We start from the raw sequence: 115,343 nt of genomic DNA on the forward strand, positions 1-115,343 counted from the left end.
GATATTAGAGTATTTGTGTTAATCATATATAAAACTCGTTTTACATTTAACTCCCTAACCTCTACAGACTATTAATTTTATAAAAGTTAATTTGATACCTTATAAATCACTAGGAATTTTCAGTAACAAAAAATTAATTAATACTAATAAAACTAATTGACTGTCCTAATTGATTTTATAGATCACCGTTCTGCAATAAAGTCTCAACAATGAAACAATTGCACATTAAACCTATACTTGTAATAAAATTGAAATATATCGTTATATAAAAGACTGGCAGTGAAAATATTGGTTATAAATTTGAGTATCCAGATGGAGTCATTCAAAGAGACAAACTAATAGACGTCAATGCCTACTTTCTAGTTGAACTAAGATCATTGTTTGTTGGTGCCATTTCCTGCCAATATCACAAGCTTGAGCTGCGGATTAACGCAATAGCAGCATTAATTATAAGTTTTGTTCGCTGTAAGCAAGATCCAAAGCAAATTGGGTTCCCCTACTTTCAACACTTTCTCCAGATTCCTAATGCTTGGTTTTCAACTTAAGCACACTGTTCGTAATAGATAAGTAGCTAGCATCAGGTCAACAGCGAGCGGATTTACGTGTTAATAAATGACCAAAATTGAACTCAAAACTCAGTACAGCGACGTGATCGAATACGAATGCACCGTTTTACTGTAATTTATTTGTGATCTGGGTTGCACGCGTACCGCATCCTGTCAGATACTGAACAAAACTAACCTTCAGCCACAGTAGACGGTCTTCGCTTACTGTTCAGGAAATTCAATGAGTTCAGATAATCAGCCAACCTATTTCTTTTTCGATTACGAAACGTGGGGCGTCAGCCCAGCGAAAGATCGCCCGAGTCAGTTCGCCGGTGTTCGTACCGACCAAGATTTCAACGTTATCGGAGAGCCATTGGTCATCTATTGCCAACCTCCTGCTGATTACTTACCAGCGCCGGAAGCTGCACTCATTACTCGCATTACACCTCAAAAAGCGATGTCTCAAGGCTTACCTGAACCTGAATTTATCGCGAAGATCCACGCAGAGCTTGCTAAGCCGAACACAACTAGCCTTGGCTACAACAGCATTCGATTCGACGACGAAGTAACACGCTATACCTGTTACCGTAATTTCATCGATCCATATGCATGGAGCTGGCAGAACGGCAACTCTCGTTGGGATCTACTCGACGTGATGCGCGCGGTACATGCACTTCGCCCTGAAGGTATTGTTTGGCCAGAGAATGAAGAAGGTTACCCAAGCTTCAAACTGGAACATTTGTCAGTGGCAAACGGCATTGAACACGAAAACGCGCACGATGCGATGGCCGATGTTATTGCTACCATTGAATTAGCAAAGAAGTTGAAGGCTGCACAGCCTAAAATGTTTGATTACCTTTACAGCATGCGTCACAAACGCAAATTGAATGAGTTAGTTGACATTGTAAACATGACGCCTTTAATGCACGTTTCAGGCATGTTTGGTCGTGATTGTAATTACACGAGTTGGATTGTGCCGATGGCTTGGCACCCAACCAACCAAAATGCGGTTATCGTAGTCGACTTAGCCAAAGATCCTAGCCCGCTGCTGGAGCTTGATTCTGACGCCCTCCGTGAAAGGCTCTACACTAAACGCAGTGAACTTGGTGAAGACGAGTTACCCGTACCCATCAAATTGGTTCAACTGAACAAGTGCCCTATTCTCGCACCCGCCAAAACTCTGACGGCTGAAAATGCGGAAACGATAGGTATCGATCGCCAACAGTGCTTAAAGAACTTAGCGCTATTACGCGAACACCCAGAGATCCGCGAAAAACTGATCGGTTTGTATTCACAAGAACGCGAATACGAGAAAAGTGATGACGTAGACACTCATCTGTATGACGGCTTCTTCTCGCCAGGCGACAAAACCGCAATGGACATCATTCGTCAAACTGACCCAAATAACTTGGCTGCTTTAGACATCACTTTTGGTGACGAACGTATTAAACCTTTGTTGTTCCGTTACCGTGCTCGTCATTTCCCGTGGACGTTAGACGAAGCGGAACAACTGAAATGGGCTAACCACTGTCGAGAGTTTTACGAAAGTCGCTTAGAAGAGTACATGCTGAACCTAGAAAACCTCGCACACGAGCATGAAAGTGACGAGAAGAAAATGGCTATCTTGAAAGCGGTTTATCAATACGTAGAAAAGCTAGCGAGCTAATTCCATTATCAAGAGATGTGACACTTTGAAAGAAAGATTGATCAAACTCGTGTACTGCTTAATCTCCTTCACCTTAATCATAGGTGCACTCACAGTAGGTAACGCGTTACAGCATTTATTAGACACCTCAATTCCTGGCAGTATTTTTGGCATGTTGATTCTGTTTACCGCTATGGTGATTGGTATTGTCCCTGAGCATTGGGTTCAGCCTGGTGCAAGCTTGATTATCCGTTTGATGATCTTATTGTTTGTCCCTATTAGTGTCGGGCTCATGGATCATTTTGACATGCTTATCGCCAATGCTTTACCAATTATGGCAAGCGCCGTTGGCGGAACCTTAATCGTGTTAGTTTCCTTATCATGGTTCTTAGACCGCTTGCTTTCGAGAGGTAAATAATCATGTGGATTCTACTGACCATTGTGGTTTTCTTGTTTGCTCGTTGGGTAAGCCAAAAAGTTAATTCGCCATTTTGTAATCCTCTACTCATCAGTATTGGTATCATCATTCCAATTCTATTGTTTTTCAAAGTACCTTTTGAAACCTATTACGCAGACAATACTTGGATTACCTATATGCTCCAACCTGCGGTAGTGGCGCTGGCTTTTCCTCTATATGAACAGTTACCTCAAATCAGATCCAACTGGCGTATCATCACATTTGCTTGCACGCTAGGCAGTGTAATGTCGATGACCACTACCGCATTGATCGCCGTGGCTTTTAAAGCGGATTTAAGTTTGATCGCGAGTTTGTTGGGTAAGTCGGTCACCACACCGATCGCAATGGAGGTCTCAAGCCATTTAGGCGGCGAAGCTGCAATTGCAGCAATTCTGGTATTGATTGTCGGTTTGTTCGGGGCAATCTTTGCTTACCCTATCTACAATTTGATCGGTATCAAGAGCCCTATCGCACGAGGTTTAACCATGGGCACAGTATCGCATGCGTTGGGAACGGCAACTTGCGCTGAAAAGAATCCACAAGATGCTGCATTCAGTTCACTAGCTTTAGTACTTTGTGGCGTCATTACCTCGATTATTGCACCGACCATATTTTCTATCGTGGTTTGGGTCTATGCTTAAGCTAGTAACTAAAAGCTAACGTTAATGATCTACAACTTCAGTTAATGGCTACAGCTCAAGCTAATAGATTCATAGATTGGGACTTAAGCTTTAAAAACATCCAATAAGCCCAAGCGAAACTCTGAGCATTTCAGTGTCTGTTTGGGCTTTTTATTCTCATTTGTTCAGCAATTTTTAGCTAAACATACCCCGATTTCAGACAACAAATGAGAGATCAAGGGTAGTTTTTGTCCTTGCAATCGATTTCATCTGTGACCTCACTCTAATTATGCAAGCCAATGTAACAACAACAGCGCAATGGTGATCACTATCACAGAAAAATCCTGAGTATTGCATAAAATTAAAGCCTAAGGTCAATTAAGGATTCAACATGAACAGTCGTATTACCCTGGCGCTGGAAAGTGCTCCAACATCAATAAAAGCGCTTTTGAGTGACATCGTATTAGCAGACAACTTTGACGCCACTATCTCTAAAGAGCAGTTTCAAAGCTTACTGGATGCAAGCGGCCTTTCTGATAAAGAAGTTCGCCTAGCTTTACTGCCAATCGCAGCAGCATACTCTTATGCGCCACTTTCTGACTTCTATGTTGGTGCCATCGTGCGTGGCCTATCTGGTCGCCTGTACTTCGGTGCAAACTTGGAAATTGCAGGTGCACAACTTGGTCAAACAGTTCATGCTGAACAATCAGCCATCAGCCACGCTTGGATGAAGGGTGAAGAAGGCCTTTCTGATATCACGATCAACTTCAGCCCTTGTGGTCACTGTCGCCAATTCATGAACGAACTGACAACGGCAAAAGAACTTAAAGTTCAATTACCACAGCGTGATGAAATGTCACTGCAAGAATACCTACCTGACTCTTTCGGCCCTGCTGATTTGGGCATCACAACTGGCCTAATGACTAAGCTGGATCACCAGTACACATCAGAAGAAACGAGCCCTGTTGTGGTAAGCGCACTAACAGCATTAAACCGTAGCCATGCTCCCTACACAAAGAACCTAAGTGGCGTCTCGCTACAACTGACAACAGGTGAAATCTTTACAGGTGCATACGCAGAAAACGCGGCATTCAACCCTAGCCTACCGCCATTACAAGTCGCGCTTGTTCAACTTAAACTGGCTGGCTTCGATTTCGAGCAGATCGAAAACGCTGCCTTAGTTGAAATTGCCGATGGTAGCATCAGTCACCTAGCCGATACTCAGTCTACGTTAGAGGCGATTAACCCTGACATTCCAGTTACTTACTTAGCAATCTAAGTACATCTGGTTAACAATATTTTACATAAGCAGCCCTATTTTATAGAGCTGCTTTTTTTATACTTCAAATTCATGCGACAACCCGCGCAAACGTTTGCTTTTATCCTTTAAATAAGTATGATCACCCCGTTTAAATCAATCGTTCAAAAGATCGGAAGGAATTTCTATGTTTGGTACCGCTACTCGTGAAAATGCTACTCGTGTACTTCTATTAGGTTCAGGTGAACTGGGTAAAGAAGTTGCTATCGAGTGCCAACGTTTAGGTTTGGAAGTTATTGCATGTGACCGTTACGCTGATGCACCGGCTATGCAAGTTGCACATCGTAGCCATGTATTAGACATGTTGGACAGCGATGCACTGCAAGCTGTCATTGAACTAGAAAAACCAGATTATGTGGTTCCAGAAATCGAAGCTATTGCCACCAGCAAGCTGGTAGAGATGGAAGCGCAAGGCCTAAATGTCGTTCCCACAGCGAACGCGACTAAGTTGACGATGAACCGAGAAGGTATCCGTCGTCTAGCGGCTGAAGAGTTAAAACTGAGCACATCTCCATATCGCTTCGCGGACACATTTGAAGATTTCTCAGCAGCGGTAGAATTCGTAGGTATGCCTTGTGTGGTTAAGCCTGTTATGAGTTCATCAGGCAAAGGCCAAAGCGTTATTAAAACACAAGACGATATTCAAAAGTCTTGGGATTACGCACAAGAAGGTGGTCGCACTGGCGCTGGTCGTGTGATCGTTGAAGGCTTTATCGATTTTGATTACGAAATCACGCTGCTGACTGTTCGTGCTGTTGATGGTGTTCATTTCTGCGCGCCTATCGGTCACCGCCAAGAAGACGGTGATTACCGTGAATCATGGCAACCGCAATTAATGTCAGACAACGCACTAAAAGCGGCGCAATACACTGCAGAGCAAGTCGTTAACGCACTGGGCGGTCACGGTATCTTTGGTGTGGAACTGTTCGTTAAAGGTGACCATGTTATCTTCAACGAAGTATCCCCTCGCCCACACGATACTGGCTTAGTGACTTTAATGTCTCAAGATTCCTCTGAATTCGCGCTACACGTTCGCGCATTTACTGGCATGCCGATTAAGTCAATTACTCAATATGGTCCGTGTGCATCTGCCGTTATCTTAGGCCAAGGCACTTCAAACAACATTCGTTTCGAAGGTCTTACAGAGGCGCTAGACGCACCACAAACGCAAGTTCGTTTGTTTGGTAAGCCTGACATCGATGGTCGCCGTCGTCTAGGTGTGGCGTTGACTCGTCGTAAGAGCACTGAAACAGCGATTGAAGATGCTATTGAGAGTGCTTCAAAAGTAAAAGTGATTTACTAGACAGCTATTTAATTCTCAACAATCACAACTTCAAATCTGAACAATAAAAAAGACGGGCTACTAAGCCCGTCTTTTTGTTGGTATCATTTTTTATATTGAAATAGTTTTTTCACTTGAGAGCTAGTTGAGTTTAAGATTCAGACTCAATCAAATACACTTCTTCACTAAATCGAGATAAGCCTTTCTTGGCAATCTTAGGATGTTCATCGTCTGCGATATCTTGATTCAACAGTGTGATCTTATAACCTGAGAACAACTGTTCGATCTCTAACTTAGGTACGCTAAACGGAGGTCCTGCCATCTCGTTCTGAGCGTAATCTAATGTCACAAGTAAGATCTTGCCGCCCGGCTTTAACCGTTGCTTCAAGCACTCTACATACTGCACACGCATGTCAGCAGGTAAAGCTACCAAAGAGGCACGATCATAGATAATGTCTACAGGCTGAATCGGTGCTGAGAAATAATCACCCGTATAAATATTAAGTTCATCGAATTGATAAAGCTCATGCTGACCACTAATTTGAGTCACAGTCGGCGTGTAAAGATGCTCTGCAAAAAATGCGCGAACCGCAATCTGGCTTAATTCGACACCTTGAACATCTTCATGCTTCGTCGCTAACCAAATCAGATCTTCACTCTTACCACATAGAGGCACGAACACACTCTTCTCGTAGCTAGGTTCCGTCTTTTCCCAAAATTCAATCAGAAGTGGGTTTACATCTTCAAGGTGGAAGCCTATTTGGTTGGCTGCCCATTTATTGTGCCAAAATTCAGGATTATTCATCTTTCGTTCATGTTAAACAGTCATAATGCAAGGGTACAGTATAGAGAGGTAAGAGCAACCTTACCTTGGTTTAAAGTTCATCGTTGGTCTCACTAAAAGTTAAACACTGGCTGAGTTCAAAATTCTTAAAACCGAGGAACAAATGCTTGAATTATTTGTCTATATGTTCACATTTTAAAGCAATATTAAACGTTAGAGTTGGTTTCTGCCTTAGCTAGCCCCATTTAATATGTAGTGAGTTTAGTTAAGCTATTTTTACTCTTATGCGTTACTGGTTACCCCTTTTGACTACCCGTTTTTGTAACCTTGTATTTTGGAGTTTGAATGAGTGTATTTCTCCGTACGACGGCCCTAATGCTTTTAGTATTGAGCCGAGCGCCTGCATTCGCAGCAGCACCTGTTTCAACAAGTTCAACCGATCAAACGCGCACACCTGCGCAAAATCAAGTATCGTCAAACGTATTCCGTCACAGCCTAAGCGGCCTATACGGTATCAAAGCATTCGACTCGCGTCCGACTCAGCCCTACACCGACTTCGACATTCTGTACAGCAAAGCACACCAAGGCCAAGCCGAGCTAGAAACTATTTGTAAAAGTACTGCCCTACTAACGAATTCTGAGGCGCTATTTTCTGGCGTTAAATCTCAAGCTCGTGCGGAAGAGAAAATCGAATTGGAACTGGATGGCGACGTCACAAGAATTACCGACTTAGCTCGTGCCACTATCATCGCAAACGATGTAGAGAGCTTGGTTGAAGTCTACGAAGCGCTAAGCCGTGAAGCAGATGTTGTCAAATTGAAAAACAAATTCAAATCTCCTGCTGATTCTGGCTACCGTGACCTTAACCTATTGGTTCGTCTGCCAAAGACCAACATCATTGCTGAAGTTCAACTTCACCTTAAAGCAATTGCAGATGTGAAAAGCGGTCCTGAACACGAACTGTATGAAATCATTCAAGGTATTGAGCGTCATGCCATTGCAGAAAAACGTCCAATCAACGATATCGAGGCGGCGCAAATTAATAGCCTTAGACGCCAATCTCTAGAGCTTTACCAGCAAGCATGGCAGCCGTATATTACGACTCATATTAAAGCCGCGTAAACCGTTTAGAACGCCACCGAATATCAACTTAAAGGGCTGCATTAATTTGCAGCCCTTTCTTTTTGGCTATATTACATTTTGGAGATCAGTTAGGCAGCGTAGCTAGCCGAAAAGCTCAAAGTGAATCTATCGGCTGATAGCTCTAGAAAGTCTAGAAAGCTAGACGAGATAGAGATAGAGATAGAGATAGAGATAAGAATAAAGGGAATAGTTTTAACGCAGTTTAAAATTAGACGTCACATACAAAAAGACCACGCTGTGCGTGGTCTATTGCTTGGCTACTTCTCGATTTTAATATTCTCGACTCGGGCCTTTAGTTTTTGTCCCGGTCTAAAAGTAACAACACGTCGAGCAGAAATTGGAATGTCTTCACCAGTTTTTGGGTTACGACCTGGTCGTTCGTTTTTCTCGCGAAGATCAAAGTTACCAAAACCAGACAGTTTTACCTGTTCGCCATTTTCGAGTGCTTTACGAACTTCTTCGAAAAACACTTCAACCGTTTCCTTGGCATCCCGCTTGCTGTATCCGAGTGTTTCAAACAGGTTCTCAGCCAAATCGGCCTTCGTGAGTGCCATAAAACTTTCCTCAAAGCTATGTTAAACATTGCTACTATCGCCAGTAGCGCCAAAGCATTTACCCTATTCAATCAATGAGATAAGGTCATTTACAAGGAAAGTGTATGCCAAGCTTCTGATTTTCGCCAACTTTTTTATCTCAACTATTGAATTATTCTTTCAAATCAGAAAGATAACTCTCTTAAAAACTCACATATATAGCTAAAAAACATCTACTTACCCGCCATGAAATAGAGTTATAAACTAACAATAAGACAATAATAAGAATTTAAAACTTTAGTTTTCTAAATGTTAATTTCTGAGACTTTTCTCCTATACCCAATAAAATCAGCCACTTGATTTGATATCGAACTCAACAGAGGTTACTTAACAACCGATATTAAATATGAGATTTGTATCATTTCAGAATTTAATTCGATTGGGTCAATAGTCGCTATTGGTATGCATCGCAGAACTGCGACTTTTTAAGCTATGCTTTCAGCTCATGCTAGGCATTGAGCCATGCTACCGCACATATTACCTACCCCATTCAGAACTTCTCTCAAACACCTCTAAGTCTTGATTCTAGGTAACAACAAAGTAAAAAGTACGTTTCACACCTCAACTTGATATGTTATAACATATCAACACCATCACTAATTATGTAGATTGAATGAGAGACATTGAAGCGATCATTGAGCACGTAAAACAAAGCTGTAAAACCAATGGCCAACAATTTACGGCAAAGAGACTATTGATATTGCGGGCGCTGGTTCATGCAGACAAAGCGCTGTCTGCGTATGAGCTCGTCGATTATTGTAAAGTACACTTTGACCAGCATGTTCAAGCAATGTCGGTTTATAGAGTATTGGATTTTCTTGAACAGCAACATTTAGCGCACAAACTGCAAGTATCGAATAAGTACATACTTTGTGACCATATTCTTTGTGAACATGAACATGGTATCCCTCAATTTTTGATTTGCTCTAAGTGCGACAAGATCAGTGAGCAGACAATCAACCCTACGATTATTCAAGATCTTCAATCCCACGCAAAACAGGAAGGTTTTACCGTGGTCACACCTCAATTAGAGATCAATTGCGTGTGCGATGAATGTGCAGATACAGAGGAACCCAATACCAATACCAATACCAATACCAATACCAATAAAAGGTAACCCTTATCTCTCATACGTATCTACTGCATAGACCGAACTATAAGGAGAAATTGAAACGTTATGTCTGCAATGCTCATCAAAAATGCCCGAGTGGTTAATGAAGGCATCACCACCAAGACGGACTTATTAATCGTCGGCAAACGAATTGAACGGATCGCCAAGAACATTCCCCCAAAACTAAACGATGAAGTCATTGATGCTCAAGGTTGTTACCTGATACCAGGCATGATTGATGACCAAGTTCACTTTCGCGAGCCAGGGCTTACTCATAAAGGCTCCATCGCCACAGAATCACGCGCTGCGGTTGCTGGCGGTATTACGAGCTATATGGAGATGCCGAACGTAAATCCGGCCACCACAACCATCGAAGCCTTAGAAAGAAAGTTTGAAATCGCATCACAAAACTCACTTGCGAATTACTCGTTTTATCTTGGTGCGACTGAAGACAACCTAGAACAAATCAAGCAACTTGACCCTGCACGACATTGTGGCGTGAAGGTGTTTATGGGCGCTTCAACAGGCGACCTGCTCGTTGAAGATCCTCAAGCTCTGGATGATATATTCCGAGATTCTCCGGTGCTCATCGTCACCCATTGTGAGAGCGGGCCAATCATCGCTCAAAACCAAGAACAATTACGACAAAAAAAAGCCGATTTCACCATCCAAGACCACCCTATTCTTCGAGACGACAAAGCGTGTTACGCCTCCTCGTCTTATGCCATAGAACTGGCAAAGAAACACAATAGCCAACTGCATGTATTACACATCACCACAGCCAAAGAACTGGCTCTGTTTAGTGAAGGTGCAATTCAAGGTAAACGTATTACCGCAGAGGCCTGTGTGCACCACCTTTGGTTTACGAACAATGACTATGCCGTCCTAGGAAACCAAATCAAATGTAATCCCGCCATTAAATACCCAAGTGATCGCGACGCGCTGTTAGCGGCATTAAGCACCGGCCAAATCGACATCATCGCCACTGATCACGCTCCACATACATGGGGTGAAAAACAAGCTCCTTATGAGCACGCACCTGCTGGCTTACCTTTGGTACAACACGCCCTGCTGAGCCTATTTGAGCATGTACGATTGGGAACAATGACCGTCACTCAAGTTGTCGAGAAAACCGCACATAACCCGTCTATTCGTTATGCGATACAAAAACGCGGCTTTATTCGCGAAGGCTATTATGCCGACCTAGTCTTGGTTGATCCTCAAGCTCCAACTTTGGTCAGCAACGAAAACAGTTTGTATCAATGCGGATGGTCACCATTCGCAGGACACGAATTCTCCGCTCAAATAAAACATACCTGGGTGAATGGGAGCATGGTTTATACCAATCCAGATGCGTGTAAGAACAAAAATACACATGTTCCTCAAGGGCAAAGCGATAACGAAATGCCAGCAATGAGACTGTCATTCGAACGCTAGTTCAACCGGACTTATCTATCTATTCAAAGTCGTTATACGGAAATAATTCATATATAAAGCAATTAGCATCTAAAACAGTTAGTACGCAAGCAATCAATAAATTAAGCACTCAACAAAAGAATTCAATATGTTAAGAAGAAACCCTAGCGGTCATATGCCAGAGGTGTCGGAGACGGCCTTCATTGACCCAACCGCCATCATCTGTGGCAAGGTGATCATCGAAGATAATGTGTTCATTGGCCCTTACGCCGTGATCCGAGCTGATGAAGTTAATGAACAAGATGACATGGAGCCCATAGTAATTAAGCGCGATACCAACATTCAAGATGGTGTGGTTATTCACTCTAAAGCTGGTGCGGCGGTAACGATTGGAGAACGATCATCGATCGCTCATCGTTCTATCATTCACGGTCCTTGTGAAGTCAGTGATGACGTATTTATTGGCTTTAACTCGGTAGTGTTTAATGCCTTTATAGGCAAAGGCTGTGTGATTCGCCATAACTGCGTGGTAGACGGGCATGATTTGCCTGAAAACTTCCATGTACCACCGATGACCAATATTGGCTCAGGGTTTGATTTGAATAACATCTCAAAGGTGCCACCTGAATATTCAGCATTTTCAGAATCAGTGGTTTCTGCCAACCATACTTTGGTTCAAGGTTATAGGAGAATGGCTAATGAGCTCTGATCATTCACCTGTATTAGGGGTTCCAACCAACATCATTACCGGGTTCCTTGGCGTAGGTAAAACCTCGGCAATCCTCAACTTAATGAAACACAAACCAACAAATGAGCGCTGGGCGGTCTTGGTGAATGAGTTTGGGGGAATTGGCGTCGATGGTAGCTTGTTTCAAGGCAACCAAAGCAAACAACAACAAATTTTCATTCGAGAAGTGCCCGGTGGTTGTATGTGTTGCGCGGCTGGCTTGCCTATGCAGATAGCACTTAATCAGTTATTGTCAGAAGCGAAACCGGATCGCTTATTGATTGAGCCAACGGGGCTTGGTCACCCTAAAGAAGTGTTGCAGGTCTTATCTTCAGAGCATTACCGACAAGTGTTATCGCTACAGAAGAACATTACTTTGGTCGATGCACGTAAACTTTCAGATACCCGCTACTCTGATCACGATACCTTCAATCAACAAATCGCCATTGCTGATACCATCGTAGGGAACAAAGTCGATCTCTACCAAAATGGTGACGCTGAAAAACTGGCGGAGTACGTCGCTCAATTTTGTCACCCCGAGACAAAACTAGTTTTCGCTCACCACGGCAATATTCCTCAAGCTGAATTTGATGGAAACACCAGCTTTTATCGTCATCAAGCAGATGAACACCATCATCATCACCATCACCAAAACGATAAGCCGCTCGCCTCTGAGTTGCCGATGCCAAAAAGTGGCATGATAAGAGCAACTAACCAAGGTGAAGGATTTGAAAGTGTGGGTTGGCGATTTTCACCCGAAAAACAGTTCGACCACCAGCGCTTACGAAATTTTTTAGTGGGCTTGAAAGCGGAACGAATGAAAGCGGTGTTCATTACACAAAGTGGTATCTTCGGTTACAACTTAACAGAAGATGGTTTGACGGAGTCGGAGCTGGATGATTGTCTTGAAACCAGAATTGAAGTGATCGGACATAACATAGACAATGACTTAGAAAGCCAATTACTCACGTGCTTGGTTAACTGATTAAGCGCGCAGCAAAACACTGATAATCCAAAGTACTCATGAGTGTAGCGAATCGCGGCACTCATGAGTTTTGCTAACAGTTAACTGGTTATTAGATTAACGATTTAATCGATTAACTTATCAACGCACTAACTGACCGAAACTAACCGTTTCTCTGCCAATGCCATTGCAACGTTCGCTTTAGCATAAGCGCTCTCGTTAATGAAGTGTGGGTATATGTCTTGCTCACGCTCCCAAGAAACATCATAGCCAAAGAATGTCGCTAACAACGGTTCACCTTGCTTGACTACCTCGAAGTCTCGGCCACATATTTTTGGGTGCACCGTAGCGATTCTCATACCATCTTTATCAAGTGGTACATTCACCTCTTCAACATAGAAAAACGCACTGTAATCTTTCAATTCTTTAATCTGTTTAAGGTTTTGCTTCTCTACGTAATCCAATACAGCAGTCAACATCTGCTTCATCAGTGTAAGCGTTTCGAACCTGAGCGAACCATGTGCTTGAGCCCCGACTTCGATCATCACGCCATACTTCCCTGCTGTGCAAAGGTATGGCTGTTCATCCCACGGTTTCCTATCTTCAAACAAAATGTTGGCATCAGGCATACGCTGCTTCACGTATGAACCCATTTTTTGATAGAAAGAATCATTCGATAGCAAAATCAATGTCGCGCCCATATTGCTGGTTGTATTGTGTAGATCAACAATTAACTGTTGCTCACTTCCCACATGTTGATCAACAAACCATTGCGCGACCGCATGCTCAGCGGAATCTGAAGAAAGGTCTTCATTTACACTTGAAAATAGACGATTTAGATCCGTTTCAATATATCGCACATTCTGCTCTACTGCCTTTGGATTAGCGATGACAGAAGTAGTAGAAAACGTCGAACGATCCGCCGAATACAAACGATCTTTAATCAGCTTATTCAGGTAGATACCTGAAAGTTCGTTACCGTGAGTTCCGGCAACCAGTAAGAGTTGGTTAATGCTATCCATGTAATTGATGTCCAAATATTGAGTGATAAAACCACACGTTAAAATGATACGATATAACATAACAATTACTGGTACAGTTCTCCAGACAACTCCGAAATATTTTCTGTAGTTATTCCAGAACAAACATTCCAAAACAGATGGTTCTCGGCTGACACCCCAAAGCAGAATTGATAAATGGAGATGAATAAGACCTCGTATTTACGAGGCCTTAAATTTTAAACTCAACGTTGTAACTTGGTTTGCAGCGTTCTATTTGATTTACAACGCTGCACCGAGCTTAATACGTGTTACATCAAGGCTTTATCGTTTACTCCTGTTTCGCGAGTTTATCTGTCACCGTAGAGCTATTGGTTTTTTCTGGTCTTACTATCAAGCCAATCCCCACAAGAAACAGCGCAGACGCAACAACTTGAGCCACAGATAACACTTCGTCATACATAAAGTAGCCACTGATTAGCGCAAAGATTGGCACAAGTAAGGTTAACGGCGCTGTCGTACTAAGTGGATACTGAATCAACATCTTGTTCCAGACCCAATAACCAAACAAGGTGGTTGGGTACGCTTGGAAAACAACCGCGACGGTGGTGCTCCAATCCCACAACTCTATTCCCTGCCAAATAATCTGCTCACCATGCAACATCACAGCAAACAACACCAATGGAATGGGCGCAAATAACATGCCCCACACGTTAAACGCAAAAGCTTGAGTCGTTTTCGATGCCTTTACAATTACACCCATTAAAGTCCAACTGCACGCCGCAATCATAATCAAGATAACACCATTCAGGGTCACATTACCCGTAGCAGCAGATACCAATACCGCTAGTGCGCACATCGCTAACACAGCCCCCATTAGCTTACGTACTGACGCACTCTCTTTGAAAACCCATACACCCACCGCCATACCAATTAATACATTAGTTGAAAGCAACACTGATGACAGCCCCGAAGACAAGCCCGCTGTAATAGACCACGAAGCCATGCCCCAGATGCCAACACCGAACACAAAGCCGTAACTCACTAGATAGCGCCAAGCGACATTAGGTCTCGCCACGAAAAAGATCACCGGAATCACTGCCAAAGCGAAGCGGGCCGCCGTTGCTAATAGGGGGTGGACATTCGTAACACCCATTTTGATCATTGAGAAGTTGAACCCCCAAATTGCCATGACAAACACAGCTAACAACAAATCATTTCTTTTCATACTCACCCCTCTTTTATTTTGGAAGAGTATCCCTTGAACAATAAAACCAGTACAGATACAATTTTTACAATAAAAACCAGTACAGTTAGTGATAGGTCGTGCCGATGAGTATCTACAGAAAGCTTGCTAATCAGTTTATTGATGAGATTGAAGCAGGGAAAAGACCCGAAGGTGGGCGTATGCCTTCGCTTCGTCAGTTGGCGAAACAACAAGCGATCAGTATGTCGACGGTGGTGAGCTGTTACCAAGAGCTAGAATCTCAAGGTTGGATCCACTCACGACCTCAAGCTGGGTATTTTGTTTCACCACATAAACCTTCTCATTCAACCCCTGAATGGGCACAGTTTGAAAGCAAGGTGTCCATCGTTAAGCAAACCTCTTCGACACATAACACCACTAATGGCCCTTTGGGTGTATCCAGTACCACCAACGATGAGCAAACAACCATTGAGTTGGAGCGCAGCTTTCGTCGCTCAATCAAACGGATGGGTGGTAGGCTCAATCATTATCCTGATACACAGGGTGAGCCGATGTTACGACAGGCGCTTTCTACCCACTTCGCCAAACTCGACCTACACTTTGCGTCCGAGGATATGGTGGTAACCGCTGGTTGTATGTCGGCCATTAAAGCGGCTCTGGAATCGTGTACCAAACAAGGCGACACGATTGCGATAAGCTCGCCTTGCTTCAATGGGATACTAGAATTATTGGGAAGAATGTCGCGCAAGATCATAGAGATCCCGTCTTTAGATGACGGTGTCGACCTACAACAACTGGAAACCCATCTTAAAAACAAACAGGTTGATGCTGCGATATTCTGTACGTCACATATGAATCCTCAAGGGATCAATATGTCAGCAAACCAAAAACAAAAACTCGCTGAGTTAGCTAACCAATATCAAACCCCGATCATTGAAGATGATGTCTATCTAGAGCTTTCCTATTCCTCGCATACCCCGCTACCTGCAAAATATTATGACAAAGGTGGTTATGTATTATGGTGTGGTTCAGTGTCTAAGAGCCTTTCGCCAAGCTATCGGTTAGGGTGGTGTCTACCCGGCAGATACATCGAGGAATACAAGGCTCAGTTCTCTGCAGCGAGTTATGGTGTTGCTCTGCCCACGCAACTTGCTGTTGCTGACTTTATTGAATCAGGCCAATACGCGAAACATGTTAGAAGAAGACGTACTCAGCTCCTTTTATTAAGGCAGCAATACCTGAGCTATTTAAGCCAACACCTTCCTAAAGGCGTGAAAATAAGTAATCCTCAAGGTGGAATGGTGTTGTGGTTACAAATCCCAAGCCTTGATCAACACACTTTTTCAGAAGGTATCGTTCAGCAACAGATAGATATCCGACTTGGGCAACTATTCAGCACTCTAGATCTGTATAGCAACTGCCTACGGATCAATATGGGTTACTCCATTGAAGGGCAAACAAAGCAGCAATTGGATGATTTGATTCAACTTATCCACCAATGTTCAAATGCCAAGCCCGTATGACTTTTAACGGAAAAATAGTGATTAGTCTGCATAAAAAACCAAGTTAGAATTCCGAACAGTAAGGAGAAACACACGCCTTAAAACCCTTAAATGTCGAGTTTGCAAGGGTGCGCCAAATTATGCAACTTGACTAATGACAGCTCATTTATTTTCTTCAATATACCTCCCGTCAGCGCTGGCGTTTTTTTGTATTCGAAGAGAACTTATTATGAGTGATAAATCTAAAAACAAACCACTACCTTCCTTTATTGAAGAACGCTTGAACTTCTATATTCAAGATCTCATTACACAAAACGAAAGCCAAAAACATTTGGTATTGGGGAGTCACCCCAGCCATGACGCAGTGGTAATGCAAAGCAACGATTACCTATCTTTGTCGCACAATGAACAAATCCAGAAAGCACATCGGGACGCAATTTCACAACACGATGACAATGTGGTGATGTCTGCCATCTTCTTACAAGATGAACAGTCGAAACCTGCATTTGAAACCGATCTGGCTAACTTTATGGGAATGGAAAGCTGCTTGCTCTCTCAATCAGGTTGGGCGGCTAACATTGGCTTATTGCAAACGATCTGCCCTCCTAATATGCCTGTGTATATCGATTTTTTTGCACACATGTCCCTATGGGAGGGTATTCGTGCCGCTGGTGCAACTGGCCACCCATTTATGCACAACAACATGAATCACCTTCGTAAACAGATTCAGCGTTATGGTTCGGGTGTGATTGTAGTCGACTCGGTTTACAGCACCATAGGTACGGTAGCCCCACTCCGCGACATCTACGAAATGGCGCAAGAGTTTGACTGTGCCTTGGTCGTCGATGAATCCCATTCACTAGGCACTCATGGTTCAAATGGTGCTGGTTTGGTTCAGGCATTAGGGCTGACTAACAAAGTGGATTTCATTACCGTCAGCTTGGCCAAAACCTTTGCCTATCGCGCTGGCGCTATACTCGGCCCTAAGCGATTATCGGAGACATTACCCTTTGTCGCTTACCCTGCTATTTTTAGCTCGACCGTACTACCACAAGAAGTTATCCGCTTAGAAAAGACTTTAGAGGTTATTAAAGCCTCTGATGATAAGCGAGACACCTTGTTCAAACGCGCTAAAGCACTGACTACAGGGCTAAAGCGAATCGGTTTTAACATTCGCAGTGAATCTCAGATTGTGGCATTAGAATGTGGCAGTGAAAGCAACACTGAGCGTGTACGTGACTTCTTAGAAGAGCGTGACGTGTTTGGTGCGGTATTTTGTCGGCCAGCAACAGGCAGAAACAAAAACATCATCCGCTTTTCGATTAACGCAGACATGACGCCGCGGGACATCGACCATGTTCTCACAGCATGCCAAGAGGCTTTTAATCACCCTGACTTAGAGTTCGTATAAACAGCCACGCTAATCAATAAAACGGCAGGACGGAATGGAAGCTATCATGTCCAATACAAAAAGAGCCCAGCATATCGCTGAGCTCTTTCTTGTCGTCTTATCTGTTTTAAACGATTAAAAGCTAAATCCACAGCGCGATTTTGTCAAACAGTCGGTTCTTGTCTGCTGGCTTAACAATGAAATCAGACATACCGGAAGAATCCATCTTCTCTAAGGTGACGGGAGAACTGTCTCCAGTATGTGCAATAATAGGCACCGATGAGTACGCTTTGTTAGCATTTCTAATACGGCGAGAAGCTTCAACACCATCCATAATTGGCATTTCAATATCCATCAGGATCAAATCGATATCGTCGGTATCCAACGCATCTAGTGCCTGCTGGCCATCCTCTTTCTGGATCACATCAAAGCCCTGTTTTTCCAAAAGCATCGCAGTAAAGCGGCGTAAAGATTCATTGTCATCGACCACCATAATGGTGCGTTTGTTCGCGGTATCTAATGGCGCCGCAGACGCAGCTGGTATCACATAGTTCGAATCAAACAACAAGCGGTCCATTGTCGGCTGCGTATTCAAAAGCCAAACTTGCGTTTCAACCCATACAGGTTCAAAAGAGACATTACGAACCCGTTTAATTGGGTGATTCTCAAACAAGTAGACGATTCGAGACTCTGTGAATGAAAGCAACGACTCAATTTTATCAAGACAACTGGCTCTTAAATCTAAACTCTCCATATCGACAAAAATCAAATCGAACTCAAATTGATACTCTTTTTTATTGAGCGTTGATGCTATGTCTAGAATCGTCAGCTCAAACCCCATCGTGCCAGCTAATTCCTTAGCTTTCGTGACCAATATATTTTGCTCACTCACAAACAACACATTTTTTAACTTAGCCAGTTCACTCTTAATATCTTTCACTGTATTTGAAGTCAACGCCGGGAAAATCATCGTAAACTGGGTCCATTCATCGACTTCAGACTGACACTTAATTTCGCCACCAAACGAGCTCATTACCTTTTGGCAGAAGGGTAAGCCCAATCCATAGTTACCCGATTTACCCGTTGTATAAAAATCTTGAAAGATACGGCGAATCTCATCACTTGGAATACCTGAACCGTTATCTGTCACCACGATTTGGTTGACCATCTCATCGCTTTGCATAGTGACATGAATATGAAAATCTTCAGGACTACGATGATGGAACGCGTTCTTGAACAAGTTATACATCACATACTTCAGTAACGTGTCGCTGCCTAAGAAACGAAACTCACCCTTCACATCCAAAGATATTGCTTGTCTGTCTAATGCACGCTTGTAGTTGAAACTCTCTATCGCATCCTCGACGACCGTTTTAGCTGAATGCTTCTTGAAGGTAGAACGAGAGACACGGTTTTCATCGATGGAAGTCAGTAACAGATCAATGGTTTCGTTGCCAGAATGAATGATCTCCATTGCCTCGTCACCCACCTCGCGAAGCTGCCTTACTTCTTGATCGCTCAGCTCATATTGTCCTTTGTGATGACCAGCTTTTGGATTCGGTAATATCGATTGCATTACATCTATAGACGTCAATAAACCACTTAAAGGGTTTCGCATTTCATGCGCAATACCCGCACCAAAAGACTTCGCCAACGACACCTTGGCTTCGTGCTCTACCTGGTTTCGGAAGTAGAATAAGTTACCGAACAAATAGATGAACAAAAAGATAGGCACATGCGTCCAATCCATTGAGAGTTCGAGATAGAAACCTTGAGCGACCCATGCGCCCAATGTGGCGATGGCTATTCCAGCAAAAGTCTGTGCGAACATCACTTTTGTTACATGAACCAGCAAGATATGCAGGAAGATGGCAGACATGAACGACATTACCCAAACATTGGACCAATTGTTCATTAACAACATGAAGAAAAAGAAACACGGCAAGCAGAGTGTAATGGCAACTTGATAATAAGCCGGAAGATATTTTCGCCATTCAAACGGGACTCGATTACGATAAATGATCCCAAAGAACAGTACCGAGCATAACAAACGTACGGTCAGGTTTTCATATGGCTGAGGGAACAAAAACTCCCAAACAACATAATAAGCCGGAAAGCCGATAAGGCCCATCCAACCCACCAAGGTGAGGTTTGGTTCTGCGTACTGGTAAACTTTACGAATCGCATTCATATAAAATACTTTTCTTCCTAAGCCCTAACGTTTGATTATTTTATGATTCAATTTTGTTTTTATATTTGTGCGCGGATTATATTATATATCTCTTCCACTCAGTGTGGTTTCAATCAAATATATATCAGTGTTTTGCTTTTTAAGGGTAGATTTGTGGTCAGTGTAAGTTCTCATAAAAGCAATAAGACCCTCTAGCCGATACAATACCATATTCCCTATCTAATATATCAACCAACTTTATGAGTGAATCCGTATCCTGCCAATCTACTATTGCTGGGCCCACAACAAATAGTAGCAACTGCAACAAGGCAAGGTACGATCTTTGACACATTTTAGTGTCCTTCGAATATCGACTTATAGAGCAGTAATAGGTTTGGCGTAATCCAACATTTCGTCAAAATATAGGTTATAGGCAAGCCTTGCTGGACCCTCCCTAGCTCCTTTTATCCCCAACGGTTCATCACTATTCAAACAAGCTTTATAGTCAAGAGGAGCAGTGCTGTTACGACGCATCTGGAATTGACCATTAGCGCCATAATAGAAGTTGTCTTCACGGTACAACAAGCTCATGTGAGAGAAGTTACTGATGCGTTTTGACGGTACGCGACTATCAAATGGCTAGCCAATTGCTATCGCTGAGTTATACACATGCCTCACCTCAATAAGAGATTGACTATCGGCATACCTTTATTGAACCAACGCAGTGCAAAAAAAAAGCGCTCCTAAATAGGAGCACTTTTTGTTTTTTGATACTTCCTGTATCCGTAGACAAGTCCAATCTGTAGTACCTTCACTGAAAGCCAGATCATCGATATCTCCAGTTTTGTATCAACTTAAATCTAGCACACAATCTTCAAGCTTTTCTGAGATACAACCGAGATAAAGAACTTAGTGCCACTCCATCTCACCACTTAGCACCTTGGCACCCAGTTCTAGGTCGCCTTCTGTTGCCTTAAATTGTGGGTATGCTTTCTTCATGTGATCACTGATATCAATAGACGTTGGATTACTTGTGCTTACCAGTGCCTTTTCAATGTCTGCCACATAATCCACCGTAAATTGAACACCGTTAGTGCCCGTTGGCATTTCACCTAAGTAGTGGCCTGGAATAACAACTTCAGGCTCAAGTGCCTTCATGCGTTCTAAAGATTGTGACCACTGGCTACGAATCTCTTTCGATGCAGTATCAGCCATCCATACATGCACTCCACTGTATACCGACACGCCACCAAACACCGTTTGTTCTGATGGCACCCACAAGTAAGCTTGGTGTGTGTTGATTTCTTTTACTTCGATAGTTTCGCCTTCTAGGCTGAGTGTTGTGTCGTTCAATACCGTCGGAACAATCACTTTAGATGGCGCACTGTCATCCAAGATTGGGCCCCAATATGCCAACTTCGCGTCTTTAGTGCGCTTAATGTGTGCAACTACCGCTTCGCTAGCGACAACATCTACGTGAGGAAATGCCGAAACTAACGGTTCCAAACCAAAGTAAAAATCCGGATCGCCACTGCTGATGTAAATCATTGATAGCTCTTTACCAGTAGCTTTAATTTGTTCAACCAACTTTTCTCCATCTGCGACACTAAACTGAGCATCGAACAGAATCACTTCCTTTTCACCTGAGACTAAGACTGAACTTGCTGGAAATATCGCATTTTCACCGGGATTATAGTGAGTGATCGTTAAATCCGCCGCAGACACTGCACTTGATGCCGCCAGTATGGTTCCTAGACTCATCGTTCTTAACAGCGCGGTTTTTGATAAAAGGATCTTAGATAACTTTGTCATAGTTTTATTCCGTAATTTAAAACTGAATATCGGTCAGCTCATTGAGTATGTGAACATCTTATTTGATTGAATTTAGATTAAATAGACATCATATTGACTTTCACTGTTGCACTTTTCGAACATATCGTAGTTTTCAGAGACATTGATTTCAGAGATACTGGTTTATAAACAAGTAATCAGACCAATTAGATTCTTTAGGCGGAACAACAATGGATAAACTTGAAGCAATGAATGTCTTTGTCACCATAGTCGAACGTGGCAGTTTGAGTGCAGCGGCAGAGCACCTTGATCTTTCTCGGACCAAGGTGACGCGCTATTTGGGAGAACTGGAAAGCTGGATGGACACACGCTTGCTTCATCGAACGACTCGTAGACTGAGTTTAACCAGCGCCGGAAAAGAGACACTAGAAGTCGCCAGAGAGCTACTGGCCCTTGAGGCATCATTAGCGGGAATCAGAAACCAAAATCGAGAAGACTTGAAAGGGCAACTTCGAATCACCGCGAGCTACTCCATTGTCGATAGTTTCTTGATGGATGCAATCAACCGCTTTATTACCAAATGGCCAGAGGTTTCTATCGATGTTATTTCTACCGACCAAACCGTTAATCTCGTTGAGTCACGTATCGATTTGGCCATTCGAATCACTAACGAACTGACACCCAATATTGTCGCTAAACAGCTAGGTGAATGTCGCTCCGTGATATGTGCCTCGCCGCAGTATTTGCAAAAAAAGGGAACACCAGCAAACGCACAAGATTTAGCTCATCACAATTGTCTATCGTTCAGTTACTTTGGTCGAACAGCTTGGACGTTCCATGGTCCTAACGGTTCTGAATCAGTACCAATCAAAGGGAATATCAGTGCCAACACATCTGAAGTATTACTGTCGGCCACACTAAAGGGAAATGGAATCAGCATGTTACCCTTCCCTTCTGTCGAGGCCTTAGTGCGTCAAGGCCAATTAGTACAGCTATTGCCAGAGTGGAAACCAAAAATACTTGGTGTGCATGCTATTTATGGAACACGTAAACAAGTAACGCCATTGTTAAGAGCTTTTATCGATCACTTATCCAGTGAAATGGAACAATCTAAAAGCTGGTAGGCTGCCTACGTTATTAATATAACTGATGACTAATTAGAATTATTAATTTTACTTATAACCAGCTAAATCCTATCGTGGTGACATGATTCAAAGCACATCAAAGTTCATCTATACCCATAAGGAAAGAGATTATGACCGCCATTACCGATTTAGATATTCTGCTGAAATCGATGTCACCAGAGCTCATTGAAGGTAGCTATGTTTTTTGTACTGTTGACGGAGTGTTAGCTGACTATGTTGAGTTAAACCCGATCTCAACTTTTCGCGAAAAAGAAGGCTTAACGTTGGTATTAACTGAAGACGCTGCGACTCAAGCTCAACTCAATTTTGAAGGCGTGTTTAGCCTTATTACTTTATCCGTACACTCTAGCCTTGAAGCAGTTGGCTTAACGGCTGCTTTTGCTACCAAGCTTGGTTCATATGGCATTAGTGCCAACGTTATTGCGGGTTACTATCACGACCATATCTTCGTTCAAAAAGACAAAGCGGATGCGGCAATGAGCGCACTTAGAGAGTTTTCAGAAGCAGAATAAAGCTTGAGCAAACAATTAAGATACAAAAAAAGCGACGTAATATACGTCGCTTTGGCGCGTTGCTAACCACTCGTTCACCGATCAGGCATCAGCGAACAAAGCGATTAAGCAAGCTTAAACGTTGCTACTTTGTCACTTAGGCCAGCAGCTTGGTTCTTAAGTTCGTTAGACTCAGCCAAACTGTCTTGTGCACCCACAACCAAGTGGTCAGTCACATCCTTGATGGTCGTTATGTTTTGAGTAATCTCACCCGTCACGTGTGTTTGTTCTTCCGCTGCGGTTGCAATTTGCGTCGCCATATCGCTTATCAAAGCTACAGCCGTGTTGATCTCTTCCAGGGCATGCGAAGCTCTATCGGCATCTTCTACTGAATGCAATGCGAGCTTAGAACTACTCTCCATTAGTTCAACGGCTTGGCCTGTAGTTTTCTGCAGAATATCAATCGTCGATTTAATCTCTTCAGTCGAAGAATGAGTACGCTGCGAAAGCACCCGCACTTCATCAGCTACGACCGCAAAACCACGCCCTTGTTCACCAGCGCGAGCCGCTTCAATCGCAGCATTCAAAGCAAGTAAGTTGGTTTGTTCGGCAATGCCTTGGATCGTTGCCAATACCGTCGAGATCTCTTGAGCATGTTTGTTCAGTTCACTGATTACATTACCCGCTTCGTTCACCTCATTAGCTAAGTTATTGATCGAACCTTTGGTGTCGACTACCAGAGCGTGACCACTGTTGGTGCTCGTCGCTGAGTCTTGCGCTGCTTTTGCGGTTTGTTCTGCGTGTGAGGCAATCTCTTGCGTTGCACTAGCCATTTCTGTCACAGCTGTCGCGACCATCGTGATTTCTTGTTGTTGGTGATTGAGCTCGTTCACCGAACGGTTCGCACGCTGAGTACTTTGCTCTGATTGGCTGTTGAGTTGTTCTGATTGACCACGAATATGACCAATCAACTGCTGTAAACTACCAACAAACGTATTGAAGTTATTGGCTAACTCGCCGACTTCGTCTTGGTTTTCAACATGAATACGCTGAGTTAAATCACCACTACCATTGGCAATTTGTGCCAAGGCTTTCGAAACATGGTTAAGTGGACGGAATAGAATCGTACACAACAGGTTAAACAACACAGTACATACAATAACAACCAGTAACGTCACCAAAACTTGCCCCATCACTGCATCAAACAGTGGCGCTACCAACGAATTATGGTTCACCACGCTAACCGTAATCAGGTTGGTTCCCTCAATCGCGCTTGCATAAAGCACGTAATCAGTGCCATTCAACTCAATACTTATATCTTTTCTACTCGCTAGCGCTTTTTGTACATCCGAAAAGTCCAATCCTAGCGAGCTAATATCTTTGTTCAGTAACTTAGTGTCTGGGTGAGTGTAGACCGTGCCCTTGTTGGTCGCGATAAACATATACCCTTCACCAGGAAGAATCACTTTTTCAAGGCTGTTAAGAATGTCGGTAATCTCAACATCTGCACCTAACACCACTTGTTGACCATGCAATTGCATTGCGGTTCCTAGTGAAACAACATTAGCGCCCGTCGCAGCGGCCACCGTTGGATTGTCCATGAAGACTTTACTTGGGTTCGCTACCGCGTTTGTGTACCAACCCCATTGACGAGGGTCATCATTACCCGGTGGCAGTACCACTCCGTTCGCGTTCTTTTGTGAGCCATCCGGAAAGGCCAAGAACACATTATCAAAAGATGCGGAATCACGAACTTGTTTAAGGTGAGTTACCAAACTTTCTTGTTTTGATTCTTTCGAAAGAGAAGTCAGCGCGCGCTCTTTAGATAAGATCCAATCCGAAACATATTGATTGTAAGATGCCGACGTGCCTTCTAAACGTTGTGCAACTTCAACATCAAGTCGTTGTAATGAAGCACGAAAAGATAGAGCTTCGACCAAAATCCCCCCCAGGATGATGGCCATGCTAGCTGAGATCGCTAACTTATTCTTAAGCGAGAGTTTCTTGAACATAGGAAACCTATAATGTGGAAGTAAAAAAACGTGGCGAACAAATTGGTTGCCAAAACGGTTGCAAGCTGAATATATTTTACGCTTTAAAATAAATAATGAAACCGACGACAGGTTGTATTATTGATATGTGTGAACGATGACAGCCTTTGCAAGTGGCTTGCGCTGCTTCCAGCCCTGATCCCGCTAACGATACATCACGACTTTGACTGCCTCGGTAGAGTTTCTGAAAACCCTGATCCATTTGCCCAAGTAGTCGATTGAATTTCTCCGGTTGGTTCCAAACACTCTCTTTTGCTTTACTCCCCTCTTGACTGCCCAACGGAAACAACGTCAATAACGCTTGGCTATGCGTTGTTAGCTTTAAACTGGTTTATTCCAGCGTCTGCTAATTTGTATCGTTACCATCCAAAGTGTCATTGGCTTTCTTAACTAAGGTTTCAACCTGTGTAAAAGCGTATTAGCGGTGTTCAATCTAGAGCAGAAGAACGAACCAATAAATGAAGCGCTTAATAAACAGCAAACCACTCGTTGGTTAAGCCATGTAATTGCGAATGATGCAGCAAGGGCATTTAACACAGAACACAAGCAACATGGATTAACCATCGCTCTTTGAATACTGATCTAACCGACAATGGGCGTGCGATCCAAGAAGGTCTATTACCGTTCCCTGCTCAAATCCATCGACAATACCTAAGTGTATTAGAACCCGGGAACAACAAGAGATGAGTCGTTTACTGAAAAATAGTCTCGCGAATGTAGTGGGACTAACCAAAATCCAAAGTCAACAATAGCCGCGTCTCGTCTGGAGCAGTGACTGGTGACCGATGGACAAGGCCAGCGTTTTCGTTTCCACCCCAGCGCTCACCCTTTAACAGAGCAACATCGCCACTTGAGAGTTCCTGAATATCAGACTCGTGACTGTACAGCCCTGAAGCTGAATCAGGTTGTCCGTTGCTTCCACGACCTAGCTTTGAGCGATCTACCGCATAGTTCGGCAGCCATTGAGTTGCAGTGCCGTGATAGGTAGTTACTAGGCGACAAGGCACTTGGTCAAAATGGAAGCGTGGACACATCGCTTGATTCAAAACCGCTAAACGTAGCCCTACTTCTTCAAGCTCGAACAAACAACAAAACATATCCACCAGCTCCACCATATTACCTAACAGAGCCTTTGAAGCCGTTCCATCTGTCGCAAACTCTAGCTTCTCATAAGCATTCTCTGGTGACAGGTTAATAGATTTACTGAAGTTTGGATTCAAAGCGATAAATTCACTGATTTCACCCGTTAGTTCTTGATCAAAGTTACGCTGCCAAATCGCGATATTGATATCACTTTGATAGATGTCGGCTAATACAGTTGGCTGCTCAGAAGCACTAGAACCCGCATTGTGACTCGCTTGATCTTTGATACTTACGGCTGAACTAATGTTGGGTGGCTGATTGCTATTGGTTGCCAAAGGCTTCGTTAAAACGGCATTCATTACGTAATCTCCTTGCGCATTCTTTTCGCCTCACTCTTACTTTTATCATTAATATCTAAATGTAAGAGTGAAATTATAGATATGTTATAACATAACAAATGATGTACGAACAACTAGCAGATCATGGTTCCAATAATATGGCGATGTACTCACTTACCTAGGGTAATTTGTTGCACGCTGGTCTAAGCTTTTATTTATCTTTCTATTCAAAAAGATATTCAAAAAGCAAACTGGTTTATAACGTTAGACTGGTAAATTCAGCAACTTGGTGACCCAACTATGAAAAAACTAATCTCTACGCTCGGTCTCTTTTATGCCGTTATCTCCGCTCAATCTTTCGCGGAAAGCGGCTACACGTTAGATTCAGAATTATCAAATATCACCTTCGCAACCATTAAAAAACAGTTTGTTGTTGAGCCCGCGTCGATCAAAGCGTCATCAGGAGGGCTCACAAAAGATGGCCAGTTTTCTATAATGTTGGACCTAAAGAGCCTAAGCACTGGCATAGCGATTCGTGACCAGCGACTCAATGAACTCTACTTTGAATCCATGACTTTCCCTGAGGTGAAGATAGCCGGGAAAATTGACCCATCAATACTTTCTAGCGATCCGCAAAACACGACCATCTCAGCCGAAGTCACTTTACATGGTATGACAAAGAAAATTGATTTCCCTGTTGTTGTAATTCCGACGGACGGTTTTGTTATGGTCAATTCTGCTTCTACCATCATTGTAAACGGCGCTGATTTTGGAATATCGACAGATAACCTAAACAAGCTTTCAGCGACGGTTGGCGGATTAGCCCTTTCAGACAAGATCCCATTAAGTTTCAATCTTATCTTCGAGAAATAGTTTTTTACCCCCCCCTTAGCTCCCCTTCAGTCAGTCACACTCACTTATTTTTGTGATTGGCATTTGAAGGGGAAACATTCAGTTATTCTCAATGTCTATAAAATTCAAAACTGAACACATATAAACCAAACATGAGTCGAATTACTCGGAACAGTCGACAAAATAAGACATACTAAAACCATCATTTAAAAGAAGTAACCAATAGCGTATGAATTCGATCAACCTCAGTAAACCGTTCACCCTTTCCAACGGCCAAATCATCAAAAATCGACTCTTCAAATCAGCGATGAGTGAACAACTTGGCGACAAACAGCATAACCCTAAGACTGGTTTAACAACCCTTTATCAGCGTTGGGCTGAAGGTGGCATAGGTTTATCCATGACAGGTAACGTGATGGTTGATAGAAATGCACTTGGTGAACCTAGCAACGTCGTCTTGGACGAGCAAAGTGACCTCACCATCTTTCGTGATTGGGCTAGTGCCGGAAAGCAAAACGACTCTCAGATATGGATGCAGCTAAACCATCCTGGTAAACAGATCCCTAAATTCCTTTGTGATCAGCCTGTCGCCCCTTCAGCTATCTCTTTAGAGCGCGGATTAGAGAAAGGCTTTAACACCCCACGAGCACTAACAGACTCAGAAATACATGAAGTAATTAATAAGTTTGCCTTAAGCGCAAAATTGGCAAAACAGGCAGGATTTACTGGCGTGCAAATTCATGGGGCTCATGGTTACCTTGTGAGTCAATTCTTATCCTCAAGACACAATCAGCGCGACGATAAATGGGGTGGTTCATTAGGGAACCGACTCAGATTCGTGCTCGAAGTCTACCGTGCGATCCGTAAAGAAGTAGGTAATGACTTTCCTCTGGGGATTAAGCTCAACAGTGCTGATTTCATGAAAGGTGGCTTCACTGAAGAAGAGTCGATGCAAGTTGTACAAACGCTCAGTAGCGACGGTATCGACTTAATTGAAATATCCGGTGGCACATATGAAAGCCCTTCGATGATGGGATCTAAAAATAAAACCCCACCTTTAAAGGCAAGTACATTGAAGCGCGAGGCCTACTTTATGGATTACATGATGAAGGTGAGAAAGCTTGTAGATACACCTTTGGTGGTCACTGGTGGCTTTCGAACAGCACCAGCAATGAACGACGCGTTACAAACCTTTGCGACTGACTTTATTGGAATTGCACGAACCATGGCGGTTGACCCAGACTTCCCCAATCGATTGATAAAAGATCCAAACCACGGCATGCCGTTAACTGTGCCAACGACAGGCAAGCCAACACTAGATAAAATGGCGATGGTTGGACTGGTTTGGTACGAGCATCAAATGTGGCGTATTGCCGCAGGAAAAAATGCAGATCCTCAGTTAAGTGCGCTTAGTGTAGTCATAAAAACGATTCTCAGTGCTGGCTGGCACGCCTTTAAGAAGCGCAGAGCCTAACGAGTTTCTTACCTTAAATTCAAAGACTTAAACAGTAAATGACGTGCTAAATGTCACATGTCGTTACACAGCATGATACCTTAGGGCTTTACATCTTGGGCGAGGTAAACAACAATCCCTGAGAATAAATCCATAACATAATGTATTTAGAAATTATGAGTAACACAGAAAACAAAAAATCTAGCCCTCTTTTCGAAATCGTTTTTAACGTCTTTCTTCCATCATTCATCTTGATGAAATTCAGTGGAGAGGAGCACCTAGGAACAGGTTTAGCACTGCTTGTGGCACTGGCTTTCCCTATCGCTTACGGTGGTATGGAACTAATCCGCAACAAGAAGTTTAATTTCATCGCGGCACTTGGTTTTGTGAGTGTGTTATTAACAGGTGGCATTGGTTTCTTCGAATTGGACACGCGTTGGTTAGCATTAAAAGAAGCGTTAATCCCAGGCATAATTGGTTTAGCGGTTCTTGGTTCTACTTTTACTCGCTATCCGTTCATCCAAAAAGTCATCTTCACGCCAGCACTGCTAAACATCTCTCTCATTGAAGAACGTTTAAAACAGTTTGGCCACCAAGCAAAGTTCGACCGCTGTTTAATGACGTCAAATTACATGTTCGCGAGTACTTTCGCTTTCTCTTCTGCGATGAACTACTTCTTAGCGACGTGGATTGTGACAAGCCCAGCGGGCACAGCCGCTTTTAATGAAGAGCTTGGCAAGCTGACACTTTACAGCTACCCAGCCATTGCAATCCCAAGCATGCTGATGATGTTAGGTATTTTCTACTATATTTGGCGTCAAGTTCGCGCTATGACGTCACTAGAAACAGAACAAATCTTTATTACTAAATAGCTCTGCATTACAAGCTCAAAATCAAAGCTCAGCACTCTCGCTGGGCTTTTTTATTTCTGCGCCTAGTTTAACTAACTAATTAATCAATTAACTAATAACCCTACTCATTTATAAACAAAGTGCTGGCTTATTATTGACTCTCTTAACCCAATAGAAGATAGATGCTCGCCTTTTTCATATCAGTTTAATAACCAGTATTTAAATTACCAATAGCTAAAGAATTACATTCAGTTATAATAAAAGGCGAGTTAACGCTCAATCTTGTTGATTACTTTACAAAACCCTACCCAGACGTTAACACTATTTCAGTCCTTATTGCTAAGATGGAACAAGCTCGGCCTTAAAAATAAGCGCCACTCGTACTCAATAAGGAATATAGAATATGAACAAATCTCAGTTAGTTGATCACATTGCCACTTCAGCAGATATCTCGAAGGAACAAGCAGGTTCAGCGTTAAACGCACTTGTTGAAGGTATTTCTAATACATTGGCTAAGGGTGATGATGTTGCCATCCTAGGTTTTGGTAGTTTCAAAGTTAATTCTCGTGCTGCTCGTACTGGTCGTAACCCACGAACGGGCGAAGAGATTCAAATTTCAGCATCAAAAACGCCTGCATTTAAAGCAGGTAAAGCACTAAAAGAGTCATGTAACGCTTAGGGTAAATAATAACTCAAAGCAGAATCCAAGGAAGATTACGATGTCTATAACTAAAGTAAAAGTTCAAGCTAGCCGCAGTAAAAAAGCAGGCAAGTCAACCAAAACACAAGCCGAAACGCCTAAGACTCGTCAACGTATTGAAGAGCTTCTCGAAGAGCGCGAATTGGCCAAACTGTTAGAGTTATAGTTTGTTATCCTTCTAATGCCACTGCAGCTCTGCAGTGGCATTCTTTTTTAAAAACCTAGCCAGGCTGAATCCTAAATAATCCCTCCCCCAAGCCACTAGTAATAGTGCAGTCATAAGCTTGAAAGTTCTCACTTAATTAAACCCGGTCATTGATAACAAGTAATCGCGCACGATTTGAACACTAAGTAACAGACTCGATTACATTGTCATACATACCCATACGTACCCAACTTTCACTTTTCATTATCATCATCGGCATTAATGTTTATGAGAATAAAAGAAGCAGTTCGGAACGCTAGCGTGTTCGGGCAACGCTTCTTTACTGAGGTGATTATGAATGTAGTTCGTATGGGAATTGACGCTAATGTCCATAAAAATAAAGGCAAATACAAAGCGATAGTGAAGTTTGCAGTTCGAGCATTATTTTTTTACTCAGACACAAGAAAAATGAATGACAATTTCAGCTCTATCGAGAGAAAGCTTTTATTTAAAAAACAGCCGAACTTCCTATCTAAATTTGTCACACCTTACTTATGTACCGATTTTAGTAAGAAAGAAAAAATTGACATACTATCAAAGCATTATGACTGGTTTGAAGATAAGTTCACCTCAACAGCTCGCCATCAAATATATAACGAGAGACTTAATCTTTTAGAGCTGAAAATTGATGAAAAAGCTTATTTTCTAAACCTAAGTTTTGAGAGAAATGCTAGAAAAGAAGGTGAACTGACCCTTTCCCTAACCGACTCAATCTTCAACAAAATGTACACCATATCATTCACCGTATTTAATAATGATATCTACATTGGCGGAATACAAGGGGGAGCAAACGACAACGGATTTAGCCGCTCGTTCACAAAAGCATTCTATGGTTTGAGACCGAAATCATTCATGGTTGAAACTCTTCGATTATTGGCCACCAATTTGGAGATTGACCACATTTACGCCGTCAACGAATCTGGGCATGTTTCTAACTCATTACGATACGGCAAGAAGGGTAAAACAATCAGCCTGAAGTACAATTGCTTATGGGAAGAACACGACGGACAACAACACGACAAATGTTTCTACGCTCTACCACTACAACCTACCAGGAAAGATCTTGAGGCTCTTAAGCGCCAAAAACGAAAACTGTATCGTGAACGTTACGCGTGGTTGGATCAATATGATCAAGATCTGAAAAATGTAATGAGTCAGCACACCCATGGTCCTGTTAATTATGCTCATGCGAGTTAATTTGGCTAACCTGTACTCAACTAGCTAACGCGTATTACCTTCATTAGCGTGCTTTAGTCTAATCACTGCTCTTAGACCAAACGCTCAAACCCGAGGTGACAGCTTCAAACTAAACCTCTCCCCTCACCGACTAAGGCGTCTTTCAATAGAATAGAGTCGTCTTAGTTGGCAATGCATCTTCAAATAGTCCGAATTTAAAGCGCGCCAAAGTAATCACCGTTATAGGGTTTACAGTCTTTTACATTAGTAAGAGCTAATAAATTAAAGCAAACATTAGACAATGCTAATTTACATCTTTATAGTATCTAGGTATTTCGAAAACTACTCAATCGCCGGCGACTAGCCAGTCCTGAACATTAGGAAGATACAAGCTCTATGCTCGGCAATTTGTATAGTTAAACTTAGAGACAGTAATAGGTAAACGTATGACTAAAATTGTAATCATCGGAGGCGTAGCTGGCGGTGCTTCAGCTGCTGCACGCGCTCGTCGCCTTAGTGAAGAAGCCGAAATCATAATGTTTGAGCGAGGACCATTCGTCTCTTTTGCCAACTGTGGATTGCCATACCACATAGGTGGCGATATCGAGGATAGAAGCAAACTTCTGTTACAAACACCTGAAAGCTTCTTAGCTCGCTTCAACGTTGACGCACGAGTGATGAACGAAGTTACCTCAATTGATCGCACCAATAAAACCGTTACAGTCAAAAATCTAGTTGATGGTAGCCACTACAGCGAGAGTTACGACTTCTTATTACTCAGCCCAGGAGCCAGTGCCGTCGTTCCTCCCATCTCAGGAATCGATAACCCCCTCACCCATTCGCTACGCAATATTCCAGACATGGACCGCATCATCGAGACAATCCAAATGAATAAGCCTGAGCACGCGACAGTTGTTGGCGGTGGCTTTATCGGCTTGGAAATGATGGAAGCGTTTCATCAGCTTGGGATCAAAACTTCATTGATTGAGATGGCCGATCAAGTAATGACACCAGTAGACCGAGAAATGGCCGGCTTTGCCCATGCGGAGATTCGTGAAAAAGGCATCGACCTAAAACTCGGCGTCGCACTTGAATCTGTGAAATATATACCTAACGAACACATCGCAAGCTTTGATTCAGGCGAGAGCGAGAAGCACCAACACCTAGAGGGTGAATTAGAATTAACACTTAATAACGGTGAAACTCTCACAACCGATATTTTGATCATGGCTATTGGTGTACGTCCAGAAACGAAATTGGCGCAAGAAGCAGGCCTTCAACTAGGCGCTTTTGGTGGTATTTACACTAATGAATTTATGCAAACGAGCGATCCTTCAATTTACTCGGTCGGCGATGCAATAGAAGACAAAGACTTTGTAACAGGAGAGCAAACGCTCGTCCCATTAGCAGGCCCTGCCAACCGTCAAGGTCGAATGGCGGCAGACAACATGCTTGGGCGCCAAGAAGCTTATCAAGGCACTCAGGGGACCGCAATTTGTAAGATTTTTGACCTTGCAGTCGCTTCAACAGGTAAAAATGAGAAGCAACTAAAACAATCAGGAATCAGTTACGAAAAAGTATACGTCCATACAGCAAGCCATGCGAGCTACTACCCCGGCGCACAAGTTGTCTCGTTCAAGATGTTATTCGATCCTAAGACAGGGAAAATACTGGGTGCGCAAGCCGTCGGTAAAGATGGCGTTGATAAGCGCATTGATGTTATGGCAGTAGCTCAACGTGCATGTATGACCGTTGATCAACTTCAACACCTAGAATTAACCTATGCACCACCTTACGGGAGTGCTAAGGACGTGATTAACCAAGCCGCATTTGTTGCCAACAATATTATTAAAGGTGACGCGACACCTATTCATTTCGATGAGATTGAAACATTAAGCGACAACCAACTCCTACTCGATGTTCGTAACCCTGGCGAACTAGAAAATGGTGGCTTTATTGAGGGAGCAATCAACATTCCAGTCGACCAACTGCGTCATCGAATGAGTGAGCTTCCAATAGACAAAGAGATTGTAATCTACTGCCAAGTAGGGTTACGTGGTAACGTAGCTTATCGCCAACTCGTCAACAACGGCTTTAAAGCACGTAACTTAATCGGTGGTTATAGAACACTCATGTATGCAAAAGCTTAAGGACTAATACTTAGTCGCCGGTAATGGTTCGCGGACACTTACCGGCTAATTGCTAATTGCTAATTGCTAATTGCTAATTGCTAATTGCTAATTGCTAATTGCTAAGAGTAAGTCGACCATAAATAGATGTGAGTAGTTTATAGTAAACATTGAAAACAGAGCTTGGCATTTGAGTAAGTGCCAAGCTCTATTATTATTCGTAGGAGTCAATAAAAGATTGCAGTGCTTGCTGATCGACAATCTCTAACCCTTGCAAGCCCAAATCATAATAATAAATGGAAAATTCGAAATTCATCGTAATAAGTTCAACGGTTTCTCGCACACTCAATCCCCAACTATCTCTTCATTAATGAAAAGTGTCACTTCCAAAAACGAAACTTTAGCTTACTGGTTTTTGGCTGATATCGCGTTGACGAGCGGGTTTGAGAAGCGCATTCTTTAATTTCGAACAGAACAAGTTTTAACCTCGCGAGAGTGTGATTAAGTCATCCTTTGTTTTGTATAACGCATCTAATTGAACGGCAGGTCACATGAATAAAATTGTTATGTTAGTAATGGGGCTGTTTTTTACCAGTCGATTGTTTGCGAGTATTGTGCCGCATGTTAGTCAATTAGAACATGATGCACCTATCCTTATTCGTTCAGCATTGATTGTTGGTGTTGCGGCTTATGCCGTCTGGACTGCATTTAAATACTTTAAAAAGAACAAAGCTTCTGGCTCAGAACTGTAGAAATAAAAACTTAGAAAGCTTTGTAGTACTTAGCAGGTTTCGATTACTGATCCGCAAAATAGTCGACCAATATTTTACGCCACTTTCGCGACTCACGAATTTTCAAATCGCCCATTGGTTCTGCCGTGATCAATCATATATTTGAGCACTACATCATCAGCGACGATGGCTTCAACCTCGCCGTCCTCTAAAGCCGCTAACAACCTTGGCATATCTACATAACTCTTGTGTCGGATTTCAAAGCCGGTGAGCATCAAAGAAGAAGTTGTTGCGACTTTTTCCCCTACTTCTACGTTTACAAGATCATTAGAACTTAGGTTCGATGATTAAAGTGACGACATGAACTGACTTTTTGCCGATGAACATAACTTGCCACCTTGAGTAATCTGACTCTCTAAAAAGTAAATATTGCGTTTACTTTTTACCCATTGAGCGCGGATCTCTAACTCTTGGCCAATCAAAATTGGATGATGGAAACGAGACGTCAAGCTGACCGTCATAGCGGTGATATTATTTTGGAACAAGCAGTGCAACATGGTGGCATCGTGTAACGCGGTAACAATGCCGCCCTGCATAATGCCATCATAGCCCTCAGCTTTATCTGTTGGTACAATCTTGGCTAAGGCTTCATGCTTAGCTAAGTTCTCGTTATTGCTAGCAACTTCAAAGCAAATCGGGCTATCTGAAAAGAAGCCTTGGCTGCATACTTGGCAGCGGCGATGGTTGTGAGGAATGAAAACTTTCATACTTATCCTTATTCCTTTTACCCTTAGATTTCTAGAGATTGATATGGCTCGACCAAAAAAACATCGACAGTTATGTACTCGTGCGGCTTACTCTTGTTTTAAGCCTAATGGCGTCCCTATGGACGAGCTTCATCAAGAAGAGCTGCTATTAGAAGAGTTGGAAGCGCTACGCTTGGCTGATCAAGAAGGCCTAAGCCAGCTTGAAGCCGCCGAGCAGATGCAGGTGTCTCGCCAAACGTTCGGTAACATCATTAAACGTGCACGAGCCAAGGTTGCTAAATGCATCGTCAACGGCCACGCGTTAGTCATTCAAAACTCTTAACTGACACCCTAGCCTTAACTCTAGATCCCACTCTCACTGCTGGATACCGAACTCGTCACTGAGCGATCCAACTATCTGATTTAGCTGTTTATCTGTTTATCTGTTTATCTATTGACTTAGCTATATGGCGGCTTGTTTGAGCTCTCTAACTTGAGGGTTCTGAGATCTGATACAGCTTACGGCTATGTTCCTCACACACCTCTTTGCAATTGCATTCACGCTCAATATCGATCTGCGCTAGCCCCCCGCAACTGCCTTTGATTGGCTGGCGTGAAAAAATCACACCGATCGCCATCAACGCCACGATTCCGACAAAGCCCAGTAATGTTAGTAGGAATGTCATTTACGGAACCCTCGAATTGCCCCCAATTTATGGGGTCGTGACATGAAAATTGCGCCGTCTCTCCTACGCTCTTTCTTACCACACCCATGATTGCGAGGCTCTCGACCGTAATCTAAATCGGTCACTTCTTGTAGGTGATCAAAATCTAATGCTTCGATTTCAACCTTTCCTGTCGAGGCTAACACTTTAATATCGTTTTTAAACAAGTGCGCCAGCATCCTTTTTCCTATGTGACGGACAACAACTGCTTGCACGCCGTAAGAGTGGATCACTGAAATCCATTGCTTCTTTTTATTACAAGATGAGTCGGATTCAACCAAAGAAACAACCTGCTTTATTTGTCGTTGGTCATCCACAATCGCTATCTGTGGTGAACGAGCAAAATGATTGCCGACATGGAGATTAAGACAAGGTACTGCGTATAACATGGTAACTCCCTGTTATTGGTGATCAGGCATTCAGTATATTCCTCATTATTGGCATATGCCAATAACCATGGTATGAAAAATTAGATTTACAGAATAGAGAAATAGCACTTTCAGCAAAAACTATAGAGTAGACGGAGCTACAAGGTAGCTTGGAAAAGAAAAGTTTATTGAGACGAAAAGATTCATAGAAACAGAAAGGTTTATGAGAAAGACGTTACCCGCCAACGCTCTAAGGTCTATGGCTCTACCTTTGAGATAAACCATTGTTGTCACAGGTGTTGTTTTTAATGTGCTTCTTATCCTCTTTCAAAGTGAATAAATGCTTAAATTGTTATATTATAACATCACAACAAATAACCGTCTGTCTTCATGAAACTGTTCTCTACTCTAATCAATGTATTCGATCGCCTCTCTTTGGGCTGTGTAAGCCGCTTTTCGATGTGTTTTCATTTTCTAAAATGCTTACCTCTTGGCATTGCATTGCTATCTTTTGCTCCAAACCTATATGCCCACCCTCACTCCTGGGTTGAAATGAAGACCCACATCGAAGGTGAGAATGGCCTAATAACTGGCCTGTCGATGGAATGGTCGTTTGATGCTATGACGTCGATGTATATGTTAGATGGTGAAGACGTATCTCCAGACAAAGAAGAAGAGACGTTCAAAAACCTGGCAGCATCCGTTATCGAAAACATGATGTACGAGCACTACTTCACCTACTTCTATGACAATGAAGAGCCAATCAAATATCAAGTAGCAGAGCATGCCAAATTTGAACGTGACAAAGCCAAAATGGTGCTCACTTTTGACCTACCGCTTGCCAAACCAAAACCGGTGACAAGAGACACACTTCGTGTATTGATCTTTGACCCTAGCTACTTTGTCGATATGTCGTGGTTATCTAAGGGGGATGTGACCTTATCGCCAGAACTCGCGAGACAATGTCAGTTAGAACTCGTTGAGCCTAACCCGACTCCAGAACAAATGAGCTATGCGATGTCTTTGCCAACCGATGCGGATCCAGATAACACGCTCGGCCAACTGTTTACTCAATCGGTCAAGCTTCATTGTGCTGCGCTTCCCACTTCCTAACCGCAGCGACTCGTTTGAGCTATTAAACGTCTTAACTCAAACGAGTTAAACCTGCCAAATTAACGAAAATAGTAATCTCTAATTCAGGTTCTTGTTATATGAAGAAAAATCAATTCAAAGCCAACCATGCCCTCATTGGTATCGGTGCATTATTATTTGTTGCTGTTGGCGCGTATCAACTATGGTCGATGTGGCCATCACTCGTTATCACCAGTATCCAATGGCAAAGAGAGGTCAATTCAGAACTTGCAGACCTACTCTACCAAGCCAAGTCAAACCCTTGGGGAGCAGGCTGTTACCTGATTGGATTCAGCTTTATCTATGGAATGCTGCACTCTTTGGGGCCTGGCCATGGCAAAGTCATCGTTTCAACATACTTAGCCACTCACCCAACCAAAGCAAAAGCCAGCTTGATTCTTACGGTGGTCTCCGCTTTGTTACAAGCACTGGTCGCTGTCTTATTAGTCAGCGTTTTGTTGTGGGGCTTTAATGCTTCAATGCGAGTAGTGAACGACAAAGCCAACCTATTTGTTTCATTGAGCTTTGCCTTAGTGGCCGTGGTGGGTACATTGATCTGCTGGAAAGCTCTGAAAAACATCTACTCAACGGTGCGCAAACCAAAGTTGAAAGTGAAGACCATCACCGCATTCGCAACAGATATGCCTTCTCTTATAGCCGCTCGTTCACCGATCTCGACCCAATCACCAATGGCGCGTCGCTCATCAGTATCTGATGGTTCCGCGATGTTGAACCCCATTCGTACAATACAATCAGCAGAACACTCGCACGCAGATCACTCTCATGCCGACTGCGGATGCGGCCACCAGCACGTCGCCGATGCAGACGCGATAAATAAAGCTTCAACGCTCCGTGAATATGCAGGAATCATTGTCACCATAGGGGTAAGGCCGTGTACTGGAGCTATTATGGTTCTGCTTTTCGCTAACATGGTCGGCTTGTATTGGATGGGTGTTCTTAGTGCGTTGGCAATGGCGGTTGGTACGGCATTAACAACCTCACTAATTGCAATGATGACGCTAACAGGCAAACATTTGGTGAAACGCTACTTAGCCGCAGGTAACAAGAATAGCAGTGCCTCATTAAAAGTCGCTGGTCATTATTTGCAGCTATTTGGCGGTCTATTACTTATTGTGATTGGACTACTATTAATGAACGGACAAGACAGCGGCATGTCGCCAGTCTTCACCATGTAATTAGTGGAAGCGTTTAATTAATATCCAGTGAATTCTACAATCCTCATACGACAAGGCCTCGCAAACGTGAGGCCTTATTTTTATCTATCACTAACGGTTAAAGAAATCTTTTCTCTTAACGATAAAGCTCGTCGAGTTTTCGTCACTGTGATTTAGTGTAATCAGATAATCGCTTGCGAAAGCAGATCCAATACTTTGGAGTTATATACCCCACCTAGTAATAACATCAATTTAACTTCTCCTTTAACAAACCTATTGACCCAATCGCATTAATAGATAATATAGACGTCTAGGCACCCATATGTCTTTTGGTTAATTAAATGGAGTTATCATGAAAAGCTACAAAAAAATCACCGCATCCCTGTTGGCATTGGCATTCACATTAGGTGTGACAGGATGTGGAAAAAAAGACGAGGCAGTCATCAAGATTGGTGCAACAGTAGGTCCACACGCACAAGTTGTACAGGCCGTCGCTATTGAAGCAGCGAAGCAAGGGATTAACATCGAATTAGTTGAATTCTCAGACTACATCACCCCTAACGCAGCACTGGATGACGGAAGTATCCAACTTAATAGCTACCAACATCAGCCATTTCTCGACAACTTTAACGACAATCATGATAGTAAGTTGGTTTCTATCGGACGTTCAATTTTGATGCGTATGGGCGTTTACTCTAACAAGTACACTTCACTTGACTCTATTCCTGACAACGCAAGAATTGCGATTCCAAACGATCCAACCAATGGCGGACGCGGGCTATTACTATTAGAAGATGCAGGGCTTATTTCACTGAGAGAAAACGTTGGATTCAATGCATCTCTAACCGATATTGTCTCCAATCCAAAGAATATTCGATTTGTCGAAGTTGATGCCGCACAGTTGCCCCGCTCTCTTGACGATGTAGACGCTGCAGCTATTACTATGAACTACGTGATGTCTGCAGGGTTAGATCCTAAGAAACAAGGTATCTACTTAGAGAAGAAAGACGCACCTTTAGCTGTGATGGTTGTTGCGGCGCGAGAAGAAGACAAAAATAATGAAGTCTATAAAAAGATCATTTCGATTTATCACTCTCAAGAGATCAATGACTTTTTGAACAGCACCTTCAAAGGCACCATAGAAGCGGCAAATTAAGCTAAAAGAATAACCTTAGATTTGGCGTTGTATGTGAAGCAATTAAGCAACGTCCTGATCTTAAGTTTATCGGCTGTTATTACGAAACTAAGCTATTGAATACTTTAATTCGTAATCCTAAACTCGTTATGGCTTGCTAACCTAGTTCGTTCCCAATAATTTGTTAGAGATCGGTTTTTGCAAGATCTGAAATAAAAAGGCCTCGCACATGCGAGGCCTTAGTTTTATCTATCAAACGATAATACACCCTACTTCACTGGCTTAACCACTTGCATAAGTGTTGTATTGAACGGCTCTGATTAAAGAGACACTGCTAGTTAACTAAAAACGGCTACAAGCTAGAAACTGCTATAAGAATGGGGAAGGCGTTTTTCTTCATTCCAACCGGACAACTCAATATTGATCAATAATTTGCGCTTCTCATTACACAATGAAGCGATATTGATAATAGGTAGCTGGCTGCGAAACTGCGCGGTAAGTATGACCTTTTTACCGTCACTAAGGCCGCTTCGACATTGCGACACAATCGCTTCGGTGTCTAATTGGTGTGCGTTCTCGATAATTTGGGTATCAGCGTTCTCTTGATAGCCATCGATCAGCCAAGATACGGCTGGCACTTCTAAGCTTGTGAGAACGATGACATCTTTTGTTGCCATAAGCTCGTGGAGTTCAGTTTGCATAAATCCCCCTCTTAGTTAGCCTGTTGCCTAACCATAAAAATTAACGACCAGCCCATTAAAGTCGGTTACCCAGATTAGCCTGTGCCAAATGGTAGCCTCTATCTATCATCTCTTGTGAGCGATCAAACTCTAAGGTGCCACAGGCATTACGTGGGATCTCAAGCGTAATATCTGCGGGATAAGCGGCCAATTTTTGACGAGCAATGGTCGATTGCATCGCATCAAACGCTTGGTTGGCAATGTCGTAGGCAGCAAAATTGAAGCTCATTTTACTTTTTACACTGCTACCTAGATTATCGATAAAAAGAGTAACCTTCTCATGTAGGTTACTCTGTTTTGTTGGTAGAGAAACCGGTATCACTTCCTGTTGAAGCATCTCAGGTTCACCACCTAAGTTCACAGCCAGAGTAAAGTCTGTCTTATCACTAAAGGTAGGCGCAATCGGTACGGGATTGAGCACTCCTCCATCGATCAGCACTTCACCATTGATGACGTGAGGCGTGAAGAATAATGGCAAAGAGATAGAAGCACGAATAGCATCAAACAAAGAACCCGATTGCAACCAAACCTCTTTTTCATCAGCGACGTTGGCAGCAACTGCGGTATAAGGGATAGGCAGATCTTCAATTGAAATTTCGCCGATCAGCCTACGCAGTGTGTCGATGATCTTGTCCCCTTTGAAGATACCACTTGATTGCCATGAAAAGTCCAACATCATAGCCATATCCGATTGGTCGATACTGGTGACCCACTCTTCAAATTCATCCAACTTACCCGCCGCGTAGACACCACCGATAAGTGCACCAATTGAACAGCCAGAGATGGATTTTATCTGAAAGCCGTGCTCAATTAGCCAGCGGATGATGCCAACGTGAACCAAGCCTCTTGCGCCACCACTGCCAAGTACCAATGAGATCGTTTTTGCCATCGTACTAATCCTTTAATATTTTTATTCAAGACTGGTTCACTCGTTGATTTTCCGATTCGCTAGCCTCGAATGAGTGAATCTTTTCAGTCCATGCGAGTGATAAAGGTTTGCTCGTCATCGACAAAAGCCACATAGTCGCCGTGATAGATAAACACCCGACCACGCCCTTCAACGATACAGGCAAGCTGTGGGTTCAAATCTTCTTCAAGATCTTTACTTTGATACGTGCCGGTATCGGTGATTACACCGCGGAGTGTCGGCAAAAATCCATAGCTGCGCTTGGCTTGATCAATCAGGCTCAATTCACTGGCGGTAGAGAAGTAAGCCGGGATTGGGCCAGCATCTTCGATAAACATCGTTTTCAGTTCTTCAAAAGCTGTAATCACCAGCCAGTCGATGCCATTAACGTGATGGATAAACATTGTTTATAAATACCTAGATTCTCGATAATTCTAATGCGGGGATTCTATCACTATCAGGCGCAGAACGTGGTAGAGATTTGGTTGCTAACGACAAGGCCTTTCCCTGTTTGTCGCCCAATATATTCAGAATAAAACTGGAACAGATATCCATTATCAAATTACCCCAAGAACACAAGAAATCTTGAGTCGATGAATTTTATAAGGGCCTTTAGAGCCGAACGTTTTCTTGTTAAACCTTCGTTTATTGCTCCTTAAAGTAATGGCCTATAAATTAGTTTAAAGCGGAAACATTACTTCCAGAAGGATTTAAGGTTCAGCTTGAAAGGACTTAACGCTCTACTTGAAAAGACTTAAGGCTCTGCTTGAAATGACCTAAAGCAACAAACGCCCGTTTGGTCTTGAGTCACCTTACATTCACTCACCAAAATGGTTTTGAGTTCTATACGGGCACGACGTAAACGAGCCTTAACGGCTGGTAGGCTGAGCTGGTGTTTCTCTGCGTAGTCTTTTTGTGTCATACCATTGAGGTCACATTGTTCTATCACATCACGATCTTGCTCGGTGAGTTTGACCAATACCTGGGGAAGGCAGCGTTGAAGCTGAACCATCGCAGGGGAAATATCCGTTGGCATCACAAATTCTTCGATGTCTACCGAATATATTTTCCGTCTCAGCTGATCAACAAGGTGGTTTCTGGTCATCTTAAACAGCCATGATTTACCGTCCTGCAATGTACAGAAACGCTCGCTATTTCCCATGGCCTTCAGAAACACTTCTTGCATGATGTCTTCCGCTTCGTGCGGATTTTGGGTCTGTTTTAGTAGCCAACCATAAAGGCTAGGTTCCGCATGATTCCACGCATTCATCAAACATTTCATTCTTGAACCTCGATAATCCGTCGCGCATGCTCATTCAAAAAAACTCTGCATGCGCGACGCTCTTTCCTTACTTTTACGCTACAACATTTTCCTTGAGTAAATCGCGAACCAGATCAACAGATGGCACCGACCCCGTGTGTTTTAACTCACCATTAATCGCGATACCCGGTGTGCTCATAATGCCAGCTTTCATAATGGCTTCCAAACTGGTGACTTTTTCAATATTGATTTGCTGCCCTAACTCTTGTGCGACCTCGGCAAACCGTTCTGCGGTAACGACGCAGTTCTTACAACCTGAACCATAAACTTGAATGCTTTTCATATCAGACTCCTGTGAGCATTTGCTCTGCTGTGATTAATAGAAGAAATTAAACAACCAACCGGTGATGGAAATCGCCACCAACAAGTAACCCGCGATTACACCAAGCAATCGGTATTGCATCACTTGTTTGAGCATCATGAACTCTGGCAAGCTCACTGCGACCGCTCCCATACAAAACGCCAGCGTGGTTCCTAGTGGCATACCTTTGTCTATCAAAGACGCCATGATTGGAACTATGCCCGTTGCGTTGGTGTAAATAGGAATCGCACTAAGTGTCGCGAGGGGAACCGTCCACCACTGGCCGTGTGCGAGGTTTTGCTCGAACCAATCCGCCGGAACAAAACCATAAATAAACGCACCAATACCCACACCAACAAAGACCCAAATCCAAATGCGTTTGAAGATGGTACTGGTCTCGTTCACAGCAAATTCATGGCGCTGTTTAAACGTCATTGGGATTGATTCAATCGCCGTTTGAGGCTGTTCATCTAACTCATTGGCTTTTTGATACGCTTCGGCAAGGAAAGGTTGTAACCAACGGTGGGCTTTAAAAGCATCTAAGACAAAGCCTGCAAAAATGCCAAGCGACATACCAATCACAACGTACATGATGGTGAATTTCAGCCCAAGGACACTGCCAAGCATGATGATCACCACCTCATTGATCAGAGGCGATGTAATAAGAAATGCGATAGTCACACCAATGGGAATACGTGCTGAGACAAAACCCATAAACAGAGGAATAGAACTGCACGAGCAAAACGGTGTAATCGCACCAAATAGCGAGCCAAGGAAGTAACCCACACCGCGGCGCTTACCTTGTAGATATTGTCGAACTTTGTCCACACTCAAACTGGCTCTCAGCGCAGAGATAACGTAAATCAACACGACCAACAAGACTAAGATCTTACTGGTGTCTTCGATAAAGAAATGAACGCCTGTTGCCATTGAAGTACTGGCTTCCAAGTTAAAAATGGAATACGTCAGCCAGTCGGCAAAGTAAGTAAAAACGTCCAACATAGTGGCACCCTCTAAACGATTTACCTCTAACACGTTTGAGCTCGCGAAAGGATGCACACTTTTCTAAATTATTTTTGGGTTTTGATTTTTAGGCTCAATTGCAGAACAGGTCTACTCGGCCGTTCGTTGTTGAAAGTGACTTTATTGTTCCTGTAATTAATGGTCTATAAACAAGCGAACTCACCCTCTTTACCGTCTCCCATATTTGCCATCAAACTCTACGACTAATGTCTAACTAACTGAGACTATTTGTTTTTTTTGGTTTGGTATAAGGTACTAACAACTAAATGTTAATGAACTTTTAATAATAAGTTGACACGTTGTTTGCACTTCTGCGTGAGTCAATAACGTTTGTTGGAATAACACGCCTTAGAGTGTGAACGAAAGGAATCAACATGAGCAGCACTTTAGAGTCGGTACATATACAAGCAGATAAGCCTCAAGCCAATGAGGATGAACTCACTTATGAACAACAACACAAACCAAGATCAGAATTTGATTCCCGCGAACAATATTTAGAACATGAATTACAAATCATGTCGCCTAAGCGTTGGCGTCCAAATTTACCGTTTAAAGATTATCGATTCGAGATGGAAGATACTATCCCAGCGATGGCCGCCACGATTGGTAAGGTTGTTATGGTGGGAGCGATTGCAGCCACCTTTGCCGGAGCTTTAGGGCTAAATGAAGGCTTTATTTTAGAAAACGTTCGTTATGAACTACTCATCGCCTCAGTTTTCATCATCCTTTTCTCTGGCTTCTTACTACCGACCGCGAACCTCGCAGGTACACATGGTCCACTCATTCCTTTAATTCCGATTGTCGTTGCAGCAGGCGGCCACCCTATGGCCTTTGGCTTGTTGATTGGCGCTTTTGGCCTCATCTTAGCCATCAGTAAAGGTGGCAGTATGCTGGCCAACCTCACCAGTAAAGGCGTGTGTGGCGGCTTATTGCTCTACCTTGGCTTTGTTGGAACCGCTTCCCAAGTGAAAAAGCTGTTTGCTTGGGCTGAGGGAATCGGCATGAGCCATATCGCTTTTGTCGTGATCTTCTGCACCATCATTTTGTACGCGCTATTGGAACATTTCCGTAAGCGCTGGTTAGCCGTCCCTCTTAGCTGCTTACTGGGTGGTACGTTAGCATTTGCCATGGGCGCGCCATTTGCTTTCCACACTGAGCCAGGCTTGCCTAACATGAACCCTATGTATTGGTGGGGCGAAAATACAGGCTGGATGCTTGGCCTGCCGACGATTGAACATTTCATGGTAGTATTGCCGTTTGCGATTCTAGCCGTAGCTATGTGGTCGCCCGATTTCTTAGGACATCAAGTATTCCAAAAGATCAGCTATCCAGAACGTACCGAAAAAGTACACATGAACATCGACGACACCATGACCACAGCTTCAATTCGTCAAACGTTCGGTTCTCTGCTTGGTGGTACTAACTTTACGTCTTCATGGGGTACTTATATCGTACCGGCGGCGATTGCTAAACGCCCTATTCCTGCTGGCGCTTTGCTCACAGCTCTGTTCTGTATCATCGCCGCTGTTTGGGGTTACCCAATGGATTTAGCTATCTGGCAACCTGTGCTTTGTGTCGCGCTCATTGTTGGGGTATTTGTGCCATTGCTAGAAGCTGGAATGGAAATGACGCGTGAAGGGAAAACCACCCAATCGGCCGCGATTGTCGTGTTCTCTTCAGCACTGGTTAACCCTGCATTTGGTTGGGCTCTCACCATGTTGTTGGATAACTTAGGCTTAGTCGGTTGTAAAGAACGTAGTAGTGAGCTTAGTAAAATGAGCCGTTGGGTGTTGCCTGGAACTATGTTTATTGTGCTAAGTGGCGTAATGGCGTTGGTTGGCCTTCTACCGGGGATTCCAGCGATTATCCCGAGCTTTCGCTAGGCTCGATTAATATTGAGTTTCAGTCGGACCACAAAAAGGCCTCGTACATGCGAGGCCTTGTTTTATCTATCGAACGGTTACAGCTATTCTTTATCAACGGCAACGCCCGACCGCACTGACTTCAACGCTTTCATCAACGTTGTGTTGAACGGATCTAGCATCAAAGCCTCTCAAATGAACTTAAACGCTCTCTTTAGATTAACGTTCGAGGGGGAGAGCATTCTTTACCATTGAACATATAGCTATAGTTGTAACGATCGATATTCAGATACTCCCCCCCTCCCATTAGCTTTACCTATACCAGCTAGAGATTAGAGATGTAAATGACCAATCTGACACTTACAAAAAATGTAAGTTGTCATCAAACCTTAAACATTAGAGCAAAAACTCAGCTTAGATAGTTCAAGTTTAAATGTTAGCGTAATGTTACATATGCAAACCAACAGTACGAGATATGCAGCACGTAAAAATCTTAAACCGCAACACCTTCGCTGGGCTCGCAGCAACATTAGTTGGGAACGGGATTGGTCGCTTTGCCTACATAGCATTAATGCCTGTGCTCATTCAAAGTGGGTGGTTCTCAAGCGAAGATGCCTCCATACTCGGCGCAGCAACACTGATTGGCTATGTATTCGGAGCTCCTGCATCGAGCTTTTTACAAAGATATTATTCAACAGGCACACTCATACGTGCCTCTTTGTTGTTAAGTAGCTTTAGCTATCTTGGTTGTGCCTTAAAATCTGCGCCCTTTGAATGGTTTTTAACGCTTAGAACCATTGCGGGTATATCAGGTGCCGTACTCATGGTACTCGCACCACCCGTGATCACCAGCCTTCACCCTCAAGAGATGAAAGCAAGAATCAGTGGCGTCGTATTTTCAGGCATTGGCCTCGGCGCCATGATTTCAGGAACAATCATACCTTTGCTTATCTACCAAAGTGTTGAAAGTGCATGGTTAGGTATGGGAGCGATCGCTTTTCTCGCAACTGTCCTGACGTGGAAGACATGGGCTCTTGAAGCTAAACCAAACCATTGTGATAAAAGCCCATCGACGTTTGATGCCTTATCTAAGAATAAGCGCATTAGTATTAGCTGCGTACTTTTAGCCTACACCTTTAGCGCCATTGGTTATTTACCTCATACTCTTTTTTGGGTCGACTATATTGTTCGAGAGCTAAAAATGAGTTTTGCGAGCGGTGGTTTTTATTGGGCTGTGTTTGGAATAGGAGCAGCGATTGGGCCAATAGTGACTGGTATACTAGGGGATAAATTTGGACTTAAAAAAGCACTATTAGCGGCGTTTATTTGTAAAGCTGCTGGGGTTGCTCTTCCACTATTAAGCACCAGTGAAACAGCACTTTTTGCTTCATCTTTGTTGGTCGGTATGTTTACGCCTGGCACCGTAACACTGGTATCAACCTACACCTTAGAAATCGTCGGGACTCAGCTCCATACGAAATCTTGGGGAGCAATGACAATGGCTTTTGCTATATCGCAAGGAATAGTCGGCTTCGTTATGGCTCACTACGCCCCTCAACTCACCAGTTATAACCTCTTATTTATGGTCAGCGCGAGTGCACTGATTCTGTCGATACTCTGCATCGCATTTACATCAACCAAACAGCAGACATTAAACACTGCTCAAATAAGTTCTTAGCAAAGGAATCGCTCATGAAACTGTATTTAAACGACACATCTCCATTCTCCAGAGCAGTACTGGCAACGGCCTATTTGTGTGATGCTCCAATGGTTCTTGAATGGGTCGACCCGTGGCAAACACCCAGCACATTGGTCGCCATTAATCCATTTAGTACCATTCCGGTTCTAGAAACCAGTGATGGGTTTGCACTGACCGAGAGTTTAGCGATCTGTGAGTTCCTCATGCAAGCATACCCAACAGAGAAACTAACAGTGACCAAGGCTATCGACACTCAACGTATGTCGTTATTGGGAGTGAGTAAAACGTTGATGGAAGTGGCCTTTCGGTGTGCTGCACTGAGCCGCTTCGAAGCTGAGCAAAACGAGCTAACGATTAGGGGAAAGGAAGGTATTAAAAGAAGCGTTAAAGCACTTATCGGGCAGTTGAATAACAATGATGATTTGCTTGGACCTGACTTCTCAACATTGTACCTGCACGTCGCATTAGATTACGTCTTATTCAGGCATGCTAATTTGCTTTCAGCAGAAGAGCGCGACATCCTCACTACTGCTTTACATAATTCGCCGTTTAAAGACACATTGGCAAAACTTAGCCTAGAGTCGCTTTCAAAAAAGCTTAACTATTGCGAATACAAAAATTCTTGATCACTTTGAATAGTGTTGTGTTGAACGAGTCTAAAAAGGCCTCGCACACGCGAAGCCTTGTTTTATCTAAGTTCCAACGAACGAGTAGCTAGCAATTTACGATGGTAAAACCAAATTAACTAGAGAGCCATTCATCCAATACTTTAATGAATTTAGGATTAATGAGATAACCGATGGAAGCGTGCGGATTGCTTTTTCCGTTGCGGATATTGAGGTTATAGACTGGGTGGATATCTTTCATTCCACCGGGTATCAGATCCAGTTTGAGCATATCTTTAAAGTCATTTTTGATTTTGCTGTCATGAGAGATAAAATCATCTTCTGCCGATATGTTTATCCATTGCTGAATGTTTAAAGGGTACTTCTTCTCATCTTTCAAGCGGCTCCCTTTTAGCCTATCTTTTACGTTTTCATCGCCTAACGGTGACCCGAGCGTCAGCAATAAGTTGACCTTCTTATCCGCACCATAGTCGTGTCTATACTCTCCGTAATGAGACAGCTTCCACAACACGTCATAACTGATCATCGAGCCAAGGCTATGCGATACAATCATCACGTCATCCTGATTATCAAGCGCTTCCTTCAGTTCAACCATTAGCCTGTGCCTGACATCGCTACCAAAATAGGTATCTTCATTCCAATAATGCGCCATGTCCGGCGCGACCTTCGTTATGAGTGTCTCAGCCACACCCAGCTTTCCAAATAGCGATGAAAAAGTATCTGCTAACGCCTCTTTTAGAAAACCAATTTTAGATACCTTGTTATACGTTGTTTGATTGAACTGGCTTGTCTTGTATTTTTTGAGTTCAGACAGCGCTTGCTGTCGACTTGCAGGGTCTTCTGTTGGTTTCTCTAACAATGTGTTTGATAGTTCACCGTAATAGACAAACCGTTTATCGACATCTTTAAAAGCTTGTAATAAACTTGAGCCTCCACAATCTCGCTGCAAGCCATGCTCTATAGCCTCGTACCAGAGTGCTTGAAGGGGAGCTTTATCGGGCTTTTGAGCGCCACCATGAATGAATATGATTTTCTTAGCCATAGCAGGATGTCCTAAACACATAGTTGAAGTGATTATCAGTAAAAAGCACACTAGATTCGGTCAGCCCTTACTAATCACAGTGGTGCTAATTACGTATCTAGGAGTGGTTGATAGACCATTTATATAACTATGAGGTACTCGTTTAAGGACCATAAACGAGTGAACGATGCGATCATTACTCGCAAATTGAAATGAATGTATCTAGCAAAACCTCCAATGAACAAAAAGGCCCCGCAATCGCGAGGCCTTGGTTTTATCTATCGAATGATTACATCCATATTTTAACAACTACAGCGCCCTACTTCACTGACTCCACCGCTTTCATTAACGTTGCGTCGAGCTGCTGTCTAAACTCCAACTGTGAATGAAGATCAGCGCCGTATCCCCACTTCCACTTTTGCCATACGCAATTTGCTCACCATCGTGAGATATCGCAATACCGTACTTAACCGTTGAATCATGAGCCATGGCATCAAAGCCACCAAGCACCATAAATACCAAGAGTGTGATGTTTAAAATTAAGCGTTTCATAATGTCTCTCTACTTACTTTGGAGGGAACACAGAAAGCGCCCCTCTCAATCAATGTAGCCACTATAAAGTGTGAAGTTGTAGACAGGTCAAGGGTGATTTAGATAAAGAACTCTTCTGTTATGGTGCTTTGACCAACTCATTTCTGGCTAGAAGCACGCTTGCGGGGGATAAAATACGACTCTTCTAATACTATTCTCTGTGAATCCCTGCTGTATCAAGGGGGAAGCTCGACCTATCTATCTGCGTTCCATTAACTGTCACAACAGCAGTTACATAAGCAAATGGATTACTAAAAACGCTTATTCATCTTAATGCTAACCATAGAGTTTGATACTTGTTATTGCTTATGGCACAAGATTGTCATAGATTATGTTCACTAATAAAAATAGGCAATATATCAATGAAACATAAAGAGTTTTATAAGTTACTCGATTCCGAATTGAACTTATTTATCGAAGACTTCTCTGATGAAATGCATTCCAAACTTAGGGAAGACCATCAAAAACGCTCATACGCATTCATGCTTTGGTTCCTCAAATTTTATTCGGGCCTACAAAATATTGGCGAAATGATTACCGACGGGCACGGTGATAATTCATGCGACATCATACTTGATAAACGTAATAGTCAAGGAGATAACGTTTTCTATTTAGTGCAATCAAAGTGGAACAAAGAACATAACTGCAATTCTCACTTTGAATCTGAGATCTTAAAATCTTTTTTATCAGATGCGCAGTCAATCTTACGCGGAGATAAAGAAGAGACAGAAAACCAAATATTCAATAAACGTTACAAAGCGCTGTTGGAGCATGTGCGCTCAAATGGTGAAGTAAAAGTAATTTATTTAACGTTAAAGAACAATTGTAAAACATTTCTTGAGAATATCACTTCTTTCGAAAACTCCTTTGGTGCAAACGTAAAAGTTGATGCTTTCGACATAAATCGATTAAAACTCGATTATATTGACAGAAGATTCAAGAAAAATAACCCCCCAAACCCACTGGAAAAGATTTACAGCCCAGAGTATGAAAAAATTAAATTAGAACTAGTAAAAGATAATGAAAAAAATGCAATTCAAATTAGTACCCCTCATCAAGGCCTAGTATTTAATCTCAAACCAAGCACTATATACAAACTAGTCGAGCGATACGGTGTATCATTGTTTAACAAAAACGTACGAAACCCATTACTCTCCTCAAACATCAATGACGAGATCGTTACTACTTTAAAAAATGATCCTTCTTATTTCTGGTACTACAACAACGGAATAACTGCCATAACACGCCATATTCCCCAAGTATCAAGTCAAGCAGAAAATTTCGATGTCAAAGGCCTTCAGGTAATAAATGGCGCTCAAACGGCTTACTCAATTCATAAAGCTTACTCAGAAAGCAATTTGGAAGAACGCAATATAATTGACGAAGAAGCAAGAGTTACATTCCGTTTACTAAAATCAGGCGGTAGTAATTTTGATCTCAAGGTAACCAAATATACGAACTCACAAAACCCGGTATCCGAACGAGATTTTTGCTCTTCAGATCCAATACAACTAGCCATCCAAGATTACTTTTATAATACAAACTTTTGGTATGAATGCCGTCGAGGTGAGTTTCGAGCGATTCCTGAAGGAACTGAAAAGATTGAAAACACTGTGGTTGCAAATGCTTACTTGGCTTTCCATTTGTCAGATCCAGTATCAATAATCGAGGCCGCTATCGAAAGGGAGCAATCAGGGTCAGACAAAATATTTACATCACATAAAGATCATACAGATGGCCTATATGAGAAAATCTTCAACAAGGATACAACACCAGAAGCAATGTACGCTTCATTCTGTATGTTCTACATCCTACAAGAAGGAAGTCCAATTGATCCAAAAAGGGCTATATTTTCAAATGCTTATCACATACTTGCAATTGTAAAAGTTGTACTTAAGAAATATTTACAAGCCAAATTTAACGATAACGTAAATTTATACAGCTATATCATTAAGAAATTTACATCCAATGATCAACTTTTGTTTAAGCAATGCGTTATCAAGAGTATGAAAATTCTTAAAGAAGACGTAACTAAACTAGCTGCAAGTCAACGTCAGGCCGAAGGTGAAGGTGAAAGTGAAGGTGAGATTGATAATGTGATTTTTGACATTATGCTAAAAAAATCTCATTTTGATATGTTACTTGACCGTGTAAGTAAGCTTCAAATAGACGTCGATGAAATTGAAGCTATTGAACTTAATGATAACGACGACTCTGAAGATGAAAATGAAGATAGTGATAATAAGGAAAAAGAATCATTATCTATCAGTAATTTAGAGTTACATTAGTAGATTTACGTGAGCAGTTTGGGTACGTTTTTTAAAGAAGCATAGAACCCTTTAAGAACAATATATAGTGCCGATATAGGAATATATACCGTTCAACAGCTTAGTATTCTATATTTTGAACTTTTCCTTAAACTTGTAATTGCTCTTGCAAGTTTAAGGAGATGCTTGGGCGTTCGATTTCCAATTAAGACTGAATCCCCACAAATACACCCACCGCTAATATTCGTTGTGGCCTCAAAACTTGGCTGACTGGTAGCTCCACCCTGTCCCAATAATGAGTTAGCCCCTACTCGCTATTCGAGCAAAAACAAAAAGGCCTCGCAATGCGAGGCCTTTGTTTTTCTATCTATCAGAAGAGATTAGTCGCGAAGTGCTGCGCCGAATTTCTCTGAGATTGAAGCTACGATAGCATCTACTGAACCAGCGATGTCTGCATCTTCAAGTGTGCGCTCTACAGACTGTAGGCTAAGTGCGATTGCTAGGCTCTTCTTACCTTCTTCAACGCCTTGACCAACGTATACGTCGAACAGTTTAGCGCCTGTTAGGAATTCGCCACCAGCAGCGATACACGCTTCTACGATGTCGCCAGAAGCTACTGCTTCATCAACAACAACGGCGATATCACGACGGTTTGCAGGGAACTTAGATACGGCTACTGCTTCTGGAAGCACGCGAGTGTTGATAGCTGCCCATTCGATTTCGAATACGATAGTGCGGCCGTTAAGACCAAACTTACGCTCTAGTTCTGGGTGAACAGTACCAATGATACCCACTTCTTTGCCGTCTACTACGATAGCCGCAGTTTGACCTGGGTGAAGTGCTGGGTGCTTCGCTGCTTTGAAGCTGTATGCGATTTCGTTTGCAGAAAGCTCAAGAACGGCTTCTAGGTCACCTTTAAGATCGAAGAAATCTACAGTGTTAGTTGCAATGTCCCAGTGCTCTTCGCCACGAGTACCAGAGATAACGCCCGCAAGCATCATTTCTTGGCGCATGCCGTTTTCAGCCGTTGCTTCAGGGATGAAACGTAGGCCAGATTCGAATAGACGAACGCGAGACTGTTGACGCTTCTGGTTGTGAACAACTGTGTTTAGTAGACCTTGGATTAGGCCAAGACGCATTGCTGACATATCCGCAGAGATTGGGAATGGCAGGATTAGCGGCTCAACACCAGGTACAACAAGTTTTTGCTGTTCTGGTTCTACGAAGCTGTATGTGATTGCTTCGTGGTAGCCACGGTCTACAAGAAGGTCACGAACGCGCTTAAGCGGTTGGTTAGCTTCTTTGTGGTCATTCATTTTAAGTGCCGCTTTAGGCGCTTGGTTTGGAATGTTATCGTAACCGTAGATACGACCTACTTCTTCAATTAGGTCTTGCTCGATTGCGATATCAAAACGCCAAGATGGAGACGTTGCCGTCCAACCAGCATCAGTCGTTTCAACGTTACAACCTAGGCGAGTAAGAATTTCCACTACGTCTGTAGATGGGATTTCGTGACCTAATAGGCTGTCTAGCTTAGCGCGACGTAGAGCAACTACGTTTGCTTTAGGAAGATCAGCTTCAGATTCGCTACCGTTTACTGGCGCAACTTCACCACCACAGATTTCAACTAGAAGCTGTGTTGCACGCTCCATTGCTGCTGCTTGAAGTGTTGAATCAACACCACGTTCGAAACGTAGAGAAGAATCTGTGTGAAGGCCGTAAGCACGTGCGCGACCACGGATGTGATCCGGTGCGAAGAATGCCGCTTCAAGAAGTACGTCTGTTGTTTCAGTAGTCACACCTGAATCTTGACCGCCAAAGATACCAGCGATTGCTAGTGCTTTGTTGTGGTCAGCGATAACAAGCGTGTTGCTGTTTAGTTCAGCTTCGTTGCCATCTAGAAGTGTTAGCTTTTCGCCCTGCTCTGCTAGACGAACCACGATACCGCCTTCGATCTTAGCGAGATCAAATGCGTGCATTGGTTGGCCTTGCTCTAGCATCACGTAGTTTGTGATGTCTACAACTGGGTCGATTGAACGGATACCACAACGGCGCAGTTTTTCTTGCATCCAGATTGGAGTGTCCGCTTTCACGTTTACGTTCTTAACCACACGGCCAAGGTAACGTGGACAAGCATCAGCTGCTTTGATTTCAACAGATACTGTGTCTTCAATGCTTGTTACAACAGTTTCAACTGTTGGCTCTGTAACGTCTGCGCGGTTTAGTACGCCAACTTCACGAGCAAGGCCACGGATGCTGAAGCAGTCTGCGCGGTTTGCTGTTAGGTCTACGTCGATAGTTACGTCGTTAAGCTCTAGAAGCTCACGTACGTCCATACCTAGCGTTGTGCCTTCAGGCAGCTCAAGGATGCCGTCTGACTCTACGTCGATACCTAGCTCAGAGAAAGAACAAAGCATGCCGTTCGATGGAACGCCACGTAGTTTTGCTTTCTTGATTTTGAAGTCACCAGGAAGTACTGCGCCAACTGTTGCTACTGCTACCGTTAGGCCAAGACGACAGTTAGATGCACCACAAACGATATCTAGCAGCTCTTCTTCGCCGATATCAATTTTTGTAACTTGTAGTTTGTCTGCGTCTGGGTGCTGACCGCACTCAACCACTTTACCTACTTTAACGCCGGTGAATTCACCAGCAACAGGTTCTACATCGTCAACTTCCAAACCAGCCATAGTGATTTGGTGAGCTAGCTCTTCGCTGTTAATTGCAGGTTTAACCCACTCGCGTAGCCAAGATTCACTGAATTTCATAGTTTTGACTGCCCCGGATTACTTGAATTGTTTAAGGAAACGAAGGTCGTTCTCGAAGAACGCACGAAGGTCATTTACGCCGTAACGAAGCATCGTTAGACGCTCTACACCCATACCGAATGCAAAACCAGAGTATTTCTCAGGGTCGATGCCAACAGAGCGAAGTACGTTAGGGTGAACCATGCCACAGCCTAGAACTTCTAGCCATTTGCCATCTTTACGTTTCACGTCCACTTCAGCTGAAGGCTCTGTGAACGGGAAGAATGAAGGACGGAAACGCACTTCAACTTCTTCTTCAAAGAAGTTACAAAGGAAATCGTTAAGAATGCCTTTAAGTTGTGCGAAGTTTACGTTCTCATCAACTAACATACCTTCCACTTGGTGGAACATTGGCGTGTGAGTTTGATCGTAGTCGTTACGGTAAACACGACCCGGAGCAATGAAGCGGAATGGCGGTTTGCCGTTTTCCATCGTACGGATTTGAACACCAGAAGTGTGCGTACGTAGCATTAGATCAGGGTTGAAGAAGAAAGTATCGTGATCAGTACGAGCTGGGTGATCGTCTGCGATGTTTAGTGCATCAAAGTTGTGGAATGCATCTTCGATCTCAGGGCCAGACTCAGTGCTAAAGCCAAGCTCACCAAAGAACTGTTCGATACGCTCAACTGTGCGAGTAACTGGGTGAAGACCACCGTTCTCAATGCGACGACCTGGTAGGCTCACATCGATAGTTTCTTCAGCTAGTTTCGCTTCAAGCTCTGCACGTTGTAGTGCGTCTTTGCGAGCTGCGATCGCTTGTTGAACAGCACCTTTCGCTTTGTTGATCTCTTGACCAGCAGTGCGACGCTCTTCAGGTGGAAGTTTACCTAGGCTTTGTAGTTGAAGAGTTAATTCACCCTTCTTACCTAAATACTGAACTCGCACTTCATCAAGTGCGACTAACGAATCTGCTGTATCAATAGCAGTCGTTGCATTAGCAATGATCTCTTCTAGATGTTGCATCATTTCCTCATCTACCAGTTGGTAGTGTCCGTATCGGATGATTAGTTTTTTTAGATAGCTACACATACTAATCAAACACGCAACCAATGCCAAATTGAATCGCTAAAAGAACAAGTTATTGACTAAAAACACGGCAAATTTAACAGGATATTAATGAGGAATAGGAAGAAGTGGAACAATTACTGGTACCACTCCTTAATTTGGAACTGAGCGAAGCGCTCGATTTAAAGTCTCATGAGAACTAAAACTAAGGTGACCTGAGAACTAAAACTAAAGTAACCTGAGCGCTAAAACTGACGTGAGCTATATTTTAAATTTAACGCGAACTATGCTCTCAACTTGAAATAAACCCGTTCTAAATCTGAATCGAACAAACGCGGTTTTTGCCCGCTTTTTTCGCTAAATAAACGGACTCATCAGCTACTTTAATCAATTCATTCATTGTTTCGAATTCTTGGGTCATTTCAGCCACACCGACACTAATGCTGCCAAGCCAAGCTTGCTCGCCAGTGTCGACCTGTAATTCAGACACTTTCTGTCGAGTGGTTTCTGCAATGTGCATGCCCCCTTTAAGATCGGTATCGGGGCAGATCACCAAGAACTCATCGCCCCCTAATCGACACACGATATCATCATTGCGAAATGTGTTTTTCAGTTCGTGTGCGAGGGTTTGTAACACCAAATCACCTGCATCGTGTCCGCAAGTGTCATTAATGCGCTTGAAGTGGTCGGCATCAATCATAATGCACACCAAAGGCATACCAAGTTCTTTGGACTCTTGCCAATGCACCGCTAACTGTTTAAAAGCACAGCGGCGGTTAGGCAAATTAGTGAGCGAGTCAGTTAAGGAGAGTTCTTCGAGCTTCTTGTTCGCTCGTTTTAGCTCTGCGGTTCTTTCCTCGACTTTGTCTTCGAGTAGCTGGTTGAACCGTAACAACTCTTTATTACGTTCGGAGACTTGCTCAAATAGGCCTTTAAGAGCAGCTAATAGAGGAATGGTTGAAGAATCGTTCTGTTTTCCTTCGGCTTCAAACGCTTGTTTAGGGGTCGCTCCTTCCTCTATCGCGGCCACTTGTCGAGCCATGTTTTGGTCAATACCGAGGATATGATACGCAAGCCAATGAATTAAGAAATCGAGTAGCTGCCGTGCAGACGCCTGATCTTCTTCTAAAATGAAAGCTTGCATGCTGTAGATATCTTGCATAAAAACACGATGCACTTTGATGTGTTCTTCGATGTGAGAGCGATATAAATTACGAGCTCTCATCAAAGATTCTTCTTCTTTAAAGTGAAACTCGGCATAGCTCGTGAGATCGAGTAAAGCAATGCTAATATCTTCGATTGAGATAGTGTTTTCAGACAGCAAATTGCCATAGTGGTTGATAAAACCGACGAGGTATTGATGTTGTTCATCTACGACACCAATGCCTGTTTCGAAGTATCTATTCCAAGTAAATGAATTCATAAATCCCTTAACGCCCAAATCACACTTGTTTACCGGCAGTTACCAGTAGTCAAAAGCGTGCATATGTAGAGGTTATATATACATGTAAAATATAACCATACTACCTGTAGGCCTACCTGATTGCTTACTCCTTTTATAAAAAGACGACTTCGATCTCTACAAATATAAATTAACACTGGGTTTGGGGCGTTCAATTCAACAAGAACACCCCAATAAACCAACATTAACTTAACTTATTGAAAATACTAAAAGTAATATTCCAACGCCATCTCAACAAAATCATCTTTGCGAGCGAAGAACAATAAGTCTTCTGGGGTTTCATTCTCAAACAACCACGCGTTCAACCGCCACTTGAGGTTGTTGTTGATACGACTTGAGGCTTCGAGCTTTGCACTGTAAACATCACTGTTATCTAGATCCTGAGTGATGCCCGTTAACACCTCGGTCCCGTCTTCATCATTTAAGGCGAAACGTGCCCCAAGGAACACGTCGTTTTGACCGACACTCTGCGCATTGTTGCCTCGACTGTCGTACAAGTATTCAGCAATAAAACCGATATCCCAATACGACTCTAGCGCCCCAACCCATGTATACTCAAAGCCTGTTGCTACGCCTGTATGGTTGTCATAACTGTCGCGATAAATGCTTTCAAGCTTCCATAACCAATCACCCATAATCCCCTGAACATCAAGGCCGAAATGCTGCATTTGCGCGTAATAGGGCTTAAGATTATTACCTTCAACACGATAATAAGGGTCACGATTGGTACCGCCTAAGTAGCTTAACCCGACATCCCAATCACCATACATTTGGCTATAGCGCAGTGCCACATCAACGTGCTTTTCTTCTCTTGATGATTCATACAGCGCATCGTCTGAAACGGGTACGGGCGTTCTTAAGCGACCGTCTTCCCCTGCAAAGGTACGCTCTCGAAAATACGGCAGTAACATGGCATCGATGGTTCCCCAGTCTTTAATCGACGTGAAGTGAACCATTGGCTGACCCAGTTTCGATTCGCCATCGACGGACTCAATCGCATCGGTTTGGTTTACCACGTCCACTAAGTGTGCTGATTCGGTCACACCCCAGAACACTTTGCCAACACCTGCGCGCAGTTCGTAGTCATCCCAGTAGGTAAGGTACAAAGCTTCACGAACGTCACCATGGGTTCGCTCATCGTCTTCGCTGTCTAAGCGATAAAATGGCGTGAAGGTAAAACTGCCATTGCCTTCTTGTTGCTCCCAGTAAAACTCGGGTTGTAACACCAGTGAGCTTTGTCCTTTGTTCTGCCCCTGTAAACCGTCGCTAAAGAACTGCCTGTGTTCAAGGTTAACTTGCCCTGCGAGTTCTGGGGTGACTTGCTCTACGAACTCAGAGCTAAAGCCTGCCGCTACACATGGCAACGACACCTGCATAAGCCCAACTGTCGCTGCCAAGGTTAAAGATAACTGCGTTCCTGTTAACAGAATCCTTTTCATATTCTTGCCTTACTTTGCACGTTTAAGTGTATTTTTCTGAAAGTCCTTATCCTTAAGACCGGTCTGGAACGCTAAATCTGTCGTGGTTAATACAGTACTCTTACCTGTTTGGTGGTTTTGCATCGACATGGTGTGCGCGCGCCAGTACTGGTTTAGGTATTGTTTGTAGTCTTGGAACGATAGAGTTTTCAGCAATGCGCCTTTACGGTCGTAAAATTCCACTTGAACTGGGCGGTAATATTGCTGGTCTAGCCATACTTTTTGCATGGTGTAACCAGAGTTTTTGTCGGTCGGAACTTGCTCTAAAACAAAGGTATCAACACCTTCAATATTGGCGTCTTCGATGTAGTTGAAGGTGTACTTTTCTAACTCAAACGAACTTAGGTCTTCGTAAGCAAATTCACTGCCCATAAACGGGCCAGACTTGTTGCGAGAAGAGATACGCTTTACACGTTTCAATGCCGGCAGATACAACCATTGATCATCCGATTTGGTGATGTGTGAATGGTTTAAAAAAGCCGTGCCTTTTACGTCGCGTGGCTCATCAAATATGGTCAGTCCTTTATCGCCATCGTCGTCAACCTCTAGCGACTTCAATCGCATTAGACGAGAGCTGCTTTCACCTTGTTTATTGCGAAGTAGCATTTCCATGGTCGCAACAGAATCGCCCCACCCCATATCAACGGCTTTACGTTGCTCGGCGATCTCTAGGCCTTTTTCAGGATCGGCTAACGCAGGGAAAGCCGAGAATGCGCCAATGGTTATCAATGACGTTATGAGTGTTTTCTTTGTCATAAAGTGTTTAATAATTTTCATAAATTAATCCTTAAGTCAGCCCACCGCAGTAGGCTGACGTTTTCTTATTTGATTGAAGTCGACAGTTCAGCCGTCGTATTAGGTTTAGCTTTAACAGACGGTTTTGGTTCGTATTGGGGTTGGTCTGAGTAATGGGTCTGTTTGTCGAAGATCATCAGCAGGCTTGGCAGCAAAATGAAGTCGACCACCAACGCAATGAAAATCACAATCGCACTGAGTAAGCCCATATCGGAATTGAGTCTGAAGCTCGACATTGCCAATACAGAGAAACCGGCCACTAGCACAACAGTGGTGATCCACAAAGCGCGACCTACGGTGTGGAAGGCGTAACGAACCGCTTCCTCCGCTGATTGCCCTTCCATTCTTGCGCGTTGGTATTTACTCAAGAAGTGCACCGCATCATCGACGACGATACCCAAAGTAAGGGTGACCACGACCGACAATCCAAGGTTGATCTCACCAGAGATAAGCGCCCATAAACCAAAGCCAATAATCGCAGGCGCAATGTTGGGCACTAGGCTTATCATGCCTAAGCGAACCGAGCGCAATGCGAAGATCATCAAACCAGAGATAAGCACTAAGGTGATTGGCAGAGTCGATAGCATGCTCGCCATGTTGGTTTCACCAATGTGAGCAAACATCAATGATGGGCTCGACGCGACCACTTCATACTGAGGTGCATTGGCGGCAAACCATGAGTAGATACGCTCTTCGAGTTCAACCAATTCCACACTGCCGAGGTTATCAACCGTCAGTACCATTTTGATCGATGATTTATCAACGTTGATCTGGTTATTCAAATCCAAACCATAAGGTAGAGACATCTCGTAAAGCAGTAGATATTGCGCGGCTAACTCTCGGTTAAGTGGCAGTTGGTAATAACGGTCATCATCACCATGCATGTTCTTATTCAGACGCATGTAAACATCAGAAAGCGTAGCAACATGGTCGGTTTCTGGTTGAACACGTAGCCAATCGGTAAAATCACCAATCGCTTGTAAGAACAAGGGGTCAGCAATCGCTTGAGACTCGTTAGTTTTGACCGCAATACTGATGGTCGTCATACCGCTTACAGTCTGTTCCATGAAGTCGGCTGCTTGTCTGAATTCGCTTGAGGTATCGAAATACTTCACCGATTCATCATTCACTTTGTTCAGTGGAATTAATGCCGCTGCGCCGACGATAACTAGAGTAGAAATAGGCAATAACGCTTTGCGATTAGTTACCACAAAGTCACCGAGCTTATCCATGAAGGTCACTTTACTTTGTGCCACTTCATTCGTTGGTAAAGTCTTAACTGGTAGCAGTTTTAATAGCGCAGGCAGCATAGTCACGGATAGGAAACATGCGATGATCACGCCCAATGCCGATAAGTTACCGAAGTCTCGTAATACGGGGGAGTCCGACATGTTCATCATCAAGAAACCAATCGCGGTGGTCACTGAGGTAATCAAAATCGGCATCGCATTAAGCTTGATGCTGTATTGAATAGCTTGTGCTTTTTCCATGCCACGCTGCATGGCTTGTCTCATGGTCACAATCACATGAACACAATCGGCCACCGCTAGGGTCAGTACCAAAGTTGGGACGTTAACCGTTGCGGTGCTGAGGAACATCCCTGCCCAGCCAGACAACCCCATGGTCGCGACAATCGAAGAGATAATCACAACTAAGGTCGCCACCACGCTAAAGAATGAGCGCAGCATAAAGGTCAGGAATACCAACACCACCAATAGCATTAATGGCACCAGTGTTGAGCTGTCTTCTTGAGCCGACATCATGAAAGCATTGTTCATAGCAATGATGCCCGCTTTATGGAATTCGACGTTAGGATAGTCCGCTTGATACTTGGCGATCATAGTGTTGATTGCTGCTATGACTTCTTGCACTTCCGCGGTTTTATCTACTTCAGGTAATTGCACGGTCACGTTAACAATGGTCACATCACCAGAAGCCGATACCAACGCATTCTTAAGCAGAGGTTCGTTTAGCGCGATCTGTTTCACTTTGGCGATTCGCTCGGGCGTATGTTCGTATTCTTCATACAGCAGATCTTCCACCAATAAGTCGTCTTCAACAGCTTCGGTGTGCTGATAATTGGCCAAAGAATCGACACGGCTTGAGTACGGGATCTGCCACGCATCAACGGTGAGATTTTGAATTAAGGTCAGGGTTTCTGGGGTGAAGACGTTGCCGCCATCAGGTGCGACAACAATCGCGAGATTGTCGGTTTTCGCAAAGGTAGTTTGGATTTCATCGAACGCCATCAACTGTTTGTTGTTGCCTTCGAAGAAGATGTTGTAATCCCCTCTAAAGTAGAGGTTCTTCGCCCCTAATGCAGAGAGCATGATGATTGAAAAAACCACCAGCAGAACGATAAACGAACGCTTGGTCGGTATTGAGTGCCAACGGTTATTGAGATCCCCGTTTACGCTATCGATATTACGGTTATCTCGATTTTGGTGATCGAAAGCGGGCTTTTGGCTATCATGTTCCATCACAGTCTCCATTTGTGACGATTCGTCATAGTTGTGTTATAAAAAGCCAGCCGAAGCTGACAAAAGACACAATTCTTGGTCATACACTCAAGAAAACCTAAACCACATTAGGCTAAACTTAAGTTTGTGACGAATCGTCATAAATGGTTATTAATAAACCCACATAAGTGGGCTTAATAGAAGCTATCGACCTACTGATTCTAAGTAAGCGATCTCTTCACTGAACAGTTCTTGTTCTACACGACGCCAGGTTTTACGGTAGTCCCAATCGGTAGAAAGGGGCTGCCAGTTCAGGCCGTCGAGCAGCATATTCGCGTTATGTAATACTGAATACGGGTCTTGTAACCGCTTAATACAATGACTGTTTGATGCGTTCTGTGACAAGGCATTTGAACCAAATGCGATTGACCAGTTTGCAAACACGATGGCATCTGAACCCACACCAGAAGAGAACTTTAGGTCACCCACTTCTACTGCTTGGTTAACCATTGAATCGGCTTGTTCAATCACCAATTCTTCGAGTTCGTTCATCTCGGTTACACGTGCACTAGAGGCTTTCTCTAGTACCCACGGGCTTTTTGCCATGATCGCACACGTTGACAGTACCGGCTCCATGCGCGCATAGATTCGATAAGCAACGTGCAGTGCGACGATCTTTTCGCGTGTGTTACCTTCAAACTCTCCAGAACGAGTAAACATCAGTGCCTCGGCCTTTAAAGAATGAATACACAACGCTAAAACCACGTCTTCTTTGCTACAAAAGTGATTATATATCGTACCTTTCGAATAAGAGCTCGCTGCCGTTAGCTTATCCATCGTGAGGTTTCCGAACCCTTGCTCTCGAACCAGATCTTTCGCTAACAACATCAATTCTACTTCTCGGTCTGCAATAGACTGCTGCTTTTTAGACAAGCCGCCTTTACAACCAAAGATACTTTGCTTATCGCCTTTACAACCAAAGCCAAACATAATTTCTCAGTCCGTATTTTCGCTTAGCTATCACCTAAGCTGAGTCAGTATTTAAAACACTCCTGTTTAATATATTAACACGAATAGCAAATTCATGTACTTAACCATTTTGTGACGCTTCGTCATTTCTGACTTATCGTCATAATAGCGCAAATATTGATCATATCAAGGTGTTTTATAAATTAAATACACTTTACGTATGGAAGGGTAAGTAAACGGGCGAGTAAGTGAGAGAACGGTCAATGAATATCAATAAAAACGAGCTGTTTTTGACGAACCGAATACCAAAGTAAATTGGCCATTCTTAGCCGAAAAAGAGTGCTAGCACTTTAAATCGTTATCGATATTTGCTTAGTGAATCCAGGCATAACCCACGAGAATGAATGAGTGTAGGCTTACTTTTTGGGGCAGACCTCTCCTTATGGTCAATATTTGGCTTACTAATGTCGTTTTCTGTTAAGTTGCTATAAATTCGGTAAGGGGTGACTTACAATAGTGACAACGACTTACCTTTTTGAGAACACGATATTGAGCGCCAAATATTCTTATTTAGCTTGGCAAGTGAATACTTCTAGCCCAGCAGAAAAACTGGTTTTATTGATGCTTGCAGATGGTGCTGATGAGTTCGGTTTCACCAATGTGTGCCTACAATCAGCAAGTCAACTTTGTGCTCTCTCGACGTTCGGTTTAGCCGATTGCCTTAAGTGTCTAGTCGACCAAGGTTTCCTCGATAAAGTAAAAGTAGATTATCGAGACAAGAAAGAGATACACGTGTTCAAAATGCTCATTGAGCAAGAGCAAGCTGCGGTTCAAGTTGAAACTCAACCGGTCAATAGTATTCCGGTTTACTCTACTGCACCTGCACCTGCACCTGCACCCAAGTTTCAGCCTGCTCCGGCACCAATGCAAAACACGCAATATGCTCCTCGCCCACAAGGCCGAGGCTCAATGAACAGCAACACCGTTTCTACTCATGATCTCAACGAAGAAGAGATCCCATCATGGGCAGAACGTGCGTTTAAATTCTCCGGCTTGGCCGGTGACCATAGTTTAGTATGGAAGAAATTTGTCCTTTGGTATAAAGCCAAAGCTAATGAATTAATGCCACTATCTCGGATTGAATCCAAGCTGCAGTACTGGCTAGTTAACGAGAAGCAAAATGAAAGACAACAACAGCAGAAGACCGCTCAATATTCAGGAAATGCAGGACAAGCTCAAGGAAATGGGTATAGACAAAAGCTTAGCCCATCTGAACGCTTCAGGCAGCAGCTCATTCAAAAAGGCAAAAAGCCAACCTTCTGAGCCTGTTGTATCTGACGTTCCTGCACGATCTGAAATAATTGAAGCAAAAAGCACTGAAGTTAATGTAGCGACACCTAACGCTACCGACGCAGGCTCGTCTCAAAAAGTGCCTGTTGTCGATCAAGATCCGGCAGAGTTAGAGCTGACTGATTGGTGTATCCATGTGTTTGGTTCTTTCTTAAGCGTGTACGAAACACAATGGGAATACCAATACGGTAGCGAGCCGAGCGGTAAGTTTATTGAATTTGCTAACTCAGTCGATTCAGACGGCCTTAACCGCGTGCTAATGCACTGTCATGAACGTATTCAACTTGGCAACAGTTGGCCGCCGCAAATGGGTGAGCTTTGGATCCTGAAAGATTCTTTGACTGAAGAAGAGTTGTTGGATAGCCGTATTCGAGTGTTGTCACGCTCTGCAGATAATAAGATTGAGCAATGGTTAATCCAGAATAAACTGTACGATTTAAAGCGTACGGCTGAAAACAAACTCGATGGCCTGTTCAAGAAGTATTACTTGGAAGCGAAACGTTTAGATGAGAAAGGCATGCTTGAAACTGAGTTACCAGAATTCCTTCTTGCCGCTAACTCTGTAAAGAACCTGAACGATTTAAAACGTGAAGAGTACGAAAGTAAACACGGTAAAGCGATTAACCCAAGAATTCAGCGTATTCTGAACAGTAAAAAATAACCATCCGCTTGCTATCTGTTATAAGAAAACAGAGTAGCGATTACACGGTTAACAGATACAAAAATGCCAGCTATCAAGCTGGCATTTTTTACGAATTCTTACGAACTCTACAAATATCCGTGACCAACGGTACGTCCGTCACTGACTGCAAGTAATTACAGTAGGTGGATAGTTGCGTTTAGCGTGAATACGCCAGAGTCGTCATCTTTCATTTTGAAGTTTTGGTAGCTAGCGCCTACAGATAGTGGACCAAAGATGAAGTATTCAGCGCCTACACCGTACATGATATCAACATCGTCTTGCTTGAAGCCATCAGCTTTAAGCTCGTAAGAGTGAAGACCACCCTTCGCGTATACGTGAAGAGGACCAAAATCGATGCTTGGTTTAATCGCTAGGTAAGCAGTGCTTGCGTCTAAATTCTTAAGATCGCGGTTGCCGTAATTAACGCTGCCGAAAGAACCAAGATCCCAATAACCCGCTTCAACGCCGATTAATGGAAGAATACCAGTACCTACGTGGATACCCATCGCTGTCTCTTCTTTATTGCCTAATGAGTTTTGACCACCCATTACACCACCGTACAACCAAGAATCAGCCATTGCTGTTGAAGATGCACCTAGTAGTGCTAATGCCAATAACGTTTTTTTCATATTCGACCTTTTTCGTCCTAGTGGCAGGCCTTGAGTGGTAATAAATTGCCACCAAGTCGCCCTGTATGTAATAACTATTCAATTAGTAATGCAATAAGCAAGATTTATACCCAAACCTTGCTATTGCGTCTAGCTTTATTCCTTTAGCAAGCATCAATCGCGTTTTTAACACGCTTATCTGATACTGGGTAAGGCGTACCGAGCTGCTGTGCGAAGAAGCTTACACGAAGCTCTTCAATCATCCAACGCACCTCTTTTACGTTTTCTGGAACCGCGATCCCTTTTGGAATTTTATTCAGCAATTCTTTGTAATCATTCATTACCGACTCAACTTTGATCATATGTAGGCGATCTTTGTTAGGGTCAATCGGCAGTTTTTCCATTCTACGCTCAATAGCTTTCATATAGCGTAGAATATCCGGCAAGCGTTTCCACCCGCATTCTGTGGCAAACCCCTTAAAAATCAAACCTTCTACCTGAGCTTTGATGTCTGAAAGTGCAAATGCCATCGAAAGATCTACGCGGCCCTTCAGCTTCTTACTGATACTGAACGCCGTAGTTAGAATGGTTTCTACCTGTTGAGCAATCTCAACAACCGTATCGCCTAACTCTGCACGTACGTGTTCTTTCAGTGCTTCAAACTGCTCTGGTTCCCAAACCAAACCGCCCTTCTCTTCAATTAGCTTATCAATACCACAAGCGATACAGTCATCGATAAGATCGAGTACTTGTCCGTATGGGTTGAAGTATAAGCCTAACTTAGATTTGTTCGGCAAGTTAGAGTGCAGGTATTTGATCGGCGATGGCACGTTCAACAGGATTAAACGACGCTGACCCGATTTCATTGCCGAGATCTGCTCTTGTTCGGTTTCGAACAGTTTGATCTCTACGCTGTCTTTAGAATCCACCAGTGCTGGGAAGGCTTTAACATCGTAGCCGCCGCGTTTCTGCTGATAAACTTTTGGTAACTCACCAAAGCTCCAGGTATGCAGGTTCTGTTGTTCAATATCGTCGTCAGCAACCTTAGAAAGCGTTTCTTGAACCTTATCTTTCAGACTTTCTTTTAGCTCATGCAGGTCTTTCTGTTCTTTCAGCTTACGCTTGCGATGATCTACAGCGCGGAATGTTACCTTTAAGTGCTCAGGGATCTGGTCTAACTTCCAGTCGTCACGTACCACTTCGACACCTGTCATGCGGCGTAGCTCTTTCTCAAGAGAATCCAACAACGGAGCTTCTAATGGGGTTACACGTGCCAAGAAAGCATCGGCATAGTTTGGCGCAGGCACAAAGTTACGGCGTAGCGTTTTTGGTAGTGACTTAATTAGGCTAATCACCAGTTCCTGACGCAGGCCTGGGATCTGCCAATCAAAACCGTTTTGGTCAATTTGGTTCAATATAGGCAGCGGAATGTGTACCGTTACACCATCGTTGTCGTCACCTGGTTCAAATTGGTAGCTCAGTTTCAACTTAATACCGTTTTGGTGCCAGAAGTTCGGATAATCCAAATCAGTAACGTGGCTAGCATCGCCTCGGAACAGCATCGACTTTTCAAAGTTAAGCAGCTCAGGTGTTTTCTGACTGGTCTTCTTCCACCACGTATCAAAATGACGGCCTGACACTGCCTCTTCGCCAACACGTTGATCATAGAAGTCGAACAGTTCATCATCATCGATCAAGATGTCGCGACGACGCGATTTATGCTCAAGCTCTTCCACTTCTTGCAGGAGCTTGCGGTTCTGTTTGAAGAACGTATGTTTGGTTTCCCACTCACCTTCAACCAATGCACTGCGTACAAACAATTCACGGCTGACAGTGGCATCAATCGCACCGTAGTTAACTAAGCGTTTTGGAATGATTGGGATTCCGTAAAGCATCACTTTTTCGTGTGCCATTACTGCCGCTTGCTTCTTCGACCAATGTGGTTCGCTGTAACTACGTTTAATCAGGTGTTTCGCTAGCGGTTCAATCCATTCCGGTTGAATCTTCGCGATAACACGACCCCATAGTTTTGAGGTTTCCACCAGCTCAGCAGACATGATCCACTTAGGCTGCTTCTTGAATAAGCCAGACGCAGGGAAGATATGGAAGCGTGCGTTACGAGCACCTTGATATTCATTCTTCTCTTGGTCTTTCATACCGATGTGCGAAAGCAGACCTGACAGCAGAGACATATGAATACCATCGTAGCTACCCGGCTCAGTATTCAGCTTGGTATCCAATTCACGCATTGCTTGGTGAATTTGGAAGTACACATCTTGCCATTCACGAATACGTAAATAGTTCAGGTAATCTTGCTTACACTGTTTGCGGAACTGATTACTCGACAGCGCTTTTTGCTGCTGCTTGATGTAATCCCACAGGTTCACAAACGTGATGAAGTCCGACTCTTTATCGAAGAAGCGCTTGTGTTTATCGTCAGACGATTGCTGCTTATCTGACGGGCGCTCACGCGGATCTTGAATCGACAACGCAGACGCAATCACCATGACTTCGTGCAAGCATCGGTTGCGTGGCGCTTCAATTACCATACGAGCCAAACGCGGATCAATCGGCAACTTAGCCAATTTACGACCAATAGCGGTTAGCTTCTTCTTGTCGTCGCCTTGATTCTTATTTTTGTTCGCAGCGGGTTCGGCTGTCGCTATCGCACCTAGCTCTTCAAGTAGCCTTACACCATCTTGAATGTTGCGCTTATCTGGCGCTTCAACAAATGGGAACGCTTGAATGTCGCCTAGGCCAAGAGCTGTCATCTGAAGGATAACGGAGGCTAAGTTAGTGCGGAGAATCTCTGGGTCGGTAAACTCTGGGCGTGATTCGAAATCTTCCTCAGAGTAAAGACGAATACAGATACCTTCAGCAACACGTCCACAACGACCTTTACGCTGGTTTGCGCTTGCTTGAGACACTGGCTCAATCGGTAGGCGCTGTACTTTAGTACGGTAGCTGTAACGGCTAATACGCGCCGTACCCGGGTCGATGACATACTTAATACCAGGAACGGTTAACGAAGTTTCTGCCACGTTGGTTGCCAGAACGATACGTCGGCCAGTATGAGACTGAAAGATACGGTTCTGCTCGCCCGCCGATAGACGTGCGTAAAGTGGAACTATTTCAGTATCACGCAGGTTACGTTTACTTAATGCATCTGCGGTATCTCGAATCTCTCGCTCACCGTTCATGAAGATCAAGATATCGCCTTGCCCTTCATCACACAGTTCATCAACAGCTTCAAAGATGCCTTCAATTTGGTCGCGATCGGAATCACTTTCATCACCACCTAACGGGCGGTAACGCGTATCTACAGGATAAGTACGACCTGATACCTCGATGATAGGCGCATTATTGAAGTGTTTAGAGAAGCGCTCTGGATCGATGGTTGCCGATGTGATGATCACTTTCAGATCTGGACGCTTTGGCAGCAACTCTTTCAGGTAACCCATGATGAAATCTATGTTAAGGCTACGCTCGTGCGCTTCATCGATGATGATGGTGTCGTACTGATTTAAGAAACGGTCGTGTTGGATTTCCGCCAGTAGAATACCGTCGGTCATCAATTTGATTTGTGTGTTTTCAGAGATTTGGTCGTTAAAACGAACCTTATAACCAACAAACTCACCCAGTTGCGTTTCCATCTCTTCGGCAATACGGTTCGCAACCGAACGGGCCGCAAGACGACGAGGCTGAGTGTGACCAATTAAACCAAAGCGGCCACGACCAAGCTCAGAACAGATTTTTGGTAACTGCGTGGTTTTACCTGAACCTGTTTCACCCGCCACGATAACCACTTGGTTTTCAGCGATGGCTTTCGCGATGTCTTCGCGCTTCTGGCTGACGGGTAGAATTTCTGGGTATTCAATCGTTGGCTTTTGCGCAGCACGCTGGGTTGCCGTCATCATCGACTTGGCAATGTCCAATGCAATCTCATCAAAGACAGCATTTTTAGATTGTTCATTTTTGATTCTGCTTGCACCAGCAATTCGCTTACTCAAACGGAAGCGATCGCGCATCATACATTCGTTGAGCGCTTTACGAAGAGAAGCTGGGCTATTCTGAGAAGTTTTAGCAGGTTTTACTGATTGTTTGGCAGACGAGTTCGATGCAGGTTGAGTCGATGTCGACTTTTTGTTTGTCGCTTGAGATTGCACTGCATTCTTGTTGTTGTCTGCTTTTTCCGGAGACGAAGTCAAAGCGTGTCCTATTCTTGTACTTATTAAACTCGCGCGATTGTACCACAACTCTTCAACAAAAAAGCCTGACATAAAAGGGAAAACCTTTTGCTATCAGGCTGATTGTTCAAGCCAACACTAACGAAGGCTATGAAAGCTAACTCGGATACACATCATATTTATCCAAACGATGGTTAAAAATGACAACATAAACCATCGTTAAAACACGGCTGAAACCGCGCTTAAAATTCGTATTGGAAGTAAACCGTGTTGTAGTTACTACCGCCTTTGATACGTCCAAACTGAGAGGCGTTTTCAAAGATCGCAGAACGATGATGCAACGAATAACCGAACCATAAATTGTTTAAGTCGTTCTTGCCGATCAAATCACCCACATTGACATCAAATGAGAAGTCTAGGTAATTCAACAAGTGGCTTGCGGTGTAACCTTTACGATCCATCTCAGAGCCTTCGATGTAGGTGATCGAGTCGATGTACGACATACCTTCAGCCACACCAAATCGCCACTGTGTCGGCCAATCAAAGGTGTAATACGCTTTGATCGCAATAATGTACTCGGTGCTACTCGATTGAACATCTGAATTCCAGTGATGCGCGATACCCGGTGTTAGGTAGATATCCAGCGGGAGACCAAAGATTTCGTCTGTTAGCGGGTGGCCGTAGAAAAACGAGGTCAGTTGGTTATTGTATTCGTCTTTCTCAGTATTGAACTTCATAATCTCGCCAATATTCGATGGCGTTGCCCAACCGTGCGCGACACGTAAATACGGCGCGTTACTCAATTTCGGTTTCGGCGCTTTCTCTTTGTCATTGAAGAAGCCAAAACCAAGATAAAGTTCACCTTGATAACGATCTTCAACTACTGATGAATCATAAGCGTTGTCGTCTAATCGAGTGACACTAGTTGAACCAAGTAGGTATAAGTTGGAAACCACGTGGTAACGTGCTTCAACACCCACATTAAGATCGATACCTGCGCCAATCGACTCGCCTTCGGCTGAATAGTAAGCACTATTGAAATCGGCACTTTTATAACGAAGTGTCGCACTCGGAGTAAACTCCCAATCGCCCGTTTCATACTTTACTTTGGCGCGTAGATTTCCGTGAAAATTGTATTCACTGTCGCTCATTAGCTCGGTTTCAAGCTTCCACTGCTCATCCCACTGATAACTGACTTGCGCACCAAAATCGGCAGTATCACCCTCAATGGCATTTTGTTCTGAAGCAGGGATATCAATAAAACGCATACGCGATATCGCATTAAGAGACCATTTTTCGTCGTCAGTCTGGTAGAGGTAAGCCCCCATTTCAGTACCGTCGATAAATACATAGTCATTCTTAAAAAATAGCATCGGAACAAAAGAACCGACGGTTTGATCCCCACCTGATGTATCGTAGGGAATACTCGCACTGCGGAACATTGCAGCAATGCCCCATTCTTGCTCTTCGGCAGCCCAGGCTACGCTATTACCTAGAAAAGCGTTACTCAATAAAACCGCTCCATACGAAATGAGCTTCGGTGAAAATTTGTGCTTCATTCTTGTGTAATTACTCTTTGTAATAATTTTTGTGTTACTGAATAGACATTTATTGGCCATGCCAGCCAACTAGTTTTAGGTTTGATCGACTTTGACCGTTACAATGAAGAATATTCTCGGTTAAATGAAAGTATTGTGAAAGTCTCAGAATTACAAAACATTATAGACCACTTACCCCAAGATTCCGATCCAGATATTGTCATGGGCGAAGAGTGGTTGCCTGAGCGTTTGGTTAACACCAGACTCGATAGCGACATGCTGTTTCTTGAGTTTGATAATGCCCCTGAAGAAAACCAAGGGGACGATGAAGGCCGTGGTTTCGTCGAACACGAAATCGCTATGATTCGAGAAAAACTCGAACAAGTACTGGACGATCCGTCCGATACCAAAACAAAAGCCGATGCCCTATTAGCAATATTTCTAATGGGCCATGAACTTTCTAGTTCAGAAGTTATCGAAGTTCTTGAATCAACAGAGCATGAAATGACAGAGCTTGAGGCAACGGAGTCTGAAATGCCAGATCAGGCAACGACAGAAGCTGAAACAACGGAACTCGAAGCAAATCAATCTGAAGCGATAGAGCAGGACATCTCTGCTCTCGAAATTAACGAGCCTGACACACCAGAGTTCGAAACCTCTGATCTTGAAACGAGACAACTCAAAGACTAACGCTACCGATTTAGGAACCGCATTGAAACGTTTGACGACATCATCTCTTCCCTTCTTACTTGCAGGCCCAATTTTAAGAAAAACCACCGCCAACGAGGTGGTACTGTGGATGGTGACGAGTTCACAACCTACAGGCTCAACTGAACTATTCAACGCAGAGCAAGATTCGCCTTTTTATTCGTCGCCACTTGATGAACAAGGGTCAATTCAAGTGGGGACACATGCTTGGGTAACCCTGATTCAATTAAAGGGTGAGTTCCCTACCAATACGCCCCTTGAATATGACATTCACACCGAACTAGGGTCACTGGCCACATGGGCTCCTCACCTTGTTTATAGCGACAAGTCTCGCGTTGAATTTAAGATCTCAACGACTGCTGATTATATCCTGCATGGCTCTTGTCGTAATCCTCATCACCCGAGCAAAGACAGCCTAGTTGCTGCAGATAACAAGGTCGGAAAGCAAACGGTACTTGAACGGCCAGATATGCTAATGATGAGCGGCGACCAGATCTACGCCGATCATGTAGCAGGTCCAACGCTTGATGCTATTCAACAAGTGATTCAACTGCTTGGTCTTGTGGGCGAGAGCTTGCCGACGGATTCACAGGTAAGCACAATCGACAGTAGTGAAGCCTTGTTTAAGAGTGAATATCAGCTGTATCGACGTCATCATTTACTGCCACACCACAACACCTCTGCTTCGTTGCTTGATAAGCTATTTCCTAAGCGCGGAATCCCTATTTTCAGCTCGACCGATTGTGAGAATCACTTGGTCACCTTGTCAGAATTCATCGCGATGTATTTGCTGGTTTGGTCTCCGACATTGTGGCAATGCATCAACCGAGAGCAATTGATCGAAAATGATTTCACAGAAGCTGGACGTCAATTATCACCGGCAGAGCAACAACAATGGCGTGACGAGAGCATTATCATTGATGACTTCATAGCAGGTCTACCGAAAGTGCAGCGTCTGTTCGCTCATATTCCAACGTACATGATCTTCGACGATCACGATGTCACCGATGATTGGAACCTGACTGTGGGTTGGGAACATGCTGTCGATCAAAATCAGTTTGCTACTCAAGTGATTGGTAACGGCCTTGCCGCCTACTGGATGTGTCAGGGTTGGGGTAACAAACCGGAGAGCTTTAACAAAGAGTTCATCAAGCAAGCAAAACAGCTCTTTGGTTTTCAATGGCATGCTGAAAATCAAGCGCAGAATGAAACTGGCGGCAACAATACTGAACACTCTGTTGGCAACATAGAACCAAACAAACACCAGGCCTTCATTGAGATGCTCGGTCGCTTTGAAGAGTGGCATTACACGATAGATACGTCTCCAAAAGTCATTGTGTTGGATACTCGAACGCGTCGCTGGCGATCAGAATCTCGCATGAATAAACCTTCTGGTTTGATGGACTGGGAAGCCTTAATTGAGTTTCAGCACCAGCTGCTCCATCAAGATAAGGTGGTGATTGTTTCTGCTGCGCCGATGTTTGGCGTGAAGTTTATTGAAACACTGCAAAAAATGGCGACCACAATCGGTAAACCATTGGTGATTGATGCGGAAAACTGGATGGCACATCCGGGCAGTGCTAACACACTCATCAGTATCTTTACCCACACCAAAACACCAACCAACTTCGTCGTGCTTTCTGGTGATGTTCACTACTCTTTTGCTTACGACATTAAACTTAGATACCGCCGTAACAGCCCGAATATCTATCAGATTACTTGCAGTGGTATTAAAAACCAGTTCCCTACTTCATTGCTTAAATTCTGTGATGTATGGGACCGATTGCTGTATAGCCCACGCTCAATTCTGAACTATTTCACCAAGCGAAAACGCTTAAAGATTGAAAAACGTAGCCCTGATAATCAGACTTTCTATCGACTTTCAAACCGAAGTGCGATTGGTGAATTAAAGTTAGATAGCGAAGGCAAACCGCAAGCAATAACGACACTAAGTGGTGATGGGAAAGTCACACGATTCCCTGAGCCTGATTAACAAGTGTTCTTTATTGCTCGCTCATCCGTAATGTCAGTTTTGAGTAAAGACGCTTGCGATCACACTCTGTAGGCCCAATAGTAATAATATTCATCATAACTGGAATGATCTTATGTTTAACTCACTTACCTCGTTATTTAAACAATTAGTTGAAGGCTCTGATTTAGGTAAAACGCCAACCGCCTCTCCTAACTTAGCTATCGCCAGCTTGTTATGTGAAGTCGCCGGTGCAGACCACGCGATTAACGAATCCGAACAAGAAGCTAAACTTCACTTGCTTCAACGCCTGCTGAACATAACTGAAGACGAATCCAAAGCCTTATTGGCGCAAGCTGAACCTCAAGTTGAACAATCTGTCTCTCTTTACGACTTTACTTCTCAACTGCGAGAGCTGTCTCAACCAGTCCGCATAGATCTAATAAAGGCAATGTGGGAAGTGGCACATGCTGATGGAGAGATTGATCCACTTGAAGATTCAGTGATCCGCAAAACCGCAGAACTGCTTTACGTTGACCACAGTGACTTTATTAAGACCAAGCTGAACGTCTTGGGTAAAAGCTAACCAAAGGCTTTCTACTCGTTGATACTCTCAACTAGAGTAAGCGATCACCATACATTATGCCTTTCAGCTCTAACGGCGTGCCTTTTTTTGTCACATAAAGGCCACGCTGATTTGACACCAACACACTGCGCTTGCCTTGCGTTTGTTGGATGTATAAGTGTTTGATATTGAAAGTCTGTTTATCTTGGGCTTGGTCTTGGTCCAATTGATAAAGGTAGTAGTGATTCCCCCAGCGAAAGAACACTCCAAACATTTGCTTAGTTTGAGCAACATTTCCATCGATGTCGTAACCAATGTACTGCATTTTTACCCGACCACTTTCCAATCGAAGTGAGATTTTTTCCCAGCCTACCATTGGATACTCTGCGGAAAATTTATAGGCACTTTTAGTTGCGAGCCCAGAGATTAAGCCTACATTTATAATCACAAAAAGCGTGAGCAAGATAGGCATCCAAAACTTACGATTCATATCGGTTAGCCTCGCTCATCGTCATTATCGCCATCACAAGAGAGAGATTTAAACTGATGACTCATCTCTCTCCAGCGCCCATTTATCAGCGCAACGGCTTGAATATTCTGGCACCCAACTCCGATACGATGTAGGTAAAGTAAATCAACACCGAGTTTTGAGACAGTGTTCAACTCAGTTAACAGCGATTGATCAAAGTTCAAATTATCGTGATAAACATCCATGCCACGATAACGACTCTTATCCATAAAAAACGCAAACTGATAAAACAACATGACGAGACACAAGCTGACTACGATTCCAGCGATACGAGATTGATGACGAGTGATAAAGTGCTTCACTATAGACTGATGAGATTGTGGGTACTGTTGCTTTGATTTTCCACCTTGTCTGTTCATGCCAGAAGGCGTGAGCTTTGCTACAAATGTTAAGTCATCTGTGGTGGCGGCATTCTCTGAAAATGTCGATTCAACAATTGCCGATTCAACATGTATGTCAGTCGTAGGCGTTGGCATCGATAAATAACTACCAACCTGTCTCGGGCCATTGAATCTATACCCTTCCTTTTGAACCGTTAAAATTTTGCAATCATACTCAAGCGAATTTAATGCTGTACGAATGTTCTTGACCGCAACATTCAGTGAACTGCCCGCCACCACCCGTCCCGGCCAGCCGTGTTCAAGTAAAAAGTTACGACCAACGGCTTTTGGGCTGTTCTTCACTAAATGTTCAAGGATCAAGCTTTCTGAGGGAGATAAGGTGGCCTGATTACCTGATTCAGAATCAATGAGTGTGTTATTAATCAGCTCGATACCCGAAGCGTCTAAGGTGATTTTTCAGGGCTATTGGCGTTCATTTCAGCGAGGAGTTCATAAATAAAAAGGTCATCAAAAAGGTGTTTGCTTGGTTATTCTAATGCCAAGCTATACATAGAAAAGAGTGGCGCGAAGTTTAACCAATAATTCAGTCAAATATAAGTTCGACGAGTAACAAGATGAAATAACGACAAGGTGAGTCAGTCACGTAAACTCACTCACCTTTAAACATAGCCAAGGTTTAACTCTAAACTTGCCATGGAATAGACAGGCCTGATCATCGCTTTTTGGTTTGGCTTCTCTTGTGCTATTTGTTTTGGGTGAACTAACGCTACCATCTAGCTCTGCCCAATCAAGGTCGAAACCTGCGATTTAATATTAATTAAAGCGCTTCTGACATTTATTAAGAATTAACATTCTTTTCATTCTGTTTGTGTTGATGTAAAAACCGATACCCACCACCTATTGAACAAGAGAAATACCAGTCAAATGTCTCTTATTACAGATTCAACTTTCCTCACTCAGCATTCGTGAAAACTGAATCCAATTCCCTATCAAATCTCATTATCAGGCCGTCATTTATTCGTTATCGTCAGATTGATTCTCTAATTGAGATGCTGATATACAATTAATTTTAAACCACATCAAAAAATCAAATTTTTCCTTTTTTTATCAACAACATAAAAACTGGCACAGTCATTGCTCTTTAAGTTTTACACGGCCTCAATTAATTACGGAAGATTATGATGATGAAATTAAAAACACTCCTCTTAACATCGGTCACATCAATGTCTCTCATCGCCTGCGGCGGTGGTGGTGGCGGGTCAGGCAGTTCTGGTGGCGGAGGTGGTGCAAGCGGCTCAACTGACAGCGCTGCGAGTCCTGCCGCAACAGCTGCCAATACGACTTTTGTTGATATTGCTGTACCAGACAGTTTTGAGTGGCGTGGAACGGCTTCGCGAACAATGAGCGTCATTGTCGTCAGTAGTTTTTCATACAAGGACGGTGAGCCGGCTCCAATTCGCGGTTCCCACATCATCAAACTATACAGCGTGACCTCAGACCAAACAGATTCTCAAGCCTTCTACTCTGGTATGTCGAACCGCGATGGTGAATTAGTGAGTGACTTTAGCATTCCAACCAACTGGGAAGGATTGGAAATCGTTGCTCAGGTGCGTGGTCAAGAGTGTAGAAGTACTGTTGACCTAGATAACGTCACTACTGATTTGCTAGTTTCTTGCGACATTGTTCTGGATTCTGACTAAGGATAGCTGCCATGAAAAATATTAAAAAATCTCTAATGGTGATGGGTTCAGTCGCTATGTGTTCTTTCTCGCAACAGACGTTTGCAGCTGCAACAGAAAACACAACAACCACTAACGGTGATGGCTCAATAACAGTGACTCAAAAGATCGATGCAAGTAGTACCTCACCACATTACATCGCGCCTTCTGGTTATGGTTTCGACATCTACAGCCGAGCAAACGAAGACTACTCTTGGCAACATAATTTAACGGTCCCTGATGGCGCACAGATTACCGCAGCGACACTCACTATTTACGCTTATGATGTTGATTCAGAAGCACACCACGGAGAAAACGGAGAATACGACAGTATCGCTGTTGACGGTTCTTTACTTACTCCCGGGTTCTTACAAGGTACCAACAATAACTGGTCGACAACCGTTTTTGACCTCCCTATCGCTTCACTTGACGACAGTCTTGTGAATGTAGACCTAGATATTGATGTGAATAACGACGGTTGGCTAACCACGCTGGATTACAGCCTTATCAGTGTTACTTATGTCACCATTGCTAATACCCCTCCTTCTACACCAACTCTAAGTCGCAGCACTGGACTCGGTGATAATGACGACTTGGTTGTGACAGTAACCGGTCCAACACCGGAAGACCCAGACGGTGATTCTGTAACTTATAGCTACCGTTGGTTTGTCGATGTAGGTCAAGGGTTCTATGTGGATGATGAGTTTGTCGGAAAAAATGACAACAGTAATGCCACGTTGCCGGCCAGTGAAACTGAAGTTGGAGAACTTTGGAAGGTTCAGGTCATCGCTATTGACCAGAATGGACTGATCAGTGAAATCGCTGAGATTGCATGGCCTTCAATTGGGGATAGTGACGGTGATGGTGTATCAGATGCAAACGACTACGCACCAAACGATCCGACAATCGCTTTCTATAGTCGAACACCAACCAGTGGATGGTACACATTAGCCTACGAAGATTTATGGCCAAATGAGGGTGACTACGATCTGAATGACTTTGTTAGCCACTACGCATTAGGTGTTTATACAAACGCGAATAACCAAATAACTCGTTTTGATTACTACGGCCAAGCTATTGCTCGTGGAGCGGCTGAAGACAATGGTTTCGCTATTTCGTTAGCAGGGCTTGAAGACACGGATGTCACTTCACTGACCAAAACATACAACGGCTCTACCGTAGCGTTAACACCAGAGGCCGGTCACTCAGGCGAGTTAGTATTTGTTGTAATTGATAGTGTCGCGGCGATGCTGCCAAGTACAAGCACTTATAGCTTTTACAACACAGAGTCGGGTGATGCACGAAGCTTAATCGATTACAGTGTCTCGCTGGTGATTGATGGTTCAATTCCTGCGCTAAGCAATACGGATTTTAACCCGTTTATTTACAAAGCCAACGCGAGAGGTAGAGAGATTCACTTGATGAACTATCCAAATACAGATGTAGCAGATACCGCAATATTCGGTGCTGGTGATGATGATACAGTAACAAGTGAAGGTGAATACTATCAAAACACGACTGGCCACCCATGGGCTCTAGATATCCCAGGCCAATGGTCTCACCCATACGAACGTATTGATACTTGTGAAGCATATGAACATCTAACCACGTGGGCAGAGTCTGGCGGTACACTTCAAACGGACTGGTTCACATCACCGACAGGGTCGAAGGTATGGTAAGTAACTCGAGCTTGGTCATTAAAAAATGAGTTAATCTTTAGAAATACCGATAAAAATTAAACCAAAAAGCCATCTACAAGTAGATGGCTTTTCTATGTTCGGGTGTTCACTGCTGCTATCTAGAGCATCGTTAACGCCAACTTCGCGAGGTTATACGCATCGACATACCCAGAGTGCTGACGGCCTTCCCACTCAATATTTTTCGCTTCTTGAGCCGCGCGGTGACCAATGCGTTTTTCTTTCAAACGATTCTGAATTCGATAAAGTGTTGCGATATTTATAAACTCGCTAAACGGAGGTTCTATGCCTTTCTCTTTACACTCTTTATGTAAGATCAGATCATCTCGTCCCCACGCTGCATAGATTTTCTTTGGGCCACCGAAGTTCTTAATCATTGACTTGATAACAGACTCTAATGGGCGCCCCTGTTTTTCGATTTTACGAGGTGTAATGCCCGTTAACTCGGCGCAGAACAGAGAGACTTCGTCTTTCTCTGGCTTAACGTAGTATTGCGCTCGCTTCACGATAGTGCCAGATGCTAGATCAATCTCAGCAAGACCCACTTCAATGATCTCCCCTGTTGTTCCTACACCATTTTCGCTCCAACAGCACATTTCCAAATCGAAACACACCACTCGATTGTGATTCATACGTCGCCTAATTCTCTCGTCAAAAATTTCGTGAAATTGTACATGAGCACAGTCAGGAACTCGACCCTTGTTACATCAAGTGCTCATTTAGCCTGCAATTGTGACTCGATTTCGACCGTTTAGTTTACTTTGATACAAGATGCTGTCGGTTCGCTGCTGAATTTCTTCGGTATTTTCATTGCTACGAATAGAAGCGCCAATACTAAGCGTACAACTCAATTGGCGACCTTTGTGCTCACAATGAGAGCGGCTAACAGTATTTAGGATACATTCTAAATAACGCTCCAACGCTTCGTGATCTGAGATACTCGAAATGATGCAAAATTCATCACCTCCTAAACGGAACAGGTCATCACCATCTTTCAAATTAACAGAGATCAGTTTGACGACGTGAATCAGCAATGCATCACCCGCTGGATGACCAAATTGATCGTTGATGTTTTTGAACTTATCGATATCAAAACCAATAAGGCTAAATGGTTTATCGCTGTCGATCGCTTTGTCTAATTTCTTATTAAACGCTCGTCGGTTGTAGACCTCGGTTAAGCTGTCATGATTGGCTAAAAAGCGCAGCTCTTCCGTCCTCTCATATAGCATTTGGTACAAACGTTGTTTCTCACGAATTTGTAGATTAACTATGTAGGCCAGCAGTAAAGAGATAGTGGTCCCAACTAAAGCAATGCCGGCGAGTACCAAGTAGCCGGAAAATGAGATGCATGAACCTATCTTGTAATCAATTTTCCAATCCCGGTTGGTTAGGCTAATGGTTTTGGTAATAAGGTGCCCAGTTACGCCTTCAAAACCTTCAGTTTCAAACAAAATGGGAGAATCTTCTGCTTCAAAACCGGTATCGGTCACTCGCACATATACATTCATATCACCCGCAGTGGATGCCAGTAAGTTCTCAAAATAATAAGTCGTACGAACCACACCAATCACAACACCGAGCAAATTGTCACTTTCACCCTCAAATACAGGGTGATACACCAACATGCCACTTTTCGGTGTTTGTGGGTCTAAACCATCTTGTATTAAACGAACTTTGTCTGAAATATTCGCTTGGCGTGTATGTTTAATATTGTCTAAAACACGCTTAAATCGTTCACGAGAAGAGTAGAAACCAAGAACTCTGTTATTAGGTTCGGTATTTGGGTAGATATCAGTCGCAACAAAGGCTGGCTCACCATCTAAGATGTAACCAAAAGCTTTTGATTCATGTTTTGGAATAGTGAATAACTTATATGATGGGTACTTTTCTTCCATCCGAGCAGTGTGTTCTTCAATCTCATCGGCTGTCACTTTTTGCATCCATTGCAAGCCAATTAGACTTTTTGAAACATTAATCGTTTGTTGCGCAAAACGATCAAACTTATCCCAGTTTTCAGGATCATTTGCGTAGAAAAAATTAGCACCAGAACCAATGTAAGCAACATCGTTATCAATAAACGCTTTTAGGCTTAGAGTTTGGTTTTTAGCAAAGCTCTCCAAATTCATGTTCAAGGCACGATTTTGGTTAAGAGCCACCAACACAAAGCATAACACCGTAATCAGAAAGGTGACCAAAAAAGCAACTACTGGCAAGGTTCTTCTCTTCAACCCTGTCAACGGGTCGATTGTATGCGGCATACATATCTCATGTCGGATTATATAAAGTCATAAGTATATAACGTTAAGGAACCCTGCTCCATTCATGTTTAGTCCTAAATCTGACACAAAATGGGCAATGTTTACCTTCCCCTTACATCAAAGGCTATTATTCAAACAAATCTCGACTAATTTTCACGCTAACACACTAAAAACCCACTTGAATAAAAACATTAAATACAGCCCTTAAGCCTTGAATATGCTAGTATCCATCCATATTTATAGCTTGAAAGATACCGTTTTGCCTGAGTGCGACAGAGTTTTCTTTCCAACCCGTATGTTCAACTTAACCAATGAATATACCGTTAAATCAATTTAAAGAGAAAATCACTATGATCGTTGATTTGAACCTAATTCCACAAACGTTTGATATGCTTCACGCAGGCCTCACTGCATCAAGCGTTTTACTGCTGCTTATTGCCGTTTCTCGTAAATCCAAAGTGGTTGAGAAAGTCGTAGAAAAACCAGTAGAAAAGATCGTTGAAGTTGAAAAACCAGTAGAAAAAATTGTCGAAGTAGAGAAAGTTGTTGAAGTTGAAAAAGTGATTGAAAGAGTCGTTGAAGTTGAATCAAAACTAGCAACAGCACCGACCGATTCAGCAATGCAGCTATTGTCTATCATGCAGCAAGAAGCACGTTTAATTGACTTCCTAAAAGAAGATCTCACTTCGTTCTCTGACGAAGAAGTTGGCGCAGCTGCACGTGTAATCCACACTGGTGGCCAAAAAGTATTAGCAGACTACGTAACGCTTTCTCACATCCGCGGTGAAGATGAAGAGACTCGTATCACAGTAGCTGAAGGTTTCAACCCGCAAGAAATCCGCCTAACAGGCAACGTAACGGGTAATGCACCATTCAACGGCACGCTAGTTCACAAAGGTTGGAAAGCAACTGACATGAACCTGCCTAAGCTTGCTGAAAATTACGATGCATCTGTCATTGCACCGGCAGAGGTGGAGCTATAATGGAACACCAAAACCATTCTTCATCGCAAGAGCATTCACAAGAACCATCTTCTCAAGAGCAACATCAGGCGCCTAAGTTCAGTGTTGGTATCGATTTAGGTACTACACACTGCGTTTTGTCGTTCATCGACACAACAAATGAAGACGCTCGCGTAGAGGTAATGCAAATACCTCAACTGACGGCTCCTGGTACAGTAGAAACTCGCAGCCAACTAGGCTCATTCCTATACCAACCGCACGAACATGAAATGAATGCGGGCTCTCGCGTTCTACCTTGGTCTTCTGAGCCTAAAGCACTGGTTGGTGCTATTGCTCGTAACCTAGGTTCTAAAACCCCTATCCGTTTGGTCGCAAGCGCAAAATCTTGGCTATGCCACGGTGGTGTGAACCGTCGTGATGCGTTCCTTCCTGCAGGCAGCCCTGAAGAAGTTGAAAAAGTATCTCCGCTTAAGACCACTGAATTGTACCTTGAGCACCTTAAAGACGCTTGGAACCACGCTAACCCAGAACACAAACTGGCAGACCAAGATGTAACGATCACGGTTCCTGCTTCGTTTGATCCTGCGGCTCGTGACCTAACAGCAGAAGCTGCACGTAATGTGGGTTTCACTCACCTAACGCTTCTTGAAGAGCCACAAGCGGCTCTTTACAGCTGGATTGATAACAGCAACGATACATGGCGTGATGAAGTGAACGTTGGTGACATCGTTCTTGTTGTCGATATCGGTGGTGGTACAACCGACCTTTCGCTAGTTGAAGTAACACAAGATGACGGCAACCTAAGCCTGAACCGTATAGCAGTAGGTGAACATATCCTACTTGGCGGCGACAACATGGACCTAGCACTGGCTTACCGTCTGAAAATGAAACTGGCTCAAGAAGGCAAAGAGTTAGCTCCTTGGCAGGTTCAAGCAATGACTCACGCATGTCGTGATGCAAAAGAAGCACTGCTTAACGATGCTGAACTGCAATCTGTGCCTATCGTTGTACCTAGCCGTGGCTCTAAACTACTTGGCGCAACACTAAAAACAGAATTGACTCAGCAAGAAGTACAACAAACATTGGTTGATGGCTTCTTCCCGAAAGTAGCCGTGAATGAGCACCCAGTTCAAAAGACGCGTGGCGCACTGACTCAAATGGGTCTGCCTTACGCTCAAGATGCGGGTATCACTCGTCATATAGCTGCATTTCTTTCTAAGCAAGCCAATGCGCTTTCTGGAAATAGCGAAACGGCTCAGCAAGATTTCAACCCGTTTGCAAACATGCCCGGTATGCCAGATGCTGAAGCGCCAGCGGCAGATTTCATCAAACCAACAGCGGTACTGTTCAATGGTGGTGTTCTAAAATCTAACCTACTTGCTGATCGTCTTTCAGATACGATCAACGAATGGTTGATCAATGCTGATGCAGAATTTGCTAAACAGCTTTCAGGTTTGGATCTAGACCTAGCGGTTGCAAGTGGCGCTTCTTACTACGGCGCAGTGCGTCGCGGCCAAGGCGTTCGTATCCGTGGTGGTATCGCTTCTTCTTACTACGTAGGAATTGAAAGCGCGATGCCAGCTATCCCAGGCATGGCTCCGCCAATGGAAGCACTGTGTGTTGCGCCATTTGGTATGGAAGAAGGTTCAAGCGTTCAAGTGCCTAGCCAAGAGTTTGGTTTGGTGATTGGCCAGCCAGTTCACTTCCAATTCTTCGGTTCAACCACTCGTCGTGAAGACGTAGCGGGTACGCACCTTGATCATTGGGCACCAGAAGACCTTGATGAACTTCCAGAGATTCAAGTGACACTGCCAGTATCTGAAGGTCGCCGTGAGGGTGAAGTGGTTCCGGTAACCCTAGCCTCTCGTGTTACTGAACTCGGCACGCTTTATCTAGAAGCAATTGCTGCTGATAACGGTCAGAAATGGCACGTTGAGTTTGATGTTCGTGAAGACGCGAATAACGACTCAAACGACCAAGCATAACGAATCAACGGCACCTTAACGGGTGCCGTTACTTTATCAATGCGATTCCCTACCGCAAGTACGAACAAACTAGGGAATCTGTTTTAACCCCTGTGTTTTTAACCGCTCTGTTTTAACTTATAGGTTCTAATTTTTCGGTCTTAAACACAGTTTGATGATATTCCCGACTCAGTCGTACCTTCTTCTCGGGAATGACGTTTACGAATAGCAACAATAAGACCAAAACTATCAATAAACTGGTCATCACTTTGGCAGAATAAGGTTTTGTATGGCATCTCCTCGTTTTTTAGTCGGCATTGACTTAGGCACAACCAATACCGTTGTTGCTTACTGTGAAATCAACGACGACCTACAACACGCTCCCGTTTCTCTTTTCGATATTGACCAACTCATCGGCCCTGGTGAAGTGGTCCGAAAACCCCTACTTCCATCATTTCGTTACCACCCAGCACAAGGTCAGATCTCCCCTTCCGACCTCACCATGCCTTGGGCACCGAACTTAGTTGAAGGCGATATTAAAAACGTTATCGTCGGTGAATGGGCACGTGAATTGGGTGCTAAAGTCGAAGGCCGTCAAGTATCCAGTGCTAAAAGCTGGCTGTCACACCAAGCCGTCGATCGTAGTTCAGATATCCTTCCTTGGGCTAGCGCAGCTGATGTCGATAAGGTATCTCCTGTTGTCGCAAGTGCGAGCTACCTGAATCACATCCGCCAAGCGTGGAACTACCGTAATCCAAGCAACAAACTTGAAGACCAAGATGTTGTTGTAACGGTTCCTGCATCATTCGATGAGACAGCACGTAAGCTGACACTTGAAGCCGCAGAACTTGCTGGCTTAGGTAAGATTTTATTACTCGAAGAGCCTCAAGCTGTTTGTTATGACTGGTATGCTCGTCATCAACAAACGGCTGCGGAAGAGCTTCAACAGATCCCATTGATCTTAGTGTGTGATGTCGGCGGTGGTACTACCGACTTGAGCTTAATCGAGGCTAAGTTCGATTCGAACAACGATGGAATTAACGAGTTAGCACTTGATCGTATCGGTGTTGGTGAACACTTGATGCTTGGTGGTGATAACCTCGATTTAGCGCTTGCTCACCTTGCTGAGCAACGCTTCAATCAAAACAAAAAACTCAACGCGTCTAGTCTAACCAAATTGATTCAACAAACTCGCGCTGCAAAAGAGAGCCTGCTTTCTGCCAATGCGCCAGAAGACGTGAAGATCACCATGCTCGGTAGTGGTTCGAAGCTACTAGGTGGTACCAAGAGCATTGGCTTAACTAAGCAAGAAGTTCATCAAATCGCTTTGGAAGGTTTCTTCCCGCTTTCTGAGTTTACTGAAACACCAGACAAACGCCGCAGCGCCGTGGTTGAATTCGGTCTGCCTTACGTGGCTGACCCTGCGGTGAGTAAGCACGTTGCAGAATTCCTAACGACACACCAACAAGTGTCTAAAGCCGCATTGGAAAACTCAGGCTCTGTTGAGTTCGATGACACCAAACCTGCAATTCCTGTAGGTGTACTACTCAATGGTGGTGTGTTCAACAGTGAACTTGTGACTGAGCGTATTACTCAGCTACTAGGCAATTGGAACGGTTCTCCAATCACAGTGCTTGATAACCCTCACCCTGATTGGTCTGTTGCCCTTGGCGCGGTCGCCTTTGGTAAAGCCCGCCGTGGTGCACAACTGAAAATCGGTGGCGGTGCTGCGCGTTCTTACTTCTTGCATCTACAAGAGAAGAACAAGATGGGTAAAGCACTTTGTTTGCTTGCCAAAGGTACTGAGGAAGGCCAAGAGATACGCTTAAACAGTCGTCGTTTTTCGTTGACGTTAGGTGAGCCAGTACGATTTAATCTACTGACTTCAACACACGACCAAATAGCTCACGACACTGCTATTCAAAATGGTGTGATGGTCAATGTGGATGCCGACTTGTTCTCGCCTCTCCCACCGTATATTTCTACGTTGGAAGGCTCAGGTACTGCAGAACTTCAAGCCAACCAAAAAGAGCGTGTTGAAGTACTGCTCGCTTGTCAGTTAACCGAAGTCGGCACACTAAAAATGGAGTGTGTGAGTACAGAAGATGACTCTAAGCGTTGGTTGCTCGAGTTTGAAGTAAGAAACAAGCAAGGCGATGAATCCGATAACTCTAAACTTCATCCAAGACTGGACGAATGTAAGGAGCTAATTTCTCGCCTATACAGCGGTAACAAGAAGAGTGCTGAATCTAAAGAGATCAAAACACTTGCTAAAGATCTTGAAAAGCGACTCGGTAAGCGCGAAGAGTGGGACTTTACTACTCTCCGTCACCTGTTTGATTCGTTCTCTTTAGGTCGTAAACGCCGTCGTCGCTCTGAAGCGCATGAGAAAAACTGGCTTCGTCTGGCGGGTTACTCTATGCGACCTGGCTTTGGTGACCCAACTGACTCATGGCGTATTGAACAAATTTGGGGACTTTACCAACAAAACATCCAATTCCAGAACCATCAAGGTTGGACAGATTGGTGGGTATTCTGGCGTCGTGTTGCCGGAGGCCTGAATCAAGAACAGCAAGAAACTATCTTGGCTGATATCGCGAAGTACCTTCACCCAGGCGCAATGAAGAACCCTAAAACAGCTAAAGATGCGCAAGACAATGGTTATGAAGCCATGGTTCGTTTAGCGGCATCACTTGAGCAACTGGAAGTGGAAGACAAAGTGCTGCTGGCAAGCTGGTTCTTGAGCAAAGCGATTAACCATAACCAATTTGAACAAGCTCACTGGTGGGCGCTAGGTCGATTAGCATCAAGAACGCCTTTGTATGGCAGCCAACATAGTGTGATTCCAAGAGAACAAGCTGAACAGTGGCTACCGAAACTGCTTGAGCAGAACTGGCACAAAGAACAAATGATAGCCTTCGCTGCTGTGATGATTTGTCGTAAAACCGGTGACCGTCAGTTTGATATATCTGATGACTATCGCAATCAAGTGATTGAGAAGCTTAAACAAAGCAAGGTCCCTGATTCATGGTTAACACTGGTGAATGAAGTGACAGAACTTTCTGAAAGTGAGTCTAAGCGCGTATTTGGCGATGCATTACCAAGCGGATTAAGCCTGATCAATAGCTAGTTTTAAAAGCTGTTAGTTTTATAGCGATTAGCTTTAGTCACAAGTTAGAAAAGAAAAAGCCACTTTCGATTCGTTGAAAGTGGCTTTTTTATAGGTGGCTAAAGGCCTGTTTGCAAGTGTCTGGTTGGCTAGTGTTTCGCTGGCCAATATCTAATTGATTAGAGGCTCGCTGTTTAAAGGCCTTAGCCGTGTTGCAGTTCATCATTGTTAATGTTTCGTTCCTGTTGGGTTAATCGGAAAATCCGTGTTTTCATAAATATCTGATAGTTTTTTCGGTTTCTTATCCTTGGTTCCTTTAGTTGATTGGTTATGAGTTTCGCTTAAAAGCCATTGCTCATGCATTTTTGCCGAATCCAAAAATTCTGGATCCTCCATTGCTTCCTTGCGAAGTTTATTTACACGTTCGAGAGTATCCCAAATCATAATACTTCACCTCCACTAAGGCAGTAATATAAATATAGCCAAACCTCTTAAAACTTCAAGTGAGCCAATGGGATAGCGGTCTCAATTTCGTAAATCACCCGATCGACACAAACAGAAATACACATCAAAAGCAGGGCTCAAATAGTCGTAAACCCTCAACGATCATTAAAGATCATCGCGCACAAAAAAAGCGAGCTAAGTGCTCGCTTTTTATCTATAGCCCATACAACACAAGCTTAATTAAGCCACGTTGAGTTTAAGCGCGGTTACCGATTTTCACCGTGCCGTTTGTTGCAAACCAAAGCGCTTCCGAACGACGACGACCTAGCAAAATTGGTCCATCATCGTAGAACAAAAAGTTCTTCCAATGTTTCTTAAATACTGACCATTTAGTTTCAAGGACGTTGTATTTTTCGTAACAAAAATAAACAGTTACGTCATCTTGCCAATCAATGAAGTTTAAGATTTCTTCAGGCATTTCTGGTTCGTCGGCTTCCCAATTCGCCATCCAGCTGATCTCTTCGTTCCAGTTCGACGATTTGCTTGGCCAGTCTTGTGAACTCAGTCTTTCTGCATCTGGGCTTTGAGGGCTTACGTTCTCTTTCCAGAACTGAGACGCTCTTGCCTGAGTCATTGGCTTGATCTTTTCCAAGTCTTCCGCTGGCAGCGGCATTGACTGATGAGTGAAAATCCATTTTCTTTGGTATTCGTCCAAAGTTGTATATGACATCAAAATTCCTCAAATATCTTCTAAGGCAAGTGGATAACCATGCCTATATGTACTTTTTGATGCAGCGGCGACTTCATGGTCGCTTAAATGATTGCTGCCTCTAAAATTCTTTTATGTATGCGACGCTATTAGCGTTAAAAATCACTAGGTCTAAGTATTATTGGCGTTTAAAGAACGCGCTTATCTTCCCAGTTTGGGTTAACTAATGCCGTTAGTATATGATCTTCCCATTTACCGTTAATCTGTAGGTAATCTTTGGCAAAACCTTCGCGAACAAAACCAAGATGCTCCAATACACTCGCACTGCGTTCATTGTGAGGCATATAGCCCGCCATTAAGCGGTGCATGTTCTGCACATCAAACATGTAGTCTTTTGCCATGCTCAAGCCTCTCCGCATGTAACCGTGGCCTTGTGCACTTTCAGCCAATGAGTAGCCCACATTACAAGCGTAGAACGGGAACCGTGACAAGTTGCTGAAAGATATTGTCCCTAGCATCTCGTTTGAGTCTGCATTGATCAATAAACAGTAGTAGCCAAGCCCCATTTTATGAAGCTCATTTAACTTGATCAGTCGCTGAGCCCAACCTTCTCTTTCGAAGAACGCATCTTCGCGAATCGGTTCCCATGGCTTGAGGTGCTTTCTATTAATCTGAAAGTACTCACTGATCATACTCGCGTCGTCAACTTGCGCTGTACGTAGAATAAGGTTTCCATCGTGCTTATAAACGCGGGCTGGTGTACTTAAATCTTCCATTCGTTTTTCTTAATCCGTCAACTTGTCTTGTTTTTTTGCTCAGTACGATGGCTAAGCAGGTTCAATCAGTTTTTTCTGATCCCATAGTCACGAAGCTTGTTCGCAATTGAGGTATGAGAGACGTTCAAACGTTTTGCTAACTTACGGCTCGATGGGAAAGACTGATAGAGCTTTTCAAGGATCTGAGATTCATAATCTTTCATGATCTCGTCCAGAGAACCATCCAAGCTCAGATTCGCCATTCCAGCGGTCATGGTTTCAAGTTGAGGCAGATGGAATTGCTCAACCGTTAACGTGTCAGAATCTAATTCAGTGAGTGCACGCAAAACCATGTTGTCCAATTGACGAATGTTGCCCGGCCATTGATAGTTGCCCAATTGGTCGATCAATTCTGGAGTTAACTTTGGCTTTAGCATACCTAACTGCTGTGCGTACTTAGCAACAAACAACTCCAATAACGGTGCTACGTCGTTAGAGCGCTCACGTAAGGCTGGAATTGATAGCGTCAGTACATTCAAGCGGTAGAACAGGTCTTCACGAAACGAGCCTGAGTCAGCTAATTCAGAAAGACGGTGGCGCGTTGATGCAATAATACGAACATCAGCGTGCATCTCTTCTTCTTCACCAACACGACGGAATGAACCATCCTGTAGGAAGCGTAAAAGTTTGATTTGTAGATGCGGGCTCATTTCGCCAATTTCATCTAAAAATACAGTACCGCCATTTGCTTGTTCGAAAATGCCTTTATGTCCTTGTTCATGGTTGAATGAACCCGGAGCATGACCAAACAGTTCCGTTTCTGCCACGTCATCAGGCATTGATGCACAGCTTAAAATCAAGAATGGGAAAGACGATCGGTTTGAGCGGTTATGGCATGCTTTTGCAAGCATCTCTTTACCTGTCCCCGTATCACCTTCAATCAGAAGAGGTTGATCCAACATCGCCAACTTCTTAGCTTGACTGATCAAGGCTTTGTGACGATTAGAGACACCGACAAAATGTTCAAAGCCCAGGTTGTTCTGTTCTGGGATCGCATCTGTCGAGTTCATCTCTTGGTTGCAAGAACGAATCGTCATTACGGCGCTAGCCAGTACCGCTTCGTTCACGTCACCCCCAAGATAAATAGGCAGTATCTCGATAGAAAAATCCAAACCGTCTAGTACTACGACTTCACGATGACGTGTTACATCACCGTCGATCCAACGAGCAAAATTGAAGCTAGGAACAAACGTTGATAACGGCTCGCCAATAACTTCACTTTCTTGCTTACCAAAAAGGTTGAGTGCTGCGTGGTTTGCCATGTCGACTGAACCTTTAAGGTCAATCGCAATCACTGGATCTGGTAGGTTTGCCAGCAGTGCAATCAGCTCGGTGTTATGCCTTTCGCTCGGCATAAATTGGATTTTACGTACATCCTTCACACCTGAAATTCGGCGAATTTCAGCCATAAGTTCACTAAAAGCATCAAAATTAATATCAGGGCAATTTAGGTAAATAATGCCTTTTACATCAATTTCGATTCCTCTTAAATCAATGCTTTTTGAGGCCAAGATATCGAGCAACTCACGCGTTAAGCCGAGTCTGTCTTCACACAATACTTCAAGACGCACAAATAGTCCTATTATAGGTGTCAGGATAAGTTGACAGTAGTGTGGATTAAGGTCTGAGTTCAGTCAAGAAGAAGAGTAAACATATGTTTACCCTTCTTCTCAAACTATTGAGCCTCAAATACTTTATTTGAGAGTAATACGCTTTATTTCAGAAAGGACGGCTTTACGAAGGTCCGATAATTTTACTTTTCGCTCTTTATGCCAAGGCATAGGACGAAGCAAAGTCATGGCTTTTAAGCCCAGTCGAGCGGTTAAAATGCCAACACCGAGCCCCTGCCCTGCTCTTGCAGAAATTTTGCCTGCTAAGTCCATCGATACGAGGTCCATGCTCGCATCAATCGCCAATTCACTTGCCCCTGCCGCTGCCATGTTGATTAACACTAATTTAAACAGCTTAATGCGCGACCAGTAGCCAAGTTCAATACCATACACATCGGCTAGCTTGTCTATCATGGTGAAATTACGCCACGCCACCAACAACATGTCTGCAGCAGCCAATGGGCTCACTGCAACCAAAGCTGCAGATTCAGTAGAAAACTTAGTCACGATCTGAGTGGCGACTTTATCCTGATGGCTAACGACCAACGCATCGTACATATCCAGCACTTCGGCATCGCTATGTGCCGGGTTGATACTGTTCCGCCACTTATCGTATGAAGGAGACTCGGCAACAATGCCCCCTTGTTTAGCGATGTGTTCACAAAACGCTTTTCCCTTACCAACGCTTTGACTTTGGAGTAGCTCTTCGCTCTGCTCTTGCACACTGAAATGGTCTTTCAGTGAACGTAGCTTCCATAGCTCTTTACCTATTGCACCAAGGCCTAATGACGCGATTGCAGCAATAAAACCGGCCCAACCTAATGCTAACCAGTCAGCGGTTTGAATCGCGGTGATCACAGAATCGACCGCTTGCCAGCCCACTAAGCCAGAGAAAGCGACCAACAAGCCAGAAGTAAACCACTTTTTCTTTTTACTCGGGCGTATCACTTGCTCCAGTTGTTGCTCAGCTTCGCCATCTAGGTCAATTTCTACTTGTGGTGCGACAGGTACAAATTTTTCTTGTTCGGTGAACATTTGTTGAGCACCTAAATCTGGGCTAACTTCATTCTTATCTTGCTCATCGAACGAGGTCTTCAACGATTCATCAAAGACTTGTTTCGTTTTTAATTCACTCATTTTGATTGCCTCAATTACTTCAACTTATCGCCAATGAGATACTCTAAAACCTTATCGACTCGTAAGTGCTGACAAGGCTCATCGGAATGTTGTTCCATTGGCCTAAAGCTCGTGAAATCAAACTGATTGGTTTCCCAATATTGTTTGTTCGGCAGCTTACGCGGCACCTCGCCAGGATACATGGTTTGAGACACGTTATCTAAAGTGACCCCTTGCAACGCAGGAACATTGTCTGAACCTGACGAAATATAACCCGCACTGGTCGCTTGAATAGACGCGATGCTCATGCAACTCATGTCGATATGTTCAAACGCCGCCTGTTGCCACGCTGGGTGTACCATCTGTTGTAACAGCGACACCAAGTTCGGATGTTGATCCGGTGTCACATGGTCAGCTTTGGTGGCTGCAAACAAGATCTTGTCGATCTTCGGCGCAAACAGGCGTCTTAAGATATTGCTTCGGCCGTACTTAAAGCTCTTTAATAGCTGCTCTAATGCACCACGCATATCCATGAAAGAGTCGTAGCCCGCATTGAGCGGCTGTAAGCAGTCCACCAGCACGATTTGTCTGTCGAACGTCGCGAAGTGATTCTTATAGAACGCCTTTACGACCTTTTGCTGATACTCTTCATAACGTGCTTTTAAAACCGCATAGTTACTTGTTTTTGAGAACTTGCCCTCAGGTGCGATGCACGGGAAAAATTGCAGCACAGGCGCACCTTCAAGCTCACCCGGTAATACGAATCGACCCGGTTGCACCCAATGCAGTCCGTTATCCTTACAAGTATGAAGGTACTGAGTATAGCTATCGGCAATCGCGACCAGTTTTTTTTCGTCGGCTTCGGCTAGCAAGTCAATGTCACCGCGCATTGCGTTCCACTGTTGCGAGTAGACTTCTCTATCGCCTTTCAATGCGGAAAATTGAGATTGACTCCAAGTATCGAAATCCATATCCAGTAGGGGTAAATCAAGTAGCCACTCGCCTGGGTAGTCGACAATATCGAGATAAAGGGTGCTGTTTTTACTCAGCAGCTTCTTCGCGCCTTTGGCTGGTTTATATTTGATGGCTAAGCGAATCTCACTGACATCACGCGTTGGCACGGGCCATTCTGGTGGCTCCGCATTGAGTGACTCCATCGCTTCATCGTAAGAAAAACGCGGGATCATCATGTTATGTTGTGGAATACGTTTAGCACCAATGATTCTTCCATCTCTCGCCGAGGCAAGTAGAGGCAGATTTTTGTGGGTAGACGTATGAAGAAGCTGATTAACCAGCGAAGTAATGAATGCTGTCTTACCCGCACGAGAAAGCCCCGTGACCGCTACTCGAATATGAGAATCCGTTCCTCTGCTTATAAAGTCACTCATTTCTTGAGTTAGGTGTTTCATTTGAACGACTCCGTAATAGTTAAGCTAACTGATATAGTAATAGAAACGTTAGCCTGTGCTCTTTCCCAGTTGGGTTAGTTTGTATGCTTATGCTTGTTCTTTTGCTAATAGTAGTGAGTATGCAATACACATTCTTAATGCAAGATGAATAAAAGCCCCTGACTACATTCATAATCAGGGGCTTTAAAATTTTCAGTTAATGTCAGACTAATCGTCTTCTATCAGCTTGTAGATAACGAACAGTGTGATCTCAGAAATCAACCATAATACACATGTGATAGTTACGTACTTTTCGTTAAAGATGCTGATTCCGTGCAAGATCAAATCGTAACCAATGAAACTACCAATCACCACTGCCAAGATAATCTGTAGGATCTGAATAAAACGAGGCATTCCTCTCTCCTATGTTCTTATATCAAACGATGTGTTTATAACTATATCATTGATAATAAGACAAAAGTGCAGACAATGCTGCACTTTTATTCTTAAGTTTCTGTCAAAAATTGCAATTCAAACACTCAGGTCAAGGTTAATTGCGCCTTTCTAGCGTTCGTTAATTACGCTTTTTCGGCTTCTGCAATTTTCACTTTCCACGTGTCAGGGCCGATCTGGTGTGCGTTTACGCCGTTAGAGTCAACCGCTACCGTTACCGGCATGTCCTCAACTTCAAACTCGTAAATCGCTTCCATACCGAGATCTTCAAACGCAACCACGCGTGCTTTTTTAATTGCCTTCGCGACTAAATAAGCTGCACCACCAACGGCCATTAGGTAAACCGATTTATGCTGTTTGATTGACTCTACCGTTGCAGGGCCACGTTCTGCTTTACCAATCATGCCCATAATACCGGTTTCTTCTAGCATCATGTCAGTGAACTTATCCATACGAGTCGATGTTGTTGGGCCAGCAGGGCCTACCGCCTCATCGCGTACCGCATCAACAGGGCCTACGTAGTAAATGAACTTACCTTTCAGGTCGACGCCTTCTGGTAAACCTTCACCACTTTCAAGCATGCCTTGAATACGCTTATGAGCAGCATCACGACCGGTTAAGATCTTGCCTGATAGAAGAACCGTTTCGCCAGTCTTCCACTCTTGAACGTCTTCTTTGGTAATTTCATCAAGGTTAACACGGCGTGTATTTGCGCCTGCTTCCCAAGTAATGTCTGGCCACTCTTCTAACTTAGGTGGTGTTAGTTCTGCAGGGCCGCTGCCGTCTAGCGTAAAGTGAACGTGACGCGTTGCCGCACAATTCGGGATCAAGCAAACAGGCTTTGAAGCTGCATGCGTTGGCGCTGTTTTGATTTTAACGTCAACCACAGTCGTTAGACCGCCAAGGCCTTGTGCGCCAATACCAAGCTTGTTTACACGGTTGAAGATGTCTAAACGAAGCTCTTCTTCTGCGTTCTCTGGGCCTTTGTCGATAAGGTCTTGAATATCGATGTGTTCCATCAGAGATTCTTTCGCTAGTACCGCGGCTTTCTCAGCCGTACCGCCGATGCCTATGCCAAGCATGCCCGGTGGACACCAGCCCGCGCCCATTGTTGGTAGCGTCTTCTCTACCCATTCTGCAATATCATCAGAAGGGTTAAGCATAACCATCTTTGTTTTGTTCTCAGAACCGCCGCCTTTTGCTGCGATTTGGATTTCAACTTTGTTGCCTGGAACCATATTAATGTGAACAACTGCTGGTGTGTTGTCTTTGGTATTAATACGCTTACCTGCAGGGTCCATTAGGACAGATGCACGCAATGGGTTATCTGGATTGTTGTAAGCTTGACGAACGCCTTCATCAACCATCTGTTGTACTGTTTGATCCGTTTCCCACCTAACATCCATACCGATGTTCACGAAACAAGTAACAATACCCGTATCCTGACAAATTGGACGATGACCTTCCGCAGACATACGCGAGTTAATAAGAATCTGAGCGATAGCATCTTTTGCTGCTTGGCTTTCTTCTTTCTCGTACGCTTTTTCTAGGGCTTGGACAAAGTCTAAAGGGTGATAATAAGAAATGTACTGAAGTGCGTCAGCGACACTGCTGATCACATCTTGCTTACGAATAACCGTCATTGCATGCCTCTTTATTGTTCTGGTTCCATGTGGGATCTTGGTTTAACTGTTTTTGTCTAACCGAATTAGTTGGCTTAGCTTTTTATTATGTTGAGCTGTATTTAGTTGCTGTAGCAATCGCTTGCATAGCTTTAAACTAAACCATGTGGTTTGCACCGTTCTAATCAAGAACCCATTTTATTTTCAATTTATGATACTCTTGCTTCCTCTCACACGCCATGCAGTGATCGAACTCTTTGTCACAAATTAAACAAATGAATAACAACGAATTTCGCTCTATCCAAATCAAGCCGCTTGAATATCAATCAACTTTAGCTAAACAGCTGTTTTCTCATATTGAAAACCTACCGTGGGCAATGCTATTACGCTCCGCTTCAGAAAGCCATGTTGATAGTCGATACGATATTTTAGTTGCTCAACCCATCGCCACCTTCGAGACTATCGGTGCAGAAACGACCGTTAATGTTAATGAAGAAACTCTTGTTAGCAAAAAGCATTTCGTTTCAAAGTCGGATCCTTTCGAACTACTCGACCAATATCAACAGCAGTTATTACCGGCGACCAAAGAGCATGCTGATTTGCCATTCGTTGGCGGCGCTTTAGGCTACTTCAGTTACGATTTAGGGCGACGAGTAGAAGCTCTTCCCTCTCTTGCTAAGCATGATATTTCTGCGCCCGACATGGCGGTTGGTTTATATGAATGGGCAGTGATCGTTGACCATCAATTAAAAACGGCGTGTATTGTCGGCTGCAATATCGATGAACATCATGATTGGCTGATACAACAGGCCTCTAGGCCAAACCGAACACATGCGCGCTTTGGATTAACCACACCGTGGCAATCCAATATGAGCGAAGAGAGCTACGCCAATAAGTTTAATAGCGTGCAAGAGTATTTGTTATCGGGTGACTGTTATCAGATTAACTTAGCTCAGCGCTTCAATGCTCAATACCAAGGTAGTGAATGGCTCGCTTATGAGAAACTTGAACAGTACAACTCGGCGCCCTTTTCTGGTTTTATCCGATTGGCAGAGTGCGCAATCATTAGTGTTTCTCCGGAGCGTTTCTTAGAGCTTAAAGACAACATCATCGAAACTAAGCCAATTAAAGGTACGCGCCCTCGTTCTGAGGATCGTAAAGTTGATGATGCCCATGCTCAAGACTTGTTGAGTGCAGAAAAAGATCAGGCCGAAAACCTGATGATCGTTGACCTGTTACGTAATGATATTGGCCGTGTGGCAAAACCTGGTACGGTGCATGTCCCTAAACTGTTTGATATCGAAAGCTTCCCTGCTGTGCATCACTTAGTTAGTACAATCAGAGCCGACCTAGATTCTAAATACTCAGCAACCGACTTACTGAGAGCTTGCTTCCCTGGAGGTTCAATTACTGGCGCTCCAAAAGTGCGCGCTATGCAGATCATTGAAGAGTTGGAACCGCATCGACGCTCAGCGTATTGCGGCAGTATCGGCTACATCAGTAGAAATGGCAGAATGGACACCAGCATTACCATTCGTACGTTAGTTGCCGAGAACAACACGCTTTATGCTTGGGCTGGTGGTGGTGTGGTATTCGATAGTGATTGCGCCTCTGAATATCAAGAAACATTAGATAAGCTGAGTCGCATCCTTCCTGTGCTTGAAGAGTGTTAGGTAACGACACTGAAGGCTATCTAGCTATTTAGTCATGGGCAAAAGCTCGATATAAAAAAACCGACGGATAATAAGATCACTTCGGTTTTTTAGTATTTGAGTCTGAGTAGATAATTGACCACTCATTATTAACGTGACTTACGCTACCTTCACAGCAGAAACACCCCACTTCTTGAGCATCTCTGTGAGGTCGTTCGCGGTATAAGGTTTACTAAGGATGTCATCCATTCCACACTGAATACAACGTTCACGCTCTTCTAATGTTGTGCCGGCAGTCAGTGCCACTATAGATTTGGCGTAACCTTTCTCTCTGAGCTTTTCTGTCGCTTCAAAGCCATCCATAACCGGCATTCTGCAATCCATAAAAACAATGTCGTAATCATTATTTGAGGCTAGCTCGAACCCTTCTACACCATTACTAGCGATAACAGGTTCAATCTCATGCTTACGTAGCATTTGTTGGATGATGATTTGGTTCATTTTGATATCATCAACTACCAGAACTTTCAATAAAGACAGCTCAACGTTTGATTCGACATTTTTGGCCACCCGTTCATCTTCACGCGATATATCGATAACTTTTAAAGGTATAGAAATAGTAAAAGTTGTTCCGACTTCAACCACACTAGACACACTAATATGACCATTCATCAAAGCGACCAACTTACGGCAAATCGCTAAGCCAAGTCCGGTACCCTCATAGTTTCGGCTACTCGAATTATCAGCTTGAGTAAAAGGTTCAAACAAAGTTTTGTGTGCAGATTCGGCAATCCCAACCCCGGTATCTTCTACAGAAAAAACGAATTGGCTGTTGTTCCATTCGATACCAACATTCACATGTCCCTCTTCTGTGAATTTAATCGCATTACCGATTAGGTTTACAAATAGCTGAGTGATGCGTTCTAAATCCCCATTAAAATGAGTAGGTACATTTGAGGACACGCTGATATTAAATTCAAGCTGCTTCTCAATCGCACGATTGGTGAAGATGCTTTGAATCGTGTTTCTCAAATCATCCAGTGCAAATGTCTTAGGAATCAGCTCCAACATACCCGCATTAATCTTACTGTAATCAAGTAGGTCATTAATGATGGTTCTTAGGAACTCACCAGATTGACTTAGGTTGTTGACTATTTCACGCTGAGAAAAGGTCAAGTCGGTGTCGCTGATCAATTCAGCACTACCTAACAAGCCGTTGAGTGGGGTTCTTAATTCGTGGTTAATCATTGCAACGAAATCACGAGTTGCTCTTTCGGACTCTTCTGCTCGTTTGCGTGATTCAATATTTCGGTTAATCGCGAGCTGATGAGTTAGCGCACTGCATATCAAATCCGTTACTAACAAAAGTTGACTCTCAATAAACTCATAGTCTTGATCGAGCAACCTAACCTTAACGATCAGTGCACCAACGATCACCTTCTCCACTTCAAGAGGCACCGTCAACAAGTTACCTTGCCATTGAGGTTCCTGAATCTCTTGATCTAACCCACCGACCGTTTCGTCGCCGTAATCATATGTGAGAAGTTGAGGTATGAGTTTAGGTGGCAGTATCAGACGACTGGCTTCAATTAAATAACTGTTCGTCACGTTTGTCGTTAATTCAGACAACATGATGTCATCGAGATCATTCCTCAGAAACGCGCGCCCAAAGTCGATCAACAAATTGTCGATTTGCTCTTGAAACTCAATGCGGCGAATATTCGCATTCGAACGTTTTTCTAACTGACGCAAAGCAAGCTCAAGCTGTTGGTTTGCCTCAAACAATTCAAGACTCTTTTGTTCCAACAATGCTTCAGCCGCTTTCCGTGCCGCGACTTGACGTTTAAGCTTCTTCTCTAAGGCTGATGCCAGATCCATATTACTTTTCGACTTTCAAATTAAACCTAACCACGCTTTGGTCATCATTCTGAGGTGTCATTTCTACCAAGATAGACTCCCCGTGATATTCAGCGCATCCTTCAATTAGTCCCAAACAAACATGAGACATACACCTTGCGCTTTTGTAGTCAAAAATAAGTTGTGCTTCGGTCGTAGTAATAAAACTGAATTCTGGTGGTTCAGCGTCGGGATAGAGCTTCTTCACTTCTACATGAATATAGCGCTCTACGTGTTGAATAAATTGAAAAGTGGTATTGCTATGTGCAAGGCTGGCTTTGTTCGGCAAAGAGGCTAACAGGTTTTTAAATACAGATTGCCCAAATACGCGTTGCAAACTTCCTGCATCGATATCGGTTTTCTTACTCAGGTTAATGATGAGTTTCACGAGATCTTTGTGGTCGTAACTTCCGACCGATGTATAGATCCCCTCGTCTTCTGACATCTCTAAAACTTCTTCCAAAAGTTCTAAACCAAACTTTTCTTCAACAAGCTCTAAAAATTCGGTGAATATGATTCCTTTCATCTCATACCTTTTATTCTATTTCTTTTTAGAATGAGCCACTAACTGAGGGTTATCAAATTCTTAAGGACAAAATAACCATCCACCACTCAATTTTATGACATGAGTAACGCTTACCGGCTCATATGATCCTATTGAATATAGCAAAAGCCACTGAATTTTAGATACACCCCTCCTGATTGGGTGGACGTATCACATATCAACCTGCTATTTGCGATTTAAGAGTGCCAATAAAAATATACAATGAAGACATTAGTACAACGTTAAAACTGGTACCAAACAAATCGTTCAGCAAACAGAAAAGCGAGATTGGCTTTCGACTCGGTGTTGTGACTATACTTAAAAGCATAACAATCAATATATTGGCATGATATGAATAAAGATAACTTCCTTCAGCAATTCCAACTTAACCCAACCGTTGGCTATCACCCAGAGTCTGTTGAGCGTGTTTCTCACATAACAGAGGATCAACTTCGTAAAGCAGCAGTAGTTGTAGGTTTAGTTGAAAGAGAGGATGGTTTACATGTCATTTTTACTAAAAGAGCAGCTCACCTTAAGCACCATCCTGGCCAAATCAGTTTTCCTGGAGGGAAGCACGAACTTTCCGACCCATCCATGCAGTTTACGGCACTGAGAGAGCTCCACGAAGAGGTCGGAATTCGATCAGATCAAGTTAAAATTGTTGGGCAATTACCAGCATTGAGTACCATTAGTAAATTTTCTGTGACACCGATTGTTGCCATGGTCGATCCTGACTATGAAGCCATCATCGATGAGAACGAAGTTGCCTCAATTTTTGAGGTTCCAGCCACCTATGTTTTAGACCAAGCCAAGTTGCACAGTCACACGGTGAATTTTAAGAAAATTAAGCATCGTGTTTTTGCCATGCCCTTCGAAGAGCACCTAATTTGGGGCGTTACGGCTCAAATCATCCAATCACTGCAGCGACACGTAGTGCAACAAATTACATATCAACTACGTTTTGTTTAATCTCTGTTAACAAAACCCTGTCTTTCCATGGAACAGATTTATTAATGCAATTTTACGCAAACGATTCCCTGGTATAAAACTATACAAGCCCCGCCAATTCATAAGAAAAACTAATACCCAAGCCAAATATAAATCACCTGTAGCACACCATTTTCGTGATCAAAAATCCGTTTTTCGCATATCATGTGCCACGCCGTTTCATTACATGATTTAGATCTATTTTTTGCAGAAGAAAATTCTGCAGAATTGGCGCCGACTTATTTCCTGTTCCCAAAAAATGAGTAATTTAACATGAACACAACAACTTCTTCGGCAAATGCCGTTAAAGATTCAAGCAAGTTTAACTACAAAGATTTTACCTGGTGTTTATCACTATTTGGTACAGCAGTTGGTGCTGGCGTACTATTTCTTCCAATCAAAGCTGGTGCGGGTGGTTTTTGGCCATTAGTTATCCTAGCTCTAATCGCGGCACCAATGACTTGGTTCGCACACAAATCTCTAGCTCGTTTCGTACTGTCTGCTAAAAACCCTGAAGCCGATATTACAGACACAGTTGAAGAACATTTCGGTAAGACTGGCGCAAACATTATTACTTTTGCTTACTTCTTCGCTATCTACCCGATCGTTCTTATCTACGGTGTTGGTATCACAAACACGGTTGACTCTTTCTTAGTAAACCAAATGGGTATGGAATCCATTCCACGTCCTCTTCTTTCTGGTGCACTTATCCTTGCTATGACAGCGGGTGTTGTATTCGGTAAAGAGTTGATGCTTAAAGCAACTTCAGCGATGGTTTACCCACTAGTATTCATCTTACTAGCGTTATCTTTCTACCTAGTTCCTGATTGGAACACTTCAATGATGGAAACAAGCCCAGAATGGTCAGCAATGCCTTCTATTATCTGGCTTGCGATTCCAATCATCGTGTTCTCTTTCAACCACAGCCCAATCATTTCACAGTTCTCTAAAGAGCAACGTCGTGTATACGGTGAAGACGCAGTTAAGAAAACTGACGCGATCACTGGCGGCGCAGCAATGATGCTGATGGGTTTTGTAATGTTCTTCGTATTCTCTGTAGTGCTTTCTCTATCTCCAGAGCAACTAGCAACAGCACAAGCACAAAACATCTCTGTTCTTTCTTACCTAGCTAATGTTCACGAGTCTCCACTTATCTCTTACATGGGTCCTCTTGTAGCGTTTGCAGCGATTACTTCTAGCTACTTCGGTCACTTCCTAGGTGCTCACGAAGGTCTTGTTGGCCTAATCAAGTCTCGCTCTGGTTCTTCAATCAGCACGATTGAGAAAGCATCTCTAGCATTCATCGTTGTTACAACTTGGATTGTTGCGGTAGTTAACCCAAGCATCCTAGGTATGATTGAAACAATGGGTGCTCCAATGATTGCAGCTATCCTGTTCCTAATGCCTGTATTCGCGATGCAAAAAGTACCAGCAATGGCTAAGTACAAAACTTCAGCACCTGTGCAGATCTTTACAGCTTTATGTGGTCTAGCGGCTATTAGTTCTGTAATCTACGGCGCTCTTTAATCTCCGCTACTTTTTATAAGATGACATCCATCTTATATCGCGAGATTAGACAAAAAATATAATGATAATAAATGAGCCTCCCTACTCGACGTGGGAGGCTCTCTTTTTGAGGTAATCGCTATGATTAGTGTATTTGATATCTATAAAATCGGTGTTGGTCCATCGAGCTCACACACAGTTGGACCAATGAAAGCGGGTAAAGAATTTATTGATGACCTACGTTCAATGGGAAAATTGCGCGACATCACTAAAATCACCGTGGACGTATATGGATCACTATCACTGACAGGGAAAGGTCACCACACAGATATCGCAATCATCATGGGTCTTGCTGGCAATACTCCTGAGCGTGTTGATATCGACTCTATTGCTGGCTTCATTGCTCGCGTAGAAGAAACTGAACGTCTACCTGTTGGTATGCACTGTCATACTGTTTCATTCCCACGCGATGGTGGAATGAACTTCCACACTAGCAACCTTTCTCTGCACGAGAATGGCATGAGCATTCATGCTTGGGTTGATGACGAAGTAGCATACTCAAAAACATACTACTCCATTGGTGGCGGTTTCATCGTTGACGAAGAGAACTTCGGCAAAGAAGAAGAAAACCCAATCAAAGCACCTTACGAATTCACAACAGCTGAAGAGCTGGTTAATCAGTGTAAAGAAAGCGGTCTTTCTATCAGTACATTGGTTATGAAAAACCAAGCGGCTTTCCACTCAGACGAAGAGTCTCGCACTTACTTCGCTAACATCTGGAAAACGATGCGTGAGTGTATGGACCGCGGTATGAATACTGAAGGTATCCTACCTGGTCCACTGCGTGTGCCTCGTCGTGCAGCAGCACTTCGCCAACAGCTAATGACTTCAGAAAAAACAACCAATGACCCAATGACGGTTGTTGACTGGGTAAACATGTTTGCTTTCGCCGTAAACGAAGAAAACGCAGCTGGCGGCCGTGTAGTAACGGCACCAACAAACGGCGCATGTGGCATCATCCCTGCTGTATTAGCTTACTACGATAAGTTCATCCAAACGGTGACAGAGAAAGACTACATCCGTTACTTCGCAGCTTCTGGCGCGATCGGTGGTCTTTACAAACGTAACGCTTCTATCTCTGGCGCTGAAGTTGGCTGTCAGGGTGAAGTTGGCGTGGCATGTTCTATGGCGGCGGCTGGTCTTGCTGAACTTATGGGTGGTAGCCCAGAGCAAGTATGTATGGCTGCAGAAATCGGTATGGAGCACAACCTAGGTCTAACGTGTGACCCAGTTGCTGGCCAAGTACAAGTACCATGTATCGAGCGTAACGGTATTGCTGCAGTGAAAGCAATCAACTCGACTCGTATGGCACTGCGTCGTTCTTCTGCTCCCACTGTTTCTCTAGATAAAGTTATCGAAACGATGCTAGAAACAGGCAAAGACATGAACGCTAAATACCGTGAGACGTCTCAAGGTGGTTTGGCTGTTAAGGTTGTTTGTTAATTAACATTCGTTTGTTAGTTAGCATTGGCTTGCTAGTCCGTATTAATTTATTGGCCAGCATCAGTTAAAAAACCAACGCTTAACTCAGTTTGCTTGATAACGAGCAGATAATGAAAAGGAACGCCGATGCGTTCCTTTTTTTGTTTCTGAAGCTTCTGTATCTGAAGGAAGCTTGGTGACTGATTTATTCAACCCACCAAATTGTTTTGTTAAATCACTTGTGAAACAAGCAAGAAGCAACCAAACAACAGTGAAAACAGCATCATTACGTTGCCACCTTCGGCGCGGTACCTATCGTCAGCAACTTTCATGAAACGCTGCTTGTGAACCATTACTAAAGGAACAAACACCGCCAAGAATACCAAAATGATGCCTGCGTAGTTCAAGACTTGTAGGAACTTATCTGCAGCAAGTAATGAGCCCACCAACGGTAAGATGAAGCTAATGCAATAAGTTACCGCCGTATTTTGATTGAACATATCTTTGTTCTGGTTGAACAACGCCATCGCCACACCAAAGAAAGAGGTTAACAACGCCAAACCTGTAAAGGTAGAAAGTATATTACCCACCCAAGGAGACTGAGCCTCAAACGCCGCCATCAAATCTGATACGTTTTTGAAGCTTCTGAATTGCTCTTCGCTCAAGTTACCCACTACCGCAAACAACCAACATAAGTAACACACTAATGGGATCAGAGAACCGACGATCACCATGTTACGCAGCTGTTTGTCTGTCGCTTCATGGTTGTAAGAAACCAAAGTTGGAATCACAACCATAAAACCAAAACTGGTAAACAGAATTGCACTGGTTTTAATGAGATCAACGTGGTCATGACTTGTCACCTGCATCAGGTTTTCTTGAGTCATACTCGGCGCCAAAAAAGTCATGGTTGCAAACAAGCTCGCTAACATCACGAAGAACAGTGCACGGTTGAGCTTATCAATTACGCCAGTACCACTTGCGACGACGGCTCCGGCAATAAGCGTGAACACGATTTGGCTCGTGGTCGCGGTGATCTCTATGCCAAAGTTAGACAGTAACTTACTCAGCAAGTCACCTGCGCCCAAAATATAAGCCATCAATAGGCAAATCAATAACGCGTATAGCAAGCCGTTAGTGAGTAGCTGGCCTTGTCTACCCAAGGTTTTTCGGGCAATAGAATTTAATCCTAAACCGCCACCCGCTTTGATGGTCGCTTCTAGAAGTAATAATGCTGCGTAAGTGGTGCCGAAACAGATCAGAACCATCAGCAGTGTGCCGTAAAGCAATCCAAATTGAGCTAATACCATTGGGATCGCAAGCATACCAGCACCGAGAGCGGTACCAGCGATAATTAGGGAGCTCCCTATCATTTTAATATTCATTGTCTTTAACTTATTTGTTTAGTTTTTATAGGTGTAAGTCTTCGTACATCGAGCAGATGACAAAGGTGTTCAGATAGAAATAAAGTTATAAAACGAATAACAATAGGAGCGATAAGCGGTAGAGAAGCGTGCAGAGACATTGTCGAACAGGGCGTTCAAAGGGGAGCTTGTTTTAAAAGAGGTAAAACGAGAAGCGTGAGTGAGCGTTAGCTGATGTGGTGAACCTTCCGTAGGTTCAATAATCGGCGATGTAATCTTGAATTTCATGTATGTGTCCAATAAGTCACATTCCATAGTATTTGAAGCAGCGTATCCGTTGCTGCCTTACCTCTCTCATAGAGGTCTTTTCATCTTATAGAATGAGCCTCGAAACACAACGCTATAGCCACAATTTTTGCTATTAAATTAAACAAAATGGCCATTTGAATACAAATTAACCACTTAACTTTGTAAAACAATAATCATTATTGATAAAAAGCCGCTCCATAAATACATCAAACCCAATAAAATCAGAGCTTGTGCGCAGAGTAACCAAACCAGATAACAAGCACAAAAAAGGCGCTCTTGTGAGCGCCTTTCGTAACTTTGTAACTTTGAAACTTTGAAACTTTGAAACTTTGAAACTTTGAAACTTTGAAACTTTGAAACTTTGAAACTTTGAAACTTTGAAAACTATAACCTTAAATGCGATATTGAATACTATCGTATTGAAGTTAATTGCTTTGAAAATACAGTTTTCTAAGTGCAGTCTCAAAATTACAGTATTGAAAACTTATTCACCGCGGTAGATACAACCTGCAGTACATGTTTCTTTAATCTCAACTTTGCTTAGAAGCGGCAAGTTTGGTTTTAGCTCGTTCCAGATCCATTTAGCTAATACTTCACTCGTTGGGTTCTCTAAACCTTCAATATCGTTCAAGTAATAGTGGTCGAGACGGTCGTAGATTGGTTTGAATACGGCTTTGATTTCAGAAAAGTCGATTACCCAACCAGTATGCGGATCAACTTCGCCTTCTACGTACAAACGAACAAGAAAAGAGTGGCCATGCAAACGACCGCACTTATGCCCTTCCGGCACGTGTGGAAGATGGTGGGCTGCTTCAAACATAAACTCTTTGTATAACTCAGATCTCATTGTGTTTCTCAGGCTAAAAAAATGACACGCAATTTTACGTAAAACCCTGCCACTTCACAAGTTCTATCAATCGTAAGCCCTCAAACTGATTTATAAAATCAAACACCATCAATCGCATCTATTAATAGATTTAACATTTAAAGTTCGAGAACACGGAAACAAGGTCATACTTATCGCTATTTAATGATAAATTACTGACACTTACGCGCCAAAAAAACAACACAAACTTGTTACATCACAGAAACATCATCATAAGCGGAGAATGGTCACACTATTTGTTATACCCCATAGGTAGTAGGGTCTCTGACACGTAAAGTATGCGCGTCATTATAAATAATAAAAACTATTCCCTATGCGCTCAACAATCACTTTCAAAATCCTGGTGGCTTTGGCCGTCGTGTTTACCTTCCTGCTTGCCATATCGACGTATTTTCAATATTCGCAACAAAAAGAGTTGGTTAACTCGGTACTCAGTGAACAACTACACGACAAAGCGAGTAACTATTTCGATAGCCTCAATATGATGATGCTCACTGGTACCATGGCGCAAAAAGAGACACTCCGTCAAAAAGCGCTAGCTCAAGACGGTATTGAAAATGTTCGAGTCTTGCGTGCAGACGCAGTGAGTAAACTATACGGTCCCGGCAATGAAAACCAAATACCCGTTGATGATATCGACAAGCGCGCATTGGCTGGCAAAACCGTTATCGAACCATTTTCTTCTGATTGGGGAAAAGGCCTTGTTATCGCCCTACCAATGAAATCGAGTGAAAACTATCGCGGTACAAACTGCATCACTTGTCACATGGCACCGGAGGGGGAAGTTTTAGGGGCGATTCGACTTGAATATAACCTTAGCCATGTCAACTCGCTGATCAATACTCAAACGATGACCGCGATCGGTATTATGGCGGTGATCTCTTTTGCTGGTTTCGTGTTAACCATGGGGCTGATTCGTAAAATCATCGTTCGCCCTCTTCAACAGACATCTCGCTTTATGACCCAAGTCAGCAGCGATAAAAACCTATCCACTCGGCTGCCCGAACAAAGTAAAGATGAGATTGGAACACTGGCTAACTCTATTAACTCGTTCATGGGCACCGTTTCCGACAGTTTGGAAAAGGTACAAAACACCTCACATAAGTTGAATGCGTCTGCCAATCAACTGACCAGCGTTGCGCACATTACCGAACAAGCAGCCAGTGATCAGCAGAATGAAACGGCTGAAGTACAAAACAATGTTGAAGGGATACAAGCTCAGCAGATCAACGTAGAACAAGCGACGTTAACGGCCTCCGAACTCATCAACCACACAGCTGATGTAGCGTGCAAAAGTGCCAACCAGGCACATGACGCAAGTGGTGAAATAAAGAACCTAGTCACCAGCATTGAAGAGGTGAAACACAAAATACTGACACTCAATGAGCAAACTGGAGAGGTTTCTTCAATATTGAGTGTTATTCGAGGCATTGCCGATCAAACTAACCTTCTTGCCTTGAATGCAGCAATTGAAGCCGCTCGCGCAGGTGAACAAGGTCGTGGCTTTGCGGTAGTTGCTGATGAGGTTCGTAATCTTGCCTCACGAACGGCTGAAGCGACAGGCAGTATTGAATCGATTATCCATCAGTTCCAACAAGGTAGCGAAGAATCTTTAACTTCGGCCGACCGAGTTTGCGAGCAAGCACATCAAAGCTCAACAGATATCGATGCACTATCGCATGAAATGAACAGTGTCGTGGAAGAGATGAAACAAGTGCTGGCCCATGCACAAAATATCCAGCAGCAAACGCAATCCACCACACTGGCGACCAAAGACGTTCAGCAGAAGGTCGAGACCATCACTTCACATGCCGATAATACGTCACAATCTGCTGGTGAAACCCGCGGGATCAGTAATGACCTTGAAGAGCTGTCTGACCACCTTGAATCACTGATAAATCAATTCACTTTGTCGAGCGCAAACGCCAGAGATAAGAAAAGGTCATAACGCCTAACGCCATAACGCCGCAGTGTGGCGCTGTTTTTGAAGTTGCTTTTCTTTCCTTTTCAACAAAAAAAGCGCTCAATTTTGAGCGCTTTAAGTTATTAGCTTTCTTTATTTAGGACTCGAATTCCCAATTAAACAATCATTTAGTGTGTAATAGAAACCGCAGTTAGGTCTTTATGCTTATGATACATCGCATGCTTGTAGATGAGACTTGCACTCACGGTATCCATTCCAGCCACTTCAACGTAAGCGCCTTTTTTACGGAATTTAAATACCACCTTATCGAGCGCTTCAACCGAGGTGTTATCTAGGAAGGACGCGTCAGAGATATCGATGGTCACCAAAGATGTAGTTTTGTCATAATCAAATAGGTCAACAAACGCTTCCGAAGAGGCAAAAAATACATGCCCTTTTACTTTATGAACCGTGTGTATTTCGTTAGTCATCACTTCATCTGAAATAAACACCATTGACTTGCTGACATGAGCGTAAAACAGAGCCGATAGCACCACGCCAACCGCAACACCTATTGCGAGATTGTGAGTAAACACCACCACCGCCACTGTTGCTAGCATGGTTACGTTAGTTGGGAGTGTGTGGTCTTTAAGCTCAACAACAGAACGCCATGAGAATGTGCCGATAGAAACCATGATCATCACAGACACTAACGCCGCCATCGGTATCAGCTTCAACCAATCAGAGACAAACACTACCATTAATAACAAAACAACCCCTGCAATTAAGCTTGATAACCTCGTCAAACCGCCAGATTTGATATTGATTATCGACTGGCCGATCATCGCACACCCCGCCATTCCACCAAAAAGGGAAGCCACGATGTTCGCAACGCCCTGCCCTTTACATTCATTGTTTTTATTACTTTCAGTATCGGTCAGATCATCGACGATCGTCGCTGTCATTAAGGACTCTAATAAGCCGACGAGGGACAGAGCTATAGAATAAGGAAGTATGGTCGCCAGCGTATCAAACGTGAATGGAATATTAGGAATCAAAAATACCGGGAGTGAATCGGGAAGCTTACCCATATCGCCAATTGTTCTGACATCCAAACCAAAGAGCAGACTGACGATAGTAAGTACTACGATGGCAATCAATGGAGACGGTATCGCACTGCCTAATTTAGGGAAATAAGGAAGCAGATAGATAATAGCTAAACCAAGAGCGACTAACAGGTAAACGCTTGATGGCACATTGATGAGTTCGGGGAGTTGCGCCATGAAGATAAGAATCGCGAGTGCGTTAACAAAACCCGTTATGACTGATTTTGAAACAAAGTTCATTAAGTTACCCAGCTTGAGATAACCCGCGGCAATTTGAATCACGCCAGCAAGAAATGAAGCCGCGAGCAGATACTCTAACCCGTGCTCTCTAACTAAGGTGACCATCAACAGCGCCATTGCGCCCGTTGCCCCAGAGATCATCCCCGGACGACTGCCAACCAAAGCGGTTACAACACAGATACAGAAAGAAGCATAAAGTCCTACTTTAGGGTCGACGCCTGCAATAATTGAAAATGCGATAGCTTCAGGGATCAATGCAAGTGCAACCACAATCCCAGATAATGAATCTCCTTTAACGTTTGATAACCAGTGTTTTTTTAAATAATTAAGCATGTAATTCTCTTTTACTTGTACAGCCAGTCCTGCCTTGTTGAGACATAATTTGATCGACTGTTTTTCTTGAATGAGCGAGCGCTCGAAAAATGCGGGTGTAGAGAGAATGCAGGGGCTAAGGCGGCGTAATTAACACGTGAATATTAAACTCCTCTTGTTTGTGATTTATTTGCTATTGATTCAGTATGCCCAAACCGCTGGATAATAAGTACTGAGCGATATACCAAGCATTCATCTAAATAGTAAGCATTAACCTAATTAGTAAGTCTTGAGCTAGCTTGAGCCGCGCCAATATAAAGTGAGTCTTGATGCAATCACACATTCATTATTGCAAACAAAGATTCCAAACCTATACCACCTCGTCAACGGTTACGGCTATTCATTAAAACGGTTACTGCTATTTACTAAAACCGTTACTAACCTAGTTTAATAAGCTAACTCCGACATAACGTTTATAAACGTCCAACGGCAATTGCACCGCATGAAATCGAACAAAAAAACAACCCTTAGTGGTTTTTCTTGTCTGCAGACACAATATTTCTTTCGTCGAGCAAGAATAAAGGTTGAAGCTGTCCGTATGACAGGTAATATGTTCAATCGATTTAAAAAGTTTATACAACTCGATGTTTCGGCTAATTATTGTGCGAATATCTATATATTTGCAGTAACGCTAGTAACTTTGAGTTGAATTTGTCCCTCAATGGAGAATGAAATCAACATGACTTACGCGCCTGTAACAGACGTACTTGGCGGCAAGCTAGCGGTAGACAGTGAAGTAACTGTTCGCGGCTGGATCCGTTCACGTCGTGATTCCAAAGTTGGAATCTCTTTCCTTGCCATTTATGACGGCTCTTGTTTCGACCCGATTCAGGCCGTGGTTCCTAATAATCTTAATAATTACGAAAACGAAGTATTAAAGCTAACAACTGGCTGCTCTGTTGAAGTAACTGGTAAGATTGTTGAGTCTCCTGCGAAAGGTCAAGACTTCGAACTAGCAGCAACTGACGTTAAAGTTGTAGGCTGGGTTGAAGACGCTGACACTTACCCAATGGCTAAGACACGTCACTCTATCGAATACCTTCGTGAAGTTGCTCACCTACGCCCACGTACAAACGTGATTGGCGCAGTAGCACGTGTACGTAACTGTCTATCGCAAGCGATTCACCGTTTCTACCACGAGCAAGGTTTCTTCTGGACTTCAGCTCCGCTTATCACTGCATCTGATGCAGAAGGCGCTGGTGAAATGTTCCGCGTATCTACGCTAGACATGGAAAACCTACCTCGCACTGACGATGGCAAAGTTGACTTCAACGAAGATTTCTTCGGTAAAGAAACTTTCCTAACAGTATCTGGCCAACTTAATGCTGAAGCTTACGCTTGTGCATTAAGCAAAGTTTACACGTTCGGTCCTACGTTCCGTGCTGAAAACTCAAACACAAGCCGCCACCTAGCTGAGTTCTGGATGGTTGAGCCTGAAGTTGCGTTTGCAGACCTTGACGATGTAGCAAAACTGGCTGAAGACATGCTTAAGTACGTTTTCGCAGCTGTTCTTGAAGAGCGCCGTGACGACCTTGAGTTCTTCGCTTCTCGCATCGACAAGCAAGCAATCACTCGTCTAGAGCAATTCGTAGACGCTGATTTCGCACAAGTTGACTACACTGACGCAATCCAAATCCTACTAGATTCTGGTAAGAAATTTGAATTCGACGTTGAGTGGGGCATCGACATGTCTTCTGAGCATGAGCGTTACCTAGCTGAAGAGCACTTCAAAGCACCTGTTATCGTTAAGAACTACCCGAAAGACATCAAAGCTTTCTACATGCGCTTAAACGACGACGGCAAAACAGTTGCGGCAATGGACGTACTTGCACCAGGCATCGGTGAAATCATCGGTGGTGCACAACGTGAAGAGCGTCTAGACATTCTAGACGAGCGTATGATTGCTATGGGTATCGACCCTGAGCACATGAGCTGGTACCGCGACCTACGTAAATACGGCACAGTGCCACACGCTGGTTTCGGTCTTGGTTTCGAGCGTCTAGTATCTTACGTAACAGGTATGGGCAACGTTCGTGATGTGATTCCATTCCCACGTACACCACGCTCTGCAAACTTCTAATTCGATATTGAGAGCTTAGCTCTTACTAGAATCTAAAAGTTAAGAACAAATAAAAACCTCCGTAATTTGCGGAGGTTTTTTATATTCGGAATAAAAGAAACGACTGATGCTTCGGCATACCACCAGCAGAAACTAATCATTCAAAAGCTAATCGACATCTTGGTCTTTCGCGTATTTAATGGCAAAGCCACAGATTGCCATCATAACGAATGGGATTGCTGCAGTTGTATATTCAGCCCAAGCCATATCTGCGAATGCTTTGGCCAATAAAACATGGCCGATGATAAGCAGAAGTGCGCACACAATCGCGACAATAATAAGCTTAACTTCGTTTCCCATAGTCACTTTCAACATAACGGTATCTCCAAAATTTGGTCTACCGTTATTGAATCACAACTCTTTGATCAACAAGGCGTACAGTTACAGCGTAATCAGCCCGTACAGTTGAAATCACTCGCTGTTTTATGAGTAACTTAACCTTTTGAGCAAGCTGCCAGACTATGAATTCATTAATTGATGCGCCAATTGCCCAAGTAACTTCAGAGCTTGCTCTTTCTCTTTAGTCAGTTCATACGAAAAGTTCAACCGAATCGCGTTGTCTACTCTGCCCTGTTCGCTAAACAAATCGCCAGATGCGACGCTAATACCTTGCTCAATAGCCAGTTGATGAAATTGTTGGCTGTCGAATTTCTCAACAAAACGAATCCAGACAAAATAGCCGCCAGTGGGCTCTTCAATTTGGATAGAATGTGGAAAGTATTGCCTGATCACGTTGATAAAACTCTCTTTTCTTAGCAACAGGTTTTTGCGCAGTTTACGAAGGTGGTTATCGTAGCTTTCATGCGTCAGAAAGTGTGCGACTCCGAGCTGAACAGGCGCGCTACTCGACAGTGTAGAAAGAAGCTGAAGCTTTTGAATGGCATCATTGAAACGCGTGTTCACAACCCAGCCGACCCGATAACCCGGACACAGACTTTTTGAGTACGAACCACAAAGCAGAACAGAATCAGTCTTATCGAAGGCTTTTAGTGGTTTGGGTTTATGACCCTCGAAGTAGAGGTCACCATATACGTCATCTTCAATAATGTAGGTTTCGTGTTGTTCTGCAATCTCAACCACACGGCGCTTTGCCTCTTCAGACAAACTTGTCCCTGTCGGGTTTTGAAAAGTCGTCATCAGCCAACACGCTTTTACATCTTGGTTTTGTAGTGCGCTTTCAAACTGATCAATATTCAATCCATTGATTGGACAAACATCCACTTCAATCGGATTGAGCCCCAACCTCTCTACGGCCTGTAAAGCGCCATAGAAAGCTGGAGATTCAATCACAACGTTGTCACCTGAATTGGTGACCGTTTGTAGGCTCAAGTTGAGCGCTTCCATCGCACCTGAAGTAATCACGATGTCTTGATGATTCACCGTAATACCCTGCTGCAAATATCGTTGGGCAATTTGCCTTCTGAGTGACTCACTGCCCGGCGGCAAATTATTAATGACACTCGCTCCCGTCATCTTTCTTCCTGCACTCGCGAGGTTTCGGGTCAAGGTAGGCAAAGGAAAAAGGTCAGGATCTGGGAAGGCTGAGCCAAAAGGTATTACACCTTCTGCGGAACTCGATTTTAAGAAATCAAACAAGCGGTCATTGATCGCTTTCTTCTCACGCTCTGGCGTTAATAGGTAATCCATATCATCCATTCTGGGCGCGACAAAATAGCCAGATTGAGGCTTGGCGATAATCCAACCTTCACTTTCTAACAATTGATAGGCTTGTAGAACAGTACTATTACTGACGTTGTAATTTCGACAACTCATGCGCACAGAAGGGATCTTCTCCCCGGACCGCCAAGTGTTGTTAGCAATCTGAGTTCGAATGTCCTTTGCAAGCTCTTCATAACGCGCCATCTAACTGTACTACCTAGATAAATTCTAATAAGCCGGAGATTTTATCACTAACGTTAACAACTATTGCTGCTATCCATATGATTACCCCTGATTTCTATAATTGTGTGAATTGGTTCACAGATAACTTTGTAAGCTTTGCTAAGTTTGTAATCAGGGCGAGAGCCAAGTTCGCTCTAAGCCTCAATAATTTGATGTAACCCAAAAAACATGCGAGATAACAATGACAAAAATAAAAGCAGACCAATTAAGTTATAAAGGAGAGTCAAACGGTGTTCATAGTTGGACGACACCGAGTGGCCAGCCATATTACTGGCACCCAGACTGGCTTCATATCGCTGAAGATGCAACAGGTTCGCATCCAAAGCAGAAGATCGACGTAGAGCAAGATCAAGCGCCGACAGAGAAACACGCGGTGTCTGCAATTCTTAAGCACTTAAACCAGTGGGCAACTGATAAACTGGCGTCTCATCCTGATATTGAAACCAGTTCTATTGAAGCTGAGATCAATCTAAAAAAATAATACACAATTAAACGTAACGGCTTTCGCTGTTCTTCAAGAGCAAGCCAAGATCGACCACAGAATAGCCTCGACTCTCTATCGAGGCTATTAACGTATACTCATAGTAATGCTGTAATAATCCCCACTTAGTTAACAAATCACTTACACACATCAATTTCTTGTATCAATCAACGAAAGCTATCGATAGAATTTCCGGTCTTATTTACGCAAGTCATTCAAGTTATTTATATTTCAATACAGGCAATGCGTATTTCACAGCAAGTATGCGTGCTTAAAACTCGTGAATCTAATAAGCATTATGTAGATCAGAAACGAAAACGAATAAAGGCTTATCGATGGATACATCAAACTATAATCAGTCGCTAACAACTCAACTGTACGTTATCGCTGGCGTACTTTTTGGCACCTATTGCAGTCGAGTATGCCCTATGCTCGACACCTTAACGACCCTAGAAATATTCACTCAAGTGAGCATCGTTTTTGCCTTGGTTTGGCTTGTGCGCCATTTCCTGTTTGCACACCACACTTTGGTTAAACAAGGTCGGTTTGCACAACTCGATTCCCTGTTGTTTTTTGTAGCAAGCGTCCCTTTCGCTCTTTATTACAACTTGAGTTACGACTTCACTATCGATAGTAATTTAAAAGTGGTCTTCGGAATGACGTTGTTCGGCTTTTTTACGGGAAGCATTCTGCAACTGAAAGCCAAATTGAATCAGATAGACAAGATGGAAAAATCTGGGCAATTTGACTTCCAACTAGTAGGAGAGCGAA

The 115,343-nt window shown here is 43.5% G+C and carries 98 protein-coding genes and 2 pseudogenes (1 of these 100 running past the window's edge); 48 read left to right on the forward strand and 52 right to left on the reverse strand.

Annotation, left to right across the window (positions count from 1 at the left end; all coding sequences use genetic code 11):
- The first annotated feature begins 786 nt into the window (after positions 1-786).
- The 5 genes from sbcB to purT all read left to right on the forward strand — a co-directional run bounded on the left by sbcB (position 787) and on the right by purT (position 5,888).
- A complete protein-coding gene (sbcB, locus tag L8S15_RS00005; protein ID WP_010441226.1) occupies positions 787-2,211 on the forward strand; it encodes an exodeoxyribonuclease I in 1,425 nt (474 codons plus the stop codon).
- A 25-nt stretch (positions 2,212-2,236) separates the two neighbouring features.
- Positions 2,237-2,608: a CidA/LrgA family protein gene (locus L8S15_RS00010; protein ID WP_280571878.1), complete on the forward strand. Its 372-nt coding sequence runs from the start codon at positions 2,237-2,239 to the stop codon at positions 2,606-2,608.
- A 2-nt stretch (positions 2,609-2,610) separates the two neighbouring features.
- Positions 2,611-3,288 (forward strand): LrgB family protein, encoded by a 678-nt coding sequence (locus L8S15_RS00015; RefSeq protein ID WP_146531882.1) that lies wholly within the window; start codon positions 2,611-2,613, stop codon positions 3,286-3,288.
- 370 nt (positions 3,289-3,658) lie between these two features.
- Positions 3,659-4,546 (forward strand): cytidine deaminase, encoded by an 888-nt coding sequence (gene cdd / locus L8S15_RS00020; RefSeq protein ID WP_102461032.1) that lies wholly within the window; start codon positions 3,659-3,661, stop codon positions 4,544-4,546.
- Between the two features lie 166 nt (positions 4,547-4,712).
- Positions 4,713-5,888 carry a formate-dependent phosphoribosylglycinamide formyltransferase gene (gene purT, locus L8S15_RS00025; protein ID WP_010441234.1) on the forward strand — a complete coding sequence of 392 codons (1,176 nt, stop codon included), beginning with the start codon at positions 4,713-4,715 and terminating at the stop codon, positions 5,886-5,888.
- A 130-nt stretch (positions 5,889-6,018) separates the two neighbouring features.
- Here the strand turns inward: purT and L8S15_RS00030 are convergent, their stop codons facing one another.
- The gene (locus L8S15_RS00030; protein WP_010441236.1) at positions 6,019-6,672 is read right to left on the reverse strand and encodes a thiopurine S-methyltransferase; all 654 of its coding nucleotides are present in this window, start codon (positions 6,670-6,672) and stop codon (positions 6,019-6,021) included.
- A 324-nt stretch (positions 6,673-6,996) separates the two neighbouring features.
- On the opposite strand from L8S15_RS00030, the gene L8S15_RS00035 reads away from it, so the two are divergent.
- Positions 6,997-7,773: a RelA/SpoT domain-containing protein gene (locus L8S15_RS00035; RefSeq protein WP_010441238.1), complete on the forward strand. Its 777-nt coding sequence runs from the start codon at positions 6,997-6,999 to the stop codon at positions 7,771-7,773.
- A 278-nt stretch (positions 7,774-8,051) separates the two neighbouring features.
- On the opposite strand, the gene ihfA is transcribed toward L8S15_RS00035, so the two are convergent.
- Positions 8,052-8,348: an integration host factor subunit alpha gene (gene ihfA, locus L8S15_RS00040; protein ID WP_004734853.1), complete on the reverse strand. Its 297-nt coding sequence runs from the start codon at positions 8,346-8,348 to the stop codon at positions 8,052-8,054.
- A gap of 652 nt (positions 8,349-9,000) precedes the next feature.
- Here ihfA and L8S15_RS00045 point away from each other — a divergent pair.
- The 4 genes from L8S15_RS00045 (at position 9,001) to L8S15_RS00060 (ending at position 12,626) form a co-directional block, all read left to right on the forward strand.
- The gene (locus L8S15_RS00045; protein WP_010441243.1) at positions 9,001-9,504 is read left to right on the forward strand and encodes a transcriptional repressor; all 504 of its coding nucleotides are present in this window, start codon (positions 9,001-9,003) and stop codon (positions 9,502-9,504) included.
- A 60-nt stretch (positions 9,505-9,564) separates the two neighbouring features.
- Entirely contained in the window at positions 9,565-10,935 is a 1,371-nt protein-coding gene (locus L8S15_RS00050; protein WP_280571879.1) for a dihydroorotase, read from the forward strand.
- A 127-nt stretch (positions 10,936-11,062) separates the two neighbouring features.
- Entirely contained in the window at positions 11,063-11,623 is a 561-nt protein-coding gene (locus L8S15_RS00055; RefSeq protein ID WP_010441247.1) for a carbonate dehydratase, read from the forward strand.
- Complete coding sequence (locus L8S15_RS00060) at positions 11,613-12,626, forward strand: GTP-binding protein (protein ID WP_280571880.1); 1,014 nt, start codon at positions 11,613-11,615, stop codon at positions 12,624-12,626. The genes L8S15_RS00055 and L8S15_RS00060 overlap by 11 nt, the downstream gene beginning before the upstream one ends.
- Positions 12,627-12,754: 128 nt before the next feature.
- Here the strand turns inward: L8S15_RS00060 and L8S15_RS00065 are convergent, their stop codons facing one another.
- On the reverse strand, positions 12,755-13,687 hold the full coding sequence (locus L8S15_RS00065; protein ID WP_016768014.1) for an aspartoacylase: 933 nt from the start codon (positions 13,685-13,687) through the stop codon (positions 12,755-12,757).
- 247 nt (positions 13,688-13,934) lie between these two features.
- Entirely contained in the window at positions 13,935-14,831 is an 897-nt protein-coding gene (locus L8S15_RS00070) for an EamA family transporter (RefSeq protein ID WP_016786207.1), read from the reverse strand.
- A 104-nt stretch (positions 14,832-14,935) separates the two neighbouring features.
- Here L8S15_RS00070 and L8S15_RS00075 point away from each other — a divergent pair, with 104 nt between their 5' ends.
- Positions 14,936-16,333, forward strand: a complete 1,398-nt coding sequence (locus L8S15_RS00075) for a PLP-dependent aminotransferase family protein (RefSeq protein ID WP_010441253.1) — start codon at positions 14,936-14,938, stop codon at positions 16,331-16,333.
- 208 nt (positions 16,334-16,541) lie between these two features.
- Positions 16,542-17,723 carry an alpha-hydroxyketone-type quorum-sensing autoinducer synthase gene (gene cqsA / locus L8S15_RS00080; RefSeq protein WP_016788746.1) on the forward strand — a complete coding sequence of 394 codons (1,182 nt, stop codon included), beginning with the start codon at positions 16,542-16,544 and terminating at the stop codon, positions 17,721-17,723.
- A 121-nt stretch (positions 17,724-17,844) separates the two neighbouring features.
- Here the strand turns inward: cqsA and L8S15_RS00085 are convergent, their stop codons facing one another.
- The 3 genes from L8S15_RS00085 to L8S15_RS00095 form a co-directional block, all read right to left on the reverse strand.
- Positions 17,845-19,893: a hybrid sensor histidine kinase/response regulator gene (locus tag L8S15_RS00085; protein WP_010441255.1), complete on the reverse strand. Its 2,049-nt coding sequence runs from the start codon at positions 19,891-19,893 to the stop codon at positions 17,845-17,847.
- A gap of 354 nt (positions 19,894-20,247) precedes the next feature.
- Complete coding sequence (locus tag L8S15_RS00090) at positions 20,248-20,463, reverse strand: hypothetical protein (protein WP_016798712.1); 216 nt, start codon at positions 20,461-20,463, stop codon at positions 20,248-20,250.
- A gap of 318 nt (positions 20,464-20,781) precedes the next feature.
- The gene (locus L8S15_RS00095) at positions 20,782-21,684 is read right to left on the reverse strand and encodes a Vmh family MBL fold metallo-hydrolase (protein ID WP_010441258.1); all 903 of its coding nucleotides are present in this window, start codon (positions 21,682-21,684) and stop codon (positions 20,782-20,784) included.
- A gap of 209 nt (positions 21,685-21,893) precedes the next feature.
- On the opposite strand from L8S15_RS00095, the gene L8S15_RS00100 reads away from it, so the two are divergent.
- Both L8S15_RS00100 and L8S15_RS00105 read left to right on the forward strand, forming a co-directional pair.
- A complete protein-coding gene (locus L8S15_RS00100) occupies positions 21,894-22,787 on the forward strand; it encodes a LysR family transcriptional regulator (protein WP_010441259.1) in 894 nt (297 codons plus the stop codon).
- A gap of 131 nt (positions 22,788-22,918) precedes the next feature.
- On the forward strand, positions 22,919-23,320 hold the full coding sequence (locus L8S15_RS00105; RefSeq protein WP_010441262.1) for an ACT domain-containing protein: 402 nt from the start codon (positions 22,919-22,921) through the stop codon (positions 23,318-23,320).
- 104 nt (positions 23,321-23,424) lie between these two features.
- Here L8S15_RS00105 and L8S15_RS00110 read toward each other — a convergent pair whose 3' ends face one another.
- The 3 genes and pseudogenes from L8S15_RS00110 to L8S15_RS00120 form a co-directional block, all read right to left on the reverse strand.
- Positions 23,425-25,311, reverse strand: a complete 1,887-nt coding sequence (locus tag L8S15_RS00110) for a methyl-accepting chemotaxis protein (RefSeq protein WP_010441264.1) — start codon at positions 25,309-25,311, stop codon at positions 23,425-23,427.
- 76 nt (positions 25,312-25,387) lie between these two features.
- Positions 25,388-25,660, reverse strand: a pseudogene (locus L8S15_RS00115) (cytochrome c); the annotation flags it as partial.
- 415 nt (positions 25,661-26,075) lie between these two features.
- On the reverse strand, positions 26,076-26,792 hold the full coding sequence (locus L8S15_RS00120) for a DUF1826 domain-containing protein (RefSeq protein ID WP_010441266.1): 717 nt from the start codon (positions 26,790-26,792) through the stop codon (positions 26,076-26,078).
- Positions 26,793-27,071: 279 nt separating this feature from the next.
- On the opposite strand from L8S15_RS00120, the gene L8S15_RS00125 reads away from it, so the two are divergent.
- From L8S15_RS00125 to L8S15_RS00160, 8 genes are all read left to right on the forward strand, one after another.
- Positions 27,072-27,644, forward strand: coding sequence for a YceI family protein (locus L8S15_RS00125; protein WP_010441268.1), 573 nt, complete (start codon positions 27,072-27,074; stop codon positions 27,642-27,644).
- Positions 27,645-27,852: 208 nt separating this feature from the next.
- Positions 27,853-29,097, forward strand: a complete 1,245-nt coding sequence (locus L8S15_RS00130; protein WP_280571881.1) for an NADH:flavin oxidoreductase/NADH oxidase family protein — start codon at positions 27,853-27,855, stop codon at positions 29,095-29,097.
- A 155-nt stretch (positions 29,098-29,252) separates the two neighbouring features.
- Positions 29,253-29,948: a VC0807 family protein gene (locus L8S15_RS00135; protein WP_016767293.1), complete on the forward strand. Its 696-nt coding sequence runs from the start codon at positions 29,253-29,255 to the stop codon at positions 29,946-29,948.
- Positions 29,949-30,330: 382 nt separating this feature from the next.
- Positions 30,331-30,606, forward strand: a complete 276-nt coding sequence (locus tag L8S15_RS00140; RefSeq protein WP_010441280.1) for an HU family DNA-binding protein — start codon at positions 30,331-30,333, stop codon at positions 30,604-30,606.
- Positions 30,607-30,646: 40 nt separating this feature from the next.
- Positions 30,647-30,793 (forward strand): hypothetical protein, encoded by a 147-nt coding sequence (locus L8S15_RS00145; protein WP_016767291.1) that lies wholly within the window; start codon positions 30,647-30,649, stop codon positions 30,791-30,793.
- A 333-nt stretch (positions 30,794-31,126) separates the two neighbouring features.
- Positions 31,127-32,029 (forward strand): VirK/YbjX family protein, encoded by a 903-nt coding sequence (locus L8S15_RS00150; protein WP_133154324.1) that lies wholly within the window; start codon positions 31,127-31,129, stop codon positions 32,027-32,029.
- Between the two features lie 425 nt (positions 32,030-32,454).
- Complete coding sequence (locus L8S15_RS00155; protein WP_016790588.1) at positions 32,455-34,158, forward strand: FAD-dependent oxidoreductase; 1,704 nt, start codon at positions 32,455-32,457, stop codon at positions 34,156-34,158.
- A gap of 530 nt (positions 34,159-34,688) precedes the next feature.
- Complete coding sequence (locus L8S15_RS00160) at positions 34,689-34,889, forward strand: hypothetical protein (protein WP_010441287.1); 201 nt, start codon at positions 34,689-34,691, stop codon at positions 34,887-34,889.
- A gap of 43 nt (positions 34,890-34,932) precedes the next feature.
- Here the strand turns inward: L8S15_RS00160 and L8S15_RS21795 are convergent.
- Both L8S15_RS21795 and L8S15_RS00170 read right to left on the reverse strand, forming a co-directional pair.
- Positions 34,933-35,197 (reverse strand): annotated as a pseudogene (locus tag L8S15_RS21795) (ABC transporter substrate-binding protein); the annotation flags it as partial.
- 18 nt (positions 35,198-35,215) lie between these two features.
- Positions 35,216-35,635 (reverse strand): PaaI family thioesterase, encoded by a 420-nt coding sequence (locus L8S15_RS00170; protein ID WP_010441290.1) that lies wholly within the window; start codon positions 35,633-35,635, stop codon positions 35,216-35,218.
- 43 nt (positions 35,636-35,678) lie between these two features.
- On the opposite strand from L8S15_RS00170, the gene L8S15_RS00175 reads away from it, so the two are divergent.
- Positions 35,679-35,957, forward strand: a complete 279-nt coding sequence (locus L8S15_RS00175) for a DUF134 domain-containing protein (RefSeq protein ID WP_010441291.1) — start codon at positions 35,679-35,681, stop codon at positions 35,955-35,957.
- Positions 35,958-36,102: 145 nt separating this feature from the next.
- Here L8S15_RS00175 and nqrM read toward each other — a convergent pair whose 3' ends face one another.
- On the reverse strand, positions 36,103-36,300 hold the full coding sequence (nqrM, locus tag L8S15_RS00180) for a (Na+)-NQR maturation NqrM (protein WP_016767286.1): 198 nt from the start codon (positions 36,298-36,300) through the stop codon (positions 36,103-36,105).
- Positions 36,297-36,728, reverse strand: coding sequence for a NifB/NifX family molybdenum-iron cluster-binding protein (locus L8S15_RS00185; RefSeq protein ID WP_010441294.1), 432 nt, complete (start codon positions 36,726-36,728; stop codon positions 36,297-36,299). The genes nqrM and L8S15_RS00185 overlap by 4 nt, the downstream gene beginning before the upstream one ends.
- A gap of 369 nt (positions 36,729-37,097) precedes the next feature.
- On the opposite strand from L8S15_RS00185, the gene L8S15_RS00190 reads away from it, so the two are divergent.
- The 3 genes from L8S15_RS00190 (at position 37,098) to L8S15_RS00200 (ending at position 40,169) form a co-directional block, all read left to right on the forward strand.
- Positions 37,098-37,820: a DUF1007 family protein gene (locus tag L8S15_RS00190; RefSeq protein ID WP_016788752.1), complete on the forward strand. Its 723-nt coding sequence runs from the start codon at positions 37,098-37,100 to the stop codon at positions 37,818-37,820.
- Between the two features lie 98 nt (positions 37,821-37,918).
- Positions 37,919-39,034: a nickel/cobalt transporter gene (locus L8S15_RS00195; RefSeq protein WP_016788753.1), complete on the forward strand. Its 1,116-nt coding sequence runs from the start codon at positions 37,919-37,921 to the stop codon at positions 39,032-39,034.
- A 331-nt stretch (positions 39,035-39,365) separates the two neighbouring features.
- Positions 39,366-40,169: a MetQ/NlpA family ABC transporter substrate-binding protein gene (locus tag L8S15_RS00200; RefSeq protein WP_010441300.1), complete on the forward strand. Its 804-nt coding sequence runs from the start codon at positions 39,366-39,368 to the stop codon at positions 40,167-40,169.
- A gap of 338 nt (positions 40,170-40,507) precedes the next feature.
- Here the strand turns inward: L8S15_RS00200 and L8S15_RS00205 are convergent, their stop codons facing one another.
- The 6 genes from L8S15_RS00205 to L8S15_RS00230 all read right to left on the reverse strand — a co-directional run bounded on the left by L8S15_RS00205 (position 40,508) and on the right by L8S15_RS00230 (position 44,419).
- The gene (locus tag L8S15_RS00205; protein ID WP_010441302.1) at positions 40,508-40,849 is read right to left on the reverse strand and encodes a hypothetical protein; all 342 of its coding nucleotides are present in this window, start codon (positions 40,847-40,849) and stop codon (positions 40,508-40,510) included.
- Between the two features lie 55 nt (positions 40,850-40,904).
- Positions 40,905-41,777 carry a patatin-like phospholipase family protein gene (locus tag L8S15_RS00210; RefSeq protein ID WP_010441304.1) on the reverse strand — a complete coding sequence of 291 codons (873 nt, stop codon included), beginning with the start codon at positions 41,775-41,777 and terminating at the stop codon, positions 40,905-40,907.
- Between the two features lie 83 nt (positions 41,778-41,860).
- The gene (locus L8S15_RS00215; RefSeq protein WP_010441305.1) at positions 41,861-42,199 is read right to left on the reverse strand and encodes a hypothetical protein; all 339 of its coding nucleotides are present in this window, start codon (positions 42,197-42,199) and stop codon (positions 41,861-41,863) included.
- A gap of 350 nt (positions 42,200-42,549) precedes the next feature.
- A complete protein-coding gene (locus tag L8S15_RS00220; protein WP_010441307.1) occupies positions 42,550-43,065 on the reverse strand; it encodes a sigma-70 family RNA polymerase sigma factor in 516 nt (171 codons plus the stop codon).
- An 85-nt stretch (positions 43,066-43,150) separates the two neighbouring features.
- Positions 43,151-43,399 carry a thioredoxin family protein gene (locus L8S15_RS00225; RefSeq protein WP_010441308.1) on the reverse strand — a complete coding sequence of 83 codons (249 nt, stop codon included), beginning with the start codon at positions 43,397-43,399 and terminating at the stop codon, positions 43,151-43,153.
- Positions 43,400-43,432: 33 nt separating this feature from the next.
- Entirely contained in the window at positions 43,433-44,419 is a 987-nt protein-coding gene (locus tag L8S15_RS00230) for a permease (protein WP_280571882.1), read from the reverse strand.
- Positions 44,420-44,814: 395 nt separating this feature from the next.
- On the opposite strand from L8S15_RS00230, the gene L8S15_RS00235 reads away from it, so the two are divergent.
- From L8S15_RS00235 to L8S15_RS00245, 3 genes are all read left to right on the forward strand, one after another.
- The gene (locus L8S15_RS00235) at positions 44,815-46,323 is read left to right on the forward strand and encodes a DUF3360 domain-containing protein (protein WP_280571883.1); all 1,509 of its coding nucleotides are present in this window, start codon (positions 44,815-44,817) and stop codon (positions 46,321-46,323) included.
- A 454-nt stretch (positions 46,324-46,777) separates the two neighbouring features.
- Positions 46,778-47,980: a YbfB/YjiJ family MFS transporter gene (locus L8S15_RS00240; protein ID WP_280571884.1), complete on the forward strand. Its 1,203-nt coding sequence runs from the start codon at positions 46,778-46,780 to the stop codon at positions 47,978-47,980.
- Positions 47,981-47,994: 14 nt separating this feature from the next.
- Complete coding sequence (locus tag L8S15_RS00245; RefSeq protein WP_280571885.1) at positions 47,995-48,627, forward strand: glutathione S-transferase family protein; 633 nt, start codon at positions 47,995-47,997, stop codon at positions 48,625-48,627.
- 115 nt (positions 48,628-48,742) lie between these two features.
- Here L8S15_RS00245 and L8S15_RS00250 read toward each other — a convergent pair whose 3' ends face one another.
- Positions 48,743-49,669, reverse strand: coding sequence for a hypothetical protein (locus L8S15_RS00250; protein WP_280571886.1), 927 nt, complete (start codon positions 49,667-49,669; stop codon positions 48,743-48,745).
- A 324-nt stretch (positions 49,670-49,993) separates the two neighbouring features.
- Positions 49,994-50,200 (reverse strand): hypothetical protein, encoded by a 207-nt coding sequence (locus L8S15_RS00255; protein ID WP_171342038.1) that lies wholly within the window; start codon positions 50,198-50,200, stop codon positions 49,994-49,996.
- Between the two features lie 401 nt (positions 50,201-50,601).
- Here L8S15_RS00255 and L8S15_RS00260 point away from each other — a divergent pair, with 401 nt between their 5' ends.
- Positions 50,602-52,527, forward strand: a complete 1,926-nt coding sequence (locus tag L8S15_RS00260) for an AIPR family protein (protein ID WP_280571887.1) — start codon at positions 50,602-50,604, stop codon at positions 52,525-52,527.
- Between the two features lie 359 nt (positions 52,528-52,886).
- On the opposite strand, the gene pheT is transcribed toward L8S15_RS00260, so the two are convergent.
- The 7 genes from pheT to L8S15_RS00295 all read right to left on the reverse strand — a co-directional run bounded on the left by pheT (position 52,887) and on the right by L8S15_RS00295 (position 63,502).
- A complete protein-coding gene (gene pheT, locus L8S15_RS00265; protein ID WP_016786226.1) occupies positions 52,887-55,274 on the reverse strand; it encodes a phenylalanine--tRNA ligase subunit beta in 2,388 nt (795 codons plus the stop codon).
- 18 nt (positions 55,275-55,292) lie between these two features.
- Complete coding sequence (gene pheS, locus L8S15_RS00270; RefSeq protein WP_004734764.1) at positions 55,293-56,276, reverse strand: phenylalanine--tRNA ligase subunit alpha; 984 nt, start codon at positions 56,274-56,276, stop codon at positions 55,293-55,295.
- Between the two features lie 355 nt (positions 56,277-56,631).
- Positions 56,632-57,741 (reverse strand): GGDEF domain-containing protein, encoded by a 1,110-nt coding sequence (locus tag L8S15_RS00275; protein ID WP_010441333.1) that lies wholly within the window; start codon positions 57,739-57,741, stop codon positions 56,632-56,634.
- A 245-nt stretch (positions 57,742-57,986) separates the two neighbouring features.
- Positions 57,987-59,219 carry a hypothetical protein gene (locus L8S15_RS00280; RefSeq protein WP_016767269.1) on the reverse strand — a complete coding sequence of 411 codons (1,233 nt, stop codon included), beginning with the start codon at positions 59,217-59,219 and terminating at the stop codon, positions 57,987-57,989.
- Between the two features lie 9 nt (positions 59,220-59,228).
- Positions 59,229-60,035: an outer membrane lipoprotein-sorting protein gene (locus L8S15_RS00285; RefSeq protein ID WP_016767268.1), complete on the reverse strand. Its 807-nt coding sequence runs from the start codon at positions 60,033-60,035 to the stop codon at positions 59,229-59,231.
- Positions 60,036-60,079: 44 nt separating this feature from the next.
- Entirely contained in the window at positions 60,080-62,545 is a 2,466-nt protein-coding gene (locus tag L8S15_RS00290) for an MMPL family transporter (RefSeq protein ID WP_345781711.1), read from the reverse strand.
- A gap of 171 nt (positions 62,546-62,716) precedes the next feature.
- A complete protein-coding gene (locus L8S15_RS00295; RefSeq protein WP_010441341.1) occupies positions 62,717-63,502 on the reverse strand; it encodes a TetR/AcrR family transcriptional regulator in 786 nt (261 codons plus the stop codon).
- A 495-nt stretch (positions 63,503-63,997) separates the two neighbouring features.
- Here L8S15_RS00295 and L8S15_RS00300 point away from each other — a divergent pair, with 495 nt between their 5' ends.
- Entirely contained in the window at positions 63,998-64,804 is an 807-nt protein-coding gene (locus L8S15_RS00300) for a hypothetical protein (protein WP_016795323.1), read from the forward strand.
- Positions 64,725-65,492 (forward strand): hypothetical protein, encoded by a 768-nt coding sequence (locus L8S15_RS00305; RefSeq protein WP_010441345.1) that lies wholly within the window; start codon positions 64,725-64,727, stop codon positions 65,490-65,492. The genes L8S15_RS00300 and L8S15_RS00305 overlap by 80 nt, the downstream gene beginning before the upstream one ends.
- A 155-nt stretch (positions 65,493-65,647) precedes the next feature.
- Here L8S15_RS00305 and L8S15_RS00310 read toward each other — a convergent pair whose 3' ends face one another.
- From L8S15_RS00310 to L8S15_RS00320, 3 genes are all read right to left on the reverse strand, one after another.
- Positions 65,648-66,142 (reverse strand): outer membrane beta-barrel protein, encoded by a 495-nt coding sequence (locus tag L8S15_RS00310; RefSeq protein ID WP_010441347.1) that lies wholly within the window; start codon positions 66,140-66,142, stop codon positions 65,648-65,650.
- 143 nt (positions 66,143-66,285) lie between these two features.
- Positions 66,286-70,329: an ATP-dependent RNA helicase HrpA gene (hrpA, locus tag L8S15_RS00315; RefSeq protein WP_016788761.1), complete on the reverse strand. Its 4,044-nt coding sequence runs from the start codon at positions 70,327-70,329 to the stop codon at positions 66,286-66,288.
- Between the two features lie 221 nt (positions 70,330-70,550).
- Positions 70,551-71,867 (reverse strand): MipA/OmpV family protein, encoded by a 1,317-nt coding sequence (locus L8S15_RS00320; RefSeq protein ID WP_016767264.1) that lies wholly within the window; start codon positions 71,865-71,867, stop codon positions 70,551-70,553.
- 135 nt (positions 71,868-72,002) lie between these two features.
- Here L8S15_RS00320 and L8S15_RS00325 point away from each other — a divergent pair, with 135 nt between their 5' ends.
- The 3 genes from L8S15_RS00325 (at position 72,003) to L8S15_RS00335 (ending at position 75,109) form a co-directional block, all read left to right on the forward strand.
- Positions 72,003-72,536 (forward strand): hypothetical protein, encoded by a 534-nt coding sequence (locus tag L8S15_RS00325; RefSeq protein WP_016797387.1) that lies wholly within the window; start codon positions 72,003-72,005, stop codon positions 72,534-72,536.
- 22 nt (positions 72,537-72,558) lie between these two features.
- Positions 72,559-74,547, forward strand: coding sequence for an alkaline phosphatase family protein (locus L8S15_RS00330; RefSeq protein ID WP_016792376.1), 1,989 nt, complete (start codon positions 72,559-72,561; stop codon positions 74,545-74,547).
- Between the two features lie 112 nt (positions 74,548-74,659).
- Positions 74,660-75,109 (forward strand): TerB family tellurite resistance protein, encoded by a 450-nt coding sequence (locus L8S15_RS00335; RefSeq protein ID WP_010441358.1) that lies wholly within the window; start codon positions 74,660-74,662, stop codon positions 75,107-75,109.
- A gap of 31 nt (positions 75,110-75,140) precedes the next feature.
- Here the strand turns inward: L8S15_RS00335 and L8S15_RS00340 are convergent, their stop codons facing one another.
- Together L8S15_RS00340 and L8S15_RS00345 are read right to left on the reverse strand one after the other, a co-directional pair.
- Entirely contained in the window at positions 75,141-75,578 is a 438-nt protein-coding gene (locus L8S15_RS00340; RefSeq protein WP_102277539.1) for a hypothetical protein, read from the reverse strand.
- A gap of 5 nt (positions 75,579-75,583) precedes the next feature.
- A complete protein-coding gene (locus tag L8S15_RS00345) occupies positions 75,584-76,300 on the reverse strand; it encodes a helix-turn-helix domain-containing protein (protein WP_241900990.1) in 717 nt (238 codons plus the stop codon).
- Positions 76,301-77,136: 836 nt separating this feature from the next.
- Here L8S15_RS00345 and L8S15_RS00350 point away from each other — a divergent pair.
- Both L8S15_RS00350 and L8S15_RS00355 read left to right on the forward strand, forming a co-directional pair.
- Positions 77,137-77,658 (forward strand): hypothetical protein, encoded by a 522-nt coding sequence (locus tag L8S15_RS00350; protein WP_016784558.1) that lies wholly within the window; start codon positions 77,137-77,139, stop codon positions 77,656-77,658.
- Positions 77,659-77,669: 11 nt separating this feature from the next.
- A complete protein-coding gene (locus L8S15_RS00355; protein ID WP_016797392.1) occupies positions 77,670-79,355 on the forward strand; it encodes an LruC domain-containing protein in 1,686 nt (561 codons plus the stop codon).
- A 119-nt stretch (positions 79,356-79,474) separates the two neighbouring features.
- Here L8S15_RS00355 and L8S15_RS00360 read toward each other — a convergent pair whose 3' ends face one another.
- Positions 79,475-80,005: a 3'-5' exonuclease gene (locus L8S15_RS00360; RefSeq protein ID WP_016767256.1), complete on the reverse strand. Its 531-nt coding sequence runs from the start codon at positions 80,003-80,005 to the stop codon at positions 79,475-79,477.
- Positions 80,006-80,092: 87 nt separating this feature from the next.
- Complete coding sequence (locus L8S15_RS00365; RefSeq protein WP_010441371.1) at positions 80,093-81,631, reverse strand: sensor domain-containing diguanylate cyclase; 1,539 nt, start codon at positions 81,629-81,631, stop codon at positions 80,093-80,095.
- 350 nt (positions 81,632-81,981) lie between these two features.
- Between L8S15_RS00365 and L8S15_RS00370 the strand changes: the two genes are divergently transcribed.
- The 3 genes from L8S15_RS00370 (at position 81,982) to L8S15_RS00380 (ending at position 87,687) form a co-directional block, all read left to right on the forward strand.
- On the forward strand, positions 81,982-82,614 hold the full coding sequence (locus tag L8S15_RS00370) for a DUF2760 domain-containing protein (RefSeq protein WP_016789491.1): 633 nt from the start codon (positions 81,982-81,984) through the stop codon (positions 82,612-82,614).
- Positions 82,614-84,578, forward strand: a complete 1,965-nt coding sequence (locus L8S15_RS00375) for an Hsp70 family protein (RefSeq protein WP_016789490.1) — start codon at positions 82,614-82,616, stop codon at positions 84,576-84,578. Before L8S15_RS00370 ends, L8S15_RS00375 begins: the two co-directional genes overlap by 1 nt.
- A gap of 268 nt (positions 84,579-84,846) precedes the next feature.
- Positions 84,847-87,687, forward strand: a complete 2,841-nt coding sequence (locus L8S15_RS00380) for an Hsp70 family protein (protein ID WP_280571889.1) — start codon at positions 84,847-84,849, stop codon at positions 87,685-87,687.
- A 207-nt stretch (positions 87,688-87,894) separates the two neighbouring features.
- Here the strand turns inward: L8S15_RS00380 and L8S15_RS00385 are convergent, their stop codons facing one another.
- The 8 genes from L8S15_RS00385 to L8S15_RS00420 all read right to left on the reverse strand — a co-directional run bounded on the left by L8S15_RS00385 (position 87,895) and on the right by L8S15_RS00420 (position 95,844).
- Positions 87,895-88,110, reverse strand: a complete 216-nt coding sequence (locus tag L8S15_RS00385) for a hypothetical protein (RefSeq protein ID WP_010441378.1) — start codon at positions 88,108-88,110, stop codon at positions 87,895-87,897.
- Positions 88,111-88,366: 256 nt separating this feature from the next.
- Entirely contained in the window at positions 88,367-88,840 is a 474-nt protein-coding gene (locus L8S15_RS00390) for a DUF2947 domain-containing protein (RefSeq protein ID WP_010441382.1), read from the reverse strand.
- A 167-nt stretch (positions 88,841-89,007) separates the two neighbouring features.
- Positions 89,008-89,595, reverse strand: coding sequence for a ribosomal protein S5-alanine N-acetyltransferase (gene rimJ / locus L8S15_RS00395; RefSeq protein ID WP_010441383.1), 588 nt, complete (start codon positions 89,593-89,595; stop codon positions 89,008-89,010).
- Between the two features lie 65 nt (positions 89,596-89,660).
- Positions 89,661-91,205: a transcriptional regulator TyrR gene (gene tyrR, locus L8S15_RS00400; protein WP_010441386.1), complete on the reverse strand. Its 1,545-nt coding sequence runs from the start codon at positions 91,203-91,205 to the stop codon at positions 89,661-89,663.
- Between the two features lie 123 nt (positions 91,206-91,328).
- Positions 91,329-92,381 (reverse strand): TIGR01620 family protein, encoded by a 1,053-nt coding sequence (locus L8S15_RS00405; RefSeq protein WP_050612740.1) that lies wholly within the window; start codon positions 92,379-92,381, stop codon positions 91,329-91,331.
- Positions 92,382-92,395: 14 nt separating this feature from the next.
- Positions 92,396-93,769, reverse strand: coding sequence for a YcjX family protein (locus L8S15_RS00410; RefSeq protein ID WP_102290505.1), 1,374 nt, complete (start codon positions 93,767-93,769; stop codon positions 92,396-92,398).
- Positions 93,770-93,976: 207 nt separating this feature from the next.
- Complete coding sequence (locus tag L8S15_RS00415) at positions 93,977-94,162, reverse strand: hypothetical protein (RefSeq protein ID WP_010441392.1); 186 nt, start codon at positions 94,160-94,162, stop codon at positions 93,977-93,979.
- Between the two features lie 164 nt (positions 94,163-94,326).
- Positions 94,327-95,844: a fumarate hydratase gene (locus L8S15_RS00420; protein ID WP_004734730.1), complete on the reverse strand. Its 1,518-nt coding sequence runs from the start codon at positions 95,842-95,844 to the stop codon at positions 94,327-94,329.
- A 254-nt stretch (positions 95,845-96,098) separates the two neighbouring features.
- On the opposite strand from L8S15_RS00420, the gene pabB reads away from it, so the two are divergent.
- The gene (gene pabB / locus L8S15_RS00425; RefSeq protein ID WP_065106987.1) at positions 96,099-97,496 is read left to right on the forward strand and encodes an aminodeoxychorismate synthase component I; all 1,398 of its coding nucleotides are present in this window, start codon (positions 96,099-96,101) and stop codon (positions 97,494-97,496) included.
- Positions 97,497-97,634: 138 nt separating this feature from the next.
- Here the strand turns inward: pabB and L8S15_RS00430 are convergent, their stop codons facing one another.
- Together L8S15_RS00430 and L8S15_RS00435 are read right to left on the reverse strand one after the other, a co-directional pair.
- Positions 97,635-99,353: an ATP-binding protein gene (locus L8S15_RS00430; protein ID WP_010441398.1), complete on the reverse strand. Its 1,719-nt coding sequence runs from the start codon at positions 99,351-99,353 to the stop codon at positions 97,635-97,637.
- Position 99,354: 1 nt separating this feature from the next.
- A complete protein-coding gene (locus L8S15_RS00435) occupies positions 99,355-99,897 on the reverse strand; it encodes a heme NO-binding domain-containing protein (protein ID WP_010441399.1) in 543 nt (180 codons plus the stop codon).
- A gap of 369 nt (positions 99,898-100,266) precedes the next feature.
- Between L8S15_RS00435 and L8S15_RS00440 the strand changes: the two genes are divergently transcribed.
- The 3 genes from L8S15_RS00440 (at position 100,267) to L8S15_RS00450 (ending at position 103,911) form a co-directional block, all read left to right on the forward strand.
- A complete protein-coding gene (locus tag L8S15_RS00440) occupies positions 100,267-100,884 on the forward strand; it encodes a CoA pyrophosphatase (protein ID WP_280571890.1) in 618 nt (205 codons plus the stop codon).
- Positions 100,885-101,175: 291 nt separating this feature from the next.
- A complete protein-coding gene (locus tag L8S15_RS00445; RefSeq protein ID WP_010441402.1) occupies positions 101,176-102,429 on the forward strand; it encodes an aromatic amino acid transport family protein in 1,254 nt (417 codons plus the stop codon).
- Positions 102,430-102,549: 120 nt separating this feature from the next.
- The gene (locus tag L8S15_RS00450; RefSeq protein ID WP_010441404.1) at positions 102,550-103,911 is read left to right on the forward strand and encodes an L-serine ammonia-lyase; all 1,362 of its coding nucleotides are present in this window, start codon (positions 102,550-102,552) and stop codon (positions 103,909-103,911) included.
- A 209-nt stretch (positions 103,912-104,120) separates the two neighbouring features.
- On the opposite strand, the gene L8S15_RS00455 is transcribed toward L8S15_RS00450, so the two are convergent.
- The 3 genes from L8S15_RS00455 to queD form a co-directional block, all read right to left on the reverse strand.
- Positions 104,121-105,263, reverse strand: a complete 1,143-nt coding sequence (locus L8S15_RS00455) for an aromatic amino acid transport family protein (protein WP_016767250.1) — start codon at positions 105,261-105,263, stop codon at positions 104,121-104,123.
- 81 nt (positions 105,264-105,344) lie between these two features.
- Positions 105,345-105,542, reverse strand: coding sequence for a hypothetical protein (locus tag L8S15_RS00460; protein WP_022570769.1), 198 nt, complete (start codon positions 105,540-105,542; stop codon positions 105,345-105,347).
- A 505-nt stretch (positions 105,543-106,047) separates the two neighbouring features.
- Complete coding sequence (queD, locus tag L8S15_RS00465) at positions 106,048-106,410, reverse strand: 6-carboxytetrahydropterin synthase QueD (RefSeq protein ID WP_010441408.1); 363 nt, start codon at positions 106,408-106,410, stop codon at positions 106,048-106,050.
- A gap of 352 nt (positions 106,411-106,762) precedes the next feature.
- Between queD and L8S15_RS00470 the strand changes: the two genes are divergently transcribed.
- Complete coding sequence (locus L8S15_RS00470) at positions 106,763-108,397, forward strand: methyl-accepting chemotaxis protein (protein ID WP_016788030.1); 1,635 nt, start codon at positions 106,763-106,765, stop codon at positions 108,395-108,397.
- A gap of 143 nt (positions 108,398-108,540) precedes the next feature.
- Here L8S15_RS00470 and L8S15_RS00475 read toward each other — a convergent pair whose 3' ends face one another.
- Complete coding sequence (locus tag L8S15_RS00475; protein ID WP_280571891.1) at positions 108,541-110,031, reverse strand: SulP family inorganic anion transporter; 1,491 nt, start codon at positions 110,029-110,031, stop codon at positions 108,541-108,543.
- Between the two features lie 718 nt (positions 110,032-110,749).
- Here L8S15_RS00475 and asnS point away from each other — a divergent pair.
- Positions 110,750-112,150 carry an asparagine--tRNA ligase gene (asnS, locus tag L8S15_RS00480; RefSeq protein ID WP_280571892.1) on the forward strand — a complete coding sequence of 467 codons (1,401 nt, stop codon included), beginning with the start codon at positions 110,750-110,752 and terminating at the stop codon, positions 112,148-112,150.
- A 147-nt stretch (positions 112,151-112,297) separates the two neighbouring features.
- Here asnS and L8S15_RS00485 read toward each other — a convergent pair whose 3' ends face one another.
- Both L8S15_RS00485 and L8S15_RS00490 read right to left on the reverse strand, forming a co-directional pair.
- Entirely contained in the window at positions 112,298-112,504 is a 207-nt protein-coding gene (locus L8S15_RS00485) for a hypothetical protein (RefSeq protein WP_016784568.1), read from the reverse strand.
- 144 nt (positions 112,505-112,648) lie between these two features.
- Positions 112,649-114,052, reverse strand: a complete 1,404-nt coding sequence (locus L8S15_RS00490) for a PLP-dependent aminotransferase family protein (protein ID WP_016789482.1) — start codon at positions 114,050-114,052, stop codon at positions 112,649-112,651.
- Positions 114,053-114,272: 220 nt separating this feature from the next.
- Between L8S15_RS00490 and L8S15_RS00495 the strand changes: the two genes are divergently transcribed.
- Positions 114,273-114,572, forward strand: coding sequence for a hypothetical protein (locus L8S15_RS00495; RefSeq protein WP_016788028.1), 300 nt, complete (start codon positions 114,273-114,275; stop codon positions 114,570-114,572).
- A 335-nt stretch (positions 114,573-114,907) separates the two neighbouring features.
- Positions 114,908-115,343 carry the beginning of an HD domain-containing phosphohydrolase gene (locus L8S15_RS00500; RefSeq protein ID WP_010441426.1) on the forward strand. 1,067 nt of this gene lie beyond the right edge of the window, so the window shows 436 of its 1,503 coding nt (coding positions 1-436); its start codon is at positions 114,908-114,910; its stop codon lies off the right edge, out of view.

The organism is Vibrio sp. S/42/10, assembly GCF_029890535.1.
GTDB classification, from domain to species: Bacteria; Pseudomonadota; Gammaproteobacteria; order Enterobacterales; family Vibrionaceae; genus Vibrio; species Vibrio cyclitrophicus.

Bases quoted from the DNA above. Each gene is read 5' to 3' on its own strand.
- L8S15_RS00120 (WP_010441266.1), bottom strand. From the start codon at position 26,792: ATGAATGCCGTTTTAACGAAGCCTTTGGCAACCAATAGCAATCAGCCA.
- L8S15_RS00215 (WP_010441305.1), bottom strand. From the start codon at position 42,199: ATGTTTATCCATCACGTTAATGGCATCGACTGGCTGGTGATTACAGCT.
- L8S15_RS00185 (WP_010441294.1), bottom strand. From the start codon at position 36,728: ATGTTATACGCAGTACCTTGTCTTAATCTCCATGTCGGCAATCATTTT.
- cdd (WP_102461032.1), top strand. From the start codon at position 3,659: ATGAACAGTCGTATTACCCTGGCGCTGGAAAGTGCTCCAACATCAATA.
- L8S15_RS00255 (WP_171342038.1), bottom strand. From the start codon at position 50,200: ATGAAACGCTTAATTTTAAACATCACACTCTTGGTATTTATGGTGCTT.
- L8S15_RS00285 (WP_016767268.1), bottom strand. From the start codon at position 60,035: ATGAAAATTATTAAACACTTTATGACAAAGAAAACACTCATAACGTCA.
- L8S15_RS00420 (WP_004734730.1), bottom strand. From the start codon at position 95,844: ATGACGGTTATTCGTAAGCAAGATGTGATCAGCAGTGTCGCTGACGCA.
- L8S15_RS00450 (WP_010441404.1), top strand. From the start codon at position 102,550: ATGATTAGTGTATTTGATATCTATAAAATCGGTGTTGGTCCATCGAGC.
- L8S15_RS00050 (WP_280571879.1), top strand. From the start codon at position 9,565: ATGTCTGCAATGCTCATCAAAAATGCCCGAGTGGTTAATGAAGGCATC.
- L8S15_RS00060 (WP_280571880.1), top strand. From the start codon at position 11,613: ATGAGCTCTGATCATTCACCTGTATTAGGGGTTCCAACCAACATCATT.
- L8S15_RS00385 (WP_010441378.1), bottom strand. From the start codon at position 88,110: ATGATTTGGGATACTCTCGAACGTGTAAATAAACTTCGCAAGGAAGCA.
- L8S15_RS00490 (WP_016789482.1), bottom strand. From the start codon at position 114,052: ATGGCGCGTTATGAAGAGCTTGCAAAGGACATTCGAACTCAGATTGCT.
- L8S15_RS00140 (WP_010441280.1), top strand. From the start codon at position 30,331: ATGAACAAATCTCAGTTAGTTGATCACATTGCCACTTCAGCAGATATC.
- L8S15_RS00280 (WP_016767269.1), bottom strand. From the start codon at position 59,219: ATGAAAAGGATTCTGTTAACAGGAACGCAGTTATCTTTAACCTTGGCA.
- nqrM (WP_016767286.1), bottom strand. From the start codon at position 36,300: ATGACATTCCTACTAACATTACTGGGCTTTGTCGGAATCGTGGCGTTG.
- L8S15_RS00410 (WP_102290505.1), bottom strand. From the start codon at position 93,769: ATGAAACACCTAACTCAAGAAATGAGTGACTTTATAAGCAGAGGAACG.
- L8S15_RS00195 (WP_016788753.1), top strand. From the start codon at position 37,919: ATGAAGAAAAATCAATTCAAAGCCAACCATGCCCTCATTGGTATCGGT.
- L8S15_RS00335 (WP_010441358.1), top strand. From the start codon at position 74,660: ATGTTTAACTCACTTACCTCGTTATTTAAACAATTAGTTGAAGGCTCT.
- L8S15_RS00405 (WP_050612740.1), bottom strand. From the start codon at position 92,381: ATGAGTGAATTAAAAACGAAACAAGTCTTTGATGAATCGTTGAAGACC.
- L8S15_RS00110 (WP_010441264.1), bottom strand. From the start codon at position 25,311: ATGTTCAAGAAACTCTCGCTTAAGAATAAGTTAGCGATCTCAGCTAGC.
- L8S15_RS00175 (WP_010441291.1), top strand. From the start codon at position 35,679: ATGGCTCGACCAAAAAAACATCGACAGTTATGTACTCGTGCGGCTTAC.
- L8S15_RS00100 (WP_010441259.1), top strand. From the start codon at position 21,894: ATGGATAAACTTGAAGCAATGAATGTCTTTGTCACCATAGTCGAACGT.
- L8S15_RS00015 (WP_146531882.1), top strand. From the start codon at position 2,611: ATGTGGATTCTACTGACCATTGTGGTTTTCTTGTTTGCTCGTTGGGTA.
- L8S15_RS00210 (WP_010441304.1), bottom strand. From the start codon at position 41,777: ATGGCAAAAACGATCTCATTGGTACTTGGCAGTGGTGGCGCAAGAGGC.
- L8S15_RS00260 (WP_280571887.1), top strand. From the start codon at position 50,602: ATGAAACATAAAGAGTTTTATAAGTTACTCGATTCCGAATTGAACTTA.
- L8S15_RS00105 (WP_010441262.1), top strand. From the start codon at position 22,919: ATGACCGCCATTACCGATTTAGATATTCTGCTGAAATCGATGTCACCA.
- L8S15_RS00055 (WP_010441247.1), top strand. From the start codon at position 11,063: ATGTTAAGAAGAAACCCTAGCGGTCATATGCCAGAGGTGTCGGAGACG.
- L8S15_RS00130 (WP_280571881.1), top strand. From the start codon at position 27,853: ATGAATTCGATCAACCTCAGTAAACCGTTCACCCTTTCCAACGGCCAA.
- L8S15_RS00475 (WP_280571891.1), bottom strand. From the start codon at position 110,031: ATGCTTAATTATTTAAAAAAACACTGGTTATCAAACGTTAAAGGAGAT.
- L8S15_RS00390 (WP_010441382.1), bottom strand. From the start codon at position 88,840: ATGTCATATACAACTTTGGACGAATACCAAAGAAAATGGATTTTCACT.
- L8S15_RS00035 (WP_010441238.1), top strand. From the start codon at position 6,997: ATGAGTGTATTTCTCCGTACGACGGCCCTAATGCTTTTAGTATTGAGC.
- L8S15_RS00170 (WP_010441290.1), bottom strand. From the start codon at position 35,635: ATGAAAGTTTTCATTCCTCACAACCATCGCCGCTGCCAAGTATGCAGC.
- L8S15_RS00275 (WP_010441333.1), bottom strand. From the start codon at position 57,741: ATGAATTCATTTACTTGGAATAGATACTTCGAAACAGGCATTGGTGTC.
- L8S15_RS00310 (WP_010441347.1), bottom strand. From the start codon at position 66,142: ATGAAAAAAACGTTATTGGCATTAGCACTACTAGGTGCATCTTCAACA.
- queD (WP_010441408.1), bottom strand. From the start codon at position 106,410: ATGAGATCTGAGTTATACAAAGAGTTTATGTTTGAAGCAGCCCACCAT.
- L8S15_RS00145 (WP_016767291.1), top strand. From the start codon at position 30,647: ATGTCTATAACTAAAGTAAAAGTTCAAGCTAGCCGCAGTAAAAAAGCA.
- L8S15_RS00090 (WP_016798712.1), bottom strand. From the start codon at position 20,463: ATGAGCTTGTTGTACCGTGAAGACAACTTCTATTATGGCGCTAATGGT.
- ihfA (WP_004734853.1), bottom strand. From the start codon at position 8,348: ATGGCACTCACGAAGGCCGATTTGGCTGAGAACCTGTTTGAAACACTC.
- L8S15_RS00230 (WP_280571882.1), bottom strand. From the start codon at position 44,419: ATGTTGGACGTTTTTACTTACTTTGCCGACTGGCTGACGTATTCCATT.
- L8S15_RS00190 (WP_016788752.1), top strand. From the start codon at position 37,098: ATGAAACTGTTCTCTACTCTAATCAATGTATTCGATCGCCTCTCTTTG.
- L8S15_RS00340 (WP_102277539.1), bottom strand. From the start codon at position 75,578: ATGAATCGTAAGTTTTGGATGCCTATCTTGCTCACGCTTTTTGTGATT.
- L8S15_RS00370 (WP_016789491.1), top strand. From the start codon at position 81,982: ATGATCGTTGATTTGAACCTAATTCCACAAACGTTTGATATGCTTCAC.
- L8S15_RS00150 (WP_133154324.1), top strand. From the start codon at position 31,127: ATGAATGTAGTTCGTATGGGAATTGACGCTAATGTCCATAAAAATAAA.
- L8S15_RS00085 (WP_010441255.1), bottom strand. From the start codon at position 19,893: ATGAATGCGATTCGTAAAGTTTACCAGTACGCAGAACCAAACCTCACC.
- L8S15_RS00365 (WP_010441371.1), bottom strand. From the start codon at position 81,631: ATGCCGCATACAATCGACCCGTTGACAGGGTTGAAGAGAAGAACCTTG.
- L8S15_RS00155 (WP_016790588.1), top strand. From the start codon at position 32,455: ATGACTAAAATTGTAATCATCGGAGGCGTAGCTGGCGGTGCTTCAGCT.
- pabB (WP_065106987.1), top strand. From the start codon at position 96,099: ATGAATAACAACGAATTTCGCTCTATCCAAATCAAGCCGCTTGAATAT.
- L8S15_RS00485 (WP_016784568.1), bottom strand. From the start codon at position 112,504: ATGTTGAAAGTGACTATGGGAAACGAAGTTAAGCTTATTATTGTCGCG.
- L8S15_RS00375 (WP_016789490.1), top strand. From the start codon at position 82,614: ATGGAACACCAAAACCATTCTTCATCGCAAGAGCATTCACAAGAACCA.
- L8S15_RS00220 (WP_010441307.1), bottom strand. From the start codon at position 43,065: ATGAATGCGTGGAATCATGCGGAACCTAGCCTTTATGGTTGGCTACTA.
- L8S15_RS00245 (WP_280571885.1), top strand. From the start codon at position 47,995: ATGAAACTGTATTTAAACGACACATCTCCATTCTCCAGAGCAGTACTG.
- L8S15_RS00350 (WP_016784558.1), top strand. From the start codon at position 77,137: ATGATGATGAAATTAAAAACACTCCTCTTAACATCGGTCACATCAATG.
- L8S15_RS00360 (WP_016767256.1), bottom strand. From the start codon at position 80,005: ATGAATCACAATCGAGTGGTGTGTTTCGATTTGGAAATGTGCTGTTGG.
- L8S15_RS00380 (WP_280571889.1), top strand. From the start codon at position 84,847: ATGGCATCTCCTCGTTTTTTAGTCGGCATTGACTTAGGCACAACCAAT.
- L8S15_RS00095 (WP_010441258.1), bottom strand. From the start codon at position 21,684: ATGACAAAGTTATCTAAGATCCTTTTATCAAAAACCGCGCTGTTAAGA.
- L8S15_RS00460 (WP_022570769.1), bottom strand. From the start codon at position 105,542: ATGAAATTCAAGATTACATCGCCGATTATTGAACCTACGGAAGGTTCA.
- L8S15_RS00240 (WP_280571884.1), top strand. From the start codon at position 46,778: ATGCAGCACGTAAAAATCTTAAACCGCAACACCTTCGCTGGGCTCGCA.
- L8S15_RS00445 (WP_010441402.1), top strand. From the start codon at position 101,176: ATGAACACAACAACTTCTTCGGCAAATGCCGTTAAAGATTCAAGCAAG.
- L8S15_RS00045 (WP_010441243.1), top strand. From the start codon at position 9,001: ATGAGAGACATTGAAGCGATCATTGAGCACGTAAAACAAAGCTGTAAA.
- L8S15_RS00495 (WP_016788028.1), top strand. From the start codon at position 114,273: ATGACAAAAATAAAAGCAGACCAATTAAGTTATAAAGGAGAGTCAAAC.
- L8S15_RS00290 (WP_345781711.1), bottom strand. From the start codon at position 62,545: ATGGAGACTGTGATGGAACATGATAGCCAAAAGCCCGCTTTCGATCAC.
- L8S15_RS00250 (WP_280571886.1), bottom strand. From the start codon at position 49,669: ATGGCTAAGAAAATCATATTCATTCATGGTGGCGCTCAAAAGCCCGAT.
- L8S15_RS00430 (WP_010441398.1), bottom strand. From the start codon at position 99,353: ATGGATCTGGCATCAGCCTTAGAGAAGAAGCTTAAACGTCAAGTCGCG.
- asnS (WP_280571892.1), top strand. From the start codon at position 110,750: ATGACTTACGCGCCTGTAACAGACGTACTTGGCGGCAAGCTAGCGGTA.
- L8S15_RS00470 (WP_016788030.1), top strand. From the start codon at position 106,763: ATGCGCTCAACAATCACTTTCAAAATCCTGGTGGCTTTGGCCGTCGTG.
- L8S15_RS00205 (WP_010441302.1), bottom strand. From the start codon at position 40,849: ATGCAAACTGAACTCCACGAGCTTATGGCAACAAAAGATGTCATCGTT.
- L8S15_RS00355 (WP_016797392.1), top strand. From the start codon at position 77,670: ATGAAAAATATTAAAAAATCTCTAATGGTGATGGGTTCAGTCGCTATG.
- L8S15_RS00415 (WP_010441392.1), bottom strand. From the start codon at position 94,162: ATGCCTCGTTTTATTCAGATCCTACAGATTATCTTGGCAGTGGTGATT.
- L8S15_RS00125 (WP_010441268.1), top strand. From the start codon at position 27,072: ATGAAAAAACTAATCTCTACGCTCGGTCTCTTTTATGCCGTTATCTCC.
- L8S15_RS00160 (WP_010441287.1), top strand. From the start codon at position 34,689: ATGAATAAAATTGTTATGTTAGTAATGGGGCTGTTTTTTACCAGTCGA.
- L8S15_RS00200 (WP_010441300.1), top strand. From the start codon at position 39,366: ATGAAAAGCTACAAAAAAATCACCGCATCCCTGTTGGCATTGGCATTC.
- L8S15_RS00235 (WP_280571883.1), top strand. From the start codon at position 44,815: ATGAGCAGCACTTTAGAGTCGGTACATATACAAGCAGATAAGCCTCAA.
- sbcB (WP_010441226.1), top strand. From the start codon at position 787: ATGAGTTCAGATAATCAGCCAACCTATTTCTTTTTCGATTACGAAACG.
- L8S15_RS00070 (WP_016786207.1), bottom strand. From the start codon at position 14,831: ATGAAAAGAAATGATTTGTTGTTAGCTGTGTTTGTCATGGCAATTTGG.
- L8S15_RS00295 (WP_010441341.1), bottom strand. From the start codon at position 63,502: ATGTTTGGCTTTGGTTGTAAAGGCGATAAGCAAAGTATCTTTGGTTGT.
- pheS (WP_004734764.1), bottom strand. From the start codon at position 56,276: ATGCAACATCTAGAAGAGATCATTGCTAATGCAACGACTGCTATTGAT.
- L8S15_RS00305 (WP_010441345.1), top strand. From the start codon at position 64,725: ATGGGTATAGACAAAAGCTTAGCCCATCTGAACGCTTCAGGCAGCAGC.
- L8S15_RS00225 (WP_010441308.1), bottom strand. From the start codon at position 43,399: ATGAAAAGCATTCAAGTTTATGGTTCAGGTTGTAAGAACTGCGTCGTT.
- L8S15_RS00320 (WP_016767264.1), bottom strand. From the start codon at position 71,867: ATGAAGCACAAATTTTCACCGAAGCTCATTTCGTATGGAGCGGTTTTA.
- L8S15_RS00065 (WP_016768014.1), bottom strand. From the start codon at position 13,687: ATGTTATATCGTATCATTTTAACGTGTGGTTTTATCACTCAATATTTG.
- L8S15_RS00075 (WP_010441253.1), top strand. From the start codon at position 14,936: ATGAGTATCTACAGAAAGCTTGCTAATCAGTTTATTGATGAGATTGAA.
- L8S15_RS00030 (WP_010441236.1), bottom strand. From the start codon at position 6,672: ATGAATAATCCTGAATTTTGGCACAATAAATGGGCAGCCAACCAAATA.
- L8S15_RS00440 (WP_280571890.1), top strand. From the start codon at position 100,267: ATGAATAAAGATAACTTCCTTCAGCAATTCCAACTTAACCCAACCGTT.
- cqsA (WP_016788746.1), top strand. From the start codon at position 16,542: ATGAGTGATAAATCTAAAAACAAACCACTACCTTCCTTTATTGAAGAA.
- purT (WP_010441234.1), top strand. From the start codon at position 4,713: ATGTTTGGTACCGCTACTCGTGAAAATGCTACTCGTGTACTTCTATTA.
- L8S15_RS00435 (WP_010441399.1), bottom strand. From the start codon at position 99,897: ATGAAAGGAATCATATTCACCGAATTTTTAGAGCTTGTTGAAGAAAAG.
- L8S15_RS00455 (WP_016767250.1), bottom strand. From the start codon at position 105,263: ATGATAGGGAGCTCCCTAATTATCGCTGGTACCGCTCTCGGTGCTGGT.
- L8S15_RS00135 (WP_016767293.1), top strand. From the start codon at position 29,253: ATGAGTAACACAGAAAACAAAAAATCTAGCCCTCTTTTCGAAATCGTT.
- rimJ (WP_010441383.1), bottom strand. From the start codon at position 89,595: ATGGAAGATTTAAGTACACCAGCCCGCGTTTATAAGCACGATGGAAAC.
- pheT (WP_016786226.1), bottom strand. From the start codon at position 55,274: ATGAAATTCAGTGAATCTTGGCTACGCGAGTGGGTTAAACCTGCAATT.